Genomic DNA, 109,591 nt, shown 5'->3' with positions numbered 1-109,591 from the left:
AGATAGGCATCCAGGAAACCCTGCTCCTCCAGGAAGGTGACAAAACCTGTGTGGTTCATCTTGTGGCGGATGGACCAGGCGGATTTGTCCTTGGCGTCCAAAAGCTTGTACCGCTCCCCTGCAGGGTTGGGATTGCCGTCGGCATAGGTGCTGCGCAGATAGCCGCTGGGATCGTCGCCCAAGGAGTAGAAGCCGTTGGAAAAATCGCGCAATGCCGTTTCAACTGCCTTGCTGGCAACAAGCGTGCGGGTTTGCGAGCGCAGGCCGGCCACCCAGTTTTCCAGCGCTTCCTTCCGTTCCTCCAGCAGCGTTGCATATGCCGCTTCGCGGTTGGTCTTGAGGGCCTGGCCGGCCTCCCAGGCAAAGAAAAAGCCGGATGCAAGCGTCAGCAGGATCGTCGGAGCGGCGATGGACAATGGCAGCTTGCGGCCCAGCCGCATATTGCCCCAGAAATTGAACAGTCGAGTCATTGCAGAGTGGTTCCCATCAACATTTCAGTCTGCCCGGCAGCCCGGGTGCGGCCATTGGCGGTGCCATCTGGGCGTTAGATGGGAGAAAACACTGTCTGCGATTCATTTCCGCAGCGTTAAAATGTCTCCGGAAGGCCCCGATTTGCGGCATTTACGGTGGTGTGGCGGCGGAATTTCCGAGTCATTTTTAGCTTTCACCCCTTAAGGAACCAGCGATTCGCGGATGCTGCGCCGATTCCCCGTGGTCTGGAACCGTCCGGCGCGGCAGCACCCGCGGGCGTGCCCGGCGGTCCGCTGCGGAATGGGGGCTGCAGTGGTTGGGCCGTGGACTGAGGCTTGAATGGCGAAAAGCCTTGTTTTCCCGGCAGTCTCGCCGCCGGCAAGCAAAAAGGAGGGCGGTGCAGCAGTGCAGCCCTGCTGCAGGACTTTGAAAGTATTCATTTTTTGGAAGATGGTGCTGCTGGAGAGAATTGAACTCTCGACCTCTCCCTTACCAAGGGAGTGCTCTACCTCTGAGCTACAGCAGCGCCGGTGAGGGGGCTTTTAGGCATAAACGCGGAGGGGCGCAAGAGCATTCTGGACGGTTTTTTCACACTAAGTTACAGAAGTCTTATGGCAGAGAAGAAATCACCTAAAAACGACGGTTCCGCTGTATCGCGCGAAGACCGGCTGAAGGCAGCGCTGAAGGCTAACATGGCCCGGCGCAAGGCCCAGGCCAAGGCGCGGGCGGACAAGCAGGACCAGGATACGGGCAAAAGCGGAGAGTAAGAGCAGATGGATTCGATTCTGGTAACGGGCAACGGCCCGCTGAACGGGCAGATCCCGATTGCCGGCGCCAAGAACGCCTGCCTCACCCTGATGCCGGCCACGCTCCTCAGCGAGGAGCCGCTGACCCTGACCAACGCGCCGCGGCTCAGTGACATCAAGACCATGACGCTGCTGCTGCAGTCCTTGGGGGCCGAAGTCTCCAGCCTGCAGGACGGCCAAGTGCTGGCGCTGTCGAGCCACGATCTGACCAGCCACGTCGCTGACTATGACATCGTGCGCAAGATGCGGGCGTCGAACCTGGTGCTGGGCCCGATGCTGGCGCGGCTGGGCCAGGCGGTGGTGTCGCTGCCGGGCGGCTGCGCCATTGGCGCGCGCCCGATGGACCTGCATATCCATGGGCTGGAAGCCTTGGGCGCAGAGATTGAGCTGAAGGACGGCTATCTGCACGCCAAGGCGCCGGGCGGCCTGAAAGGCGCAGTGGTTGAGCTGAGCTTTGCCTCGGTCGGGGCGACCGAGAATATCATGATGGCGGCAACGCTTGCCAAGGGCACTACCGTCATCAAGAACGCCGCGCGCGAGCCGGAGATCGTCGACCTGGCAGACTGCCTGCGCAAGATGGGCGCGCAGATTGAGGGCGACGGCTCCCCCGACATCACCATTCAGGGTGTCGACCGGCTGCATGGTGCCACCCATCAGGTGGTGACGGACCGGATCGAGCTGGGCACCTATATGCTGGCCCCCGCGATCTGCGGCGGCGAGGTGGAGCTGCTGGGCGGCCGCCGCAGCCTGCTGGACAGTTTCTGCGCCAAACTTGAGGCCGCGGGCATTGAGATCACCGAAGGCAAGAACAGCCTGACCGTCAGCCGCAAGAACGGCCGGGTGCGGGCGGTGGACGTGGTGACGGAGCCCTTCCCCGGCTTCCCCACCGACCTGCAGGCGCAGATGATGGCGCTGATGTGCACCGCCGAAGGCACCTCGGTGCTGGAAGAGAAGATCTTTGAGAACCGTTTCATGCACGCGCCGGAACTGGTGCGCATGGGGGCGCAGATCGAGGTCCACGGCGGCCATGCCACGGTGACCGGCGTCGAAAAGCTGAAGGGCGCCCCGGTGATGGCCACCGACCTGCGCGCATCCGTCTCGCTGATCCTGGCGGGGCTCGCGGCAGAGGGCGAAACCAAAGTGAGCCGGGTCTACCATCTGGACCGCGGCTATGAGCATGTGGTGCGCAAGCTGTCCGGTGTCGGCGCAAAAATCGAGCGGATCAAGGAGCAGTCATGACAGATGCCAGCTTTGAGGACGGCCGCGAGGCGCCGCTGAACCTGGGCGCGCTGGAGGAAGAGGACCTCAAGGTCCTGTCCTCGCTGCTGCAGGACGCGGTGTTTCCGGCGACCGAAATGAGCTGGCGCGCGTCTGAACGCCGCTTTGCGCTGCTGGTGAACCGGTTCCGCTGGGAGGACCGCGACGCGGCGGAGCGCCGGGGCCGGGCTTTCGAGCGGGTGCAGTCACTGCTGGTCGTGGACAACGTGCTGAAGGTGTCCTCGCAAGGGGTCGACCGCAAGGACAAGGACCTGATCCTGTCGCTGCTCTCCGTCACCTTCGAGCCGGGAGAGGATGGTGCGGGCCATGTGCTGCTGACCCTGGCCGGCGATGGTGCTTTGCGCCTGTCAGTGGAAGCGCTTGAAGTGTCCTTGCGCGATGTCACGCGCCCTTACCGGGCGCCCTCCGGCCAGGCCCCGGACCACGGCGCCTGAGCCATGCAGAACAAGCGCGGCATCTCGCAGGCTTTCGCCGCCCCGGCGGCATCGCTGGAGATCCGCCGTGCCACGGTTTTTGACGTCTTTGCCATGAGCCGGGTCCTCATCGCCTCGATCCGCGATCTATGCCAGGCCGACCACGGCGGCGATGCGGACCGGATTGCGGAATGGACCGCCAGCAAAACTCCGGCACAGATACGCGCGTGGATCACCGGGCCGGGGCGCTACTGGCTGGCCGGGTACGGCGGAGAGGCCGCCGCCGTGGGCGGGCTGGAACCGGATGGCACTCTTTCCCTGCTGTATGTTGCACCGGCTGCAGCCAGGCGGGGCACAGGCACCGCCATGCTGGCGCATCTGGAAGCGGAACTGCTGCGGGGTGGTTTTACCGAAGCCCGCCTTAACGCCACCCGCACAGCGCTGGACTTCTACCGCAGGCACGGCTGGATAGCGGCGGAAGAGACCGGCGGATGCTGCGGCACCTCCTGCATCGCAATGCGCAAACCCTTGCGCTGAGCTGCTGCTTCTTTCTGGCCCAAAATACACCGGGGTGAATTGGCTGACAGGCCAAGAGGGGCAGCGCCCCTCTTCCGTTAATGGCTGCGGGGCAGTGCCCTTTTTCCGTACCAACCTGCGGAACAGTTCTCCGCGGCTTGCGTCCAATTGCACCGGTCCCGCGCATAAATCTTGAGGCTCTGCGCCCTTGCGGCTATGCGGAGGCCAAAGGAGATCCCGATGCCGCAGTTTCTGAACACCGCTGATGCCGGTTTTGAACAGTCCTTCACCGCCCTCTTGGGCGCCAAGCGCGAGGACAGCCCTGATGTGGACGCCATCGTGGCCGGGATCATTGCGGATGTCCGCGCCCGCGGCGATGCGGCGCTGGTGGAGCTGACGGCAAAATTCGACCGGCTGGAATTGGACGCATCGCAGCTGCGCTTCACCGAAGCTGAGGTGGATGCAGCCATCGCTGATGTTCCGGCGGAGGAACGCAAGGCCCTGGAGCTGGCGGCAGAGCGCATCCGTGCCTATCACGCGCGCCAGATGCCCGAGGATGCGCAGTGGACGGACGAAAGCGGCGCAACGCTGGGCTGGCGCTGGTCGGCGGTCTCCGCTGCCGGGCTCTATGTGCCGGGCGGGCTGGCTTCCTACCCCTCCTCGGTGCTGATGAATGCAATCCCGGCCAAGGTTGCGGGCGCCGAACGGCTGGCCATCACAGTGCCGACGCCGGACGGGCAAGTGAACCCGCTGGTGCTGCTGGCGGCACGGCTTGCGGGTGTCGATGAGATCTACCGCGTCGGCGGCGCCCAGGCGGTGGCGGCGCTGGCCTATGGCACCGAGAGCATCGCGCCGGTCGATAAGATCACCGGCCCCGGCAACGCCTTTGTCGCCGCGGCCAAGCGGCGGGTGTTCGGCAAGGTCGGGATCGACATGATTGCAGGCCCCTCGGAAATCCTGGTGATCGCAGATAAGGACAACAACCCGGACTGGATCGCACTGGACCTGATGAGCCAGGCCGAACACGACGAAAGCGCCCAGTCGATCCTGATCACCGATGACGAAGCCTTTGGCCGTGCGGTGGCGGAGGCCGTGGACAAGCGCCTGGAAACGCTGGAGCGCCGCGCCATCGCCGGCCCTTCCTGGCGCGACTTCGGCGCGGTGATCACCGTGCGGGATCTGGATGAGGCGGCAGCGCTGTCGAACCGCATTGCACCGGAGCACCTGGAGCTGTGCGTCGCCGATCCGGTGGCCCTGAGCGAAAAAACCGTCCATGCCGGCGCCATCTTTCTTGGCCAGTACACGCCCGAAGCTATCGGCGATTACGTTGGCGGGCCGAACCACGTGCTGCCCACCGCGCGTTCTGCCCGGTTCTCCTCCGGTCTGTCGGTGATGGATTTCCTCAAGCGCACCACGCTGAGCCAGATGACCCCGGACTCGCTGCGCGCCATCGGCCCGGCAGCAGAGGTGCTGGCAAAGAGTGAAAGCCTGGAAGCGCATGGTCTGTCCGTGACGGCACGTCTGGATGCGCTGAACGGCTGAACCCGTGAGGGGCGCTGCCCCTCTGCGCGTGCCGCGCATTCACCCCGGGATATTTGGGGCCAGAAGAAGCACTGCGCACTCTCAATAGTGCGCAGTATACCCGCCATCCACGGCAAGCACCTGCCCGGTGATATAGGACGCAGCAGGTGATGCGAGGAACAGGATGGCGGGTGCCAATTCCTCCGGCTCGCCCCAGCGGCCTAGCGCAGTGGCGTTTTTCAGCTTCTCTGCAATCGCAGGGTCTGCAGCAGCAGCCATATTGGGTGCGGTTTTGAAGAACCCCGGGGCAATTGCGTTCACGGTGATGCCCTGAGCGCCAAGCTCTGCCGCCAGCGCCCGGGTCATACCGTTGATGCCGGCCTTGGCCGTCGTATAGGCGGCGTCGCCCGATTGCGCGATGAGGCCGGCAATCGACGAGATGTTGATGATCCGGCCCCAGCCCTTGGGCGCCATCTGCGCTGCCGCCATTTGCGCGAGGCGGAAGGGGGAGACCAGATCCACCTCCCATAGGGCTTGCAGGTCGGTGCGGGTGAACTCCGGCAGGCTGCGCCGGTCGCGCTGGCCGACGTTGTTGACCAGAATGCTGAGCCCGCCCTCCTGCGCAATCTTTGCCATCGCCGCCGAAGCGGCGTCTTCATCCGCGATGTCCAGCACCAGCGGGCGGGCGGTGCCGGGCATCCGGGCGAGCGCGGCCTCTACCCGCTCCCGGCTGCGGCCGTTGATCCAAACCTCCGCCCCCGCCTCTGCCAGGAGCCGGGCTGCGGCAAAGCCGAGACCATCGGTGGAGCCGGTCACCAGCGCGCGGCGGCCATGGAGGGAAAACTGTTCAAGCGTTGTCATTTCTCTGCCTCCTGCCGGCAGCAGGCTGACCGCGGCGGGCGTGGCCTGTCAAGCACTGCCGCAAACCGGCAGGAGATTGACGCCCGCTGCTGCATTGCCCCGGGCAGAGCGGTGCGATACTCATGGCCGGACGCCCCTGCGCATATCAGAGACAAAGACCCATGAGCCGCATCAGCCATATCGAACTGGACGACCGCAACCTGCCGCCCCCGACGCCCGAGATCGAGCAGGAGCGCAAGGTGGCGATCTATGACCTGATCGAGGACAACAGCTTTGCCCTGCCGCAGCGGGAAGACCGCGAAATTCCGGCCGGCCCCTATCATCTGGGGCTGGCGATCAGGGACAAGCGGCTGGTCTTTGATATCAACACCGAATCCGGCGAAAAGGCCGCAGAGTTCCATCTGTCGCTGTCGCCGTTCCGGCAGGTCGTCAAGGACTATTACCAGATTTGCGAGAGCTACTTTACCGCGGTAAAGACAATGCCGCCCAGCCAGATCGAAACCATCGACATGGCGCGGCGCGGCATTCACAACGAAGGCAGCCGGGTTCTGCAGGAAAGGCTGGAAGGCAAGGCCGAGGTCGACACCGACACCGCCCGCCGCCTGTTCACCCTGATCTGCGTCCTGCATTTCGGAGGCTGACGCGTGGAGGATCTGCCGCAGTCCGTTCTGTTCTGTTGCGACCACAATTCGGTCCGCTCTCCGATGGCGGAGGGCATCATGAAGAAATTCTATGGCACCGGCACCTACGTGCAGTCCGCCGGTGTCAAGAACGACATGGAGATCGACGGCTTCTCCATCGCGGTGTGCCAGGAAATGGATGTGGAACTGTCCCGCCACCGGTCCCGCTCCTTTGACGAGATGGAACGCTGGGGCGACGACCTGTCATCCTTTGACCTGGTGGTGGCCCTGTCGCCCGCCAGCCAGCGCCGGGCGCTGGAACTGACCCGATTTTTTCACCTCGATGTCGAATATTGGCCGATTATGGACCCTACCGGGCTCGGCGAGACGCGTCAGGCCAAGCTAGATATCTACCGTCAAACACGGGATCAAATCATCCAGCACCTGAAGAACCGCTGGGGTGAACCGACGGAGAGAACATGACCGATACCATCGCGCGCTATTTCGCGGCTTTCAACGCCGGCGACACGGATGCCATGCTGGACTGCCTGGACGAGCAGATTGCCCACCACGTCAACGAGGGCAAAATCCGGGTGGGCAAGGAGAAATTCGCGGAATTCTGCACCCATATGAGCCGCTGCTACAAGGAAGAGCTGACCGATATGGTGATTTTTTCCAACGACGATGGCAGCCGCGCCGCGGCGGAGTTCATTGTCAACGGTACCTACCTGGCCACCGACGAGGGCCTTCCGGAGGCCAGGGGCCAGACCTACCGCCTGCCTGGCGGATCGTTCTTTGAACTGAAGGACGGCAAGATCTCCCGCGTCACAACCTATTACAACCTGGCGGACTGGATCGCCCAGGTCTCAGCCGGATGACCATCCGGGTCGAACCCATGACCGGCGCGGCGCTGGAGGCCGCGCTGGATGATGTGGCGCGCCTGCGGATCAAAGTTTTCCGCGCTTGGCCTTACCTGTACGACGGGGATCTGGCCTATGAGCGCGAGTACCTGCAAAGCTACCGCGACAGCACCCGCGCCGTGGTGGTTGGCGCCTTTGACGGGGATGCTTTGGTGGGGGCCTCCACCGGCGCGCCGCTGAGCGACCACGCGGATGATTTCGCCGCGGCGTTTGAGGGGAGCGGGATTGATCTGAACGGCGTCTTCTATTGCGCCGAATCCGTGCTGCTGCCGGAATACCGCGGCCATGGTGTTGGCCACGGGTTTTTTGACGCGCGCGAAGCGCACGCCCGCAGGCATGGGTTCGGCAAGGCCGCTTTTTGCGGCGTGAAGCGCCCGGCGGACCACCCCTTGCGGCCCGCGGACTACGCACCGCTGGATCCGTTCTGGCGCAAGCGAGGCTATGCTCCGCTGAAGGGCGCTATTGCGCATTTTTCCTGGAAGGACGTGGATCAAGCGGAAGAAACCAAGAAGCCGCTGCAGTTCTGGATCCGGGACCTGTAGCTCTGCCGGAACGGGGCGACGGGGGAGAGCGTTTCGCCGGGCCGCCGGGCCGCTGCACCAGGGGGTGTACGGGGGGTGTACGGGGGGTGTACGGAAGCCACCCCCCCCCGTCTTCGGAGCAGCCCGGGGATAACCGGACAACTTAAGGGCTGCATTTGCACGAGGGGAAGACAGAATGAAAATCGCCACCGCCGCTTATCCGCTCGACTGGCTCGACAGCTGGGAACAGTACGAAGACAAGCTGGCCGCCTGGGTCGCAGAGGCCGCCGGCAATGGAGCAGAACTGCTGGTGTTTCCCGAATACGGCGCGATGGAGCTGTCGACGCTGGACGGTGCGCGGATTGCCGGTGATCTGGAGCAGTCGATCCATTCGGTGTCGGAGAAGATGGAGGATGCGGCTGCGCTGCATTTGAAACTGGCAGCGGAATTCGGGGTGCATATCCTAGGCGCCTCCGCCCCGGTGAACAGCGGGCTGGCCCGGCCGGTAAACCGGGCAGAGCTCTATATGCCCACAGGCGGGCGGGACCATCAGGACAAGCAGATCATGACCCGGTTTGAGCGCGAGGATTGGGGCATCATGGGCGGCGGCCCGCTCAAGATTTTCGACACGTCCTTGGGAAGAATCGGGGTGCTGATCTGCTATGACAGCGAGTTCCCGCTCCTGGGCCGCGCACTGGCGGAGACAGACGTGATTCTCGTCCCCTCCTGCACCGAGGCGCTGGCCGGATACTGGCGGGTTCGCATTGGAGCCATGTCGCGGGCGCTGGAAAATCAGTGCGTGACCGCCATGGCCTCCATTGTCGGGGCCAATGAATGGTCGGAAGCCGTGGACATGAACACCGGCATGGGCGGCATTTTCGGCCCGCCGGACAAGGGCTTCCCCGGTACCGGAGTGCTGTCTGAGGGCGCATTGAACCAGCCGGGCTGGACCTATGGCGAAGCGGACCTGGAGGCGATCGCCCATGTGCGGGCGGATGGCGGCGTGCTGAACCGCCTGCACTGGGAGGAGCAAATGCCGCGGGTGAAATCGGTCACAAAGGCCGCTCTTTGCTGATTGAGCCCTTGAAATATTGGAAAAATGACCCCATTTAAGCGCACGTCCCGCAGTTTGCGGGTTAACGCAACGATGGAGACAACATGGCCAAGGAAGATACGCTCGAATTTCCCGGTGTCGTGAAGGAACTCCTGCCTAACGCGACGTTTCGGGTCGAGCTTGAGAACGGCCATGAGATCATCGCGCACACGGCAGGCAAGATGCGCAAAAACCGCATCCGTGTTCTGGCTGGCGACAAGGTTCAGGTGGAAATGACCCCCTATGACCTGACCAAGGGCCGGATCAACTACCGCTTCAAGTAAGCATTTGATCTGGAAGAAATATCAAGGCCCGGCAATCTGCCGGGCTTTTGTTTTGAAGCGGCCTTGCGGCCGCTGCCTCCGGCGGGAGTACTTATGGCAAGATGAAAGAGCCGGCTGCTCCTTTCACGAGGCCGCTATTCGCCGTATTACGGGCGCAAACCGTTAAGAGGGCCAGGCTATGGCATTTATCCTAGGATCGGGCAGCCCGCGGCGGCTGCAATTGCTGGCGCAGCTGGGTGTTCACCCCGATGAGGTGCGCCCGCCGGAGATTGACGAAACCCCGCTCAAGGGCGAGCTGCCGCGCGCCTATTGCGCCCGGGTCACGCGGGAAAAGACCGCTGCGGTTCCCGCAGGGACAGACGATGTTGTCCTTTGTGCGGACACCACAGTTGCGCTTGGCCGCCGTATTCTGGGCAAGCCCCGTGACGCTGGCGAGGCGGCGGCGTTCCTGCTGGCGCTGTCCGGCCGCCGCCACCGGGTTATCACCGCTGTTGCCGTGCGCCGCGGCGGCCGTGTCTGGGAAAAGGACGTGGTCAGCCAGGTCAAGATGAAGAACCTCTCCGATGAGGAGCTGAACGGCTATCTCGCCACCGGCGACTGGGAAGGCAAGGCCGGCGCCTATGCAATCCAAGGGCCCGCTGGCGCCTTTATCCCGTGGATCAGCGGTTCTTTCACCGGCATCGTCGGGCTGCCGCTCTCTGAAACCGCAAACCTGCTGCGCGCCGCCGGGCTGCCGCTCTATCAGGAGGCCGCCGCATGAAGGGCCGCACTATCATTCTCGACCATATTCAGGACCGTGAAGCCGCCGCGCTGATGGTGGACGGCAAGCTGGAGGATTTCCTGGTTGAAAGCGGCGTCCCCGCGCCGGGCACCATCTACCGCGCCCGCGCCGACCGGCCGGTGAAAGGGCAGGGCGGCATGTTCCTGACCACACCTGACGGCCCTGCTTTTTTGCGCCAGGTCAAAGGGCTGGCCCCAGGGCAGATGCTGCTGGTGCAAGTGTCGGGCTACGCCGAACCGGGCAAGGCCATTCCGGTTAGCCAGAAAATCCTGTTCAAGAGCCGCTTTGCCATTGTCACGCCGGAAGCCCCTGGCCTCAATGTCTCGCGCAGCATCCGCGACGAGGATGAGCGCGACCGGCTGCTGGAAATTGCCCATGAAGAAATGGGCGAGGCGGGTTATGGCCTGATTCTGCGCTCCGCCTGCGCCGGTGCGGACAGCGAAGAGATCGCCGAAGACGTGGCCGCGATGGCAGCCCTTGCTGAGCAGGTGATGCAGGACGAAGGAGCCGGGCCTGAGGTTCTGGCCGAAGGCGACACGCCGCATCTGCTGGCTTGGCGGGAGTGGGTTGAACCCGCCGATGTGGAGCGCGAGCCTGGCGGGTTTGAGCGCCTGGGCGTGCTTGATGCTCTGGACACCGCACGCGGCATCCGCGAGCCTCTGACGGGTGGCGCCTTCTTGTTCATAGAGCCGACCCGCGCCCTGGTTGCAGTGGATGTAAACACCGGTTCGGACACTTCACTTGCGGCAGGTATTAAGGCCAATATGGCCGCCGCCAAGGTCCTGCCCCGCGCCTTGCGTGTGCGCGGCCTGGGCGGCCAGATTGTGCTGGACCTGGCCCCGATGCCGAAGAAGGACCGGCGCGGGTTCGAAACCGCCCTGCGGGCTGCATTCCGGGCGGATTCCGAAGAGACCGTGCTGGCTGGCTGGACCAGCCTCGGCCATTACGAATTACAGCGCAAGCGCGGCCGGATTGCCCTGAGCGAGGTGCTGAAATGAGCTGTCCGATCTGCGGCGGAGAATCGCAAAAGAGCTACCGGCCTTTCTGTTCCAAGCGCTGCGCCGATATTGATCTTGGGAAGTGGCTGAACGGTGCTTATTCGGTGCCCAGCCAGGACCCGGAAGACCTTGAAAACGCTTTAGAAGAAGCCGAACGCGTCTTCATTCTGGAAGAAAAACCGCACCAAACCCGCCATTAGCGATTTTCTTTGAAAAACCCTCTGGACACCGCCGCGCCCAGAGCATAGAAGGCCCCCACCCAAGGCGAACAGCCTTCCCGTGCCCGGGTAGCTCAGGGGTAGAGCAGTGGATTGAAAATCCTCGTGTCGGTGGTTCGATTCCGCCCCCGGGCACCATTTCAAATCATTGAAATAGTTGATTTATTTGGCCTGTTGAGATCGTCAGATTTCACCCGTAAAAGTTACACACAGTTATACACTCCTCTGACGGGCTCGATTTGTCCCAAGATTCCAAAAACCGAATACTCAAGATCAAGCATCTCCGGAAAGGGCTGGCCATCCTGCTGACAGCCCGAAGCCCATATTGGCTTATTCGGTTCAGGGACCCGATTGCAGGGAAACATGTCCACCGGTCGTCCAAGGAGACATCGCGTCTCGAAGCGATTGAAGTGGCCTATGAGTTTGCCGACTCATACCGCAGCAAGGCCAACAGCGACCATGCTCAGAAGAAAGCCACCAGTTTTGAGCACTATGCCAAGAAGCTGATGGCATTCAGAAGGGCAAGTCCAAGTGGTCGGACGGCGACAACAAGCTGCTGAACCGGTCGAAAGACGGGCTGATCTGCTATTTCGGTAAGTATGACGTCACGAAGATCACCACCGGCAAGGTTCGGGACTACCTGATGCACCTGGACGAGAACCGGCCTAAGCGGCTGGCAGAATCGACCAAGGCCAAACACACCATCATCATCCGCAAGGTCCTGACCCTGGCGGTGGAAGACGGCATCCTGAACGTGCTGCCGGTGATGCCGAAGCAGAAGACCGTGGATACGCCCCGCCACACCTTCACGGACGACGAATACAAACGGTTCATGAAACCCTGGGCTTTCTTCGATCTTTGGCGCGTTGAGGACGGTTTGATTGTAGAGCATTGGGACGTTGTTTCGCCCACACCGGCAGAGATGGTACATGGGAACGGAAAGTTCTAAAAACCGGCGAGGATTGGTGGGCCGGGACTGACTGGCTCGCCAATTGGACATTCACTCGGATAGTACAATCGCGTTGCCAGTGCAGTGCTTAGGACTGAGGGTGGACTGGAGGAAATGTCCTGTCGTTCAGCTTGCAGCGTGCAGCATTCCAGAACGCGCAGAACCAACCTATGAGTGGTAGTCGCTCAAATCCTCGGGTGCATGAAGCAATGTCCCCTCGTACTTTGTCAGGTCATCGTTCATCTGAAGCCAGGGCAGTTTGCTCTGATAGTTCACATGAAAGGTCGGTTTGAAATCCTCCGGGTGTTCCAGGGACGCTGCGTATAGGTGCATCCCTCCTGCATAATGATCAGCTTCAAATCCAATCGGTGATCCGCAGTCGTTGCAAAAATGCCTGAACACGCCTTTGGAACTTTCAATGGTCTTCGGCTCGTTTCCGGTCCACTTGAAGTTCTTGACCGGTACGCCAAGCCAGGCGACGACCGGTGCGGCGCAGTTTCTGCGGCAATCGTCGCAATGACAGTAGCAGGCCCAAGTTACCTCGCCTTCAAACTCCCACCGCGTCCCTTTGCACAAGCAATAACCACGAGTTGCCATTTGTCTCTCCAATTATAGTACCAAGCAGCAGATCCATGAGCCCGAAGTATCGGACCCATATCCTCGGGATCAATTGCACGGTCAACTTGGTCCGGCGGGCAAAATTTGGACGGATTCATTTCTGGATGCGACGCGAGCACCGTCAGCCGCGTGCTGCGTCTACTACGGTGCTGCCATGCGCTCGTTCAGCTTTCCTGCGCGATGAAAGCAGCGAAAGAGTCGGCATAGTCCGGATGCCAGCGGCTGAGCGGCGGACGGTTTTCGATAATGTCGCCGACGGCCCATGCGATGCGTTTCTCGTCCAGCGCGCGCGGCACGTCGTTGTCTGGGCACAGGATGTAGAAATCGCCGCGGTTTACGCTTTCCACGAAGAAATCCACCGTTTGCTCCGCTGTCCATGCGGCGGCGGGTTTTTCGGTGGCACCGATCATCGCCGTGTGAACAAAGCCGGGCACCAACAGATGCGCTGAAATCTGGCAGCCTTCGGTGTTTCGCAGTTCGTGCGCCAGTGCCTCGGTAAAGACTTTCAGACTGGCCTTGGACACATTGTAAGCCGGGTTTCCGGGCGGTGTCGTAATCCCCTGTTTGGACCCGGTGTTGATGATTGCGCCGGGACGGCCCCGTTCGATCATGCCTGGCACGAACACTTGTGTGCCGTGGATGGCTCCCCAAAGATTGACACCCAGTATCTTCTCCCAGATGTCAGGTGCGGTCAGACATGACGTCCGGCCGCCGACACCGGCATTGTTCATCAGGATATCCGCGCCTCCGAAACGTCCCGTTACCTCTTTTTCAAGAGCTTCGAGCTGCACACGGTCGGAGACGTCAGTGGAGGCCGTCAGGACGTCTGCCGCACCCGCGACGCGCAGGATCACCTCGGCCTCGGCCAGCTTATCGGTATCGCGGTCGACTGCGACGATTTTCATTCCCATGCCAGCGAACTTGGTCGCGGCGGCAAGGCCAATACCCGACGCGCCACCGGTGATGACCGCAACGGATGAAGATTGAAACGCGGGGTGTGTCATGTTGATCATCCTTTTCAGGAATACAGGGGAAGTAGCGGTGGCTCGGCGGCTGGCCGGAGCACTCCCGGCCAGCCTATTGCTTCAGGCGGCTTTCCTGGCTGCAACGTTCAGTTTCAGCATGTCTGCCATGCCAAAATTTGTGAAGAGCGCTTCGGTGCTGGCTGCCGCGAGATCGTTCATTGGTTTGACAAGATCCCCCATGCCGACAGTGTCCACCTCGGTGCGGAACGGGCGCATGCCAGGAGCTGCGTCAACAACGGAAACGACAGCTTCCGCCACCAACGAAGGATTTTGCTGAGGGTTGGCCGCAAGGAACTCATTCATTTGCTGGCGTGCCGCCACCGGAGCGTCGGCCATTTCGCCATAGCCCTCATTTCGGTCGGTTGAGGACGGCAGGATCAGGTTGCCATGGAACTCCGTCGGGAAACCGCCGGGTTCAACGATTGCAACATCAACACCAAACTGGCTGAGTTCCGCACGATAGTTCTCGCTGACGGCCTCCAACGCCCATTTGGTCGCATTATAGGGGCCATAGAACGGCAGGGTGACACGGCCCAGAACGCTGGTGACGTTCAGGATCAGGCCTTCCCCCCGCTCGCGCATTTGCGGCAGCACGGCGCGCATCATACGCTGCGGGCCGAAGACGTTGATGTCGAAGACACGCTGAAAATCAGCCGCCGAGAAGTTTTCCTGGAGACCGTGAACACCAACGCCCGCATTGTTGATCAGCACCTCAATCCCGCCCAGACGGCTGCTTGCAGCCGTGACACCAGCTTCGACGGACGCATCATCCGTCACATCGATGTCGACAATTTCCGCGCCCAGGTCCCGCAAAAGATCTGCGGCTTCGGCGTTGCGGCCCTGAGGGTCGCGGACTGTGCCAGCGACCTTGTGGCCCGCTTTCAGAAGTTCCGCGACGATCAGTTTGCCAAAGCCGCTGCTGGCGCCGGTGATCAGGATGTTCATGTTTCTATCTCCATGTTCGCCCGCTTCGGGCCTTTGATGAGAAACAGATACGTGTTGCCATAAATTCAGAACAGTGGGATATGATTGAACCCATGGTTCAGGATATTAGAACGCTTGGGTTGCCAACGCTCATCAGCTTTCACACGGTTGCCAAGGCTGGCGGAATAAGTGCGGCAGCCGGCCAGCTGGGGATTGCCAAGTCCGGCGTCAGCCGGCATGTCGCGCAGCTCGAAGAGCAATTGGGCGTAAAGCTTCTTGAGCGCGGGGCGCGGTCGGTCAAGCTGACTCCAATTGGTGAGCGTCTCGAACACCGGATAGCGTCGGTGTTGGCTGAAATCGATCTGATAGAAGACATCGCTCGCGAAGAAAGCATCGGCATATCGGGACAGGTCAATCTTGCCGCAACGCATGAATTCGGCGGCCTCGTCGCGGCGAAGCTTTTCCCGCTCGCACGCGAGCGCCACCCGGATCTGACCCTGGTGATGCGTCCGGACTACGGCTTTGCGGACATGCAGGATCCCGGCATCGACATCGCGTTCCGGATCGGAACAGTCCATGATGACCGCCTTATCGCGCGTCAGATGGGATCCTTCAGGCGTATTCTTGTCGCCGCGCCTCAGGTGTGTGCGGAGTACAGGCTGACGCATCCGAGAGATCTGGCCAACGCCCCCTGCCTGACCTTCCGCGGAGATCGCCCGGGAGCCGTGTGGGAGTTTGAAACCGCTGCGGAAGAGACGCCGGTTTCTGTTTCCGGCCCTCTGGCGGTGATGAGCTTTCACATTCTGCTGGATCTTGCTCTGGCTGGACTGGGGTTTGCACTAATCCCTGAATTCATGCTCGGCGATCTCGTGACCTCCGGCAGGCTGGTGCGGTGCTTGCCCGGCTTTCGCGTGCGGCCCCATCCGGTATTCCTTACCTACCGGCAGGGCGCACGCCGAGTTGCCCGCATCGATGCGGCGATCAAGCTGTCCGAGGAGGTCATCCCTGGCCTCCTGTCCAGAAAAGACGTCTTGGGGTAGTTCTGCAGATTGGAACGTTTCGTTCCAATTTCGAGGTCTGTTGTCATTTTGGGCACCCTTTATCTTTGGGTCCATGACAACAACGGAGAGCCCAATGCCCCACTTCCTCAAGACTTCCAGCGCCATTGCGCTGACATTTTCGGCTGCAACCGCGGCCTTTGCAGACGCGCCAGTCCTGAAATCCGCAGGCGCGCTCACGTTCAACGACGCCAATACACTTTTTGTCGGTGACGGCCGTGCCGGTGTTGTGCATGCGTTCCAACTCAGCGATGCGCAGATCACCGACCAGAGCTCCTATGAGCTTGGCCGCGCCAAGACCTTTGAAGGCCGCACGATCTTTGAAGACATCAGCGCCGAAATCGGCGCGCTCCTTGGCGTTCCGGCTAACGAGGTCGAAATCAACGACATGGTGGTGCATAAGCCGACCAAACAGATCTTCCTGTCCGTCCACCGGGGTTTGGGCCCGGATGCCGAAGCGCTGATCGTCAAGGTCAACCAGGGCGAAATCGAGCTTGTGGACCTGGCCAAGGCAGAACATTCGGCTCAAAGCATTGGTGCGCTGCCGGAGGGCGAAACCATCGAATTCGGCCGCCAGCTTTATCAGCTCGCGATCACTGACATAGACTATTACAATGGCGAGGTCTTTGTCGCTGGCGTGTCGAACGAAGAGTTCGACTCGACCCTGCGCCGGATCAGCTATCCGTTTGACGGCACAGCCGAAGCCTCCAAGATCGAGATCTGGCATGCGGTTCACGCGCAATGGGAGACCCGGGCGCCCATCATCACCCAGACCATTGTCGAGCTTGAGGGTGAGGCGACCATGATCGCGCTTTATGGCTGCACTCCCGTTGTACGTATCCCGCTGGCCGACCTGGAAGACGGCAAGCAGGTGCGCGGCACGATGATCGCGGAGCTTGGCTACGGCAACTCGCCCATCGACACTATTGCTTACACCAACGCCTGGACCGGCCAGCAGAGTGTTCTGGTGACAAACACCCACCGCAGTGCGGCTTCTTACCCGCTTGATACTCTGGCGACCGCCAAAGCCATGCCGGCTGGCGAAGGTGTTCAGCCTCTCTTTGGCATTGGCGGAGCGGAATACACCCCGGTTCCGATCAGCGGCGTGGTCCATATCGACACCGTTGACGACGCCTGGGCGGTGACCGTGCGTGAAAACCCCGAAAATCCGCGCATCCTCGAAATGCACACGCTGGCGATGCCGATGTTCTTCGAACGCTCGGACCATGTTGTCGAAATGAACTGGGAAGGCGCACCGGATCCGTTTGGCTTCCACGTCGATCCCCCGCTGCAGTACAACTGATGTCTGTGCAGCGCTTCATGGTGCGGCAAGCGATGCTTGCCGCACTGCTCCTCCCGCCCTTCGCAGCGGCGGCAGAGGTTCGTGCGGAATTCGATGCAGCCAGCGGTTCCGTGATTGTATCAGGACTGGATGAGAAGGAACGCCAAGACCTGATAGAGACCCCGTCAGCAGTCCGCCTGCAGCATGCTGCGGCGGATCGCAGCCGAAGCATGGCATTGTCGGTCCGGACAAAGGGCGGGACGCTGGTTATCGACCCGCGTTTCAGTTTGCGGGCGGGGGCCGAATATTTGGTCCGGCTCGGTGATTTTGAAACCAAAATCGCTCTGCCTGGTGGCGAAATCAAAACGCCTGAACTTGTTTGGCATGCGCCTGCCGGAGCCCAGGTGCCCGCCAATACGCTGCGGTTCTATCTGATGTTCTCCGAACCAATGGCCCGCGGGCAGATCCGCGGCAGTATCTGGCTGGAACGTGCTGACGGCAGCCGGGTGGACAGCCCGTTTCTGAATTTGCACGCTGAGCTCTGGGACAGCAGCCAGCGCCGCCTGACACTGCTCTTTGATCCCGGCCGGATCAAACAGGGCGTTGGTCCAAATCAAACGGACGGCGCCCCGCTTAGGGTTGGAGAGAGCTACCGGCTCATCGTGGCAGGCATTATGGTCAGCGCTGAGGGCGCTGCTCTTGGTGACCGTCTGGAGCTGCCCTTTAGGGTTGGTCCCGCAACGAGAACGGCCGTGAGACCAGATGGCTGGCAGATCTCCAGCCCGGAGACCGGCACCGCAACCCCTATTGTCATTACCTTCGACCGGGTCATGGACCGCGGCGCCTCCGCCAGGCTGATAGACGTTCTGGATGATTCAGGAACAGAAATTCCAGGCACGGTCACAACGGACGGCCTGACATGGCGTTTTGTCCCCAAGAGACCCTGGTCAGCTGCAGTACGCCTCCGCATCGATACGGATCTTGAAGACATTTCCGGCAACTCGTTGCGCGCGCCTTTCGACGCAAAACCCAACACCATCGGGCAGAGGCCGCAGCCATACGAAGCCGTTGTGATTGCGGCGCAAAATTGAGGAGGCAGGACCATGAGGCCGACCTACAGACATGCATTGATCATCGGCGCCGGTCCGGGATTGTCCGCATCTCTTGCACGCCTGTTCCATGCCAATGGGCTTCGTGTGAGCCTGGCAGCACGGAAGCCATCTGATCTTTCCGGATTGGCTGAGGACATTCAGGCAACCGCCTATTCTTGCAATGCAAGCCGACATCAGGAGGTTGTTGAACTCTTTGCGGAGCTGGATAGGGCGCAAGCGCCGGATGTGCTGGTCTACAATCCCTCACGTGCCATCCGAAAGCCCTTTGTCCAGTTGGACGCCGCCCGCGTTGAAAGCGCGATGCAAGTCAACGCCATGGGCGCGTTCTATGCCGCCCAGGAAGCCGCAAAGCGCATGGTCCCCCATAACCACGGTGCAATTCTCTTCACCGGAGCCTCGGCAGGTATGAAGGGCTACCCTCAGTCGGCCACCTTCGCCATGGGCAAATTCGCCCTGCGCGGACTTGCTCAATCGCTGGCACGCGAACTCCATCCCCAAGGCGTCCACATTGGGCACATGGTTGTTGATGGCCGCATCCGCAACGCTGACCGCCCCGGCTATATGGACGAGCCCGGCAACCCGGACTCGCGTTTGTCGCCGGACGCAATTGCTGAGAGCTATTGGCACTTCCTGCAACAGGACCGGTCTGCCTGGTCATGGGAGCTGGAGATGCGGCCGTGGGTGGAAAACTTCTAACCACATTCCGATTCCAGATTCCCTGGCCGCTGCCAGTGACCGAAGCGAAGGATCCACTTCGCCCAAGTTTTATGTGCGGCGAAGGGTGGCTCCTACCGTGTCTCGATATTCTGACCTGAGCGCTGCGAATGTACGGCTTCGGGTTTAGCCAAAGCGACGCCCGTGAAGGACTGGTTCAGTAAAGCCTGCTGCGTTGCCGGATATCAGATGCCGCAACCGCGAACAGTTTCTGCGCGCGCTCGCAGAACGAAGTATTCTGCAGCAGCATGGCGCTGGACACTGCAGCGCGGCTGGTAATCCGGTCGTTAGGCCTACCTCGCTAAACTGGCCGGTCCCGTTCCAGTGATCAAAAGGACGTCAGTCGGAAAGGGCCGCTCTCAGGTCTCAGTCCAGCAAGTTTTTGTCGTATGGATAGGTATCAAGCTGTTCGAGGCAATTGGCCGTCACTAGAAACTGATGCTCGATCTTGACGCCGCTGCCGCCTCGATCAGAGCCGACATATCCCTCGACACAGATCATCATATTTTCCTCGATGATCCCGTCATAGCCGATGTCGTCCCAGTCCTGGGGATAGGGCACATAAGGGTATTCATCACACATTCCCACGCCATGCATGATGCAGGGGTAGCGGTGGGTGTGGAATTCTTCGGGGTGGCGGAAGCTCTTGTCCACCAGCTCCTTGAACGACACGCCGGGGCGCACATTGGCCTTATTGTGCTCGATCTCGTCCAGCGCGCGTTTGTAAAGGTCGCGGAATTCGTCGGGCGCCTTGCCTTCACCGCAATACCAGGTGCGGGAGATATCCGACATGTAGCCAAAGGGGCCGACCATATCGGTGTCAAAGCCCAATAGCTCACCATTCTGAATGCGCCTTTCGCTTGCCTCTTGCAGCCAGGGATTTGTCCGCTCTCCCGAGGCCAGCATGCGCGCTTCAGACCACAGGCCACCATGGGCGATGTTGACCTGGCTCAGGATGCTCCATAGCTCGTTTTCAGAGATGCCGGGCTGGAACGCCTCGTGCATCTTTGAGATGCCCAGCTGCGCCACGTCGATGGCGTAGCGGCACAGCACAATCTCTTCCGCTGATTTGATGGAACGGGCCTTTTCCAGAAAGCCCGGCGCGTCGACGACTTCGAACCCGGCCTGCATCAACCCTTGAACGGCAGAGGCGTCCAGACGGTCAAGCGCAACGCGGCAGCGGCCCTTGCCGTCCAGCCGGCCTTTGACGAAATCCACGAACTTGCGCGTATTCTCCACCTGGTCAAACCCCGCAAGGAAGGGCGCAAGACCGAACATCGGGATGTATTCCGTGACGTGGTCCAGATCCTTGATGAAGGCACCGCTGAAGACCACCGGGCCATCGGCAAAGATCATAAGCATCATCAGAGGGATGCGTGCCTGGAACTGCATGTATTCATGGTAGTTCACGGCATAGCGCATGGTCAGCGGGTTTGTGATGACGGCCAGTTCGACATCCTGTTCCGCCATGGCCTCGAGAATGCGGCCCATGCGGTAATCGTTCAGCTTGGTCCAGTCGATCTCGGGTGCCAGCAACGTCGCTTTGGCCAAGCCGGTGGTGATGTTCATGCCTTCAACCTTTCGTTTTTGGGGTCGAGCACCGCATCGGCCAGCACATTGGCCTTGCACATCCGGCCAAATACGATCACGTCCAGCGTTGTACCGGGTTGCGCCGCCTCTGGTTTGACAAAGGCAAAGGCCAGATTGCGGCCAGTCGCCGGGCCGAACCCGCCCGATGAGACGGAACCTACCTTCTCGCCGTCCATATAGACCGCCTCGCCACCCAGCACATCGGTGCCGTCCAGCTCAATATCGAGATACGCAACGACCGAACTGCAACCGGTTTCCGCCAGCTTGCTCAGCGCGTCTTTGCCGACGAACTCCTTGTCGAATTTCACAAATCGCATCTGGCCGGTGTGGACGGGGCTGGCGTCATTGGCCAGTTCATGCCCGCCGCGATAGGCCTTTTCCATGCGCATCATTTCCAGCGCCTTTGATCCAAAGGGGACCAAGCCGTGGTGATGGCCCGCGTCCCAGATCGCATCCCAGAGCGCGCCAAGCTGGTCCATGGGCGCGTGCAGTTCCCACGCCAGTTCACCCGAAAAGGACAGGCGCAGCGCAATCAGTTGAACGCCCGCAATCGTTAACTCGCGCGCATTGAGCCAGCCAAAGCTGTCATTTTCCAGCGATGCCTCGCTGAGCGGGCCCAGCACTTCGCGCGCTTTCGGGCCTGCCACGGTCAGGATGCCCCAGTCATCGGACAGGTTCTTGACCACCACATTCTCGGAACCGCGTTGATGGACTGTGATCCAGTCCCAGACCCGGCGTTCCGAGGGGCCGCCGGTGACGAACCAGAACCGATCCTCGGCCAGTCGTGCAATCGTCGCCTCGCCCTCGATCGTGCCTTGCTCATTCAACAGCAGAGTCAGACAAGTGCCGCCGACTTTCTTTGGCATCCGGTTGGCACAGAGGCGGTTCAGGTAAGCTTCGGCTTCGGGACCGGTGATTTCAAACTTGGAAAAAGCAGAGAAATCGCCGATGCCGACGCCCTCATGCACCGCGCGGGCCTCGGCCAAGGCCGCCTCCCACGACGGGCCGCGCTTCCAGGATTGCGGCTCTTTCCCGCCCCATTCGGGCTTGCCATAAACGCGCGGGCGTTCCCAGCCGCCCGCCTCTTCGAACACCGCATGCAGCGCCTTGGTGCGCTCATGCACGCCGGAGTTTCGAATCTCGCGGCAGGTTTCATATTGCAGCTGCGGAAAGGGCAGCGACAGGCGGGTCATGTAATTTTCGCGGCAGCGCTGATAGGTATAGTCCTCATCCACACGGGAATGGAACCGGCGCGGATCAAAGCCGCGCATTGAGATATTGGCCGTGCCATGCACCATCCATTGCGCCAGCGCCCGGCCCATCCCCGGCCCCCAGGAAATCCCCACGGTCGCGCCACAAGCGAGCCAGTGGTTGCGCAGCCCCGGAGCTGGTCCGACCAGCGGATACCCGTCTGGTGTATAGGTGATGGCCCCGTTGACGATGCGCTTGATCCCTCGCTCCATCAAGCTGGGGTAGCGCTCAAAACATTTCTCCAGCCACGGCGTAATCCGGTCGTAGTCCGGTTCAAACAATTCATTTTCGCTATCCCATGGACAGCCCTCGCGCCATTTGGCCAGCGCGTCATGAGTGTCATATAGCCCGATCAGCGCGCCGCCCTGTTCGCGGCGTAGATAGCCGGTGAAATAGTCGTCACGGGTGACGGGTATTTCGTGACCCATGGCCTCAAACTCGGGCACCGCATCAGTGACAACATAATGGTGCTGCATCGGCACGATGGGCAGATCGAGGCCGGAAAATGCACCAATCTGACGCGCGTGATAGCCGCCCGCGTTGACCACATGTTCGCAGATGACGTCGCCCTGTTCGGTCACCACCTTCCATTCGCCTGAAGGCAGCTGCTGTACATCCGTCACCCGGTTGCGACGCATCACCTTTGCGCCCCGCATCCGCGCGCCCTTGGCCATCGCTTGGCAGGTGCCGGATGGATCAACATGGCCATCATCGGGCGTGTAGATACCGCCGATGATGTGTGAGGTGTCGTAGATCGGGTTCAGCTTGGCAATCTCTTCGGGGCTGACCCAATGACATTCCTGCCCGCGCGCCAGCACTGCATCGCGCGTGTGCATCAACCAGGCGCGGTGGTCCTCGGTCGCAGCCACGCGCAAGGATCCGCAATTGTGCCAGCTGACGCCTTGGTCGGTTTCATCCTCGATGGTTTTGTACAGATCGACCGCATAGTCATGGCAGATGCCAAGGGCATGGCCCACCGTCATCCGGCTGACCAGCCCCGCCGCATGCCAGGTCGCCCCCGAGGTCAGTTCTGCCTTTTCCACCAGAACAACGTCTGTCCATCCTTCCTTTGCCAGATGGTACAGGACACTTGCGCCCATGTTGCCACCGCCAATTACAACAACACGCGCGTGATCACTCATCTGCTATCTTTTCATGGAAACCGGTGTGTTGGCCCAGATGATCTGGGCCTCAACCTTGCCGGGGTTGCGGTACCGGTGGGGGATATCAGCGGAGAAGCTGAAACTGTCGCCGGTTCGCAGGTGAAACACTTGATCGTCTAGGGTGAGTTCGATCTCCCCCTTCAACACCATCCCAGCCTCTTCCCCTTCGTGGGTATAAAGGTCGTCACCGGTGCTGCCGCCAGGTTCATAGGTGGAAATGCCCATTGCCAGCTGCCGGTCCAGGCTGGCGGACAGCAGGTGATCTTCGAACCCCATATAGTCTGTGCCTGACAGCCCGGAATAGGTCAGCTTGCGGCGCCTGTCCGCGCGCACAATGAAAGGGCGCTCTTCGGCGGGGGCAGGACCATCGGTTTCAAAGAACCAGCCGACCGGAACTCCAAGAGCTTCCGCGACCTCTTGCAGGGCCGTGACGGAGGGACGGGCCAGACCGCGTTCGATCTTGGACAGAAATGAGGCGGAACGCCCCGAGGCGTCAGCCAAATCGTTCAGGGTCATATTGTGTGCTTTGCGCAGGGCGCGCAGGTCCTCACCCAGCCGGTGGAGTGAGACATTGGTACCCGATTGATGATTTTTCTTGACGATCATGAAAATTTACAGTGCAAATTTTTCCCAAACTCGCAAGTATTTTCTGAAAGGCGCATCCCGTGGACGGTAACTTTCCAGACACTCCGGTCCTGACAAAGGTCAAGGAACTGCTGGGCGAGGAAGGGTTCGCTCAGACGTTTGCCCCGATTGAGGAGGCGAGCGGTCTGCCGAACGCCGCCTATTGGTCCGACGAGTGGCTGGCCCTGGAGCAGGAGCATTGCTTTCGCCGCTCATGGGTGTTTGCAGGGGCAGCCGCGGAGCTGCCTGAGCGCGGCGACATGAAACCGCTCGAAATCGGCGGGGTGCCTCTGATTATCCTGCGCGACCAGGACGGGGGCATTCGTGCGTTGCACAATGTGTGCCGGCATCGCGGAGCAAAGCTGGTGAGCGAACCGTGCAGGAGATCAACCCTGACCTGCCCGTATCATGCCTGGGTTTATGGCCTGAACGGAAAGTTGCGGGCGCGGCCGCATTTCAACGGACCGGATGTAATGGACCGTTTCGAGGACGGGGGCGGCGAAAAGCTGGATCTGATCGAGGTCCGATGCGAGGTCTGGAACGGCTGCATATTCGTCAATATCTCGGGCGATGCGGATACGTTGGTGGACTGGCTGAAACCGATGCTGGAGCGCACCCCGGGCTATGATTTCTCGGCCATCCGCTGGGCCGGAAAGATTGATTTCGAAGTCGAGGCCAATTGGAAGCTGGTCTACGAGAATTACATGGAAGGATACCATGTCTTCGCCGTCCATCCCAAACTGCTGAAATTCGCACCGATGAACGTGCGGTGGTCGGGAGAATGGGACCGGCATGTCTTCTACAACGACTATATCTTTCCCGAAGTGGGCGAGGGGCGCGGCGATCGTCTGCCGCACTATCCCGGTCTGTCCTCAGAAGATGCCAAACGCGGTCTTTGGTTCCTGTGCTTCCCGCATTTCGCGGCCGAAGTCTTCCCTGACCAATTTACAGTGCTCGTCAGCTATCCGATTGCACCGAACAAAACACGTGAAGAGCTGCATGTTTTTCTGATCGGAGATGCTGCGACTTCAGAGGATCATGCCGAAGCACGGGCCGAGCTGATGCAAATGTGGGATGACCTCAACCGGGAGGATCTTGGCATGCTCGAACTGCTGCAGCAGGGCCGGCTGTCCCCTGCCTATGACGGCGGCCGCCTTAGCCCGCATTGGGAAGGACCGACACATGATTTCGGGCGGCGCGTGGTTGAACGTTTACTGTCTTGAAATTGCGCGCTGTGTTTCGCTGAATTGCCGTGGATCTGGTCGCCAAACCGTTTCGCTCCTGATAATAGCACAGCCGGTGAACGACCCGAGCGGCAACATGCGATGTACTCCAGCGACAAACGAGCAACTGCGATCAAATGCCGTGTCGTCTAACTTGTCGGAGCAAAAACCTGCCAAGTTCCGAGTCTCACTAGGGTCAGGACCCATTGATTTTCACTTGGCAGCGTGATTCACGGTTCGAAAACCGAGCGGTGAACATGTCTGATCTTTTCTGGCTGACAGATGCGCAGATGGCGCGTCTTGCCCCCTTTTTCCCGAAATCACACGGCAAACCTCGTGTCGATGATCAGTGTGTACTGAGTGGGATTATCTTCATCAATCGCAATCTCTTGCGCCGCCGTTGACACGTCGCGCAGTCTTGCAGCGGTGCCGTGCTAGCGGCTTTGAACCACGTGGCCAGATCTAGCGGTAATGAAATCGGCCGATGAGAGTTCGCGGATGTCCTAAACCCGCGCAAGCTGCCGATCCTGCAGGCGGTACCCATCCGGGGCGACCTGCGCGCGGAATTCCGGGTCGTGACTGACCAGCAGGATCGCCTGATCCAACTCCAGCAGGATCCTGGTCAGCCGGGCGTAGTTTTCCGGGTCCAGCGCATTGGTTGGCTCATCAAGGATAAGCACTTCGGGCTCCATCGCCAGTACCGTGGCCAGCGTCACCAGCCGCTTCTCGCCTCCCGACAGCTTGTGAGTGACCCGGTCGCGCAGGTGCATCAGCCCTAGGCGGGCGAGCACATCGTCAACGATCGCCAGCACCTCTTGTTTCGACTTGCCCAGGTTCAGCGGGCCAAAGGCTACATCCTCGGCCACAGTCGGGCAGAACAGCTGGTCGTCGGCATCCTGGAACACAAACCCCACGCGCCGGCGCATATCGTGAAAATCGGCCTCAGCGCGGCAGAGCCTGCCAAAGGCGGAGACGGTGCCGCTGGCGGGCGCAATCAGCCCCATGATGATTTTCAGCAGCGTTGATTTGCCGGCGCCGTTAGGGCCGACGACCGACAGGCGCTCACCAGCTTTAAGCTGCATCGAGGCGCCTTGCAGCACGGGGTCAAGCCCGGGGTAGGCAAAGTGGATATCGTTCAGTTCAAGAAGCGGCATAGGCGGCCTCGGCCCAGATCAGGGCGGCTAATGCGCAGGATAGCGCCAGGGCAAACAGCAGGTCGGCGCGGCGCAGGCGGAAGTCTTCGAGCAAGATGATGCGGCCGGAAAAGCCCCGGCATTTCATCGCGGCCAGGATACGTTCTGAACGCTCGATGGCGCGCACCAGCATCATCCCCACAAGGTAGCCATAGCTGCGGTAGGTGTGCCAGTTGGTGCCGGGGCGGAAGCCGCGCAGCTTCATCGAGATGCGCTGCCGCTGGTATTCCTCGCGCAGCACGTCGATGTAGCGGATGGTGAACATCATCAGATGCACCAGCCGCGCAGGGGTCTTCAGGGCAAACAGCGCGTGCCCCATGGTGACTGGCTCCATGGACCCGACCAGTGTCATCACCGCCAGAATGACCGCATTGGCGGTCAGGGCGATTTCGGTTGCGCGCCGCAGGCCTTCCCAGCTCGCCTCAAGCCCCGAGATGGAGAAAATCGGGGTGCCGGGGATGGTGAAGGGCAGCATTACCAGCATGAAGATGATGAAACTGTCCATCATCGCCATCCGCTTCAGCGTCTTCCGCGGCGGCAGGCCGGAGAAGGCCAGCAGCCACAGCGACAGGCCAAGCGCCGCCGCCAGCACCAGCAGATTGCTGAGCGAGACAACCACCACTGCGTAGATGGCAGCCATCACGATGCGCGCCCTAGGGTCGAGCCTTGCGACCTTCGCGCGGAAGCCGCCAAACCCGCTGAGCGGCGCGTCGCTGCCTGTCAGCACATAGGTCATGCGCTGGCGCCGATCTTGCGGCGAGCGGCGATGTAGAACCCCAGGCCGAACAGGCCGAGGATATAGCCGATGCCGCCCAGCACGGACTGGAAGTCCGACTTGTTCTTGAACGCGGTCAGCTCCTGGCGCAGCGGCCGCAACTCGGTGCGCAGCATCCGGGCCAGTTCGGCGCGGGATTGGTCGGAGAGGCCGGCAGCCCCAACCGGAGCCGCATCCGGGCTGGCTGCGGTCTTGATCGGGCTTTCGCCCATGATCTGTGCGACGTCTGCAGCTTCCATAATGATCTCTGCCACATGGCCTGCGCCCAGATCACCGCGGAAGACATGCGTGACCGGCGATGCCGGGGTGAACAGGAAGAAACCGTCGGCATCGGTCCTGGTTTCGCCCAGCTTGGCCCCGGCCGCGTCAAAGACTTCGATCAGCAGGTCCGCGGCCATATCGCCGTTGGAAAAGCCCACTTCGCCCTCGATGTCCGAACCGGACGGGAACACCGAGGAAATCACGTTGTGCGCCAAGGCCGGTATCGGCGCCAGCAGCGCCAGGATCAGAACACAGGCGCGGATCATGCCAGGCTTCCTTTCGTGTCGATGAACAGTTCGGGCTTCACCCGGCGGGCCAGGAAGATGGCGGCACCGGACAGCAGCGCTTCGATCACCATCACCGGGATGTGGGAGAAAAACACCAGTTTGGCCGCCAGGATAAACTCGTCGCCGGACAGCATCAGCGACACTGCCACGGCAAGCGTCGTCAGAGCAATCGCCAGCCCGCCGCCGATGCCGCCCCAGACCGCCCCTTGCAGCGGCGAGCCGCGCGCCAGCAGCGGCCGGAAAATCAATCCGACCAGAACCGCTGGCAAGGCAATGTTCACAGCGTTCACGCCCAAGACGGTCAGCCCGCCAAAACCAAAGAACACCGCCTGCAGCAAGAGGCCGACAAATAGGGCCGGGAAGGCGGCCCAGCCCAGCACCAGCCCGGCCAGCCCGTTCAGGATCAGGTGAACCGAACTGGGACCGATCGGGACATGGATCAGCGAGGCCACAAAGAAACTGGCCGAAAGCACCCCCGCCGCCGGAATACGCTCCAGCGGCAGGCTGCGCAGACCCATGGCAATACCGCCGACGGCGGCAACCGCGCCGCCGATCACAACCGGGTTCGACAGTGCGCCGTCTACGATATGCATGGGGTCAGTCTCACTTCAGCTCTTCAGCGTGGATCCACAGCACAGCATCCTGGCTGAGTTCCTTACCCTCATGCTCGGTCGCCGGGCCCGAGCCCAGAGCCGCAAAGCCCCAGTAGCCCGCTTTCGGGATACCGAAGGAGAACACGCCGTTCTGGTCTGCGATGGCAACAATCGCACCGCCCGGCATCTCGCCCACGGTCGGGCTGGTGGTGGAGAATTTCTCGAGATCCGGCTCAGCCGCCATGAATTCGATCTCGATCTCGGCACCGGCAACCGGCTTGCCGTCGGCCAGAACCTGACCCGAGAAGGTGGAGCCGACGATGACGTTGTAGGGTTTGTTCAGCGGCAGGATCTCGGTGGCCAGGCCAACCGGCTGGTCCCAGTCGGTGGGCAGGGTGTTGCGGTTCAGCACGACCTTGGCGATCTGCTGGATGTAGATGTCCTCGCTTTCCTCGTAATAAGGCGCGGGCACGGTCACCACGACATAGTCGCCCGAGCGTTTCACCGGAACGGAGGCCTTGTAGGCCGAGGCTTCGTTCTCAACACCCTTGAAGGTGGCGGGCTCCAGGCGGTCCGTCAGGTCGGTCTTCTCGCCTTTGTGGATCATGAAGAATTCTTCGGGCTTGCCCATGTCCATCGCATGGCCGTTGGCCATCGGGTGCCAGAACACCAGGCCCATTGGCACATCGCCGGGCTTCTCGATCAGCGCGTTTTCGGTGTAGTTCAGCTGGAAATGCGCCGATGCGGTAACCGGCAGGGAAACGGCCAGAGCAGCGGCCAGGTAGTTCAGTTTCATTTCGTCCTCATTCGACGACGCAGGCGCACCTGCAATCAGGAATGAACAACGGGGAGTAGCGGCACGGAATTGTCGAAACAACGCCCGGGCCAGACGCGCACCCCGGCGTCCGGTTGAAAAAGAAGAGAGGGCCTCTGCAAGCAGAGTCCCATTCCTCGCGTCCGGCAGGTCTCCTGACTCGCGGGTCCTGGTTCGGCTGGCCTTCCCGGGACAGTTCCCAGTGGCATGTTCAGCGTCACTCACCGCTCACAGTTGCGGGGGCAGTCACGGATTTGGTCCCTTTTGGGTACGCCGCACCGTGTTCCCTATTTCTTCCGCTGCGCATTGAAACACTCGCGGAACCGGTCACTTTGGCTGAATGGCAAAACGGATTTTCTGAGTCAAGAGAATTGTAACACGTTCACCTGACCGCACCGGCGCTGCAGGCACTGTCTCCTTCTGTAAGTTTGCAGCCGGCAAGCAGACGTGCTTCGTCTTGCCTCATGCCTGCGGCTTGCTTTCAGCAAGGCAAGCGTTCTGCAGGTCTTGGGCGAACAGCTCCACGGCATGTCTCAGCACATGAACACGGCGCGTTGCGAGATAAAAGGTTGAGGTCCATTGCATTTGGCTGTTCCTGATTTCCCGAAACCTGCCGTCTGCAACCCGCCTGCAGGCAAAATGTGTGGGCAGCGGCCCCAGAAAATGACCGGTTTCAATGAGCATCGCCATGGCCTCCATGTTGGCCACAACCGCCGTTGGTTCCGGCGATCCAAGTTTCGGTGAAACCAGCATGTCATAAGAGCGCTGGCACAACGGATACTGCCCGATGGTTTCAAGACTGATTTCACTGTCCGGTACAGCAAACAAAGGATGCTTCTGCGCGCAGTAAAGCTTGTGCTCCTCACAGCACAGTTCTGAATACTCCAGCTCCGGCACCTGGCTGCGAAACGGCGCCACGGCAACATTCAGTTCACCGGTGATCAGCTGCTGGGTCAGGTCGGCAGGGGAGGCAACCACAATTTCAATCCTGACTTCATTCGGACGTGCGAGGAATTGCTGCAGGGCCTCTGCAAATTTCAAACTGGGAAGGCTGTCGATCGAATCCACGGTGCCGATCCGCAGGTCCCCGGCAATGGTATCCCGCAGCTCCAGCAGCTCGGCATCGAAATCGCGCGCGCTGCGCAGAATGTCGCGGGCTTTCTGATAAGCGATCTCACCGCGCTCCGTCAGACGGAAGCCGCCGCGGCCGCGTTCGCAGATCCGGTAGCCCAGCGAGGTTTCAAGGTCGCGAATGCGGATACTGATGGCCGATTGCGTGACACCAAGGGCATATTGCGCATCAGAAAATCCGCCGCAATCAACGACGGTGACAAAAGTTTCCAGCAGCGTGTTGTGCAACAGCTTCATGATATGGCCGTCTGGTTATGGGAGGCATTACATAAAAATCTTTCATGCAAATATAATCAACGTAATATTTTTCAATCCCTAAGCTCGTGCTGAGGTGCCTCCCGACCCCGTTAACCAAGCCAACTGGGAGGAGACCCGCATGGCCTTTACCTTGAAAACCCTGAAAACCACCGCCGCTGCGGCGCTGCTGAGCCTGGCGCCAGCCGCCGTGTTTGCCGAAGACTGGAAATTCGCCATCGAAGAAATTCCGGGCTCGATCATGGACGCCTATGCGCAGGAGTTCAAAAAGCGCATCGAGGCGGCGACCGATGGCGATGTGACCGTGAGCGTCTACCCGATGGGAACCCTGGGCACCCCGACCGAGACCGTTGAGCAGGCGGCGGACGGCATCATCCAGCTGACCAACGTCTCGATCGGCAACCTGGGCACCATCGTGCCGGAAAGCCAGGTGTTCCTGCTGCCCTATCTGCTGCCCTCCGACCCGGCGGCGATCTCGAAGATCCTCAGCAGCTCGGACACTATCTATGGCGATCTGAACGCGGACTTCCAGAAACGCGGCCTGGAAGTGATGACCATGTATTCCGAGGGCCCGCAGGTCTGGACCACCAACCGCGAGATCCGCACTCCGGAGGACTTCGAGAACTTCAAGATGCGGGTGATGGTGTCGCCGATCCTGCTGGAGACCTACAAGAACATGGGTGCAAGCCCCACTCCGCTGCCGTTTGGCGAGGTGTTCGGCGCGCTGCAGCTAGGAGCGGTCGACGGCCAGGTGAACCCGATCCCGACCATCGAAGAAATGAAGTTCTATGAAGTCACCAGCCACCTGATTTGGGCCGGTGAGCAGGAACTGGTGACCACTGTGGTCGCAGGCTCCGACTGGTTTGCCACCCTGACTCCGGACCGTCAGAAACTGGTGCGCGACACCATGGCGGACATGACCGGCTTCATCGACGGCGTGGTCACCGACTTCAACCAGGCCCGCCTGGACGTGATCAAGGAAGCCAAGCCGGACATCGGCCTGGTGGTTCTGACCGAAGAAGAGCGTGACGTCTTCCGTGCCCGTTCGGGCGACACTGCCGCGGCCTATGTCGAGACCGCAGGCGCCCGCGGTCAGGAGCTGCTGGACGCGCTGCAGGCAGAGCTGGCGGGCAACTGATCCCGCTTTCAGGCCCCGCGCGCATTTGTGCGGGGCCGCACCAAGGGAGGATATCATGCAAGACGGCAAACCCGCTCCCTTCGGCTTTCTGGGAAAGATTGACGGTGCCATCGGGCGTATCGAGGTCTGGATCCTGGGCTGGGGGATCATCCTGATGGCTGGCAACACAATCGCCAATGTCTTTGGCCGCTACGTGTTCAACCAGTCGATCTATTTCTCTGAAGAACTCAATGAGTTCCTGATTGTCATCGTCACTTTCATGGGGCTGGGCTATGCCACTCGCAAGGGCATCCACATCCGCATGTCGGCGATCTATGACGCGCTGCCGGTGAAGATGCGCAAGGGGCTGATGGTGGTGATTGCCGCGACCACGGCGGCGATGATGGCGCTGCTCGCGTGGTACGCGCTGGAATATGTGCAGAAGGTCGCCAGCCGCGGCCGTATCACCCCGGCGCTGCAGGTGCCGCTGTACCTGACTTACGTCTGGGTGGTGATCGGGCTGGCGCTGACCTCGTTCCAGTATCTGCTGACCGCGCTGCGCAATCTGAATTTCGCCGAGGAGGAGATCTATGTCTCTTACCTGGAGGTGGACAGCTACGAAGATCCGGAAACCGCCGCAGCCATTCAGCGCTATGAAGACGCCGGTGAAGAAATGCGGGGCGGGGAGGAAAAGCAATGACCGAACTGATGCTTGCCGTGATGATCCTGTTGTTGCTGGCAGGGTTCCCGATGAAGATGCCGCTGATCTCGGCCGCGGTGCTGGGCTTCCTTGTCTACTTCCCATCCATGAACATGCAGATCCTGATCCAGCAGATGATCGGCGGGGTGAAGCCTGCCGCGCTGATTGCAGTGCCGATGTTCATCCTGGCTGCCGATATCATCACCCGCGGCCATTCCGCCAACCGGCTGATCGACGTGGTGATGAGCTTCATGGGCCATATCAAGGGTGGGCTGGCGATCTCGGTGACCTCGGCTTGCGCGCTGTTCGGTGCAGTCTGCGGCTCGACCCAGGCGACCGTGGTGGCCATCGGCGGCGCAATGCGGCCCAGGATGCTGAAGTCCGGCTACAAGGACAGCTTTGCCATCGGCCTGATCGTCAATGCGGCTGACCTGGCCTATCTGATTCCGCCCTCTATCGGCATGATCATCTATGGCGTGGTCTCCGGCACCTCGATCTCGCAGCTGTTCATCGCGGGCATCGTGCCGGGGCTGCTGATCGTGGTGCTGTTCTCGGCCTATTGCATGGTCTACGCCTACCGCCACGACATACCCGTGCTGCCGCGCGAGGGCTGGGGCCAGCGGTTCACCGCCATGCGGCGGGCGTTGTGGCCGATGGGTTTCCCCGCGATCATCGTTGGCGGCATCTACGGCGGAGTGTTCTCACCTACCGAGGCTGCAGCGATCTGCGTGCTTTACGCCGCAGTGCTGGAGGTGCTGATCTTCCGCTCGGTCAAACTGCGCGACCTTTGGGACATTGCGCTGTCGACCGGTGCCATCACCTCGGTTGTGTTCATCCTAATCGCGGCGGGTGCGGCTTTCAGCTGGACGCTGAGCTTTGCCCAGGTGCCGCAGCAAATCATCGCCTCGCTCGGTCTGGATGAGGCCGGGCCGCTGATGGTGCTCTTGGCCGTCAACATCGCCTTCTTCGTGGGCTGCATGTTCGTGGACTCGATTGTGGTGATCCTGATCCTGGTGCCGATCTTTGCACCGATGATCAAGGCGGCGGGCCTCGACCCGGTGCTGGTCGGTGTGCTGATCACCCTGCAGGTGGCCATTGGCGCCGCAACCCCGCCATTCGGTTGCAACCTGTTCACCGCCATCGCAGTCTTCCGCAGACCGTTTGTCGAAGTGGTGCGCGGTGTGCCACCCTTCCTCATCATCCTTCTGATCGTGACCGGGCTGCTGGTCATCTTCCCGCAAATCGCCCTGTTCCTGCCGGAACTGGCTTACCGCTAAAACAAGAAACTGGAGAGAAACATGTCTGGACACGGTTACGAATCCGGCCGCCTGAACCTGCCCTTTGTCGGCATCGCCACCTTCGGCAAGAAACCCTATATCGAGGATTGGGACAACATCAATGCCGACGTGGCGATCTTGGGCGCGCCGTTTGATTTCGGCTGCCAGTTCCGCTCCGGCGCGCGGTTCGGCCCGCGGGCGGTGCGCGAGGCCTCGACGCTGTTCAGCTTCGGCCATGCCGGAGCCTATGATCACGAGGACGACGCCACCTATCTGGGCGCGGACGTCCGGATTGTTGACCTCGGCGACGCCGACATCATCCACACCAAGACTGAGGAAAGCCACGCCAATATCGAATATGGCGTCAAGAAGATCCTGGATGCAGGCGCCATTCCGGTGACCATCGGCGGCGACCATTCGGTCAATATCCCCTGCATCAATGCCTACAAGGAAGACTGCGCTAAGAACGGCCCGATCCATGTGATCCAGATCGACGCGCATCTGGACTTTGTCGATGAGCGCAAGGGCGTCACCGACGGCCACGGCAACCCGATGCGCCGCGCGATTGAAAAGGATTACGTCACCGGCATGACCCAGCTGGGTATCCGCAACGTGTCGTCGACCGCCAAGGAAGGCTACATCGACGCCCGCGAGCGCGGCTCCGACATCCTGTCGGTGCGCCAGGTGCGCAAGCTCGGCACGGAGGCGGTGCTGGACCGCATCCCCGAAGGCGCACGTTACTATGTGACCATCGACATCGATGCCTTCTGCCCCTCGATCGCGCCCGGCACCGGCACCCCCAGCCATGGCGGCTTCCAGTATTACGACGTGCTGGAAATCCTGCAGGGTCTCAGCAAACGCGGTGATGTGGTTGGCATCGATCTGGTGGAAGTGGCCCCGGCCTATGATCCGACTGAAAGCACTCAGATCCTGGCGGCGCAGCTTTTGCTGAACTTCATCGGCTTCATCTTCCACAACAAGAACATCTTCCACAACAAGAAATAGGCCTCCTCCCGCTGCACCTGCAACCACCGGTGCAGTGTTTACCTGGCGCGCCTGCGGAAAAATGGTGCGCCAGGTGCATTTGTGCCGTCGCAAATGGCGCCTTCAATGGCTCGTTCTTCCCGGCCTTGCGATTGATACCTGTGTGTTGATCGATGCTGCCCCAGCAAACGGCAGATCCGGTGTTCCGACACTTTCATCTCGCTGCGTATCATCTCGCTGCAAGCCCGGCGGCGGGCAGGGCTCAGAAGCTTCCCTTTTCAGCTTCCGTCAGGATGAGCTTGTCCAGGGTCAGATCCGAGACGGCTTTCCGCAGCCGTTCGTTCTCCTTCTGAAGCCGTTTGAGTTCCTTCAGTTGGCCGGTTCCCATCCCGCCAAACTGCTTGCGCCAGCGGTAGTAAGTCTGCTCAGTGATGCGCACTTCGCGGCTCGCATCCACGCGCTGCATTCCCTGGCTGAAAAGCACATCAACCTGCCGCAGCTTCTGAATTATTTCCTTAGGCTTGTTCGCCTTCCGTTTCCTAAACATAACGGTGGGCCAATTCAGATGAGACACTCAACCTTCACGGGCGAGATAGGCTGCGGAGATGCCGGCCATCGAGCCCCAGCCGGAACCGCTCCGGACCATGGTCGGCGCGTCGATGCAACGATCATCCGGCTGCGCGGCTCGTTGTGTTCCGCGATCCCCAGCGCCCCGCGGGTGCGGGCGGCGTCCAGGCCCAGGACGCCAGTGCCACCCAGGCGCCCGAGGTGTGGTAGTCGCATGCGCTGCGATGCAAAGCGATGCCGGCGCGGGTGCCGGTATTATGACCGATGGTGACGAGGGTCAGAAATTCCTTTGGATCGTTCAGGCCTTCGGCCTGTGCCAGCGCAACGGTGGCGGGGATAACGCCGCAGCCGGCATGGTCTTTGGTCTGCTTGCGCCCGTCATGAGCATTCAGCGAGTCGATGGTGGTGGCATTGGCCAGCGCCGCACCGGCGGCGCTGGAGGTTTTTCCTTCCGGCCAGATTTGCGCGGCCTAGCCGCCAAACATGGTTTACGCATGAGTGCCGATGATCCGGGACATATCCGTCTGCACAGCGCTTATGGCGACGCCAAGGGTGTCTGCAAGAGCACGCACCGCGTCCTGCACGGCTGCCTGCGGCAAGTCCTCGCCGCGGGTGTTGAGGATGAAGCTGGTTGCGTCGGTCATGCGGATATCCTTGGGCGCAGGCGGGGCCGGGTTAGCAAGGGGTGAAAGTACGGAAGGCGGCGATGGCGGCATCCAGGGCGCTGTCGTCCACATCCCGGTGCAACACCATCCGGATCGCAGGGGACTGGCCGCCGATCTTGATGCCAGCCTCAGCCATATGGCTGATCAAGCGGGCGTGGTCCTCTGCCTCGGGTGTCAGGAAAACCATGTTGGTCTGGGACGAGACCTCGCCAATGCCGGTTTCGCGCAGCGCTTTGGCCAGGCGGGATGCCCGGGTGTGATCATTGGCCAGCTCAGTTACGTGGTGGTCCAGCGCATAGAGACCGGCGGCGGCCAGCACGCCGGATTGGCGCATCGCGCCACCAAGGATTTTGCGGTTGCGCCGGATCTGGCCCATCAGGGCATCGGGGCCAACCAGAACCGAGCCCGCAGGAGTGCCCAGCCCCTTAGAGAGGCAGACGGAGATGGTGTCGAACGGTGCGGCAAAGGCGGCGGCGCCGCATCCCAGGGCGGTGATCGCGTTGAACAGGCGGGCACCGTCCAGATGCACGGCCAGCCCAGCTTCACGCGCGACCTTGACGCCTGCCTCGATCCGCTCCAGCGGCACGACCCGGCCGCCGACGCTGTTTTCCAGGCTCAACAGACGGCTGCGGGCGTAATGCGGATCGTCCACCTTGATCGCGGCGGCGATGCGGCCGGGATCCAGCCCGCCGTCATCAGAGGTGGCAACCGGCACCATCGAGACACCGGCCAGAACCGACACGCCTGCGGCCTCATCGCAGTAAAGGTGGTAGCGGTCGCCGCTGATCATCTCGTCGCCGCGGCCGCAATGGGCCATGACGGCGGCCAGGTTGCTTTGGGTGCCGGTTGGGAAGAACACCGCGGCGTCCTTGCCCAGGCGTGCGGCAAGCTCCTGTTCCAGGCGGGTGACCGTCGGGTCCTCGCCATAGACGTCATCACCCAGCGGCGCGGCCATCATTGCTTCGCGCATTCCGGCGCTGGGTTTGGTCAGAGTGTCGCTGCGCAGATCGCAGATGCAGTTTGTGGCTGCATCTGCGGCGGCATAACCATAAGCGCTCATTCTGTGACCTGATCGTATGCCAGCGCCGCAACGATGTGCACGCGCTGCTTCTCGCCGCCGTTCAGGGCGGTGTGGTAGGCGCGGGTGTCGGTGAAATAGACCGAACCGTCGGCGGGCAGGTGGGTCACGTGGTGGTTCACGATGAACAGCGAACCGGGGTTCGAGATCAGCGGGATGTGCAGGCGCGGTTCCGGGTCGCGGTGCCAGGAGTTGCAGTTGTACAGCCCCTTGGACAGGATCCGGGTGCGGCCGATCGGGAAGCGCTTGGTCAGTTCCTCGTGCACATGTTCGAAATAGGTTCCTTTGAATTTCGGATTGAACTCGGAGAAGTCGATTTCCGGCACCAGCTCCTCGCGCGGCTCTTCGACGTAACGCTCATCGGCGCGCAGCCAGTAGCGGCCGGACAGGTCGTTGGGGGTCCATTCGGTCTGGCCCGGGCGCTGGGTCAGCGGCAGCGCGGCAAAGCCCTGATCCTGCATCCCGCCCATGAAGGCTTCGCGCTTCAGGCATTCTTCCAGCGCTTCCTGCAGTTTCCCGATGTCGAATTTCAGCTCCAACCGGGCGATGCCGGGGCCGGGCACAAATTCCGCAACCGATTTGTAGTCGGGCATTTCAGACATGGCATTCTGGATCAGTTCGACGTCACGGTCCTGGATCTGTGGCATGAAGGTCATTGCGGCATCTCCCAAAATGGCGCGGTGTTTCCTTAAGCCATATTCAGATTTTGCGGTTTGGAAAGCTGGATTTTTTCATCAGGTGATTACCAAAACGCATCAAGTTGCGGCAAGATCCGGTATCCGGTCCGGTTTGGCTGGGGGCAGGTGGTGTGCGTCCGCTTGAGGCGGATAGCCTCTAATTTATGAAATTGATGAACCTTTTTCAAATGCCACCACGGTCCAGTTCCGGCAAGCGCAGCGCAGCTGCGCCGGTGAGTAATTTTCATTGCCTAGGAATTTTCCTGGGCCACTGGTGGGGCTTCGGGCGCGGTTTTTTAGCGGGTTCCTGGGCTGCTCAGCCCGGCTGGCCGGAGGTCTGCATCTGTTCCAGGAACCAGCTCCGCATGCGTTCCACCCGGACTACCCCGACCTTAGCTTCGGGTGTCAGCAGGTAATAGGCGCTGTCGGAGGCCTTGAACGGGTGCACCTGCACCAGGCTGCCGTTCTCCAGTTCCTTGCGGATCAGGATTTCCGGAATGATGGCAATGCCGTGGCCGTTTCTGGTTGCGTCGATCAGCATTTCGAACTGGTTGAACATCGGGCCGATGATCCTGCGCGGCAGCTTCTTGCCCTGCAGCTTGAACCAGATCTGCCAGGACAGCGGCCGGGTGGAGTGCTGCAGGATCCGGTGGCCGAGCAGGTCTTCCGGATCCTCTAGCGGCTCGGGGAATTGGTCTGGTGCTCCGGCGGCGACCAGGACGTCGCTCATCAGACGGTCGGCACGGTAGCCGGGCCAGGAGGCGTCGCCCTGGGCAAAGGCGAGGTCGACCAGGCTAGGGTCGATCTCTGTGTTTTTCAGGTAGGTGATGAGGTTGAGGGTATGGCGGATCTTTTCCGCCTTTGGCCCCATGATGAGCGGCATCAGCCAGCGGCTGCCCAAGGTGGGATAGACGCCGATGTTCAGGCTGCCTTCGGCGCTGTCATGCGATTTGGTTTTCAGGATGGTCAGCTCCAGCTCCTCCAGGAGCGGCGACAGTTCGGCCAGCAGGTTGCGGCCCGCTGCGGTCAGCTTGACCCGTTGCTTGGAACGGGTGAAAAGCGACTGGCCGACAAAGGCCTCCAGGATCTGGATCTGACGGCTGACCGCGCTTTGGGTCACGTTCATCTCTTCTGCGGCACGGGCGAACCCTTCGGTTTTGGCTGCCGCTTCAAAGCAAAGCATAGAAGTGATTGAGGGGATGCGTCGTCGCATGGGCGTGCCTTTCAGCCAGTGCTTCTGCCTCATTATTGCTGAAATCTCATCAAGTCATTCCCCTATTCAGATATTATTCCAGATTTTTCGGGTGTAGTGCTTCGAAAAACTGAGGCTGGGAGAATCCCTCGGGGTTTTCTGCTTCAGTTTGTGGTGCTGGAACCGGCGCAATCGGCAAGAGGGGACCCGCTCATGCAAATGACACGAAAAGAACAGAGCGGCGGCATTGGCAACCGGCCCGTTTCCTGCAGAGATTCAACATGGGAGTTTCACATGGCTTGCACGAGACGCGCATTGACCCTGGCCGCAGCTCTGACGGCCGCCGCCTTTACCGCGGGCGCCAGCCCGGCCGGCGAGGCGCTGGTTTGGATCACGCCGGAAAACACGCTGAAAGTAGCGGCAGATGCTAACTGGGCGCTGCAAAGCTTTCTGAACGGCAACAACGAAATAGACGGCTTCGACGTCGATGCGGCCCGCGATTTGGCCTAGCACCTGGGCGTTAAGGTCGAGTTTGTGACCCCGGATTGCGATATCATCACCGCAGGCAACTGGAACGGCTGCTGGGGTGTGTCCGCGGGCTCGATGACCCCGGCCAAGGCGGGCATCGAAGTCTTGGATTTTCTGACTGTCTACTACTACACCCCGGCCGCCGAAGCGGTGCACAAGGACAGACCTGCCGCCAATCTGGCGGACTTGAGCGGCAAGAAAATGGCTGCGACCGCCGCCAGTGTTTTCGAGCTGCACCTGCAACACGATCTGACTATCGACGCGGCGTGTGTGCCATCATTCAAATACCAGATCGAACCGGGCAAGCTGCGTTCCCACAAGGATTCGACCGCAGTGATGGACGGCCTGCGCCTGGGCGACGGCATCCGTCTGGACGGCATGGTTGGCTCGCTGCCTGCGATCCTGAACGGCATCGAAAACAACTTTCCGATTAAGAGCGTGAGCGACCCGGTGTTCTATGAGCCGTTGGCGATTGCAATCGACAAGGGCGATGCCGAGCCGAACTCCAAGCTGACCGGCATCGTTGAGGACATGCGCGCCGACGGCACGCTGAGCGGCCTCAGCGAAAAATGGTACGGCGTCGACTACACCAACACGAAGTAAGGGAAATTCCGGCTGGCCCGCTGGTCCGCAATCCCAAAGTGATTGCCGTGATGCTCGCCGCCGCGGCTGTTTTTACCGTGCTGAACCTGAATGGCACTGTGTTTGGCGAGCAGAGGCGCCTGGTCATCGGCGCGCCGGCTGAGGCCGGGTACTACGGCTAATTCGCCATCGGCGTAGTGTTGGCGCTGCGTTTCACCCTGTGCGTGGTGGTGGTCGGCTTTCTGCAGTTCCGCCTTCAGGCCGTCATTGTCTGGTTGCAGCTTCTTTGCCTGTTCCTTGTTTTCTTCTACCGCGTCAACCTGGACTTCGAGTTTATCCGTAAAGAGGCCTGGTGCATGGTCAGCCAAGGCGTGTTCACCACGCATTATGTCTCCGCCATTTCGATTGCGCTGGTCTCGGTTCTGGCTATCATCGGCGCGGTGGCCAAGCTGTCCTCCATTGGATTTGCCTGTACGATCGCCAGCTTCTGCGCCTCCTTTTTCCGCGGCTTATCGAACCTGATGCAGGTATTTCTGGTTTACCTGGACCTGCCCAGCTGGGCTATGTGTTTGATCCCGTGCCTGCCGGTATCCTGGCGCTGACCCTGTGCTATGGCGCCTATATGACCGAGATTTTCCGTGCGGGCATTCAGTCGATCCCGAAAGGCCAGTGGGAATCCCAATGTGATGCTGTTCGACGAGCCCGCCTCGGCGCAGGATCCGGAGATAGTTTCCGAGGTTCTGAATGCTGTGGTCGAACTGGCCCAGGATGGGATGACGATGGTTTGCGTGACCCATGAGATGGGTTTTACCAAGGCGGTGGCGGACCGGGTGATCTTTATGGATGCGGGCGGGATCATCGAAGAGAATGACCCTGTGCAGTTCTTCGAAAACCCGCAAAGCGAGCGGACCCGGACCTTCTTAAGCTAGATCCTGCAGCATTGACGCACGGCTCTGGATAGGGCTGAACTTGCCCCAGCCATGCACAGCAGTTTCAGCGGTTGCTGCCCGCGTGGCCTTGGACCCAGCAAACGCGCGGAGGAGGTGCAGAGCAGATGGCCTTGAAATTCGACCAGTTTGCAGCGCAGCTGTCTTTTGACGGCTTGCCGGATCAGGTGCTGTGGACGCTGCGGCGGTCCTTTCTGGACACTATGGGCGTGGCAGCCGCCGGTGCAGCGACCGACCTCTCGGGCATCGCCCGCCGGGTTGCGCCGATGCTCTTCGGCGCAGGTGGCGCTGGGGCGTCGCGGATGCTGATGGACGGGCGCGCGGTCAGCCCGGCGGGCGCAGCGATGGCGGGGGCCTTTACCATCGATTCGATTGATGCTCATGACGGGACCACGCCCTGCAAGGGCCATGCCGGTTCGGCCATCTTTCCGGCGATGATGGCTATGGTACAGGCTTCAGGCCGGGGAGTAGATGGCAAGCGCTTTGCAGAAATTTTGGCCACGGCCTATGAAATCTCCTACCGGGCCGGGCTGGTGCAGCATGCGACCTGCGCCGACTACCACACCTCCGGCGCCTGGACGGCGGTCGGGGTTGCCGCCGCGGGCGCCAAGCTTCTGGGTGGCACTGCGGAACAGATCCGCCAGGCCGCAGGCATTGGTGAATACCACGGTCCGCGCAGCCAGATGATGCGCTGCATCGACCACCCGTCGATGGTGCGCGATGGGGTCGGCTGGGGCGCACCCTCTGGTGTCACCGCGGCCTATCTGGCGATGGAGGGCTTTACGGGGGCGCCCGCGCTGACTTGCGAGGGTGAAGAGGGTAAGGAATTCTGGGCGGATCTTGGCTTGGGCTGGCGGCTGGCAGAGCACACGCACTACAAGGCCTACCCCTGCTGCCGCTGGGCGCATCCCTCGCTGGATGCGGTGCAGGAGATGATGCGGGCTCACGCCCTCAGCCATGAGCAGGTGGAAAGCGTGGAAATCCGCACCTTTCATTATGCCACGCGGCTGGCCGGGCATGAGCCGCGGAACCAGGATGAGTTCGCCTATGCTATCGCCTTCCCGGTGGCGGCGATGATCGTGCGCGGCCAGGTGGGGGCAGAGGAGTTGAGCGACGCGGCGCTGCGCGATCCGGACATTCTGCGGGTCAGCCGCGCAGTTACCTTGATTGACGATGCAGAGATGACCCGGATAAGCACGGACAAGCGTTGGGCGCAGGTCACACTGGTGCTGAAGGACGGCCGCCGGATCGAAGACGCCCCGCGTACTCCGCGCGGAGATGCGGATCTGCCGCTTAGCGATGCGGAGATCTTGCAGAAATACCATTTGCTGGCCGCTCCGGTGCTGGGTCAGGCCCGGGCTGAGGCGATTACGGAGCTGGCCTTGCGGTTCGATAGCCTGGACGGTCCCCGGTTCCGGCAGCTGCTGGATCTGTGCTGTCAGCCGGTCTAAATTGGCTCCTGTGCCAACCTACCCGTTCACGGACCTCGTGACATGCCACGCAAGATCCCGCCTTTTACCACCATCCGGGCCTTTGAGGCTGTCGCCAGGCTGGGCCGCAATGTGGATGCGGCGCAGGAACTGAATATCACCGCTTTGGCAATCAGCCATCAGGTGCGGGCTTTGGAGCCATTCGGTGGCGCTCCGCTGCTCCAGCGCGGCAGCGGCCAGCAAGCAGAGCTGACGGAGGAGCGCCGGGCGCTGCTGGCGCCGGTGGGCCAGGCGCTGGATGCCATGAATTCGGCCTTTGCCCTTTATACCGGAAACACACTGGAGCAGATGATTTAGGTGCATATGTTCCAGTCGCTGGCCAACATGCGGCTGATCCCCAAGTTGCGCGAAGCTTTGCCTGGGGTGGCCATCCGGATCGTCACCGTCCCTGAAGAGATTAATCTGAGCGACAGTGACGTGGTCCACACCATTGTCTTCTCTGACAAGTCGCCGCAGGCGATACGCTGTGTCAAATTGTTTGATGAGGTGATCCAGCCGGTGAGCTCGCCGGGCTATCTGAAATCCCGCACTGCGCCTTTGCGGCCCGAGGACATGGTGACCGAACCGTTGATCCGCAGTCAGCATTATGCAAACGAATGGTCGCGCTGGTTTAATGCTGCGGGCCTGGGCGATCAGTCCTGGAAACCGGTTGCGGAAATGGATAACGCGTTCCAACGCGCCGCAGGCCGTGGCAAGCGGTCTTGGCTGGGCAATGGACTGGTGGCCGTTCGGCGAGGAGCTAAGGCACAGCGGACAGCTGGTGGCGCCGGTCAATATGGCGGGGTAACTGGCTATGCCTATTATATACTCACGTCTTATCGTGCAGAAGGTTCACCGGCAGCAACCCGGTTCCGCAACTGGCTGATACGGACTTGTGCACAAAATTTGCGATTTGAATGCTCGGTTTGAATACGCCCGCTGCCAGGAATTGGAGGCCGCAGAGTTTGGCACGGCATTCTGCGTGCTTAGTCGTGTTTGAAATGCGCGAAGCGTATCACTCGGAAATTACAACCTCTTTTCCCGAAAAGGGATTCAGAAAAAACGCTTTAAGAGGAAAAGTGGTAGCGGAGGAGGGACTTGAACCCCCGACACGCGGATTATGATTCCGCTGCTCTAACCAACTGAGCTACTCCGCCGCTCGCTGTGTGGAGGCGATTTACGGAATGGCGCGGGCTGGGTCAAGCGGAAAAACTGCGGAAATGCGGATTCTTCGGTTTTTTTTCCGCCGCTGCAAGTTATCTGTTTTAAAACATGAGGTTGCGTAGGGTGTGGTGCGTTGGCGCGTGAGTGGCGGCCTTGGGATTCAGCAGCCTGTTTGACTGGAGCCTAGTCCGGCAGTTCATCCAGAGCGGAAGGAGCTGGCAGCGGCAGCTGGTCCAGAAGTTGAAACACTAGGGTGCGGCAAGTTTCCCCGTTCCAGTCCTCTGGGTGAAATCCGGCGGGCAGATCCGGATGACGCAGCACCACACGGCGCCAACGGTGCACGATCAGCGTACGCAGGGTGCCAGACTGCGCAGGTGTCAGGCCGGAAGGCGGCGGGGTGATCCGGCTCAAATCCCGCTGCAGTGCAGCGCAGGCATCGCGCAAGGGCTCAGGAAACAGCCGGGTTTTGAGCCAGCCTGGGACGGCAATGTGGCTGACCTCGGCGGCCATTAAGTCGTGCAGACTGCGCGGGACCGGGCCGTGGCCCAAGGCGGTAGTGCGGTTCACTGCGACGTAATTGGGCAGCAGCAGCACGTCATCTAATGTGGCCTGGCCGGTGCCATCCTCGGCGATCAGCAGATGCCAGTCGCCGGGCGCGGCGGCGCGGCGTTCATAAATCCGCGGGGTGACGGCTGCGGATTGGTTGCGGCCGTATTCCGTCAGGTAATGCACCGAGGCGCGGCCTGCGCGCTCGCTTTCGATCCAGCCGTCTTTGCGCAGCCGGTGCAGCGCCACCCGGATTGCCTCGGGCTTGATCCCCATCGGGGTGATGATGCGGGTGAGCGCCCCACCGCTGATCTGGGCGCCCTTGTCCTGGGCCAGATCGCCGAACAGCGACACGATGACCGACCAGACCCGCTGGTTCTGCGGGTCGTTCAGCTGCTGGACGGTGGCGTCAAACCAGGGGTTATGCTGTTCGTTCATAGGGATAAACATAGTTCGCCCGGACTGGTTAGACCAGTCCGGGCGTGCGGCAGCGTTACCGCTGCCTACCACTTTTGCACAAGCTCAGAAGGCGTTCATGGTCAGCAGTTCATACTCTGCCGCGATCTCGCCGTCCTGGTTGGTGAGGGTGACGTGCCAGCGCACCTCGCCGTATTCCTCGTTGCGGGGGGTCTTCTTCTTGACCGTGAGGCGGACCTTGATGCTTTCGCCTGCTGAAATCGGTTTCATGAAGCGCAGGTTGTCGAGGCCGGTGTTGGCCAGAACCGGGCCCTCATCCGGCTGCACAAACATGCCCGCGGCAAAGGACAGGAGCAGGTAGCCATGCGCCACGCGGCCCGGGAAGAACGGGTTCCGCTTGGCGGCTTCGTCGTCCATGTGGGCATAGAAGGTGTCGCCGGTGAAATGGGCGAAGGTTTCGATATCCTCCAGCGTGACGGTGCGCGGGGCGGTGTGCAGGGTCTCGCCGATGGAAAGCTCGCCGAACTTGCGGGTGAAAGGGTGGGCGGGGCCTTTGACCTCAGTGCCGCCGGGAACCCATTTCTCGCCAATCGCGGACAGGATGTCGGGCGAGCCCTGGATGGCGGTGCGCTGCATGTAGTGTTTGACGCCGCGCACGCCGCCCATCTCCTCGCCGCCGCCGGCCCGGCCCGGGCCGCCGTGCACCATGTGGGGCAGGGGGGAGCCATGGCCGGTCGATTCCTTCATCGAGTTGCGGTTGTTGAAGTAGAGGCGGCCGTGGTAGGCGCCGGCGCCGATGGCGACCTCGCGGGCGACGGCGGGGTCATGGGTGATGACCGAGGCCACCAGCGAGCCCTGGCCGCGGTTGGCCAGATCAATGGCGTGGTCCAGATCGCGGTAACCCATGATGGTGGAGACGGGGCCGAAGGCCTCTGTGTCGTGCACGCGGCTAGCGTTGTCCGGGTCGGCGCAGTGGAACAGCATCGGCGGGACGAAGGCGCCTTTTTCGGCGTCGGCGCCATCGACGGAGAAGCTGTCCGGGTCGCCAAAGACGCGCTCCGCCTCCTGACCGATGATCGCGGCCTTCTCCAGCACGTCGCGTTTCTGATTGCCCGAGACCAGCGCGCCCATGCGGGTGGTTTCCAGGCGCGGGTCGCCGATTTGGATTTTTGCCAGGCGGGCTGACAGTGCCTCGATCACCGCGTCCACCTGTGCCTGCGGCGCAATGATGCGGCGGATGGCGGTGCATTTCTGGCCCGCCTTGGTGGTCATCTCGCGGCTGACTTCTTTGATGAAGAGATCAAACTCCGGTGTGCCGGGCTGTGCGTCGGGACCGAGGATCGAGGCGTTGAGGCTGTCCTGTTCGGCGACGAAACGGACCGAGTTCTCCAGGATTACCGGGTTGGCGCGCAGTTTTAGCGCGGTATTTGCGGACCCGGTGAAGCTGACCACATCCTGCATGGTCAGATGGTCGAGCATGTCGCCGAGGCCGCCGGAGACCAGCTGCAGCGCGCCTTCGGGCAGGATGCCGCTGTCGAGCATCAGTTTCACCGCCAGCTCGGTCACGTAGCAGCTGTTAGTGGCCGGTTTCACAATGGCGGGAACGCCCGCCAGCAGGGTGGGGGCCAGTTTTTCCAGCATGCCCCAAACCGGGAAGTTGAAGGCGTTGATGTGCACTGCGACCCCGCGCAGCGGGGTGCAGATGTGCTGGCCCAAGAAAGTGCCGTTACGGGAGAGCTGCTCCACATCGCCATCCAGGTAGACATGCCCGTCCGGCATTTCGCGGCGGCCTTTGGAGGCGAAGACAAACATGGTGCCGATGCCGCCATCGATGTCGATCATGTGGTCGGACTGGGTGGCGCCGGTGTTGAACGACAGATCATAAAGCGCCTGCTTGTGCTGATTCAGGTGGCCCGCCAGCGCCTTGAGCATCCGGGCGCGGTCGTGGAAGGTCAGCTTGCGCAGGTTGGCGCCGCCCACAGTGCGAGCGTAATCAAGCATCGCCTGCACGTCGAGCGCGTCGTTGCCCGCTGACGCAATCACCTCGCCGGTGATGGCGCTGGCGATGTTGCGGGCGCCTGCGCCCGGTGCGACCCATTGACCCGCTGCAAAGCTGGAAATCTCTAGAAGGCTCATGATGCTGTCCTTTTCGTCAGGCCGGCGCGGGGCCGGCTGGCTGGAATCCGATGCTGAGATATATTGACCGTCCGGTCGGTTTATGCAAGAAGTTTGTCAAATGCGCCGCTGACAGGGTGAGGGAGCGATGAGCGATACGATTCTGGTTGAGGACCACGGCACCTGGGTGGAGATCACCCTGAACCGCCCGGACCGGCTGAACAGTTTCAACGAGGAAATGCACAACGCCTTGCGCGCCGCGCTGGAGGCCGCGCGTGACGGCGGGGCCCGCGCGGTGCTGCTGACCGGCGCCGGGCGCGGTTTCTGCGCCGGGCAGGACCTGGGCGACCGTGATCCGCGCAAGATGGACGGGCCGCCGGACCTGAGCCAGACGGTACGCAAGTTCTATGCGCCGCTGGTGCGGCTGATCCGTGAATTGAACTTCCCGGTGATCTGCGCCGTCAATGGCGTGGCCGCCGGGGCGGGCGCCAACCTGGCGCTGGCCTGCGACATGGTGCTGGCCGCAGAGAGCGCCAAGTTCATCCAGTCGTTCTCCAAGGTTGGCCTGATTCCTGATACCGGCGGCAGCTGGCATTTGCCGCGGCTGCTGGGTGAAGCGCGCGCCAAGGGGTTGGCGCTGACCGCTGAGCCGCTGCCGGCGAAGAAGGCCGAGGACTGGGGCCTGATCTGGAAGGCGCTGCCGGATGACGCGCTGATGGCAGAGGCCCGCGCCATGGCCGAGAAATTCGCCAACGGCCCGACGCTGGGCCTGGGCCTGACCAAGCAATGCATCCAGGCGGCAGCGGTCAACACGCTGCCGGATCAGCTGGAGATCGAGGCGGACGCGATGAAGACCTGCGGCGAAAGCGCGGATTACGCTGAGGGCGTGGCCAGCTTCCTTGAGAAACGCGCACCCGCGTTCAAAGGCAAGTAACTATGACCCCGAAAAAACGCGCTGAAAAATCCGCCGCCGCCATGTGGGCCGAAGATCATGCGTCCAAATGGGCGGGGATGGAGATCACCCATGTGGCTGAGGGGGAGGCCACGCTGGAGCTGACCATTGCCCAGCACCATTGCAACGGACACGGTATTTGCCACGGCGGTGTGACCTTCATGCTGGCTGACAGCGCCTTTGCCTTTGCCTGCAACAGCCGCAACCAGTCGACGGTGGCGCAGCACAACGTGATCAGCTTCACCGCGCCGGGACGGCTGGGCGACAAGCTGATTGCCACGGCCCGCGAGATTTCCCTGACCGGGCGCAGCGGCATTTATGACGTGACAGTGACCAATCAGGACGGCCAGCAGATCGCCGAGTTCCGGGGTTTTTCCCGAGCGGTCAAAGGCCAGTTGTTTGACGAATAAGGTGTGGAGGACGCCATGGAAGACCTGAGCCCCAAGACGGGTGAACTGGACCCGATCGAGATCGCCTCGATCGACGAAATCCGCGCACTTCAGCTAGAGCGGCTGAAGTGGTCGCTGCGCCACGCCTATGACAACGTGCCGATGTACAAGCAGCGGTTCGACGAGGCGGGGGTGCATCCGGACCACCTGCAGGAGCTGAAGGACCTGGCAAAGTTCCCCTTCACTTACAAGAACGACCTGCGGGACAATTACCCCTTCGGCCTGTTTGCGGTGCCGCGCAGTGAAATCATCCGCCTGCACGCGTCCTCCGGCACCACCGGCAAGCCGACGGTGGTGGGCTACACTGCCAATGACATCAGCAACTGGGCGGATCTGGTGGCACGCAGTTTGCGTGCCTCGGGCCTGCGCAAGGGCGACATGGTGCACAACGCCTATGGCTATGGTCTGTTCACCGGCGGCCTGGGTGCGCACTACGGGATTGAGCGCCTGGGCGCGACCGTGGTGCCGATGTCGGGCGGCCAGACCGAAAAGCAGGTTGGCCTGATCACCGACTTCAAACCTGACGGCATCATGGTGACGCCGTCCTACATGCTCAACATCCTGGAGCAATACCATAAGGTCGGTATGGACCCTCGGGATTGCTCGCTGAAGGTCGGCGTGTTCGGTGCCGAACCCTGGACCGACGCGATGCGCAAGGAGGTCGAAGAAGCCTTTGACATGCATGCGGTTGATATCTACGGCCTGTCTGAGATCATGGGGCCGGGTGTTGCCAATGAATGCGTCGAGACCAAGGACGGCCCGGTGATCTGGGAGGACCACTTCCTGCCGGAAATCATTGACCCGCAGACCGGCGAGGTGCTGCCGGATGGCGAGCTGGGCGAGCTGGTGTTCACCACGCTGACCAAGGAAGGCCTGCCGATGGTCCGCTACCGCACCCGCGATCTGACGCGCCTGCTGCCGGGCACCGCACGCTCGATGCGGCGGATGGAGAAGATCACCGGGCGCAGCGACGACATGATCATCCTGCGCGGCGTCAACGTCTTTCCCAGCCAGGTAGAGGAACAGTTGCTGGCGACCGGCGGCCTTGCGCCCTACTATCAGATCGAGCTCTACAAATCCGGCCGCATGGACGCGATGCGGGTGTTTGTTGAGGCGAATCCGGATGCCACCGATGAGCTCAGCAAGACCGCGGCAGCGCGGATGCTGACCAAGCGGATCAAGGATATGGTTGGCGTTTCGACCGAGATCATTGTAGGCGACCCGGGGTCCGTCGAGCGCAGCCAGGGCAAGGCCAAGCGCGTCGTCGACAACCGCAGCCAGTCCTGACCCGGGAGAGTAAGCCTTGGCCCGCACGATCGCAAAAGACCACGATGAGAAACGCGCGCAGATCCTGAAGTCGGCAGCCAAGGTGTTTGCCGAGTCCGGCTACGACCGTGCGTCGATGACCCAGCTGGCGCGCGAATGCGGGATCTCCAAGGCGAACATCTACCACTATTACGACAGCAAGGATGCCGTGCTCTACGGCCTCCTTGATACTTACCTTTGCGAGCTGCGCGACCGGGTCTGCGGGGTGGACCTGGAAGGTCTTAGCGCTGAGGACCGGCTGCGCCGCATCGTGTCGGAGATCATGCTAGCCTACCAGGGTGCGGATCATGAGCACCAAGTGCAGCTGGGCGCTATGGGGGCGCTGCCCGAGGCGCAGCAGAGGCATCTGCGCGGTTACCAGCGCGAGATGGTGCAGTTCATGAGTGATGCGCTGGCGGCGGTTGCGCCGGAGGTGTTTGAAGGCGATTCTGCTAAGTTGCGCGGTGTCACAATGTCTGTTTTCGGCATGCTGAACTGGTACTACATGTGGAACTCCGGCGCCGGATCACAGGCACGGGAAGACTATGCGCGGCTCGCCGCCGAGCTGATTTTGAAAGGTGCCAAAGGGCTTTAACGGCTTTCGACGCCTTGCACGAAAACTTGAAGCGAATACGCAGCACAGTTTGTTTTGCGTTTGCGGCGGTGCACGCTAGCCTGCTTTCCCCATAGGAGGGTGAGATGGCAAAACCTGAAAGTTTCTCAAAGTTCTACTTCAATAAGGTTGGCCTGGGCGAGGCCTGCGGTTGCGCCGAGCGGGCAATCGACATGTATGAATTCGACCGGCAGGCCGGAAAGCCTAGCGTGGCATCAGGCAAGCGCCGGTTTTCCTGGAAGGGATTTGCGCTGAAATACGGGCTGGTGTCGCGCTACAAGTTTTCGTCTGACGTCAGTTGAGCCGGAGCTGGTAAAGCCCATTTGCGCCAGCGGGTTCGAGGTGGGCCGCTGGCGCCTGTCTTCTTGCCTTACAGTGCGGCCGGCGGCACCATACCGACGATGTCATAGGTCTTGCGCAAGATCGGCGCGGTAATTTCGCGCGCGCGCTGCGACCCGCGGGCCAGGATGCGGTCGATTTCATCCTGGTTGTTCATCAGGCGGGCCATCTCGGTGGAAATCGGCGCTAGTTTCGAGACAGCCAGATCGGCCAGCATCGGCTTGAACTCCGAGAACTGCTTACCACCCACATCCGCCAACACCTGATCAACAGTCTGTTCGTTCAGGGCGGCGTAGATGTTCACCAGGTTACGCGCCTCGGGGCGCTCTTCCAGGCCTTTCACTTCCGAGGGCAGCGCCTCCGGGTCGGTCTTGGCCTTGCGGATCTTCTTGGCGATGGCGTCGGCGTCGTCGGTCAGGTTGATGCGGGAGGCGTCGGAAACGTCCGATTTCGACATTTTCTTAGACCCGTCGCGCAGACTCATCACCCGGGTGGCGGCGCCTTCGATGACCGGCTCGGTTTCCGGGAAGAAGTTGACGCCATAGTCGTGGTTGAACTTGATAGCGATGTCGCGGGTCAGTTCCAGGTGCTGTTTCTGGTCCTCGCCGACCGGCACATGGGTGGCGTGGTAGACCAGAATGTCCGCGGCCATCAGCGCCGGATAGGCAAACAGGCCCAGCGAGGCATTCTGCTGGTTCTTGCCTGCCTTGTCCTTCCACTGGGTCATCCGCTGCATCCAGCCCATGCGGGCGACGCAGTTGAAGATCCAGGCCAGCTGCGCGTGCTCGGGGACTTGCGACTGGTTGATCAGGATTGACTGTTCCGGGTCGATGCCGGCGGCGATGAAGCCCGCGCACAGCTCGCGGGTCGATTTCATCAGGTCCTTGGGGTCCTGCCAGACGGTGACGGCGTGCAGGTCGACCATGCAGTAGATGGTCTCGAAATCCTGGCCCTGCATATCGACAAAGCGCTTCATCGCGCCGAGGTAATTGCCGAGGTGCAGGTTGCCCGTGGGCTGGATGCCCGAGAACACACGCGGGGTGAAGGCGGATTCGCTCATTTGGGCGGAACTCCCGTCTGGAAATAGCAACCCCGGTGGCTTACCCATGGGGCCAGGATAGGTCAACAGGCGCGGGGGATTCCGTGCCGCAAGGAGTCCGAATGAGCAGTGAGCCCCATAGCGCCCCAGTGAACCAGGCCCCAGTGAACCCGCTGCCCGCCGCCGTGGTGGCGCTGGTTCTGATCATCATGGGGGTAGAGGCGGTGTTATCGCTTGGCGCGCGCGGTATTGTTGGCGGGCCGGAGGCGATCGGCTGGCGGCTGGAGGCGATCCAGTCCTACGCCTTTTCCAGCGAGATTTTCTGGTGGATGCAGGAAAGCGGCCGCTGGCTGCCGGAGCATCTTAAGCGCTTTGTCTCTTACGTCTTCGTGCATGGCGCCTTTACCCATGCGCTGTTTGTTTGTGTGTTTGTGCTGGCGATGGGAAAGATGGTGGGCGAGGTGATGGGTGACCTGGCGATGGTCATTATCTTCCTGCTGTCGGGCGCCGGCGGCGCGCTGGGCTATGCTCTTCTGATCAGTGGTGGCCAGCCTTTGATCGGCGGCTTCCCAGCGGTCTATGGGCTGATCGGTGCCTTCACCTTTTTGTTGTGGCGCTCATTGGCCTCGGTCGGCGCACAGCAGAGCCGAGCGTTTTCACTGATTGCTTTCCTGATGGGGGCACAACTGCTTTTCGGGTTGCTGTTTGGCGGCCAAAAGGACTGGGTGGCGGACCTGTCAGGATTTGCCACCGGCTTTGGCCTGTCGTTTTTCCTGGCGCCGGGCGGCTGGGCCAGCATCCGCAACCGTATCCGCCACGATTGAAACCGGGATGCTCCCGCCCGCTGGTGAAGCCCCTTGCGGGGGCATCGCCATCCGTTGGGCCGGGCCGGCTGACGCGCGGCAGCTTTGCCACCCTCGCCGTGCAATTTGATAGCAGGATCAACCCTGTTTCTTCAAAGGGCAGGTGCTGAAACCGACGATCTGATAGAGCGGGCAGTAGCCCATCAGGCCGGTCAGCAGCGGCACCAGGCCAATGAGGCCCCATGGGGTCTGCGGGCCAATGAAGACCAGCGACAGCAGGACAAGGCCGAAAATGATGCGCAGGGCGCGGTCGAGGGTGCCTTCGTTGCGGGGCATGGATCTGTCCTTTCGAACTTACTTGCGAAATTGCGAGTCCGTTTTAGGCAGCCGTTTCCGCAAAGTCGGTGACAGTGTCACCAAAGCTCAAGCTTCATCCTGCGCGATATTGTCCAGCCCGTCACGGTCAAGGATGCGAAGGTGCCCGCGCTGTGTTTCCACCAGGCCAAGGCGGGAGAACTCCCGCAGGCGGCGGGTCACAAACGCGCGGCCTGAGGCGGTTTCGGCGGCAAGGGCGTCGTGGGTCGTGCGGATGGGGTTGCCGGATTGCCCCAGCCGCAGCAGCACGCGGGCAAGGCGTGCGTCAAAGCCGGTAAGGGCAATATCTTCCACCAGCTGCTCATAATCGGCAAAGCGGCGGGCGACGGCGGCCATGACGTCTGCCCGGAACGCTTCATTCTCTGACATCGCTTTCTGGAAGTCCGCGTGCGGGAGGAACTCGCCTTCAAGGGCGGTTTCGGCGGTGCCTTCGGCGGAATAGCTGCGGTCCTCCGTCAGGCAGGCAAAGGTCTGCAGGCAAATATCGCCTGGGCCGACACGGTAGAGCACAACCTCGCGGCCGTTCGCCGCCGTTAGCGTGACCTTGATGGTGCCCGAGAAGAGCCGGACAAAGCCGGGGCATTCCTGTCCGGGCCGGAACAGCACGGTGCCTGCGGGGCAGGACAGGCGGCTCATGCCTGCTTCCGGCGGCTGAGGGCGCTGCGGAACTCCGACAGGCGGAAAGCCCCAAAAACCTGCCCTGAGACGAAGTAGACCACGCCGCCCAAAACCACTAGGCCCAGCAGCGACAGATAGCGCCAGTAGTCCAGCGTAAACAACCACCCTGCAGATGCGGCCACGGAATAGAGCACTGCGCCCATGACCGCCGAAGCCGCGAGGATGCGCCAGGCGCGGCGGCGGAAGCGGTCGTCGAACCGCGCCTCCTCGCCCATGCTGCGGGCGCCGAGGGCCAGCAGCGCCACCATCGCCCAGCCAGCGGCAGAGGCGGCGATGGCGGGTGCAATCCAGCCCAGCACGGGTTTCAAACCAAAGGCCAGGCCTGCGTTCACCACCATGGCGACCAGCGCGTAGCGGAACGGCGTCTTGGTGTCTTCGCGCGCGAAATAAAGCGGCTGCAGCACTTTTTGCAGCATGAAGGCCGGCAGGCCCGCGCCATAGATGGCGACGGCAACGGCGATGGCGGCGACGTCTTCCTGGCCGGTGGCGCCGCGTTCGTAAAGGACCGAGACCAGCGGCCCCGGCACGGTCAAGAAGGCCACGGCGGATGGGACCGCCAGAAGCAGCGAAAACTCACCAGCACGCGACAAGGCATCCTGGGACCCTTCCTGGTCGCCAGCCCGCAAGCGGCGCGAAAGGGCTGGCAGGAGAACGATACCTACAGCGATGCCCACAACACCCAACGGCAGCTGGTACAGCCGGTCCGCGATGAACAGCCAGCTGGCGGCCTTTTCGATGTCCGAAGCCACATATTGGCCCACCACCAGGTTGATCTGGGTGACCCCCATGGCCAGTGCGGCTGGAATCGCAACCCGCATCAGGTCACGCATCTCAGGGTTCCAGCGCGGCAGGCCAGGGCGCAATGAAATACCTGCTCTTTCGGCTGCCGCCCAGACCAGCGACAGCTGGGCCACACCGGCAACCGGAATGGTCCAGACCAGCCAGACGACAATATCACCGCCCAGGACAGCCCCTGCTGTCATCGCCGCGCAGGCAAAGATGTTGAGCAAGACCGGCGCGGCGGCGGCGGCTGCAAACCGACCGGTAGCATTCAGCACGCCGGAAAACAGCGCCGCCAGCGACATGAACAGGATGTAAGGAAAGACGATGTAGCCATATCCCACTGCCAGGTCGAAACGCGCGTCGCCAACGAAGCCGCCAGCAGTCAGCCAGACAAGTCCCGGCATGAACACCATTCCCAGGCCAACCAGTGCCAGCACCGCGGCTGCCAGCAGGTTGAAGGCTTGCTGGGCATAGGTCCGGGCATCCTCGCCCGCTTCATAGCGTTTGGCAAAAGCCGGCACAAAGGCCGCGTTAAAGGCGCCTTCAGCAAAGAAGCGGCGGAACAAATTGGGCAGGCGGAAGGCCACGATAAAGGCATCCAGCACCGGCCCCGGGCCGATGAAGGCTGCAATCAGGATCTCGCGGGCGAACCCCAGAACGCGGCTTGCCAGCGTCCAGAAGCCGACGGTCAGGAAGCCCGACAGCAATTTGATCGGTTTCATGTATCCGCCCGTTTTGCACCTTCGGAGATCGCCTCGCGCAGCTTCTTCTCCAGCGTCCGCTGCTTGGACTCCGCGTAGTATTTCAAGCCGAACATGTCCTTAACATAAAAGGCATCGACCACCTGTTCGCCGTAGGTCGCGATCACGGCATTGGCAATATAGACATTTGCCGCAGCCAGGGTGCGTGCCAGATCATAAAGCAGTCCAGGGCGGTCGCGGGTGTCGACTTCAATAATAGTGTAGATCTCCGAGCCCTCGTTATCAAAAGTGATATGGGTCGGCACCTTGAACGCCTTCTCGCGCTTCTTGATCTTGTCGCGGGATTTCAGCGCGTCGCGGGTGATAACCTCGCCCTTCAGGGTCTTTTCGATCATTTGCTTCAGCCGGTGCAGGCGGATCGGGTCGAAAGGATGCCCCTCACTGTCCTGAATCCAGAAGGCATCGGTCACATAGCCGTCCTTGGTGGTGTAAGAACGCGCATCCACCACATTGGCGCCGACCAGCGCCAGTGCGCCCACGATGCGGGCAAATATCCCGGGGTGATCTTCCATCACGAAACAGGCGCGGGTCGCATCCCGGTCCACATCCGGATAGAGGCGGATCATCACTTCACCAGGGTCGCCCTTGGCGGTGAAGTCGCGCAGCATCTCGGCAAAATCCACATGCGCGGTCACATGCAGCCCATGCCAGTAGGGCGGGTAGTGGCGGGCCGTTTCGGTCTTGAGCGCTGCCTTGGTCCAGTCCGGCAGTGCTTCGCGCAGGGCTTTCTTGGCAGAGGCACCGCGGTGTTCACGGTTTAGCGCTTCCATGCCGCCTTCCAGCGCGGCGCGGGTCTGGCCGTAAAGCGCCCGCAACAGAGCCGCCTTCCAGTTGTTCCAGGTGTTCGGGCCAACACCGCGGATGTCGCAGACGGTCAGCAAAAGAAGCAGGTCGAGCCGTTTCACGGTCTGCACGGCCTTGGCAAAATCGCGCACCGTGCGCGGGTCGGCAATATCGCGTTTCTGCGCCATGTCGGACATCAAAAGATGATAGCGGACCAGCCATTCCACGGTTTCGCATTCCGAAGGTTTCAGCCCTAGCCGCGGCGCCACCTTGCGGGCGATCTGGGCACCCAGGATCGAATGGTCCTGCTCGCGGCCCTTGCCGATGTCATGCAACAGCATCGCCACCATCAGAACTTTGCGGTTCAGCCCCTTGCGCAGGATTTCGGAGGAGAGCGGCAGTTCATCCTCCAGCTCGCCGCGTTCAATGGCGGCAAAATTGGAGATCACCTGAATGGTATGCTCGTCCACCGTGTAGGAGTGGTACATGTTGAACTGCATCATCGCCACGATGGGCTCGAACTCCGGCAGGAAAGCGGAAAGCACCCCCAATTCGTTCATCCGGCGCAAGGCGCGTTCAGAGTTGCCATGCTTCAGCAGCAGGTCCAGAAAGAGCTTCCGCGCTTCCTTGTCGTTGCGCATCTCCTCGTCGATAAGATGCAGGTTGGCTGTTACCAGCCGCATTGCGTCCGGATGGATCAGCATGCCGGTGCGCAGCGCTTCCTCGAACAGCCGCAGCAGGTTAAGCTTGTCCTGTAAAAATGCTTTGGGATCGACCACATCCAGCCGGTTATGCACCACCCGGTAGCCGGGTTTGATCCGCGGGCCGCGGCGGAAGATCCGCTGCAGCAGCGGTGCCCCTTTCTGCTGGCTTGCCTCCAGCTTGGTCAAAAAGATCCGGGTCAGGTCACCGACACGCGTGGCATGGCGGAAATAGTCCTGCATAAAGACTTCCACCCCGCGCCGCCCGGCCTTGTCCTCATAGCCCATGCGGCTGGCCACTTCGACCTGCAGGTCGAATGTCAGCTGTTCAGTGGCGCGTCCGGTGGCCAGATGCAAATGAGAGCGCACCGCCCACAGGAAATTGGCCGCATTGGTGAACCGTTCCATTTCCTCGGGCCGGAATAGGCCCAGCGGCACCAGTTCGCCGGCGTCTTTTACCTGGTAGAGGTATTTGGCGATCCAGAACAGCGACTGCAGGTCGCGCAGGCCTCCCTTGCCCTCTTTGACGTTTGGCTCAACCATGTAGCGCTGGCCCTGCTTTTCGTGGCGCGCATCCCGCTCTGCCAGCTTGGCCTCGACGAACACTTCGGCGTCTTTGCTGAATAACTCCGCCTTCAGCCGTTTGTCCAGTTCCTCCGCCAGCGGCCCATGCCCTGCCAGAACCCGGTGCTCTAGCATCGCGGTGCGGATGGTGAAATCCTCGCTGCCCAGCCTGATGCAATCCTTGATCGTCCGGCTGGCGTGGCCGACTTTCAGGCGCAAGTCCCACAGAATGTAGAGCATGGATTCAATCACGCTCTCCGCCCAGGCGGTGATTTTGTAGGGGGTTAGAAACAGCAGATCGACATCCGAAGCCGGCGCCATTTCCCCGCGGCCATAACCGCCGACGGCAATCACTGCGATCCGCTCGCCCCGGGTGGGGGTTGCCAGCGGGTGCAGCAGGCTGCCCGCTACATAGAGCGCAGTCGTGACCAGCCCGTCGGTTAAAAAAGTATAGGACCGGGTCAGGTCCCGCGCTGCAAAAGGCTTGTCCTTGAAGGCCTGAGCAATTGCCGCCCGCCCTGCCTTGTTCGCAGCCTTTAGAATCCTGACCGCCTCCCCGCGCAGGGCGCCAGGGGCAGCGTCCAGCGACAATGCTGTGATCTGGTCGCGGACTGCAGCGGCATCAAAGATGTCCGCAGGGGCGCAGATCAGCGGCCCCAGCGGTGCGGGAAAGCCATTTGCCGCAGGCTGCTGCCCGGCGGCAGGTTCAGAAGCCGGCGCCGGAGAAGCTGCTTGGGGCTGGGTCAATGATCACGACTTTCTGTTCCTGGATGGTGGCAACCGCCAGCCCGCGTTCGTTGGTGCCGTCGGGCAGCAGGCGGAAAATGCCGCCAGCGCCCTGGAAACCGGCACCCTGGGTCAGGGCGCCCGCAGTCAGCGCATCGGATTTCCCGGCTGCAACAAGGGCGCCGATCGCGGCAATCCCGTCATAGGCCAGACTGCCGATCGTGTGCGGTGACGCGCCATAGCTGGCCTGGTAGCGGGCGCTGAACTGCTGAACCTTGCCTTGGTCAGGCATCGCAAACCAGCCGCCTTGCACCCCGGGCAGGGCCAGAGTCTGCGCCGGAATATCCCAGCGGGTCAGACCGATGTACTGCTTCTCTGCCGGGTCCACGCCTGCTTCGGGCAAAAGCTGCGCCAGCAGCGGCAGCGCGCCTGCAGTGGTGGAGGTCAGAAAGACCGCATCGGCCTTACGGGATTCGTTGCGGATGGTCGGAATGGCATTGATCACGCCCTGCTGCGACAGCTCATACCCGACGCTGCCTGCGATATTGGCACCGGACTGGCCCGCTGCGCGCTGGATGGCGGAGCGCCCGGCGACCCCGGCGGCATCATTGCCGCTGACAACCAGGATGTTGCTCTTGCCGTTGCGCGCGGCAAAGCGCGACAGCCGGCGTGCGGTGTTGTCAAAGGTCGGTCCCAGAATGAAGACGTTGCCGCCGGCAATCGCCGGGTTGTTCGAAAACGCCAGAACGTTCACGCCGCGCTGGCGGGCTGCGATGCCAGCCGCATTGGCGGCTTCGGCATAGACCGGGCCCAAAATGACACGCGCGCCATCCTTGAGCGCCTGCTGGGCCGCACCAGAGGCGATTTCGGGGCTGCCTGCTGTGTCATAGACCCTGAGGTCGATCTGCACCCCCTCCAGATCGGCAATCGCCATCCGCGCTGCATTTTCCAGGCTTTGCGCCAGCACGCTGTCGCCCTGCTGGGCAGAGCCACGCGGCACCAGCAGCGCCACCGGTACCGGCTTCGAAGTGTTGATCGTCGGGCCGGTGCCGATGGCCACCGGGTCACAGGCAGTCAAAGCAATTGCGGAAACTGCCGCGGCGGCTGCCAATGCCGCCTTGCGGGCGCGTTTGAAAACAGCAAACATAATGGACTTGAAACTCCGTTCTCCCGGCGCCGCTGCGCCGCGTGGGTTTAAGGGCGGATCATAAACGACCAAAAAGGCGGGTCCAGCGTTGAATCACCAGAATGTCATATTGTCCCCCGGGCTTTACTTTGTTGCCACGCCGATCGGCACCGCCCGCGACATTACCCTGCGTGCGCTGGACGTGCTGGCCTCGGCCGATGTGCTTGCGGCCGAGGATACACGCTCGCTGCGCAAGCTGATGGAGATTCACGGGGTGCCGCTTGGCGGGCGGCGGATCATCGCTTACCATGATCACAGCGGCGCCGGCGCGCGCGCCAAACTGCTGGAGGCGATCGCCGAGGGGAAATCCGTCGCCTATGCCTCAGAGGCGGGCATGCCGCTGATTGCCGATCCCGGCTATGACCTCAGCCGCGCTGCTGCGGAAGCGGGCCACAAGGTCACCTGCGCGCCCGGAGCCTCGGCTGCAGCGACGGCACTGACCCTGGCGGGGCTGCCGTCTGATGCGTTCTTCTTTGCGGGCTTCCTGCCCAATGCTTCCGGAGCCCGGCGCAAGCGGTTGGAGGAGCTGCGGGAAATTCCCGGAACGCTGATATTCTACGAATCGCCCAAGCGGGTCGCCGCGTCGGTTGCGGATATGGCAGCGGTGCTGGGCAACCGGCCTGCGGCAATGGCACGTGAGCTCACCAAGAAATTCGAAGAAGTGCGCCGCGTGCCGCTGGCGGACCTGGCGGCGGGGCTGGAAGAGACCCCGGTAAAGGGTGAGATTGTTGTGCTGGTCGACCGTGCGCAGGAAACGGAAGTAAGCGAGGGCGACCTGGAAAGCGACCTGCAAGCGGCTTTGCAGGGGAACTCGGTCAAGGACGCGGCCGGCATCGTCGCCGAGATGCACGGACTGCCGCGGCGCAAGGTCTACCAGCTGGCGCTGCAGCTGGCCAAAGGCAGCTGAGTCGTGGCAGGCCCCCGCCAGCACCGCAGTGCCCGTGCACATCTGGCGGGTGAGGCAGCGGAAGAGATTGTCGCCCGCCACTATGAAAACCGCGGCTATACCGTGGCCGAGCGCCGCTGGCGGGGCCCGGGCGGTGAAATCGACCTGATCCTGCGCGGGCCGGAAGAACTGGTGTTCGTTGAGGTCAAGCACAGCACCACCAGCAGCGCTGCCGCCTTGCGGATCACACCGCGGCAGGTGGAGCGCATCTATGCCAGCGCCGGGCAATATCTGGAAAACGAGCCGCAGGGCCAACTGACGCCGGTGCGCTTTGATGCGGCCCTGGTGGACGGCACTGGCGCGGTAGAGATCATCGAAAACGCCTTTGGCATGAACTGATCTGCGCCTGACCCATTGAACCCGGGGCGGCGCTGGGCCATGTATTCGGGCAGTTTACAAGGGATACTGCCATGAAAATCGCCTTTCAGATGGACCCTATCATGGGCGTGGACATCAATGCGGACAGCAGCTTCCGGCTGGCCGAGGAAGCCCAGGCGCGAGGGCATGAGCTGTTCTTCTACACCCCCGACCATCTGGCCTATCAGGAAGGCCGCATCACCGCCCGCGGCCAGGATATGACCGTGCAGCGGGTCGCTGGCACCCCTGCGTTTCTGGGTGAGGAACGAGAGGTGGATCTGGCGGATTTCGACGTGGTCTGGCTGCGCCAGGACCCGCCGTTCGACATGCACTATATCACCTCGACCCATCTTCTGGACATGCTGAAGGGCCAGGCGCTGGTCGTGAACGATCCGTTCTGGGTGCGCAACTATCCGGAAAAACTGTTGGTTCTGAACTTCCCGGAGCTGACCCCGCCGACCACCATCGCGCGCGACCTGGCAACCATCAAGGCGTTTAAGGAAAAGCATGGCGATGTGATCCTCAAGCCGCTTTACGGCAACGGCGGCGCCGGTGTGTTCCGTCTGGATGCCAACGACCGCAACCTCACTTCGCTGCACGAGCTGTTCACCGGTTTCAGCCGCGAGCCGCTGATCGTGCAGAAATTCCTGCCCGACGTCAGCAACGGCGACAAGCGGGTGATCCTGGTCGACGGCGAACCGGTTGGCGCGATCAACCGGGTGCCCGCGGCAGGCGAGACCCGCTCAAACATGCATGTGGGCGGACGGCCCGAAAAGATCGGCCTAAGCGACCGCGACTTGGAGATTTGTGCCGCCATCGGGCCGCTGTTGCGCGAAAAGGGCCAGATCTTTGTCGGAATTGACGTGATCGGCGACTACCTGACCGAGATCAACGTGACCTCGCCCACCGGCATTCAGGAGCTGGAGCGCTTTGACGGCGTCAATATCGCCGAAAAGGTCTGGCAGGCGATCGAAGCCAAGATCAGCTGATGAGCTGGCAGCGCCGGGCCATGAACGCGTGGATGCGCTATGGCATGAAGCCGGTGCTGCAGCACACCAGCAGCCCGGATTTGGCGCGGCGGGTGTTCGAGCTGATGGCGCCGCGGCTCTACCCGGCGCTGCCCTTCACCCGGCTGTTGCCGCGGCCTGCGCCGGTGCCGCTGACGCTGATTTCCGCAGGCAGGCCGCGCAAAAGGCAGATCACCCTGTTCCTGCATGGCGGCGCTTACCTGGCCGGCAGCGCCCGGGCTTACCAGGGGATGCTGTCGCGCCTGTCACTGGCGGCAGGGCTGGAGATCGCGGTTCCCGATTACCGGCTGATGCAGGACGCGCCGTTTCCGGCCCCCTATGAGGACGCCATGGCTGCCTGGCATTATCTTCGCGGGACCGGCTACCGCGCGCAGGATATCCTGCTGGCCGGCGACAGTGCCGGCGGCGGCCTGGCGCTGGCCTTGCTGGCAGGCCTTTTGGCGGAACAGGAACGTCCTGCGGGCCTTGTGGCCTTTTCTCCCTGGTGCGATCTGACTTTGAGCGGGACCAGTATCCTATCAAACCGCAACCGCGATGTGATTATTCCGGCCGGCCGGATGCAGGAGGCTGTTGAGCAGTATCTGGCAGGCGCCGATCCGGCGGACGGGCGAGCCTCGCCGCTGTTTGCGGCCTTCCCTGACCCACCGCCGGTGCTGATCCAGGCAGGCAGTTCCGAGGTGCTGCTGTCAAACTCGCAGCGTATGTCAGAGCGCTTGCAGGATGCGGGCGGCACAGTTGCTTTGAAGATCTGGCGCAATGTACCGCATGTCTGGCAGTTCATGGCCGGGCACCTGCCGGAGGGGCAGGCGGCACTAGAAGAAGCTGCAGCATTTGCGCGGACGGTATTCACCCCCAGCTCAGTGGGTTGAGGGTAGCCTGAAGCTCAGCGCTTCGGCAAAATGCGGGCGCTTTACCTTCTCCTCACAGGCCAGATCCGCAATGGTACGCGCCACCCGCAGCACCCGGTGATAGCCGCGCGCGCTGAGGCCGAAGCGCTCGGCAGCGCGTACCAGCAGGTCGCGGCTTTCAGTGTCCGGGGCGGCGATCTCTTCCAGTAAAGCGCCCTCAGCATCAGCATTCTGGCGCAGGCCGGAGTGGCAATGGAACCGGGCGGTCTGCATTTCACGCGCAAACGATACCCGCTGCGCGACCTCGGCAGAACCTTCGGCGCTGGGCGGCAGCTCCAGGTCGGCCACATCGACCGGCGGGACATCCAGATGCAAATCGAACCGGTCCAACAATGGGCCGGAGATCCGTCCCAGATAGTTCGCGCCGCAAATAGGCGCCTGAGAACAGGCGCGGTTGGCATCCGCCAGATAACCGCATTTGCAGGGGTTGGCGGCAGCCACCAGCATGAAGCGGCTGGGGTATTTCACATGGGCATTGGCACGCGCCACCATCACCTCGCCGGTTTCCAGCGGCTGGCGCAGGGTTTCCAGCACCGGGCGGCCGAACTCCGGCAGTTCATCCAGAAACAGCACGCCATTATGTGCCAGGCTGATTTCTCCGGGTTGTGCCCGCCGCCCGCCGCCGGCGATTGCCGCCATGGATGCAGTGTGGTGCGGCTCACGAAACGGCCGCGCACGGCTGATGCCGCCGGCGTCGATCAGCCCGCATAACGAATGGATCATTGAGGTCTCCAGTGCCTCCGCTGCTGACAGGGACGGCAGGATCGAGGGCAGCCGCGCCGCCAGCATTGATTTGCCCGACCCCGGCGGGCCGACCATCAGCATGTGGTGGCGGCCTGCGGCCGCAATCTCCAGCGCCCGTTTGGCGGTCTCCTGCCCCTTCACATCACGCAAATCCCTGCCGCCAAGGCCTGTGACGGCCTCGCCCGGCGCTGAAGGTTCGATGCGGCGCTGACCGGTGTAATGCTGCACCACTTCGATCAACGTGGCCGCGCCGATAACCTGGGCGGCGTCGACCCAGGCAGCTTCCGGGCCGGAGGGCTTTGGGCAGAGCAGCATCCGCTCCTCTTCTGCCGCAGTCACCGCCGCGGGCAGGGCACCGGCCACCGGCATCAGCTGGCCGTCCAGGGACAACTCTCCCAAAGCAATGGTTTCTTCGGCCTTCTCCGCCGGGACGATGCCGATGGCCGCCAGCAGCGCCAGCGCAATCGGCAGGTCGAAATGGCTGCCTTCCTTGGGAAGGTCCGCGGGCGACAGGTTCACGGTGATCCGGCGCGAAGGCAGGGCGATGGACATCGCGGCAAAGGCCGCCCGCACGCGCTCGCGTGCCTCCTGTACCGCCTTGTCCGGCAGGCCGACGACGGAAAAGGCGGGCAGGCCGGGGGCGACGGCGCATTGCACCTCGACCAGGCGGGCCTCGACCCCTTGAAAGGCAACTGTGTAAGAGCGTGCGGTCATTTCTCCCAGCCTCCTGCGGTTCAGGGAGAAATGCTTGGTAATCGTGGTTTCCGAGTCGTTAACGCGGGCGGCGGCCAGCCGCGAATTCACGCAGATTTCGCGCTGGCCGTTGGATCAGCCCAATGACCATGGGCGCCGCGGCAGGTCCAGCGCGTAAGGTTCCGGGTCATAGCCGACCTCATGTGCCTGCTCCTGCCAGCGCAGCACCGCCGGGTCAGACAGCAGCAGCTTGCAAAATGCCTGGGTCTCCTGGGACACCGGCAGGCCGTATCCCATGATCCGGGCCGCAACGGGCGTGTAGAACACATCTGCCAGCGAGTAGGCTCCGAAAAGATAACCGCTGCTGCAGCCGGAAACCTTGCGGGCATGGGTAAACAGCGCCTCGATCCGGTCTAGGTCGGCCCTTACACCGCGTGAGACCTCGAACCCTTCGTACATATGCGCCAGCTGCATCGGGCATTCGCCGCGCAAGGCAGAGAAGCCGCCGACCATTTCCGCCGCCAGCCAGCGCGCCGTTGCGCGCTGGACCGGGTCCGCCGGCCAAAGCCCGGCATCGGGATGCCGTTCGGCCAGCGTCTCGGCAATGGCGAGGCTTTCACCGATCACCGTGCCCTCGGGCGTGCGCAGCGCAGGCACCAGACGCGCCGGAGCCAGATGCGCCATGTCCGCCGCCATGGTTCCGGAATACAGCCCCACCATATGAACACTATGGGGCAGAGAGAATTTTTCGAGCATGAGCCAGCCGCGCAATGACCAGCTGGAAAACATGCGGTCACCAATATAGATTTCGTATGCCATGGCCAGAGGCTAGCGCGGGTCCAGATATTTCAAAATGGAATGTTTGTGATGGCACACGTCACGGTAGGTGATTGATCTGTCTGGACTGCCAGCCATCCGGCCCAAGGGAGACTTCGCTGACCGACAGGTTGTCGATCCGATGCGCAAAAGCCTCCTCCGCCGTCAGCATTTCCGCCCGCTGGATCTGGGTCAGGATCTGGCCGAAGTGGCCGACCACGATCAGGTCGCGGCCCCGGTGCGTGCCGATCAGCGCGTCAACAGCCCGGTTCACACGGTTGCAGACCTGGTTCCAGCTTTCGCCGCCTGGAGGGGTGACGTCGCCCGGTGTTTCCCAATAGGCGCGGATGCGCTCCGGGTCTTCTGCGTCGACCTCAGCCCAGGTCCGCAACTCCCAGGTGCCAAAGTGGATTTCGCGCAACGCCTGCAGATGCGGCAAGCGCTGCCGCCGCCCCTGAATTGCATCGGCGGTTTCCACTGCGCGCAGCAAATCAGAGGACACGACCAGTGCATCTTCCGGCAGGTACCCGGCCAGACGCTGCAGAGCGGCTGTGTCGGACAGGTCAGCCGGCAAATCCGACCAGCCCACCATGGACTTGGCGTGCGTAGGGCCGTGGCGCACCAGGAACAGCCGGGTGATCATAGCTGGCCCTTCAAGACAAGCGGCAGCCCGGCCGTGACCTGAGCCACTGTGTTGGCCCGTGCCGCCAATGCGATATTGAGCCGCCCCTGCGCCTCGCGGAAACGGCGGGCCAGCTTGTTTTCGGGCACGATGCCCAGCCCGGTTTCATTGGAAACGATCACCAGATCCGCCTCGCAGGCGTCGATTGCGCTCAGCAGCTGGTCCTGTGCAGCCTGCAGATCATGCCCCGCCAGCAGATGATTGGTCAGCCACATCGTGGCGCAGTCCATCAGGCAGATCTGACCAGCCACCAGCGGCCCGAGAATCTTTGTTGCTGTTTCCGGCTCCTCAAAAGTGCGCCAGCCGTCCCCTCTTTGTTTCAAATGCTTGGACACTTTTTCGCGCATTTCACTGTCGAAAATTTGCGCAGTTGCCCAGTAAATCTTATCTTTTCCAGTGTTTATGCAGATCTGTTCGGCAAAGGCCGACTTTCCCGAGGCTGCTCCCCCCAGAATAAAAGTTACATTTGCAGGCATTTTTTGCTAACCTGTAAGAACGAAGCCGTTCCTGTGGGTAAACGCAGGGCCCGGTGAAGACAAGTGACCGCAGGATCCCGGGGTTCCGCTTATTAAGGCCGGGAAAGTCTGCGCAGGGGCCAAAATACAATTTCGCTTTTCCATTTTTGGCCCGTGGATGTGCCAAGAGTTGTATCCAGTGCGCTGTTTCTGCGATCCATAGAAGACCCGGGCTCACCCTTGTTCCATGCGCCTTCCCCAGGCGGCAGTTTGTTAATTAGTTTCCGGGGGGAAATCACAATGGCACTTGATCAAACACTCGAAAACCCATTGCCGAAACAGGCAATGCGGGCAGAACTGCTTGACGCTGAAACAGAGTTGCGCCTGGCCTATGCTTGGCGGGATGAGCGGGATGTAAAATCGCTACATCGCCTCATCAACGCGTATATGCGCCTGGCTATTTCCATGGCCGCCAAGTTCAAACGGTACGGGGCGCCGATGAACGACCTGATTCAAGAGGCCGGGCTGGGCCTGATGAAGGCGGCAGACAAGTTCGATCCGGACCGCGGCGTGCGGTTTTCGACCTATGCGGTCTGGTGGATCAAAGCCTCCATTCAGGACTATGTCATGCGCAACTGGTCGATGGTGCGGACAGGGTCCACATCGTCGCAAAAATCCTTGTTTTTCAACATGCGCCGGGTTCAGGCGCAATTGGAGCGCGAGGCGCGGGCGCATGGCCAGCGACTGGATCAGCATCAGCTGCACCAGCGGATCGCCACTGAAATCGGCGTGCCGCTGCGCGATGTGGAGATGATGGAGGGACGCCTGTCCGGCGCAGACTTCTCGCTCAACGCAGTGCAATCCGCGGACGAAGAGGGGCGCGAATGGATCGACGCGCTGGAGGACGACGCCGAGCAGGCAGAAGCCCTGGTGCAGGAACGGCATGACCGCCGGCAGCTGCGCAAGTGGCTGGTGACAGCTCTGCAGTCGCTGAATGACCGAGAACGCTTCATCATAACCGAACGCAAGCTGCGCGAAAGGCCGCGCACCCTCGAAAGCTTGGGCACTGAGCTGGGCTTGTCCAAGGAGCGTGTGCGTCAGTTGGAGGCCGGGGCCTTCCAGAAGATGCGCAAGTGCCTTGAAAGCCAGTCGCGCGAGGTGCACAGATTGCTTTCATGAGAAAGCATGTTCGGGTTTTGAAAAATTTGGCAGGCGCCGCCGTTCTGGCGGCGTTCGGCTTGTCCGGCGCTGACGCCGGCGGGCCGTCCCAGGCGGCAGATGTGCTGCGTGTGGCAGATGTCGTGATTCTCGGCGAAGTGCATGATAACGCTGCCCATCACCATCGGCAGGCGGAGCTGCTGTCAGAGTTGCGGCCTAAGGCGGTGGTTTGGGAAATGATCACGCCGGAACAAGCGGCGGGGCTCGATAGCAGCATTCTTGCCAGTGCAGAGCAAACCGCGCTGCATTTGGATTGGGTAAGCTCAAGCTGGCCGGCGTTCTCACTGTATGCACCAGTCTTTGATGCAGCCAAAGGAGCACGCCAGTACGGTGCTTTGATACCGCGGGCAGAGGTGTCCCGGGCGCTGAAAGGAGGTGTCGCTGCCTATTTCGGACCGGATTCGGCTGTGCGTTTCGGGCTGGATCAGCCTTTGCCGGAGGCAGAGCAGGCCGCGCGGGAAGCGGATCAGCAAGCCAAACATTGCAACGCGATGCCAGAGGAAATGCTCCCGGTCCTGGTTGGTTTTCAGCGCTTGCGCGACGCCAGCCTGGCCGCAGCGGCGGATCAGGCGCTGGCGGAAACCGGCGGGCCGGTTGCGGTGATCACCGGCAATGGTCATGCCCGGACCGACCGTGGCCTGGCTGTCTATCTTGCCAAGGCCCGCCCCGGCGTTGTCATCCGCAGCCTGGGACAGTCGGAGGAGGGGCAAATCAGCGGCAGTTTCGACATTGTTCTTGACGCTCCCGCGGTGGATCGCCCGGATCCCTGTCTGGCGTTCCGCAAGGACGGCTGACTGCTTCACACTTTTGCCGCGCCGCAGTAAGGTCGCGGGAAACCGGGCGAGGATGCGCAGATGCTGGCTGGCAAACATATTCTATTGATTATCGGCGGCGGCATTGCGGCCTATAAGTCGCTGGAGCTGATCCGCCGCCTGCAGGATCAGGGCGTCCGGGTGACACCGGTGCTGACCAAGGCGGGGGCTGAGTTTGTGACACCCTTGTCGGTCTCGGCACTGGCCGGGACATCCGTGCATCAGGAGCTGTTCGACCTGACGGCAGAGTCTGAGATGGGGCATATCCAGCTGTCGCGCAGCGCCGATCTGCTGGTGGTGGCACCTGCCACGGCGGACTTGATGGCAAAAATGGCGCAAGGGTTTGCAAACGACCTCGCCTCAACCCTGCTGCTGGCGACTGACACGCCAGTGCTGGCGGCGCCCGCGATGAATGTCCGCATGTGGGAGCATCCGGCAACCCGGCGCAATCTTGAAACCCTGAAAGCAGACGGAGTCTCTTTCGTGGGCCCCAACGAGGGCAGCATGGCCTGCGGTGAGTTCGGACCAGGCCGGATGGCGGAGCCGGAGGAAATCCTTGCTGCCATCAGTTCCAAGCTTTCGGATGGCCCCTTGAAGGACAAGCGCATTCTGGTGACGTCTGGTCCAACGCATGAGCCGATCGACCCGGTCCGCTACATCGCCAACCGCTCCTCCGGGGCGCAGGGGGCGGCGGTGGCCCGTGCTCTGCGCAATCTGGGAGCGGAAGTGGTGTTCATCACGGGCCCGGCAACGGTCCGCCCCCCCGAGGGCGTGCAGGTGGTGGCCGTGGAAAGCGCCTGCGAGATGGCGTCGGCGGTGCAGCAGGCACTGCCCGCCGACGCTGGTGTCTTTGCCGCTGCGGTGGCGGACTGGCGTGTGAGCAGTGCTTCTGACCGCAAACTGAAGAAATCCAAGGACGGTTTGCCGGTGCTGGAATTCGCGGAAAACCCCGACATCCTGAAGACTGTCTCGCAGATGAAGGAGGGCCGCCCCAGGCTGGTGGTCGGCTTCGCGGCGGAGACCAATGACGTGGTGGAAAACGCCACCGCCAAACGCAAGCGCAAGGGGTGCGATTGGATCGTGGCAAATGACGTCTCCCCCGCGACCGGCATCATGGGCGGCAGCGAAAACGCGGTGATTCTTATCTCGGATGACAGGGCTGAGGAATGGCCGCGCATGGGCAAGGATGAGGTCGCCCGCAAGCTGGCAGAGCGGATCGCGGCTGCGCTGGCCGGGTGAACTTGAGTATTTTTGGAAAGATGAAGGGGAGCGGGGATGGTGACTATCCGTGTGATCCACGATGAGGGGGCAGACCGGGACGTGCCGCTGCCGTCTTATGAAACTGCTGGTGCCGCCGGTGCCGATGTGCGCGCCAATCTGCCGGACCGCGGCTGCCTGGTGCTGCAGCCGGGCGAGCGGGCGCTGGTGCCCACCGGCCTGCGGATCGAGATCCCGGCAGGCTATGAGGTGCAAGTCCGGCCGCGCTCCGGCCTGGCGCTGAAACATGGGATCACCCTGCCTAACACGCCTGGAACCATCGACAGCGACTACCGAGGCCCGCTGGGGGTGATCCTGCTGAATGCGGGGCAGGAGCCTTTTGAGGTCCACCACGGCGAACGCATCGCCCAGATGGTGGTGGCGCCGGTTCTGCAGGCCCGGTTCGAGCTGTCCGATGCCCTGTCGGAGACCAGCCGCGGTAGCGGCGGCTTCGGCTCCACCGGGCGCGGCTGATGCTGCGCATTCTCATCCTGGCCGCACTGATTTGGTGGGGCGGGCGCTTCCTCGGGCTGCCGCGGAATCTGCGTATCACACTGCTGGCGGTGCTGTTCATCGCCGTGCTGGCAGTACAGCTGACCTTGCCTGACGGGCACCCGCTGCGCGAAGGCACGGGCGGCTCTGCGGCGCCCTGGCTGATGCTGGGCGGCTTTGCCCTTGTGGCAGGGTTTTATGCGCGTATCGTGGCCGCCCTGAAAACCCGCGCCCAGCCTCAGGAAGCAGAGATGAACCAGCCTGCCAGCACCTTCACCGAAAGCGAGCTTGACCGTTATGCCCGCCATATCGTCCTGCGGGAACTGGGCGGACCCGGGCAAAAGAAGCTGAAAAAGGCCAAGGTGCTGGTGATCGGTGCCGGCGGGCTGGGCGCGCCTGCGCTGCAATACCTGGCCGCGGCCGGCGTGGGCACCATCGGGGTGATCGACGATGATGTGGTCGACAACGCCAACCTGCAGCGCCAGGTGATCCATCGGGACGAAGACATCGGCAAGCCCAAGGTATTCTCGGCCCAGGCCGCGATGCAGGCGCAGAACCCCCATGTTGACGTGCGCCCCTACAACCGCCGCCTGACTGCGAAGACTGCGGCAGAACTGTTTGCAGAGTATGACCTGATCCTTGACGGCACTGACAATTTCGAAACCCGCTATATGGCCAACCGCACCGCGGTGGCGCTGGGCAAGCCGCTGATCTCTGGCGCGCTGTCGCAATGGGAAGGCCAGCTGAGTGTGTTTCATCCTGCCGAAGACGGCCCCTGCTACCAGTGTATCTTCCCGGAGGCGCCCGCGGCCGGCCTCGCGCCCAGCTGTTCCGAGGCCGGGGTGATCGGCCCGCTGCCCGGTGTGGTCGGGTCGATGATGGCGGTAGAGGCGGTCAAGCAGATCACCGGCGCCGGGACTGTCCTGCGCGGTGAAATGCTGATCTATGACGGGCTTTTCGGGGAAACCCGCAAGATCCGCCTGTCCCGGCGCAAAGGTTGTCCGGCCTGCGGAAGCACCGGGCACATCTGACAAGATCCCGTGAACGAAGCCTATTACATCGCACTGCTTTGCGGTGCCCTGTTCGGCGGCCAGCCGGAACAGATGCATGACTTTGCCTACCCCGGCGGCGCGGCGTCCATCCGCACCGATTGCGAGAATAAGAACCGCGTGATCGAATTCGGCCTCGACAAGCGCAGCAGCCTGGACAGCATCCAGCAGGCACTGTTCGCAGCAGAGGTCACGGGCAAGGAGCCGGTGGTGGTGCTGATCGACACCGATGGCAAAATGGGCCGCTATGAATGGCGCATTGCCCGGGCAGCAAACATTTCTGATATCCCGATCCGCATCATTCCAGCCGGGCTGACGGCGGGGGATGGGGCAGGCGGCTGACCTGCCCCTTCGCGCTAAAGCACCCGGTCCAGATCGGCTATCAGATCTTCGGCATCTTCCAGCCCGGCGGACAGGCGGAAGATCCCGTCACCGGCAAAGGCACGGTAGTCCGCCTCCTGCACCGGGGTGAGGCGGAAGGAGGTCTCCATCAGCCCCGTAGTCTCCATCCAGAACACCAGCGAGCGGTGGTGGCCCAGCGACACCGCATAGTGAATGACTTGCAGCTGATCGATCATCTTTTGCGCTACCGCCCGCCCGGCTGCCGCATCACCCACCTGAAACGCAATCATGCCGGAGGTGCTGGACATTTGCGCTTGCACCAGATCCCGTTGCGGATGCGAGGCAAGGCCGGGATAGATTACCCGGGTAACCCGCGGATGCGTCTCCAGCCATTCTGCCACTGCCTGGGCGCCGGCCTCATGCGCCTTCATCCGCAGGGGCAGAGTGCCCATGCCGCGGGAGATCAGCCAGGCATTGAATGGCGATAGGATGCCGCCATGATGGATCGCCGCCTCCAGCCGCATCCGGCCGATCAGTTCAGCAGAGCCGGCGACCGCACCGCCCACTGCATCACCATGGCCGCCAATGTATTTGGTGATCGAATGCATCACCAGATCGACCCCCAGCGCATTTGTATTCATCCCCAAGGGTGAGGCAAAAGTTGCATCACAGCTCAGCAGCGCGCCGCCTGCATGGGCAATCTCTGCCACAGCCTTTAGATCGGTCAGCCGCAGGATCGGGTTCACCGGGCTTTCCGAATGGATCAGCCGGGTATTGGGGCGCATGGCATTTGCTACCGCCTCAAGGTCGGACAGGTTCACTGCGGAGACTTCGATGCCCATCCGCGGCAGCGTGTCCCGCGCCAGCTCTGCCACCCCAGCGTACGACACGTCTGAGACGATCAGATGATCGCCCGCTGACAGAAAGGTCAGAAAGATGGCTGTTGCCGCAGCCATGCCGGATGCGGTGCACAGGCAATCCTCGGTGCCTTGCAGCGCGGCGATCTTGGCTTCCAGCGCCGAGACATTCGGATTGGCCCAGCGGGCATAGAGATAAGAGGTATCCTCGCCCATGTCATGCGCAGAGAACCCGGCGACATTCTGCGTCACAAAGGTTGACGACATATGCAGCGGCGGGGCGGAGGCACCGGTCGCCGGATCCGGTGCTTCGCCGGCGTGTACTGCTGTGGTTTGAATGCCCTTGTAGATATTGCTTCTGGCCATCGAATCCTCCTGACGTTCCGCAAATTCTGGACAGGTATGTCCATGGCTTTCAACCCCAATTGCGGCCTCCCTCCTTTCCCGTTAGCGTCGCCGTCAAAGGAGACCCGCACATGTCCAACCCCCTTTTGTCCCACTGGGGCACGCCGTTTGAAATTGCCCCCTTTAACAATATCTCTGATGAGGATTTTGCTCCTGCGCTGGATCAGGCCTTGCAGGCGCATTCCGCACAAATTGATGCCATTGCAAAAAACGCAGAACCGCCAGGTTTCACCAATGTAATCGAAGCGCTGGAAACCCCTTGCCGCGAATTGGAGCAGGTGCTGGGTGTGTTCTTTGCGGTTGCAGGCGCTGACAGCAACCCCAGGCGGGAAGAGCTGCAGCGCGAATTTTCGCCCAAGCTGGCCGCGCATTTCTCTGCCATTACAGCCAACAAGGCGCTCTATGCACGCATCAAGGCAGTGTGGGATCAGCGCGAAGAGCTGGAGCTGACGGACGAGCAGCAGCGGGTTTTGATGCTGACCCACCGCGGCTTTGTCCGCGGCGGTGCGGCTCTGGGTGGTAAAGACGACAAACGGATGCAAGCGATCAAGGGGCGGCTGGCCACCCTGGGCACCCAATTCACCCAGAACCTGCTGGCGGATGAGCGCAGCTGGTTCATGGAACTGTCCGAAGGAGATCTCGAAGGATTGCCGGATTTTGTGGTCAAGGCGGCCCGCGCAGCTGGTGAGGAGAAGGGGGCCGCCGGCCCGGTGGTCACCCTGTCGCGTTCGCTGATCACACCGTTCCTGCAATTCTCTCCGCGCCGCGATCTGCGCGAGAAGGCCTTCAACGCTTGGGCCGCCCGCGGTGCCAACGGCGGGGAGACCGACAATCGCGCTATTGCCGCTGAAATCCTGAAACTGCGGGAGGAGCACGCGCAGCTTCTGGGTTACGGAAATTTCGCCGCCTACAAGCTGGAAACCGAAATGGCCAAGACGCCGGAAGCGGTGCGCAGTCTGCTGGTGGAGGTTTGGGGCGCGGCCAAGTCCCGTGCCGATCAGGACGCGCAGGTGCTGACTGCAATGATGCAGGACGATGGAATCAACGGCGACCTGGAACCTTGGGACTGGCGCTATTACGCCGAGAAACGCCGTAAGGCAGAGCATGACCTGGATGAGGCGGCGCTGAAGCCCTACCTGCAGCTCGACCGTATGATCGAAGCCTCCTTTGCCTGCGCAAACCGTTTGTTCGGGCTGGAGTTCGCACCGCTGGACGTGCCTCTGTACCACCCCGACTGCCGCGCTTGGGAAGTGACCCGCAATGGCGAACATGTCGCTGTTTTCATCGGCGACTATTTCGCCCGCGGCTCCAAACGCTCCGGCGCTTGGTGCTCAGCAATGCGGCAGCAAGCGAAGTACCCGGCGGTTCAGGCGCCGGTTGTGATCAATGTCTGCAACTTTGCCAAGGGTGACCCGGCGCTGTTGTCCTGGGACGACGCCCGCACACTGTTTCATGAGTTCGGCCACGCGTTGCACCAGATGCTGTCGAATGTGACCTATGAAAGCATCTCGGGCACTTCGGTTGCGCGTGATTTCGTGGAGCTGCCCAGCCAATTGTATGAGCACTGGCTGGAAGTGCCGGAGGTGCTCCAGGAGTTTGCCACCCACGCCGAAACCGGTGAACCGATGCCGCGGGAGATGCTGGAGAAGGTGCTGGGAGCGGCCAATTTCGACATGGGGTTCCAGACGGTGGAATATGTCGCCTCCGCCTTGGTCGACCTAGCCTTCCATGATGCTCCTGCACCCGCCGACCCAATGGCCAAGCAAAATGAGGTGCTCGCAGCACTCGGCATGCCGCGGGCGATCATCATGCGCCACGCCACCCCGCATTTCGCACATGTTTTCTCCGGTGACGGCTATTCCTCCGGCTACTACAGCTACATGTGGTCAGAGGTGATGGACGCCGATGCTTTTGCCGCATTTGAGGAGGCAGGCGGCGCCTTTGATGCAGAGCGCGCCCAGGCGCTGGAACAACATATTCTTTCCACCGGCGGCTCCGCTGATCCTGCTGATCTTTACACCGCGTTCCGAGGACGGCTGCCGGGCGTGGACGCGCTGCTGAAGGGCCGCGGGCTGGCCGCGGAATAGCGGGTGTTCCGTTGGGCGCAGCCGTGGAATTGAGTATTTAAGACCAGAAAGAAGCAGCAAGATTTGCGCTTCTTTCTGGTTGCAAATACTCTGGGGTGAGCACCGCAGGTGCGAGGGGCGAAGCCCCTAATATCCCAGGCTGCGGTCGACCAGATGCAGCAGCGGCTCGCCTGACTCAAAGCGGCGGATGTTTTCGGCAACCGCCTCAGCCGCGGTGCTTTCCCGGGTTTCCGAGGCGATATGCGGGGTCACCGTGACATTGGGATGCGCCCAATAGCGGTGTTCCGGCGGCAGCGGCTCAATGCGGAACACGTCCAGTGTCGCATGGCCCACCTGGCCGCTGTCCAGCGCTGCCAGCAGTGCATCGTCATCAATCAGCGGCCCGCGGCCCGGGTTGATAACCCTGGCTCCCTTAGGCAGCAGCGCCAGGGTCTCGGCATTCAAGGTGTTTTCGGTGGCAGGCGTATCGGGCAGCAGCAGGATAACGATTTCCGCCTGCGCCAGTGCGGTCCTCAGCCCATCCGTACCAGAATGGCAGGCAACACCTTCGATCTCCTTCTGCGTCCGGCTCCAGCCCGAAACCTGGAAGCCAAGCGCGGCCAGTGCCAGGGCCGAGGCCTTGCCAAGCGCGCCAAGGCCCAGCACTGTCACGCAGCGGTCCTTCGCCAGCGGTGGAGCCTTGGGCTCCCAGCGCCCGTTCTGCCCCTGAATATGCGCATCCATTCCCAGGTGATAGCGCAGCGTGTGGCCGGCCACCCATTCGGTCATGCCCTGCTCCAGACCGCTGTCAACCATCCGGGTGAGCGGCACATCAGCCGGGGCCACGGGAACGATTTTCTCTACCCCGGCCCACATGCTCAGGATCGCCTTAAGCCGGGTGAAAGGGGTGAAATCGCTAACCGGCCCGCTGGGAGCGTAGACGATGTAATCCACCACATCCGGGGCAAATTCATTGCGCAGATCAGCATCCACGCCCAACCGGTCAAACTCTGCTTTTAAAAGCGGCTCGTAGACGGGCCAGCTATCGGCGCGGCCTGCAAACAGGACATTGGCGGTCATGGAAACTCCCTTGTGTCTTAATTCTTAGCGTGAAGCTTGCCTTGGGCGGTGGATATGGGCGCTTTGGACAATGCCGAAAGCCCCCAGCAGCACCAGCATCGCCGAGCCGCCGTAAGACACCATCGGCAGCGGTACCCCGACCACCGGCGCCAGCCCCATCACCATCGACATGTTCACGGCAAAGAACAGGAAGAAGGTGATGGCGATGCCGAGGATCACCAGCGAGGAGAAGCGGTCCTTGGTGGCGATGGCCGAGGCGATGCAGAACAGGATGATCAGCATGTAGATGAACAAAAGGGTAATCCCGCCGATAAAGCCGAACTCCTCCGCCAGCGTGGTGAAGATGAAGTCGGTATGTTTCTCCGGCAGGAAGTTCAGCCGCGACTGGGTGCCTTGCATAAAGCCCCGGCCCGACCAGCCGCCTGACCCCAGTGCGATCTTGGATTGGGTGATGTGATAGCCGGCCCCCAACGGGTCCTGCGAAGGGTCCAGGAAGGTGTCGATGCGGCGGAACTGGTAGTCCTTCAGCAGCTGCCATTCAGTGCCGCGGCTTTGGAACACAGCGCTGACCAGCCCCACGCCGGCGGCGATTACCGCCGCGAAATAGGCCCAGTGAACGCCTGCCAGGAACATTACCCCGCCGCCGGCCGCCATCAAGAGGATTGAGGTGCCAAGGTCCGGCTGTTTCAGCACCAGCGCTGTCGGGATCAGAATCAGCGCCACTGGCAGCAGCACCCATAAGGGGCGCGAGGTTTTCTCTGCCGGCAGCCAGTCGTAATAGGCGGCCAGCAGCATCACCAGGGCGATCTTGGTGACCTCCGAGGGCTGCAGACGCATGAAACCGATGTCGATCCAGCGCTGTGCGCCCATGCCGACGGTGCCAAAGAGCTCCACCGCGACCAGCAGGCCCAAGGAGCCCAGATAGGCCAGCACCGAAACGTTGCGCCAGAACCAGATCGGGATCATCGCCACCACGAACATGACGCCAAGGCCGAGGGCAAAACGTTTCACTTGCGGTTCTACCCAAGGGGAGAATGATCCGCCCGCAACCGAATAGAGCATCAGGAAGCCGACACTGGAGACCGTGATCAGCAGCAGCGTCAGGCCCCAGTTCAGGTGCAGGATCTTGCGCAGGCCGGAGGGCGTCGACTTGGCGTGATACTCAAGATAGCTCATGCGCGGCTGCTCCGGCTGCCGAGGGGGCGCTTGACCCGTTCACGCTCCAGCCGCTCCTGCTGCGCCTTGATGCGGCTGCGGTCGGCCTTGGGATAGGCCTCCAGCGGCGGAGTGCCGTCATACAGCGCCTGCAGCATCACATCGCGGGCAATCGGCGCCGCCGCTTTGGAGCCGCCGCCGCCGTGCTCGACCACCACAGCCACAGCGTATTTCGGGTTGTCGTAGGGGGCAAAGCTGACAAACAGCGCGTGGTCGCGGCGCTCCCAAGGCAGGTCTTCATTGCGGATCACCCCGGCGGCGCGCTCAGCGGCGGTAATGTTGCGGACCTGGCTGGTGCCGGTCTTGCCCGCCATCCGCATACCGTCGCCGATGATGCGCGAGCGATAAGCAGTGCCGCGGCGGTCGTTGCTGACGGAATACATGCCTTTGCGCACCATTCGCAGGCTGTTTTCACTAATATCCAGCCGCTCACCCGCGCCGCTGGGCAGTTCCACACCGTCGATGGATTTCAGCAGCCGGGGTGTCACGCTGCGCCCGGTGGCCAGCCGCGCCGACATCACCGCCAGCTGAAGCGGAGAGGCCAGCATGTAGCCTTGCCCGATCGAGGCATTGGCAGTGTCGCCAATCAGCCAGTCCTTGCCATAAGAGCGCGCCTTCCAATCCTTGGTCGGGGTGATGCCCTGAGCCACAGCCGACATGGGCAGGTCATGTTTGATTCCGAGGCCGAACTTGTTGGCCATGGCCGAGATTTTGTCGATCCCGGTTTTGATGGCCACGTCGTAGTAATAGACATCGCAGGACCGCTTCAGGGAGGTGTTCAGGTCCACATGCCCATGGCCCGCGCGCTTCCAGCAATGGAAGCGGCGGCCAGCAACTTTCAGATGGCCAGGGCACCAGACGGTTTCCTCTGGTCCGACGACACCCTCTTCCAGAGCAGCGAGCGCGGTGATCATCTTGAAAGTGGAGCCGGGTGGATAAGTGCCTTGAACGGTTTTGTTGGACAGCGGGCGGTAGTTGTCCTCGGTTAGCATCCGGTAGTCGGCCACCGAGATGCCGCGCACAAACAGGTTCGGGTCGAAACTGGGCGAGGAGCAGATGGCACGGATATCGCCATCCTCGCAATCGATCACCACTGCGGCTGCGCTTTCCCGGCCCAGCCGGGCCTGCACATAGTTCTGCAATTCTGCATCAACAGTCAGCTGCATGTCTGCGCCCGAGATCCCCTCGCGCCGGTCCAACTCGCGCATCACCCGTCCGGTGGCGTTGACCTCGACCCGCTTGGCGCCGGCCTTGCCGCGCAGCACATCCTCGCGCTTGGCCTCGAACCCCACCTTGCCGATTTGAAAGCGCGGGATCAGCAGCACCGGCTCCGGGTCTTCCATCTTACTTAGATCGTAGTCGGAGACTGGACCGACATAGCCCACAACATGGGCAAAATCACCCAGTTGCGGATAGACCCGTGTGAGGCCCACCTCCGGAGTGACGCCGGGCAGGGCGGGGGCATTCACCGCCACTTTGGAGATATCCTCCCAGCCGATCCGGTCCGCCAGGGTGATCGGCAGAAACGGCGGTGAGCGGCGCATTTCGGTGCGCGCACGCTCCAGATCCTCCGGGTCCAGCGGCACCAGGCTGGAGAGTTTCTCGATCACTGCCTCAACGTCGCCTGCATCCTCCGGCACCACGGTGATCCGGTAGGAGGGCGAGTTTTGCGCGATGATCAGCCCGTTGCGGTCAAAGATCTGGCCGCGCGCGGGTGGCAGCAGGCGGATGTTGATCCGGTTTTCCTCTGCCAGCAGACGGAATTCATCTGCTTGGTCCACCTGCAAATAGCGCATCCGCGCCGCCAGCCCGCCGGCAAAGGCCAGCTGCAGCCCGCCCAGGAACAGCGCCCGCCGGGACATTTTGCCATGGGAGGCATCCAGATCCTTGGAATTGCGTTTCATCGGCGGCTCACCAGGGTTTCGGCCTCGGCAGGGGACAGTTTGCGCACGCCCAGAATAGTTTGGCTGACCCAAACCGCCAGCGGATAGGCAAGGATCGTCATCACAATTTGGATCACCGTCAGGCTTAGCGGTGCCTGCTCGACACCGAACAGCACCAGCACCAGCCGGTTCAGCGTGGCGATCCCGGTCAGCATCAGCGCCACGGCCAGCCATTCACTGGCAAAGGTGCTTTCGCGGTGCGGCGCGGCGCGTGACTTCAGGAACCCGCAGGCCAGCACAGTCAGCAAGGCCAGCAGGCCCGGCGGGCGGTGGAACAAAAGGTCGGCCAGCAGCATGACCAGGGCAATCGACAGCGCAGGCACAAAATCGGGGCGGCGCATCGACCACACCATCGCCATCAGCAGCAGGAAATCCGGCGGCGCCCAGAAGCGCGGCTTTGTGTCCAGCGGCAGCAGGTGGAAGAAAATGATCAGCAGTGCCAGCGCGGGGAAGGCCGCGCGCATAGTCCAGATCCGAGCAGGCGAGGTATTAGCCATTGCCCGCCTCTGCCGTACCTTCGGTGCCGTGCGCGCCCAGCCCTTCGGGCCGCGGCTGCGGCACCGGGGCGCCCGGTGCAGCGCCCACCAGCCCGCCAGGATCCTGGATCACCTCGGTGCCGTGATGGCGTAGCACCCGCAGGAATTCCAGCCGGCTGTAATCGGCGGACAGCCGCACCCGCATCCGGCCTGAACGGTCCTTGGCCACCTGACCGATCAGCAGGCCTGCCGGGAACACCGAACCGTCACCAGAGGAAATCACCCGGTCGCCGGGGCGCACCAGATCCGGGTTTTCCAGAAAGCTCAGCACCGGCGCAGCAGAGTTATCGCCAGTCACCAGCGCCGTCTGGCCGGAGGGCTGGATGGTGGCGGGCACCGCGCTGGCAGCATCGGTCAGCAGGATCACCCGGGCGGTGTCATGCCCGGTGCCGGAAATCCGGCCCACCAGGCCAATGCCGTCCATTGCCGCCCAGCCGTCGTGAACGCCGTCGCGGGTGCCGACGTTCAGCAGCACCGATTGCCGGAACGGCGAGCCGCTGTCCGCCATCACCACCCCGGTGATATAGGTGAGCTGCGGGTCCAGCCGCACGTTGTTGAGATCCAGCAGCCGGGCGTTTTCTTGCTCCAACTGCAGCGCCGCCTCTTTCCATGCCCGCATCTGCCGCAACTCGCTGCGCAGCTCGCGGTTCTGCTCAGCCAGGCGCTGGTAGCTTTGGAAATCACGGATCAGGTTGATGGTTGCGGTGACCGGCACCATCGCCCAGTCCATGCTGGGCACCACCGTGTCCACCACCTGGGCACGGAAGCGCTCCACCCTCGGGCTATCGATCCGCCAGACGATAAAGACGGCGGCCAGGCACAAGCACAGCACTGCTGTCAGCAGACGCCGCAGCGGGGTTGCGTAATCGTCGCGCTGTGACTTGTCCTTTGCCACGTCTCTCCTTCCAGCCGCCACTCCAGTCTGACATCAGCTGGCGCCGTTTCGGCGGGCAGGGGCTGTTAGCTGTCGTAGTCGATGGCGTGGGCCAGCTGCTTTTCGTATTCCAGCGCCTTGCCGGTGCCCAGGGCCACGCAGTTGAGGCTTTCGTCGGCGATCGATACGGCCAGGCCGGTCTGCTCGCGCAGGGCAAGGTCCAGATCGCCCAAGAGCGCGCCGCCTCCGGTCAGCATCACACCGCGGTCGACAATGTCGGCGGCCAGATCCGGCGGGGTGGTTTCCAGCGCGGTCATCACCGCCTCGCAGATCTGCTGCACCGGTTCGGCCAGTGCCTCGGCCACCTGGGCCTGGGAAATCTCGATCTCTTTCGGGACACCGTTCAGCAGGTCGCGGCCGCGGATTTGCATCGACTGGCCGCGGCCGTCATCAGGCATCCGGGCGGTGCCGATGGAGGTCTTGATGCGCTCTGCGGTGGATTCCCCAACCAGGAGGTTTTGCTGGCGGCGCAAGTAGCTGATGATTGCCTCGTCCATGCGGTCGCCGCCGACGCGGACCGAGCGCGCGTACACAATGTCGCCCAGTGACAGCACCGCCACCTCGGTGGTGCCGCCGCCGATGTCGACAACCATATTGCCGGTCGGATCGGTGATTGGCATACCCGCTCCGATTGCAGCGGCAATCGGCTCGGCAATCAGACCTGCGCGGCGGGCGCCGGCAGACAGCACCGACTGGCGGATCGCGCGTTTTTCAACCGGGGTGGCGCCGTGCGGCACGCAGACAATGATCTTGGGCTTGGAGAAGGTCGAGCGCTTGTGAACCTTGCGGATGAAGTGCTTGATCATCTCCTCGGCGGTGTCGAAGTCGGCAATCACACCTTCGCGCATTGGCCGGATCGCCTCGATCGAGCCAGGCGTGCGGCCCAGCATCAGCTTGGCGTCCTCACCCACGGCCAGCACTTTTTTGACGCCGTCCTTAACGTGGTAGGCCACCACAGACGGCTCGGACAGGATCACGCCGCGGCCCTTGACGTAGACCAGCGTGTTGGCAGTGCCGAGGTCGATAGCCATGTCCGAGGAGAACAGACCGCCCAAGTTTCCGAAAAGCGCCATATAGAAGGGATCCTGTAAGTGCTGCCAATATTCCTTGGGCGACTCCCGCAGGAGCCGCCTTCCCAAACCTTATAAGCGGCACGGAAGGGCCGCGAAAGGGCGTATTATGGTGAAACAGCGCCTTTCCGCCCAGTCCGCAGGGGCGTTGGGAGGCCAGGTTCACGGGCTGTTCCAGCCTGTTTCCGCAGGCAGGCGCCGCCCGGGGCCGCCGCCTGCGGGCAACCCCGCCGTCAGCTTGGGAAAATGCGCTGCATCTCCGCCTTGAAATGCGCCCAGGTCAGGCTGGCGCTATTGCCGGCATAGCCCTCGTAATAGGATTTGCCGGTAGAGATGGGCAGGCCGGCCCAGATCTTGGCCAGGTTCAGCATGAAGGTCTTGCGCGGCATCTCTGACGCCAGGAAGGCGCTGTAGCCGGCTTCTTCGACCAGCTGATGCGCCAGCTGGTCCTGCAGCTCCGGCGTGAAGCGGGCCTGCGGTTTGACGCCCTGGTGCTTGACTAGCCGCCGCAGCGTTGCCGGGATCATCTGATAGCGCCCGATGGCATGGGGCTGGCCCGGCGTGGCATCAATCCAGGCATTGATTTCGGCAATGGTCATCTGCGTCGGCTTCTTCGGTGGTTTGCGGGTGGCGCCGTATTGCACCGCATCATACTGCGCTTTGCCGGCCTCGGCGCTGGCGATCAGGTCCAGCAGCCGTTTTACGCTGGGCGGGGCGCTCAGAACGGGGGCGAATAATCCGCCGCCGCTGCGGCCGCGGAACAGGCTGGCCGCGCCGGGATTGAGAGAAACGGCGCCGCGCCCGGTATCTGCCCCTGGCAGAATGTCAGGCAGCAGGCTGGCAACTGCTTGCGGCGCCGGGGCCGCAGAGGGCGCCGCCCCCGGCTGCGGCGCAGAGGCACGGTGCAGAAAGAACTGATTGCCAACCAGGGAATAGCCCTGCGCGCTGACTGAGGCCGCGGCGACCAGCAGCAATGCCAGAAACGCCAGGAAGAGGGCTATGGTGCTCATTCTGAGGGGCATGGGACCTGCATTCTGCGGTATCTCGTTGGGTGCAGTCTGCCTTAGCCGGGTTGAGATTCCGTTTATCCGGCGTACGCTGCCCCTTCCGCCTTCAGGAATTAGCCGCTAGAGGAGGCGCATGCTCTCCTATCAGCACATCTACCACGCCGGGAATCTGGCCGACGTCCAAAAGCACGCGCTGCTGGCCTGGATGCTGGCCTATCTCACCCGCAAGGACAAACCGCTGAGTTATATCGAGACCCACGCGGGCCGCGGCCTTTATCATCTGGACGCGCCCGAAGCGGTGAAGACCGGCGAAGCGGCACAGGGCATCACCAAGGTGCTGGCAGAGCACGGCCTGGCGGCAGACCATCCGCTGCACCGCGCCCTGTCGGAGACCCGCACAGCATATGGCGATGCTGCCTATCCCGGCTCGCCGCTGATCGCGGCCTCGCTGCTGCGGCCGGGCGACACGCTGCATTTCGCCGAGCTGCATCCGCAGGAAAACGCTGCCCTGCGCGCTGCGCTGAAGCCCTGGAAGGCCAAGGTGCACCAGCAGGACGGGTTCGAACTTGCGATGTCCCTGGCTCCGCCCGCCCCGCGCCGCGGGCTGCTGCTGATTGACCCCAGCTACGAAATCAAATCCGACTATGCCCGCATCCCCGGCATCATCGGCCAGTTGCACAAGAAATGGAACGTTGGCGTCATCGCCCTGTGGTACCCGATCCTTAAGGACGGCAGCCACAAGCAGATGCTCAAGGCGCTGGAAGCGCAGGGCCTGCCCGGTGTCCTGCGGCACGAGGTCTCCTTTCCACCGGTGCGTGAAGGCCACCGGATGATTGGCAGCGGCATGTTCGTGGTAAACGCGCCATACGGGGCAGCGGAAGAGGGCACGCGCCTGACGGCCCTGTTCAAAGGCGCTATCTGAAGCCGGATCAGGCGGAAGCTCCCGCGCCTGGTGGGATTATCAAAGCGGGATCATCAAAGATGACCCATCCTGCCTTGGGCCCGGCGCGCCTCCGGCTGGGATGATTCTGGTAGAAGACGCTGGGGCAAAACCCAGAGCTAGGCGGCAGCACGCCGCGCAGAGCGCGGCACCCGGCCCAACGCTGCAATGCGCCGTCCGGCGCCTTCAGGGGCGGGAGTGATTCCGGGGCGGCTGAGAATTTAATCTCCGGTCCAACAGAAATGGGCTGCCTCTTGGTGGAGACAGCCCATTCAAAGTTGCGCCCTGCGCCGGTCTCAGGCGAGGTCTTTATAGGAAATTTCCCGGGTGTCGGCGCCTTCGCCTACCCGTCCGCGGCGCACGATCAGGCGGTTCAGCGCGTTCACATAGGCCTTGGCCGAGGCCACCACCGTATCCGTGTTGGCGCTTTCGCCGGTGGCGATATTGCCATCTTCCTCCAGCCGCACCGAAACCGTGGCCTGCGCGTCGGTGCCTTCGGTGACCGCGTGCACCTGATACAGTTGCAGCCGGGCTGTGTTCGGATAGATCTTGCGGATCGCCTTGAAGGTCGCATCCACCGGTCCGTCGCCTTCAGCCGTCTCAGTAACGTCCTTGCCGTCGATCTCCATCTCGACGGTGGATTCCGCCGGGCCGCCGGTGCCGCAGACCACTTTCATCGACACCACTTTCAGGTGGTCATTGTCTGCGTCCGTGCCGGTCCGCATCAGTGCGATGAGGTCGTCGTCGAACACTTCTTTCTTACGATCGGCCAGCTCTTTGAAGCGGACAAAGACGTCCTTCAGCTGGTTGTCGCCCACGTCATAGCCAAGATGCTCCAGCTTGTCGCGCAGCGCCGCACGGCCGGAGTGCTTGCCCAGGGGCAGCGAAGTGCCGGAAAGGCCGATGTCCTCGGGCCGCATAATCTCGAAGTTCTCGCGGTTTTTCAGCATGCCGTCCTGGTGGATGCCGCTTTCGTGGGCAAAGGCGTTCTTGCCGACAATGGCCTTGTTCGGCTGCACCACAAAGCCAGAGACGGTCGAGACCCGGCGCGAGACATGCATGATCTTGGTGGTGTCGATGCCGGTGTGCCACGGCATGATGTCATTGCGCGTCTTCAGCGCCATCACCACCTCTTCCAGCGCGGTGTTGCCCGCCCGCTCGCCAAGGCCGTTGATGGTGCATTCGATCTGGCGCGCACCGCCCGCGACGGCTGCCAGCGCGTTGGCGGTCGCCATCCCAAGGTCGTTGTGGCAATGGGTGGCAAAGACCACCTCATCTGCGCCCGGCACGGTTTCAATGAGGCGCTTGATCAGGTCGGCCAATTCCATCGGCGCGGTATAGCCGACGGTGTCGGGGATGTTGATGGTGGTGGCGCCGGCCTTGATCGCGATTTCAATCACCCGGCACAGGTAATCCCACTCGGTCCGGGTCGCATCCATCGGCGACCACTGCACGTTGTCGACCAGGTTGCGGGCATGGGTGACGGTCTCGTGGATCTTGTCTGCCATCTCGTCCATAGTAAGATTCGGGATGGCGCGGTGCAGCGGCGAGGTGCCGATGAAGGTGTGGATGCGCGGCTGCGCGGCCTTGCGCACCGCTTCGGCGCAGCGGTCGATGTCCTTGAAGTTGGCGCGCGCCAGGCCGCAGATCATCGAATTTTTCGAGCGTTCGGCAATCTCTGACACGGCAGCAAAGTCGCCTTCGGAAGCAATCGGGAAGCCCGCCTCGATGATGTCCACGCCCATCTCGTCCAGAAGCTCAGCAATTTCCAGCTTCTCGTCATGGGTCATGGTGGCGCCGGGGCTTTGCTCGCCGTCGCGCAGGGTGGTATCGAAAATCAATACACGGGATTTGTCGCCGGAAATCGGGGATGCGTTTGTCATATTGGTATCTCTTGTCTCTGTCCTAGGCCCGGGTGCGGGCATCATAAGCCTGTCGTGGCGCGCGTGCGGCAATCCTCTGAGCGGGCGCGCCGGAAGGGCACGCTCAGAGGCGGGCTAGGATCAGTAGGGCGCGCAGAGCTGCACCGCGGGACGCGGTGTCTGCAAAAGGGATATCTGCGCGAATGGTCATGCCAGGGATTTATACAGAGGCAATTGTAAATGAAAAGCCCATAGGAGGAGAATTTCAGCCATCCTCCACGATCTGCCGCAGCCGGGCAATCTGCGCCGGCAGGTCAGAGGGCTGCGATTGGCAAAAACCGATCAGCAGCCCTTGTGCCTTTTGCTCCGGATCATGCGGTGACAAGGCACGGACGCCAAATCCTGCGGCGGCAGCGCTGCGGCAGATTTCCGTGTCGGGTCGTGCGCCTGCCAGGTGAAAGGCGATTTGCATCCCGGCATTGTGGCGCCGGAACCAGCCCAGCCGCTCCGGCCATTCCGCCAGCGCCTCCGCTGCGGCGGCATACCGCTCGGCATAGAACCTGCGGGCGCGGCGGATGTGGCGGTCGTATTGGCCGGAGACCATGAATTCCGCCAGCGGCCGCTGCGCGGTGATCGCGGCCCCGGCACTGGGATGGATGAATTGCGCCCTGAAGGCGGGCACCAGGGCAGGCGGCAGGATCGCATATCCCAGCCGCAGCGCATGGGAAAAGGTCTTGGAAAAGGTGCCCGCATAGATGCAGCGCCCCTCGCTATCCAGCGCGGCCATGGCGGGCACCGGCTGGCCGCCATAGCGGAACTCGCTGTCGAAATCATCCTCAATGATCCAGCCGTCCCGTGCCTTGGCTGCCTGCAGGAAGGCCTGCCGCTGCGGCACAGGCAGCGTGCCGCCCAGCGGAAACTGATGCGAGGGCGTCAGCAGCGTGACCTTGGCCATTTGCTGCGGCATCTGGACCCCGCGCGGCCCCGCTCTCAGCCAGCGTACCTGCCAGCCACGCGATAGGGCAAAGCGCTGCGTGGGGGTAAAGCCGGGCGCTTCAAGCGCGATGTCTTCGCCGCCGGTCAGAAAGTCCATTGCCAGTTCCAGGGCTTCCCGTGCGCCGCTGGTCACCAGAACCTGCTCTGCACTGCAGCTGATTCCCCGCCAGCGCGCGGCATAGGCGGCAATCTCCTTGCGCAATTCAGGGTCGCCAAAGGCGTCTTCCTGGTGGCTCAGGCTTAGCGGGTCGAGCCGTGCCACACGTGAAACACAGCGCGCCCAGGGCCGCGCCGGGAACAGCGCCGGGTCCGGAGCGCCTGGCAGCAGCAGTCCCGGCACAGGGGGGACAGCAGGCGGCAGCGCCTGCACCTGCGCGTGCGGCGGCCGGATCGGCGCAACATCGCAGACAAAGATCCCCGCGCCGGGCCGCGCCGCGGCATAACCTTCTGCCACCAGCTGATCGTAGGCGGTTACTACGGTGGAGCGGGAGATGCCCAGATCCTGTGCCAGCCCGCGTGACGAAGGCAGCAGGGTGCCGATCCCCAGGCTGCCGTCACTGATCCTGCTACGCAGCGCTGCCACGATCTGCTGATACAGCGGCTCCCCCTTTCTGCCGGAGATCGCTGCGGAGAGGTCAATCATTCTGGACTGCCTATTTTGTCAGAAACTGGATGTTAATTACAAACCAGTTTGCGCATAGCACACATATGGAGGCAACAAGAAACAAGAGGTCCGCCATGCGCAAGCCTGAACAAGACACCGCCCTGAAATCAGAACGCAGCCGGTTGCGCCGAGCCCATGAGCGCGGGCTTTACGACCGGGCTGCGGTTTATCAGGTGCTTGATGCCATGCCGCTGGGCCATGTCGGCTATCAGATCAACGGCAGCCCCTCGGTCCTGCCGACACTGCAATGGCGGGAAGGGGATCATGTCTATTGGCACGGCTCCGCAGCCAGCCGCGCAATCCGGGCGATGGCGGGGGCAGAGGTCTGCCTGACGGTCACTTGCATGGACGGGTATGTGCTGGCGCGTTCGGCCTTCCACCATTCGGTCAACTTCCGCTCTGCCATGCTGTTTGGCGTGGCAGAGCAGGTTGTGGACGAGGACGCCAAGGCGGCCAGCCTCAGGGCGATGGTGGACCGCATCTTTCCCGGCCGATGGGAAGCCCTGCGCCCGATGACTGATCAGGAGCTGAAAGCGACGGCAGTGCTTAGGATGCCGATCGAGGAAGGCGCGGCCAAGATCCGCTCCGGCCCGCCCAAGGATGACGAGGAAGACTACGCCCTGCCGATCTGGGCTGGGGTGGTGCCGATGGCGATGGAGCTGAAGCCGCCGCAGCCGGACCCGGCCAATCTGGACGGCGTGGCAATGCCGGACCATCTGAGCCGCATCCGCATCGGCTGAAACGAAAAGGCGCGCCATACCGGCGCGCCTTTGGGTCCATATTGAAGTCCCGCGGGGCTTATTCGGTCTGCTCTGCGGCCTCAGCCTCGCTGCTGACCAGCGCGCCGTTTTCCCAGGTGCCGTCGGCCTGCTGGCCGCTGGCATATTTCATCGTGCCCGGCCCCTGCCGTTTGCCATTTACGAAACTGCCCTCATAGACATCGCCATTGGCATAAGTCGCCACACCCTGGCCGAAAATCTTGCCTTCCAGCCATTCGCCTTCATAGGTGAAGCCGTCGGGCATCACGATTTTGCCCTGCCCGTGGCGCTGGCTGTTCGCAAACTGGCCGGTGTAGACCGATCCGTCCGCATAGGTTACCACCGCATCGCCGTGGCGCTGGCTGTCCTGCCAACCGCCCTCGTAGCGATAGCCGTCGGCATAGGTCATCACCCCCTGGCCGTGGTTCTTGGCGTTCTGAAAGCCGCCGGTATAGGTGATGCCGTTGGGGTAGGCGGCCGTGCCTTCGCCCTCGATCACCCCGGCAACCCAATCCCCTTCATAGGTGGAGCCGTCGGGATAGGTGATCTTGCCCTTGCCCTCGGCCAGGTCGTCCCGGAAATCGCCCTCATAAACTGAGCCATCGGGATAGATCGCCTTGCCCTTGCCTTCGATCTGGCCCTTTGCCCATGCGCCGGTGTAGCTGTAGCCGTCCTTTTCAGTGAAGGTTCCAGTGCCGTGGCGCTGATCGTTCAGGAAATCGCCCGCGTAGACATCACCGTTGGCATAGCGCTGTTTGCCGGTGCCATGGCGGCGGCCGTTTTGCAGTTCACCTTCGTACACATCGCCATTGGGCTGGATCAGCTTGCCGGTGCCATGCATCTGGCTGGCGGTCCATTCACCCTCGTAGATAAGTCCGTCCGAGGTTTCCAGCCGGCCCTGGCCCTGCAGCTGGCCATCGGCCACGCTGCCATCATAAACGGTGCCCTCGGCATAGGTGATCTTGGCCAGGCCCTGCTGGCGGCCCTCAACCCAGTCACCGTCATAGGTGTATCCATCGGGTGAGGCCATCACACCCTTGCCGTGCCGCTTGCCATTGGCAAAGCTGCCCTGGTAGCGCACACCGCTGGCATAGACTGATGTGCCGTCGCCGTGGATCTGCCCGTCCTGCCAGCCGCCCTCATAAGTGCTGCCGTCGGCGCGGGTCAGCTTGCCCAGCCCATGCGGTTTGCCCTGCGCAAACTCGCCCTCATAAACCGACCCGTCCGGGAACCGCGCCACACCCTGGCCGCGCACCTCTCCGTCGACCCATTCGCCGGTGTACTCATATCCATTCGGCAGCTTGTAGGTGCCGGTGCCATGCTGCAGGCCGTTGCGGAACGTGCCCTCATAGACGCCGCCAATTTCGTCCTGCGTGGTGATGACCTCGCCTTCCTGGGCAATGGCCGGGGCGGCCAGTGCAAGGATTGTGGTTAGCGCAAATGCGGTGCCGAAACGGGTCATTCAAAACCTCTGCCTGCCCAGAAAAACGGTGCTGCTGCCATATTGGGTTGCTCGCCCGGAAACTAAGCTACCGCAGACGGGGCCGCAATGTCTTTTCCCCCGCGCTCTTTTCCTTGGCCGGTAATCTGGTAAATGGCTGAGAGAGGAAATTCACAAAAGGCCCAAGCAGCATGGCAGACCGTTTCCGCGTGACACTGGCGCAGCTGAACCCCACCGTGGGCGATCTGGCAGGTAATGCCGCCAAAGCCAAAGCCGCCTGGGAAGAGGGCCGCAAGGCGGGCGCCGACCTGGTGGCGCTGCCGGAAATGTTTATCACCGGCTACAACACACAGGACCTGGTAATGAAGCCGGCCTTTCACAAGGCGGCGATTGCCGAGGTTGAGAAACTGGCCGCCGAATGCACCGAAGGCCCCGCACTGGCCATCGGCGGCCCCTGGATCGAAGGCGGGCGGCTCTACAATGCGTATCTGATCCTGAAGAACGGCAGGATCGCCTCGCGCAGCCTCAAGCACCACCTGCCGAATGAGACCGTCTTTGACGAGGTCCGTATTTTTGACGCAGGCCCCCTGGGCGGCCCTTATGCGGTCGGCAACACCCGCATCGGATCGCCGATTTGCGAGGACGGCTGGCACGAGGATGTCGCCGAGACCCTGGCCGAAACCGGGGCCGAGTTCCTGCTGATCCCCAACGGCTCACCCTATTTCCGCAACAAGATGGAAGTGCGCTTCAATCACATGGTGGCGCGCTCGGTCGAGACCCACCTGCCGGTAATCTACCTGAATATGGTCGGCGGTCAGGATGATCAGGTCTTCGACGGCGGCTCCTTTGTGCTGAACCCGGGCGGCGCGCTGGCGCTGCAGATGCCAGTGTTTGACGAGGCTTATGCGCATCTCGATCTGGAACGTGCCGACGAGGGCTGGCACGCGGTCGAGGGCGAAAAGGCGCATTTGCCGGACGAGTGGGAGCAGGATTACCGGGTGATGGTCGAATCCCTGCGCGACTACCTGGGCAAGAGCGGCTTCAAGAAGGTGCTGCTGGGCCTCTCTGGCGGAGTGGATTCGGCCATCGTTGCCGCCATTGCCGTTGATGCCATCGGCGCAGAAAACGTCCGCTGTGTGATGCTGCCTTCTGAATACACTTCCGACGAGTTGCTGGAGGATGCCGAGGCCGTCGCCAAGGCACTGGGCGTGCATTACGACTATGTGCCGATCACCCAGGGCCGCGATGCAATCACCAGCACCCTGGCACCGCTGTTTGCCGGCCGCGATGCTGATGTGACAGAGGAAAACATCCAGTCCCGCCTGCGAGGCCTGCTCCTCATGGCAATGTCCAACAAGTTTGGCGAGATGCTGCTGACCACGGGCAACAAATCCGAGGTCGCAGTGGGTTATGCCACCATCTATGGCGACATGAACGGCGGCTACAATCCGATCAAGGATCTGTACAAGACCCGCGTCTTCGAGACCTGCCGCTGGCGTAACGCCAACCACCGCCCCTGGATGAGGGGGCCGGAGGGCGAAGTGATCCGCCCCAACGTGATCGACAAACCGCCCAGTGCTGAGCTGCGCGAGGACCAAAAGGACAGCGACAGCCTGCCCGACTATCCCGAGCTGGACGCGATTCTGAATATCCTTGTGGATCAGGATGGCTCAATTGCAGATTGCGTTGCGGCTGGTTTCGACCGGGATGTGGCGAAACGGGTCGAGCATTTGGTTTATATCAGCGAATACAAGCGCTTCCAGTCCGCTCCCGGCGCCCGCCTGAACCCGCGTGCGTTCTGGCTGGACCGCCGCTATCCGATCGTGAACCGCTGGCGCGATCCGTCCTGAATTATGCGGTAACTGCTTGAAGGCGCAGGGCTTTCTGCGTCTTCTTGGCCATCTGCTTATGCGCCGTCGGCGGCGGTAACGCTCTGATATGCGGCGCAAAAAACACAACAGCAGAAAGCGGCACGGTTCGCGTCGTCTGTATGCTGGACCCGCGATTGGGCACCGGGCATAGATGCCCGCATGCCTGGACCGAAGCTGCCCCATTTCCAATCCGACCTGGCCTTGCCCAAGGCCGTCGACGCCGTGGTGATCGGCGGCGGCATCATTGGTGCAACCACCGCGCTGGAACTGGCCGAACGCGGCTATTCCGTGTTGCTCTGTGAAAAGGGCCAAATCGCCGGGGAACAAAGCTCGCGCAACTGGGGGTGGGTGCGGATCTCCTGCCGCGACCCGCGGGAAATTCCGCTGATGGCTGAGGCGTTGAGGCTCTGGGAAGGGCTGGCGGAACGCACCGGAAGGGAAACCGGCTTCACCCGCTCGGGTATTCTCTACACGGCCGAAAACACCAAGCGCGAGGCGCAGCTGGAACGCTGGCTGCGCAATCTCGACAATTGGGGGCAGGCCGCTCGCATGGTCCGCGGCGAGCAGATCGAACAGCTGATGCCGGGCCACCAGACCAAAACCCGCTCGGGCCTTTTGACCCCGATGGACGGCCGCGCCGAGCCGCAGATGGCAACCCATGCCATTGCAAGTGCTGCCCAGGCCGCCGGTGCCAAGATCATGATCGAATGCGCCGTGCGCAGTGTCGAGACCGCAGCAGGCCGCATCAGCGGCGTGATGACTGAGCGCGGCCGCGTGGCCTGCTCCGCTGTGGTCGTGGCCAGCGGCGCCTGGTCGCGGCTGTTTCTGGGCAATGCCAAGGTGAAGCTGCCGCAGTTGAAGGTGCTGAACTCGGTCCTGCGCACTTCCCCGGTGCAGGGCGGCCCGGAAACTGCAATCCGCGCCGCCAATCTCGGCCTGCGCAAACGGGCCGATGGCGGTTATACCGTCGCGGACGCCCACGAAAACATTGTCGACATCGTGCCGGACAGCTTCCGCCTGGGCTGGAAATTCCTGCCCAGCTACCGCCAGGAATGGCGCGCGCTGCAGTTCCGCGTCTCGGGCCGCTGGGCTGAGGAAGCCACCCAGGCCCGCCGCTGGAAATCCGATCAGACCACCCCGTTTGAGCTTTGCCGGGTGCTCGATCCCGCGCCGTCGCAAAAGGCACTGAAAAGCGGCTGGGCCGCGGCTCAAAAGGCCTTTCCTGTGTTGCAGGGCGCCGATGTGGTGCAAAGCTGGGGCGGGCTGATCGACGTGACGCCGGACGCAATTCCGGTGATCTCCCAGGCAGACGGGCTGCCGGGGCTGTTTGTCGCCACCGGCTTCTCCGGCCATGGTTTCGGCATCGGCCCGGCGGCAGGCAGGCTCGCTGCTGATCTGGTTACCGGCGACAAGCCGGTAGTGGACCCGCATGAATTCCGCCTGTCCCGTTTCACGGATGGCAGCAAATACGGGCCGCAGACCGGCTACTGACGCCTATCCCATCAACTGATAGCTCACCGGCACATAGCGGAACCCTTCGCCGCGGGTTTCCACAAACCCGGCTGCCGGGAACGGCATGTGATAGCCGATCATCGGCACCTTGTCCGCGGCCAGCATCCCCAGAACCTTGCGGCGCGACGCACTGGCGGCCTCGGCATCCGCATCAAAGCTGAAGGCCCAGTCCGGCCGCGCAAAGCTGTAGACATAGTGGTTGGCCAGATCTGCCGTCAGCAACAACTGCCGCCCGCCGCTCTCCAGCATGTAGCACATATGACCCGGCGTATGGCCAAAGCTCGCAACTGCCGTGATGCCCGAAGCCACGCTGCCGCCGTCCTCGATGAATGTGGTTTTTTCGGCTAGCGGCGTCACGTTGCTGGCGACCAGATCGCCAACCCGGTTGCCGGGCTCCATCTTGGACCAGAAATTATACTCTGCCGAAGCGGTAATATAGCGGGCGTTGGGGAATGTGGGCGCACCATCCGTCATCAGCCCGCCGATATGGTCGGGATGCATATGGGTGATCACCACCACATCAACCTGGTCCGGCGTGACCCCGGCGGCGGCCAGCGCCTTGGCAATGCCGCCCATGCCCAGCCCGGTATCAAACAGCACCAGTTCGGCGCCTGTATCAACCAGGGTGGGGGTGAAATAGAACTGCAGCGTATCGGAGGAAATGAAGTTCTCAGCCGAGATCCGGGCAAATTCCTCGTCGCTCGCTGCCGCTCCGAACATGGCCTTCTGCCCTTCGCGCGCGACCGACGTATCAAGCAGCGTGGTAACCGGCATCTCTCCCAGCTTGAAGGAGTGGGCGATGGGCGCCTCGGCACGGCCGCCATGGGCGCCGGCCAGAACGGGTGCAGCAGCACCGGCAAAGGGCAGGGCAGCAGCACCAGCCAGCGCCGCGCGTCGGGACAGGGAAACAGTCATCGGGGGATCCTCCAAGTTGCATTGGACTTGCCGCATCCTAGCGCCGCTTGCGCCGGGGGCTGTAAACAATCCCGTGATGAGGCAGTATTACCTCAAGGAGGGTTGCCCATGAACCAGAATAAGACCGTCCCCACCGGCGCCAGCGTCGAGGCATTCCTTGCGACTGCCGAACCCGCGCGCAAAGCGCAGGAGGCACAGCAGCTGGACAGCCTGTTCCGCCAGGCCACTGGGTTTGAACCGCAAATGTGGGGGCCGTCCATTGTCGGCTACGGGTGTTACCACTACCGCTATGCCACAGGCCGCGAGGGCGACTTCCTCGCCACCGGATTCTCGCCGCGCAAGGCGCGCCATTCGATCTACATCATGCCGGGATATCAGGACTATGGTGCCATCCTCGCTCGCCTTGGCAAGCATAAGCTCGGCAAAAGCTGTCTCTACGTGAACAAGCTTGCCGATATTGATCTGGACGTCCTGTCCGAGCTGATCAAAACCGGCCTCAAAGACCTGAATGCGCTCTGGCCGGTGCAACCAAACTGACCCGCTCTTTCCTCTTGCCCTAAATATCCCCGCCGGAGGCACGCGCCAAAGGCGCGATCATCCCGCTGAAACTGGACAATCCGCCGCCCATGTGACAAGGCAACGGCAACAGGAGATCTTAGATGACCACCACCCGTTTTGCCCCGTCGCCGACCGGCTATATCCACGTCGGCAACCTGCGCACCGCGCTGATGAACTACCTGATCGCCCGCAAGGCCGGCGGCACCTTCATCCTGCGCATCGACGACACAGACCCGGAGCGGTCCAAGGAAGAATATGTCGATGCCATCAAACAGGACCTGGAATGGCTGGGCCTGACTTGGGACAAGGTGGAACGCCAGTCCGAGCGCCTCGACCGCTATGTCGCCGCGGCAGACCGCCTGCGCGAAATCGAGCGGTTCTACGAGGCTTTCGAGACTCCGACCGAACTGGACCTGAAGCGCAAGAAACAGCTGAACATGGGCAAGCCGCCGGTTTATGACCGCGCCGCGCTGGCTCTGTCCGATGACGAGAAGACCGCCCTGCGGGCTGAGCGCGGCGATGGCGTCTGGCGGTTCAAGCTGGACCATCAGCGCATTGAATGGACCGACGGCATCCTGGGCGGCATCTCCATCGACGCGGCCTCGGTTTCCGACCCGGTGCTGATCCGCGGCGACGGCCAGTTCCTCTATACCCTGGCCTCGGTGGTGGATGACACCGAAATGGGCGTGACCCATGTGGTGCGCGGCTCCGACCACGTGACCAACACCGCCACCCAGATTCAGATCATCGAGGCGCTGGGCGGCACTGTGCCCTCTTTCGCCCACCACTCGCTCTTGACCGGCCCGCAGGGCGAGGCGCTGTCCAAGCGCCTTGGCACCCTGGCGTTGCGCGACCTGCGCGAGGCGGGCGTGCAGCCGATGGCGCTGCTCAGCCTGATGGCGCGCCTGGGCTCCTCCGACCCGGTGGAACTGCGCACGGAGATGGCCGAGCTGATCGACGGTTTCGACATCAATCGCTTCGGCGCCGCGCCAACCAAATTCGATGTCGAGGACCTCTATCCGCTGACTGCCCGCCACCTGCAGTCGCTGCCGCTGGAAGCCGTGCAGGTTCATGTGGACGCGCTGGGCGTCCCGGCAGAGAAACAGGCGGCCTTCTGGGACATGGCCAAGGAAAACATCACCACGCTTAAGGATCTGGCGGGATGGTGGGATCTTTGCCGCGACGGCGCTGCGCCGCTGATCGCGGAGGAGGACAAGGAATTTATCGCCGAAGCAATGGCACTGCTGCCCGAAGGCCCCTACGACGCTGAAAGCTGGGGCAAATGGACCGCTGCGGTGAAAGAGGCGACGGGCCGCAAGGGCAAGGGTCTGTTCATGCCGCTGCGCAAGGCCGTCACTGGCATGGAGCGCGGCCCCGACATGTCGGCGCTTCTGGCGCTAATGGAAACCGTGCGCGCCCGCGGCTGAGGCCCGGCAAATCCGACTCGGAAAGACGGTGCTTCGGGGCGCCGTCTTTTTCTTTTAATTTGCGGCGGGAGCGCGCCCGCCCGCTGGCGGCGCCTGCCTCAGCCCCAGCGGCCGTCTTCCAGGTCTTTCAGCATGGCGTCTGCCGCTTTGGCCATGTCCGGATTGGGGTGGCCTTGCAGTTCATGCAAGGATGTCTTCATCCAGCCCATGACAGAGGGCGCGCCGTTGCCGCAGCGGGCAATCGGCGGGAAGGCGCAGCCCAGCAGATGCTGCGCTGTGACCGGGGGCACGCTGACCCGCGGGAAGCTTGCCTCCTCATCCTTGCAGCCTTCATCCTCCGGCAGGGTTTCCCACAAAAGCCGGGTCAGCCGCCCCATCACCTCCACGGCGGTGCCGGGGTCGTTGACACCGGGCGACAGTGCCCGCTGGGCGGTTTCCGCCAGCAGGGTGATGCCAAAGGAGGGATCCTGGTCAAAGCTGCGCACATCGCCGATCTCGATGGTCTTGGCAGCGGCCTTGCGGAAACCGCTTTCGCCGCCTTCTGCCCAGGCCACAGGCCGGCCGCGCAGCACAAATTCCCCGGGTGCCTTGGCCAGGGTGATCCGCGTGCCCGCTTTTTCTGCCAGCTCCTCCAGCCGGGCGAGCCCGGCAAATCGGACAAAGCCGCTTTTGGCGGCGGGGATATCCACGGCATCCGGGGGCTTGCGGTCCGCCTTTGCGCAGCGGCCGCCTAGACAGGGGGTATTCCGCCGTTCGCGCAGGCTGGCGCGGGTGCGGGCCTCGATCAGCCGCAGGGTGTGGTCCATGCTGCCAAGGTCCGACAGGTGGTCGATCCAGCGCAAGATGGCACCGACGATCAGCACCACCACCAGAATCGTCAGGCCAAAGACTACCAGGGCGCCTTCCGGCGTATAAAAACCGCCGCGGAACAGGATCACCGCGCTCAGCGCATAGATAAAGCCGCCGGTAAAGGTGGCCAGCACCCGGTGGGTAACCGTGTCTTCCAGCAGCAGCCGGTATACCCGGGGCGTCGCCATCGAGGCGGCGGTGCGGTAGGCGCTGACCATGACATTCAGCGAAAAAGTGGTGACGGCCAGCATGCCGGAGGCGAGGATGGTCAGCACCGGCAGCACCGCCTCACGCCCGAAATCCTCGCTCAGATCATCCGGCAGCAGCGGTTTGACCAGCGGCGCCAGCAGCAGTGCCAGCAGGGAGAGAACAGAAATCAGAACAACCCGGATCCAAAGCTTGCGGGACATCCGCCGCAGATACAGGAGGCACTGTTCAATCATATGTTGAGTTTATCCTGCGCGCGCCTGTCTTGTCGATCAGATCGTCAAACAGACGGATCTCTTGCCGGTTCAACTGCTGATGGCGCGGATAGCGCGGCGCCGCGCGGTCGTCCAGAATGGGGGCCTCCCAGCCGTCGGTGGTCTCAACAAACCCTTTGAGTCCTTCGGTGCCGAACACCCGCAGGTAACCCTGCAGCACCACATCCAGATAACTCAGCAGGATTGGGTGCCGCGTGGTGGCACTCTCCTGCCTGTCCGCCGCCACCGCATAGACGGAAATTTCCGGCGCGCCCGGCAGCCTGTGCTGCACCTTGTCTGACGCAGGCAGCCGTTCATAAGCGAACTCCCGTTCGTCCAGCGCCGCCCAATCAGCCCCCGGCACCTCGGCAATCACCCCGTCGATTTCGCTGTTTTCGCAAGGAACAGCGGACAGGAACGCCACCTCGCGCAGGAAGGTATGCACCCAGGCCCGCCGCCAGCCGCTGAGCCTTGCGGGCGCCGCACCGACATAGCCATGGGTCGACGTGTTCACCAGGCTGCCGTAACCAAAAAAGTAAGGAGCGTTCATCCGTGCGCCTTTCTGCCGCATTTCCGCTTATTGATGTATGTCAAACCGCTTTTTGGCGGTTCATGCAATAAGCGATGCACCATAGCTGCGGGAGCTGACCCATGCGTATTACCAAAAGGACCAACATTGCCGTGCGGCTGCTGATGTACTGCGCCGCCCACGAAGACCGCCTGGTGACCAAGGCCGAGATTGCCGAATGCTGCAACATCTCGGAAAATCACCTGGCGCAGGTCATCAACCAGCTGAGCCAGCTGGGCTATCTGGCCACCCAGCGCGGCCGCAACGGCGGCATGAGCCTGGGCAAAAACGCAGCGGAAATCCGGATTGGCGACGTTTTCCGCGATGTCGAAGGCAACCTGCCGATGGTCGAGTGCTTTGCCGACGCGGACAACACCTGCCCGCTGTCCAATGCCTGCCGCCTGAAGGTGGCATTGGCGGATGCGGCGCAGGCTTTCTATGCCTCGCTGGACGACATTTCCCTGGAATCGCTGGTCTGCGACAACCACGATCTGATGCGGATCCTGCAGCCGGTTTCCTGCGGCGCGCGCTAAGGCAGGCCGCCGCAGTTCAGTTTCTTATTCCCTGGCGCGCAGGATGCGGGCGGGCTTGGCCGCCAGCGGCCGCAGCGCAAAGGCGAGCCCTGCCAGCAGCGTTGTCAGCACCCCGCCTGAGATCACCAGCAGCGCGTTCGGCCAGATGACTGTGTACCCGGTCTCAAACACATAGGCGTTGATCGCCCAGGCCCCGGCAATGCCCGCCGCCAGCGCCACCAGCCCCGCCGCAGCGCCCAGCAGGGCAGAGCGCAGAGCAAAGCTTGCCAGGATCTGCTTGCGCGGCGCGCCCAGCGTTTTCAGCAGCGCTGCCTCATAGCGCCGCGCAGGCTCCCCCGCCGCCGCAGTGCCCAGCAGTACCAGGAAGCCGGTCAGCAGCGTTGCCGCCGCACCATAGGCTGTGGCCGCCGCCAGCTGCCGCAGGATGTCAGACACCCGGTCGATGGCATCGCGCATCCGGATCGCGGTGATATTTGGCATCTCCCGCGCCAGGTCGCGCAGGATCGCGGCCTCTGCCTGCTCTTCGGCATAGACGGTGGCAATGAAACTATGCGGCGCACCCGCCAGCGCGGCCTCGTTCAGCACCATCACAAATCCCATGCCCGCGGTGGAGAAATCCACGTTGCGGAAACTGGTGATGGTGCCGGTGATGTCGCGGCCCAGGATGTTCAGCGTCAGCGTATCGCCCAGCTTGAGGCCCAGTTCCTCCGCTTCCTCGGCGGCAAAACTGATCTGCGGGTGGCCGGAATAATCCTCCGGCCACCACTCGCCCGCTGTGACCTCTGTCGCCTCTGGCTGCGCGGCGGCATAGGTGATACCGCGGTCGCCGCGCACCACCCAGTGATCGCCCGCAACCTCGGTGGCAGGCTGGCCGTTGATCCGGGTCAGCACGCCACGCAGCATCGGGGCGTTTTCAACCCGGGTCACGGCGGGGTCATTCTCCACCCGCTCCAGGAAGCTGGGCATCTGGCTGCGCTGAATATCGACAAAGAAATAGCTCGGCGCCACGTCCGGCAGGTTGCCCGCAATGGCCCGGCGCATGTTGCCGTCGATCTGGCCGATGGCAGCCAGCACCGTCAGCCCCAGCCCCAGCGCCAGCACCGCAGGCACCGCGCCGTCGCGTGCGGTGCCGATGGAGGATAGAGCCCACCGCAGGGCAGGGCGGCCGCGCGACGCGCCGGTGCCGCGCCGTGCCAGAAACCCTATGCCAAGCGCTGCAACGAGCAGCACCATCAGTGCCCCCATCAGCCCGCCCGCGGTCCACAGCGTCAGTTGGGCGGAGCCGCTGAACCATGCCGCCAGACCCACCAGCGCTGCCAGCGCCAGTCCGGTCGCCAGCAGATAGCGCGGCGCAGGCAGGCGGGTGCGGCTGGCGAAGGCATCCCGGAACAGCGAGGCCGCGCGGATGCGTTCCGCCCGCGCTAGCGGCCACAGGGCAAAGATGAAGGCAGTCAGCACGCCATAGACAGCAGCCTCTGCCAATGCGGACGGGTAGAGCGAGAACACCGCCGGGAACGGCAGCTGCGCCGCAATCAACGGTCCCAGCAGCACCGGCCCCAGCCCGCCCAGAACCAGCCCGATGCCCACGCCGATCAACGTCAGCGCGCCGATTTGAAGGAAGTAGGTAAGGAAAATCGTCTGCCGCTCTGCTCCCAGCGTGCGCAGGGTGGCGATGGTCGCAGTCTTTGTCGCCAGATAGGCGCGCACGGCAGCCGAAACGCCGACGCCGCCAACCGCCAGCCCCGACAGGCCAACCAGCACCAGAAAACCGCCCAGCCGCTCGACAAAGGAGGTTATCCCCGGTGCACCATTCCTGGCATCGCGCCAGCGCAGGCCGGTGGTCTCAAACAAGCCCTCGGCCTCCGCCTGCAGGGCGGTCAGATTGCTGCCCGCGGGCAGCTCCATCCGGTACTTGGTGTCAAACAAGGTGCCGGGCTCCAGCAATCCGGAGCCCGCCAAATCCGCCGTCCGCACCATCGTGCGCGGTCCCAGCTCAAAGCCGGAGGCCGCGGCATCCGGTTCCAGCGCGATCATCGCCATCAGGCGGAAATCCTGGGTGCCCAGCCGGAAGGCATCCCCGGGCTGCAGCCCCAGCCGGTCTGCCAGCACCCGGTCCATCACCCCGCCGGGCAACCCGTCAGCACCCGCGAGTGCACTTTCCAGCGGCATCTCCGGCGTGAGTTTCATTTCGCCCTTCAGGGGGTAGAGGCCGTCCACGGCCTTCACCTGTGTCAGCCCGCGTTCCTCGCCTACAGTGGCCATGGAGCGGAACTCGGCTATTTCAGAATGGCGCAGTGCGGTCCGGTCCAGCCATGCGCGTTCCTCTTCAGTGGCGAACCGGTAGGTGAAGTTAAGCTCCGCATCACCGCCCAGAATTGTAGCGCCTTCACGCTCCAGCCCGGTTTCAATCGACGCGCGGATAGAGCCGATGGCGGCAATCACTCCGACTCCCAGCGCCAGGCAGGCCAGGAAGATACGGAACCCCTTCAGGCCGCCGCGCAATTCCCGCAGGGCAAAGCGCCAGGCAAGGCGGAAAGCCGCAGCATTCATTCCGCCGCCTCGCGCGCGGCCTCATCATCCACCCGTCCGTCGCGCAGCCGCACCACCCGGTCGCAGCGTGCGGCCAGCTCCGGCGCGTGGGTGACCATCACCAGCGTCGCGCCATAGCGGTCGCGCAATCCAAACAGCAGATCCATCACCGCTTCGCCATTGGCCTCATCCAGGTTGCCGGTCGGCTCATCCGCCAGCAGGATCGCGGGCCGCGGCGCCAATGCCCGCGCCAGTGCCACCCGCTGCTGCTCACCACCCGACATCTGCGCCGGGAAATGGCCGGACCGGTGGCCCAGTCCCACCGCCTCCAACTCAGCCTGGGCGCGGTCAAACGCATCCTTGACGCCCGCCAGTTCCAGCGGTGTCGCCACATTTTCCAGCGCGGTCATGGTCGGGATCAGGTGAAAGCTCTGGAATACCACGCCCATGTTATTGCGGCGGAACCGCGCCAGCGCGTCCTCATCCATCGCGGTCAGATCCTGGCCCAAGGCGGTCACACTGCCGCCGGTCGCCTGCTCCAGCCCGCCCATCAGCATCAGCAGCGACGACTTGCCCGACCCGGACGGCCCCACCAGCCCCAAGGTCTCCCCCTGCCGCACATCCAGCGAGATGCCGTGCAAAATCTCTACCGGGCCGGTATTGCTATTCAGGGTCAAACTCGCATCTAAGAGATGCAGAACGGGGCTGTTTTGATCGGTCATCGGGCCTGCCTGTTGGATGCATCTAACCGATATGGAGTGTTTGCCGCGATGCGCAAGATATTGGCACTGCTGAGTTTGCTGCTTTTTACCGGTGCCGCCTGGGCAGAGCCGCTGCGGATCACTGTCCTGGGCGACAGCCTGGTGCAGGGCTACGGTCTGCCGCAGGGCCAGGGGCTGGTGCCGCAGCTGGAACGCTGGATGAATGGCAATGGTGCCGATGTGGCGCTGCAAAATGCCGGTGTGTCCGGCGACACCACTGCCGGCGGCGCAGAGCGCGCGGAGTGGACCCTGTCAGACAATCCGGACGGGCTGATCGTCCTGCTGGGCGGCAACGATATGCTGCGCGGGCTGGCCCCGCAGGAGGCGCGCGCCAATCTGACCCGCATTTTGCAAGCAGCTGAGGCTCAAGGCATAGAAGTCCTGCTGATCGGCATGAAGGCGCCGCGCAACTACGGCCCGGAGTACAAGCAGGAATTCGATGCGGTCTATCCGGAGCTCGCGGCTGAATACGGCGCGGTACTGCACCCGGACGCCTTTGCCGGTGTCGCGGAGGCGGCAGGGAGCAATCCTGCGGCAGCGCAGGAGTTCATGCAGGACGACGGCATCCATCCCAACGCCCGCGGCGTTGCGCTGAATGTGGCCGCAATCGGGCCGGCTGCCCTGCAGCTGGTGGCGGCCATAGACCGCTGAAAACAGCCCCGGCCGTCAGGGCTGTTCAGAGATTCTTGGTTCAGATCAGAGGATCAGGAGACCAGCGCGATATCCACTGCGGATTTACGGCCGTCGCGGCCTGCGCGCAGCTCATAGGTCACTTTTTGGTTGTCCGCCAAACCAGTCAGTCCGGAACGCTCAACCGCGGAAATATGGACAAAAACGTCCTTGCCGCCTTCGTCGGGTGCAATAAAGCCGTAGCCTTTGGTGGTGTTGAACCATTTGACGGTGCCAGTGGCCATCGTCGTGTACTCCTAAGTCGTCTCAGTGCTCTGCCCGCTTTGTGCGGCAGTCCGGCAAAGTCCGCAGATGGTCATGACCGCGCCAGGTACGGTACAGTGATGGCATTCGCGTAACATCGCCGTGACAGAATTGGGTATGATTCCCTGATCACGCAAGAAAAATGCAGAGTGACGCAGGGTTCCGGGGCAGATTCCGGCGGTACTGTGCCTAAAGTACCGTCACAACGGTGCCCAAAGGCACCCGTTCATAAAGATCCATCACATGCTCGTTCATCATCCGGATGCAGCCGTTTGACACCGAATGGCCGATGGTCTGCGGCTGGTTGGTGCCATGGATCCGGAAATACGTATCGACCCCGTTCTGGTACAGATACAGCGCCCGTGCCCCCAGCGGATTGCTTGGCCCGCCAGGCTGGATGTATTCATTATCGACAAACTTGGCATAGGCCCGCGGGTCGCGTTCGATCATTTCCGGGGTCGGGCGCCAGCTGGGCCATTCGCGCTTGCGCTCGATCACCGCGGTGCCGGTGAACTCCAGCCCGGCCTTGCCGACGCCGACGCCATAGCGGATCGCCTTGCGCGGCTCGGTCACGTAATACAGGTAGAAGGACCGCGGCAGCACCAGAATTTGTCCCGGCGCGAATTCCTTCTTGATCCGGACTTCCTGCGGCACGGGGTCAAAGATCGCAGGATCCTTTTTCCGCGCCAAGGCAGGCAGCGGCAGCAGCGCCGCAGCCGCGGTTGCAGTGCCTGTGCTCAGCAATGTCCGGCGTGTGATCATGACCATTTCCCCGATATCTGTTGCCTCTCACCTCCATCTTCAGGCGGCCCGCGCAGCCGGTCAACGGGTTTTCGCAGCCGGGCGGGCAAGTGTTGCAAGCACCGCCGCAGCCAATGCGCAAACGGCGATCCAGCCAAAGTACCAGTACTGGCCAGCTAGCATATCTTCTGCATATGAGGCGGCAAACTGCGCCTTGCCGACGGAGGCCACCGTATAAGCACCGGCGCCAAAGACGGCAAAGCCTGCGGCTGCCAGCCAGCGCGGCAGATGCAGCAGCCAGGCCGCCAGCGCCAGCGCCAGCCCGGGCAGGGCGCCCAGCCAGATCACCTTGCCGGCCCACCAGGGATGTGCGCCCAGTTCCGTTGTGAGGTTCAGCACATGCGCCAGTTCTGCAGCCGCCAGAACGGTCGCCAGCGGCGGAAGAAAGCGGAGTATCTGTTTCATGCCCTTGATATTGAAGCGCTGGCAGCTGGCTGCCAGTCCGGGTGACAGAGTTGTGAAGCGGTGCCAGAGGCTCTTGCGGTGCAGCAAGGGCGGGCGGTATCAGGACCGGGCCGCAACCGGAGGAGCCGCCATGGGCGCCAAGACCCTGACCTGCCTGACCTGTGCCCAGCTGAACCGGGTGCCGGAGGAGAAACTGGGCAAGGGCCCCAAATGCGGCAGCTGCGGCGCGGCGCTGATGCCGGTCAAACCCGTGGACGTGGACCCGGCGACGCTGCAAAAGGCGGTGCAGAATGACGATCTGCCGCTGGTGGCGGATTTCTGGGCGCCCTGGTGCGGCCCCTGCCGGGCCATGGCGCCGGAGTTCGCCAAGGCCGCCAAGGCGCTGGCCGGGCGCGCGCGGCTGGTCAAGCTCAACACCCAGGACCACCAGTCCACCGGCGCCCGCTACCGCATCCGCGGCATCCCGACCCTGGTGGCCTTTGAACGCGGCAAGGAAAAAAGGCGCCAGTCAGGCGCGCTGCGGCAGGGTCAGATTGTCAGCTGGGTGCGGGGTTAGGCCCGGTTGCCATAGGCCTGGCCGAGAGCGGGCAGGGACTGCATCCAGCCGCGCAGGCACAACATCCCGATCACCAGCAGCGCCGCAGCCAGCCCGGCGGCGGGGTAAAGCAGCAGCGCCAGCCACAGCGGCAGCCCGGCTGCGAAATATCCCAGCGCGGTGGCGCACATCCCGGTGATCATGCCTGCGAACAAACCAGCCCAAACCATGGCAACTCCCTCTCCGGCAGCAGTCTAGCCCGGCTGCCCCCGTGTCTCTCAAGACCATCATGCGGACAACTTTGCTTAAAAAAGGGTTAAAATGTGTCAATAGGCTGCGGGTTCCTGCGAAAAAGATTGGGGCGCAGGCCGCCAAACGGTCATTTGGAGGTCAGCGCCACCCCCTCCTTGGCCTTGGGCATCTTGCCCTTGCCCTGCTGCAGCACATGGGTCAGCTCATGCGCCAGCAGTTTGGAATCCTTGGCATAGGCCGGTTTCGCCACATAGATGTCGTTGCCCATGGTAAAGGCGCGCGCCTTCAGCTCCTTGCAGACCTCCTTGGCATTGCCGCCCATATGCACCCGCACCTTGCCCAGGTTGCCGCCGAAATGCGCCTCCAGCCCCTTGCGCAGATCGCCGGGCAGTTTCTTGCCCGTCGTGCCTTCCGGCGCGGTCTTCAGCTTCTTGCGCTTGGCCTTTTTGCCCTTTGTCGCCTCGACCTCAGCCTTCACCTCTTCCGGTTTCAAGCCCATGGGGGATCCTTTCCAACGCTTTAACCAACACATGGGCGCGCGGGCGCCTGTGGCGATGGTAGCGCAGAGTGGAGGAAAGGGGGAATCTAAAGAGCAAACAACCCGGGCCGACACAGGCCTGGAAAGCAGTTTTGAAAGCTAGCTAGTCATAGTCTGCCTAAGCGCCGCTAGGCCCGCGAAAGGCCCGTCGTTTGCTTTTATGGCTTCCCTCCTCGGACGTTTTTCCAAGAAGCTGTTCTTCTTTAAGTCGTTTACTCGATCCGAAAATATTGTCTTCATGTACTCGTAGTCAGGGTACTCATCAGGACAAACTTCAAAGGCTGTTAGGCGACCAACTAGCGTAGCGATCCAGTCTGCCGCTTGAATGTTCTGATTAAGGTAGCTTTCGACTTCGAAGGGAGGGCTTGCGAGGTGAATGCAGGGCTTCTTACCGAACATAGTCTTTGCTGCGCATTCAAGTAGTTCCTTTCTGGCTGAATGTTGATCAACCACAACTACAAAACTGCTGTTCCTCGCATGACAGAACTTATCGAGTTGGCGAAGAGTGTGCGCGAAGCATGTTGTGTATAGACCAATGGGGTTCAGATCTTCGTGCAAGCCACGCTTCTTTTCTCTGCCGTAGTAAAAGAGGTGTCCTCCAGAGTCGCCTACCTTCTTCATCACTCGATGTACAAGGCGTCGCGCTTGCACATATTTGCGCATGGGTTTGGGACGTATGAAAGATGTCCCTTTCTTCTCCCATTTCGCGGGCATTTTACCTGTCGCCTCGATCTCCTTCCTGAAGTTCATATCCTTTTGCTTCAGAAAGTAACTAGCAAAAGGTCGAACAGCCTCTTCCGGAAGGATTAGGCCCGCAAGCCCAAAAACAGGGCTCTCGTTGTGTTTTTTGGAAGTCCGTTCTACATACGGGCCGATGTGCCCGAATTCATCAAGGTATACGAAGTACATAAACTCAGAAGCCCGCACCAAAAGTGCGGGCCCTGGAACGAGCGCGGAAAGGATTCCGCATCTCCTGAATCGCACTTAGCATTATCAGTTAGACCTTTCAAGAGTGTTACAGCAGCGCACGGAGGGTTTGTAGGTATTAACCTCCGTGCACTACAATATCTAGTAGCTTACCGCACAAACTTCTTGTGCTTCAACCGCTTGGGCTCCAGTGCGTCGGGGCCCAGGCGGCGTTTCTTGTCCTCTTCGTAGTCCTCGAAGTTGCCTTCGAACCACTCCACATGGGCGTCGCCTTCAAAGGCCAGGATGTGGGTGCAGATCCGGTCGAGGAAGAAACGGTCGTGCGAGATCACCACCGCGCAGCCGGCGAAAGCAACCAGCGCGTCTTCCAGCGCCCGCAGGGTCTCCACGTCCAGATCGTTGGTCGGTTCGTCAAGCAGCAGCACGTTGCCGCCCTCTTTCAGAAGCCGCGCCATGTGGACCCGGTTGCGCTCACCGCCCGACAGCAGCGACAGTTTCTTCTGCTGGTCGCCGCCCTTGAAGTTGAATGAGGAGCAATAGGCGCGGGAGTTGACCTGCGCGTCGCCCAGCTCGATCAGCTCAGCACCGCCGGAGATCGCCTCCCACACAGTGTCGTTGTCGTTCAGGTCATCGCGCGACTGGTCGACATAGGAGAGCTTGACGGTATCGCCGTACTCCACCGAACCCTCGTCGGGTTGCTCCTGGCCGGTCAGCATCTTGAACAGGGTCGATTTACCGGCGCCGTTGGGGCCGATGACGCCGACAATGCCGCCGGGCGGCAGCGAGAATTCCAGGCCCTCGATCAGCTGCTTGTCGCCATAGTGTTTGGCGAGGCCGTTGACCTCGATCACCTTGGAACCCAGGCGCGGGCCGTTCGGAATGACGATCTGGGCGCGGCCGACCTTTTCACGCTCGGACTGGCTGGCCATCTCGTTATAGGCGGCAATACGGGCCTTGGACTTTGCCTGGCGGGCTTTCTGGCCCTGGCGCATCCATTCCAGTTCGCGCTCCAGCGTCTTCTGCTTGGCCTTGTCCTCGCGGGCTTCCTGCTCCAGGCGCTTGGCTTTCTGCTCCAGCCAGGAGGAGTAGTTGCCCTCGTAGGGAATGCCGCGGCCGCGGTCGAGTTCCAGGATCCACCCCGTAATATCGTCCAGGAAGTAACGGTCGTGGGTCACACAGAGGATAGTGCCTTTGTAATCAATGAGGTGCTGCTGCAGCCAGGCGATGGTCTCGGCGTCCAGGTGGTTGGTCGGTTCGTCAAGCAGCAGCATGTCGGGCGCTTCCAAGAGCAGCTTGCACAGCGCGACGCGACGGCGTTCACCGCCCGACAGATCCTTGATCGGCGCGTCATCCGGCGGGCAGCGCAGCGCCTCCATCGACACATCCACCTGGCTGTCCAGATCCCACAGGTTTTCCGCGTCGATGGCATCCTGCAGCTCGGTCATTTCGGCCATCAGCTCATCGGTGTAGTTCTCGGCCATCTCCACCGCGATCTGGTTGAAGCGGTCGACCTTGTCCTTCTTCTCCTTGACGCCCAGCATGACGTTTTCACGGACCGAAAGGCTCTCGTCCAGCTGCGGCTCCTGCGGCAGGTAGCCGACTTTGGCGCCCTCAGCCGCCCAGGCCTCGCCGGTGAAATCCTTGTCGAGGCCGGCCATGATTTTCATCAGCGTGGACTTACCAGCGCCGTTGACGCCGACCACACCGATCTTCACGCCGGGCAGGAAGGAGAGGTGGATATTTTCAAAACATTTCTTGCCACCCGGGTAGGTCTTGGAGACACCCTGCATGTGGTAGACGTACTGGTAGGAGGCCATGTGCTCGCTCCGTTATGGGGGGAATTTGCTGGCGGGAGTGATAGCGGATGGGCGGCGCCGGGGCAATGCGGGATGCGGGCCCGGGGGAGGGGGTGCCATGCGTGCACCTCCTGTACACCCCCTGTGCACCGGGTGGTGCCGTTTGCGTGATTTCAGAACGGATGCCGCAGCCCTCTTGGGGCGTGGAGCGCAGCGGCACGGCCCGCGCCTGACCTTCCCCCCGGGAAGGCGCATCCGCGCCCTCCCAAGGTCAGGCCCGGGCCTTGTGTTGCGATGGGGTCTAAATGGAGCGAATGAAGAGACGTTTAAACTTTGAACGTTGTGAGCTGAAATGCTTCTAAATGGTGGTCAGTGAATTCTCTTACGAAGTGTTCGTTGTAACGTAATCCGAACATTCCGAATGCTCCGTGCAATTCTTTGGGGTCGGGGTCATGCTCTTTTCTGGTGGCAATTACGTAACGCCAAACTGTTTCAGCTTGTTGCTTTAGGTGTCCGTCCTCACCGAGAGCGAAATTGAAAGCGGTTTCAAGTTTGTTAATATTTAGCTCTTCGAACCGAAAATCGCGGTAAAGGTCGGGAGTGAGGGCCTTTAGCACAGCCATTCCAGATAATATAACTGTGTAGCCGTAATCTCTGCTTGCGTGCGGATCGTGAGAGGTTGCGAGTACCGTTAGAACTTTTTGAACATCACGCAGTGAAACTTCCCTCTCTATGTTCAGAGAGTCGAGGCTCATTACCGAAGCTTGGAAAAGCGCGCCGCATCCATCCGGGAATTCCATGGAGTGCGCAGCTTTAAAAAAGTACTCCTTCCATATCGGCTTTGGAGATGGGGTCCCATCGAGATCAGACAACATGAAGTTCATAGTGATGAATTTTTGAAGGTACTGTTTCGCATCCACCCCACTCCCATACCTCGCCAACACACTATTTTGGAGAGCTTTCAAATTCACCCCCAACACAAAATGCACGCCGTCCACGTTGAAGAAGTGCTTGATGATCTCCAGGAGCGACAACGCATAGTCCGGGCGGCAGCGGTCCAGTTCGTCGATGACGATAACCAGCTTGCGCTGGGGGTCTCCTTGTTCGTTAGGCTCAGTCAGTTCCGTAAGCGCTAGGCGGAATGCCTCCATCGCGGCAATCCGGGTGTCATGGGCGTTCCAGAACTTTTCGGCCTCGGCCTCTCCCGCTGAACTGTTGATCACTGTCTTTGCTTCATCACCGACAGCTTTGGCTACAGCGTCTCCCATATCGCTTAGCGCCTCGGTGGCGCCGAAAGTTGCGACTGAAGCGCCAATGCGAAGAACGCCGCGCCCGACTGCCCAAGCAGCCTTTTTCATCTTTTTGCTGCGTTCCGTCTTCAGATCCTGATCTTCGTCTTTAGGATCCTCAAACCGCTCTGCAATCGCGCCGGTCAGCGCAATCAGCGGATCGTCCAGAAAGTCATGCTGGAACGCATCGAAATAGACGGTCTGGGTGGTGTTCCCTTCGCGCTTCAGATGCTCACCCACCCAGCATTTCAGAAAGAACGACTTGCCCGAGCCCCAGGCGCCGTCCAGCGCGATCACCAGCGGGTCGTCGATGCGCTCGACCAGATCCGACAGCTTGTCTCCAGTCTGCTTGCGGCCTAGCTTGTCCAGCTTCTGGCCGTCTTCGCCAATGTCCTCGAACCCTTGTTCATACAGCCGTATCTTCGGCTCCGGCACGGTCAGGCGCATTGTGGTCTCCGCTCTTTGCACTCAATGCGTGCATCGAACGCCGAACCCTAGGGGATGGCAAGGTCCGATCTCTTCCCGTCCCTCGCGTCCCTAAGAGGGTTCCCCCTCACATCTTCCATTTCTTCTTGATGTTATCGGGCACCGGGTAGATCAGTTTGCGGTTGTCGAAGTGATGGCACTTGATGCCTTCGCTGTTCCTTTCCGCCAGGTAGCGCAGGCAGGTGGCGAGCGCGTTGATGATCTTGGGGTCGGTGCGGGTGGTCACATCCACCGCCTGGCCCGACAAATGGCGCGAGATGTATTTCCAGTTGGCCTTCTTGAACATGCAGGCGATGAAGCCCTTCTTGTCCCCCGCCTGCACAAAACCGTCCAGTTCCAGCCGCAGGTCCTCGTTGCTTTTGAGGTAGGAATAGATCTTGCCGCGTTTCAGGTGGCTGTTCCAGCCGCCGTACATGGCGCTGGCCTGGCCTTTCTTGTCGCGCAGGCCGGAGACCACATGGATGGTCTCTCCGTAGTGGGAGGAAACCTCATAGAGCACGTCGAGGATCTTCTTCTTCACCCCTTGGGTCTTGCCGGTCAGCCGCCCGGGTCTCTGCACGCCGCCGGTGTCCACGGTCTTGATGACATTCTCTGCGGCTTTCTTCCGGGCTTCCTTGGCGGCCTTTTCCGCCGCCTGCTTGGCCGCCTTTTGCGGGTCCTCGCCCTTCTTTCCGCCCTTGGCGAAATAGCTGTCGTAAAGCGAGGCGGCATAGTCCTCGATCTCCTCCAGCAGCGCGGCCCAGCCGCCTTTGTCCAGGGACTTGGCCTTGGCCTCCTTCACCACCGCGTCCTTGGCGGCCTTCACCGCCTTGGCTTTGGCTTCCTCCTTGGCCTTTTCGTCCTGCTTTTCCTTGGCCTTCTGTTCGGCCTTGGCCTTGGCGGGGCCTGCGTTCAGTTTCTTGATGGTGGTCTTGCCGGGGTCGATGCGGCAGTCGGGCTTGAAGCCGCAGACCTCCTGCTGGAACCGGCCGATGGTCTTTTCCAGCACCGGGGTCGGGGCGCCGTCGACCTTCAATTTCTTGAACCCCGCGCTGGAGGCAAAGGAATTCAATAGCTGCTGAACTGTTTTGACATCTTCGGGCAGGTTCTTGCCCTTGCGCCCGACTGAGGCGGAAAGTTTGGTAACCATGGTAAACTCGCAATTTGGAAGCAGCGGGGCAGAAACAATGCCCGCGCCATAAAATTCTATACCCAAAGCGGCGATTCAGGCAATCTGCGCAGGGTTGTGCGCCGATGCCGCGGGTGGCGATTGATCTCAGCCAAAAACTATGCGCATCAAGGCCTTCATGGTTTGCAAGCTGCCGCATATCCGCCCGGGCCACAGTGTCGGGCTGCTGGGAGGGTCCTTTGATCCGCCGCACCGCGGCCATGCGGCGATTTCCCATGCGGCGCTGAAACGCTTCGGCCTGGATCACCTGTTCTGGCTGGTGTCGCCCGGCAACCCGCTGAAGACCCGCCAGCCCGCGCCCCTGCAGCGGCGGACCGCAGCGGCGGAGGCGCTGGTGCAGCATCCCCGCATCCACATCAGCGGCATCGAGGCGGATCTCGTCACCCGCTATACCGCCCAGACCCTGCGCCACCTGCGCCGCCGCCATCCCGGCGTGCGCTTTGTCTGGCTGATGGGGGCCGACAACCTCACCCATTTCCACCGCTGGAAGGATTGGCAGCAGATCCTGGACACGGTGCCGGTGGGGGTGCTGGCGCGGCCCGGCGACCGGATCTCAGCCCGGTTTTCCCCGGCAGCGAGGATCTACCGCCACGCCATGCTGAAAGGCAGCGAAAGCCATCTGCTGGCGCGGGCGGAAAGCCCGGCCTGGTGCTTTGTGAACCTGCCGATGGTGGAGGCC

115 protein-coding genes, 3 tRNA genes, 3 pseudogenes and 1 riboswitch (2 of these 122 running past the window's edge) are annotated in these 109,591 nt (G+C 62.2%); of the genes and pseudogenes, 61 read left to right on the top strand and 60 right to left on the bottom strand.

Going from position 1 to position 109,591, the window contains the following annotated elements; genetic code table 11:
- Positions 1-470 carry the beginning of a methyl-accepting chemotaxis protein gene (locus tag ACXAEK_RS02365; protein ID WP_475039670.1) on the bottom strand. The gene continues 1,879 nt to the left of window position 1, outside the view, so 470 of the gene's 2,349 nt are visible here — the first part of the coding sequence; the start codon lies at positions 468-470; its stop codon lies off the left edge, out of view.
- Between the two features lie 336 nt (positions 471-806).
- Here ACXAEK_RS02365 and ACXAEK_RS02360 point away from each other — a divergent pair, with 336 nt between their 5' ends.
- The gene (locus ACXAEK_RS02360) at positions 807-944 is read left to right on the top strand and encodes a hypothetical protein (RefSeq protein ID WP_475039668.1); all 138 of its coding nucleotides are present in this window, start codon (positions 807-809) and stop codon (positions 942-944) included.
- Here the strand turns inward: ACXAEK_RS02360 and ACXAEK_RS02355 are convergent.
- Positions 923-997, bottom strand: a tRNA-Thr gene (locus ACXAEK_RS02355). The two genes, ACXAEK_RS02360 and ACXAEK_RS02355, sit on opposite strands and share 22 nt — an antisense overlap.
- 85 nt (positions 998-1,082) lie before the next feature.
- On the opposite strand from ACXAEK_RS02355, the gene ACXAEK_RS02350 reads away from it, so the two are divergent.
- The 5 genes from ACXAEK_RS02350 to hisD all read left to right on the top strand — a co-directional run bounded on the left by ACXAEK_RS02350 (position 1,083) and on the right by hisD (position 5,026).
- Positions 1,083-1,238: a hypothetical protein gene (locus tag ACXAEK_RS02350; protein ID WP_260016960.1), complete on the top strand. Its 156-nt coding sequence runs from the start codon at positions 1,083-1,085 to the stop codon at positions 1,236-1,238.
- Positions 1,239-1,244: 6 nt separating this feature from the next.
- Entirely contained in the window at positions 1,245-2,516 is a 1,272-nt protein-coding gene (gene murA / locus ACXAEK_RS02345; protein ID WP_475039665.1) for a UDP-N-acetylglucosamine 1-carboxyvinyltransferase, read from the top strand.
- On the top strand, positions 2,513-2,989 hold the full coding sequence (locus ACXAEK_RS02340; RefSeq protein WP_475039663.1) for a DUF2948 family protein: 477 nt from the start codon (positions 2,513-2,515) through the stop codon (positions 2,987-2,989). The genes murA and ACXAEK_RS02340 overlap by 4 nt, the downstream gene beginning before the upstream one ends.
- A 3-nt stretch (positions 2,990-2,992) precedes the next feature.
- Positions 2,993-3,505, top strand: coding sequence for a GNAT family N-acetyltransferase (locus ACXAEK_RS02335; protein WP_475039661.1), 513 nt, complete (start codon positions 2,993-2,995; stop codon positions 3,503-3,505).
- A gap of 219 nt (positions 3,506-3,724) precedes the next feature.
- Entirely contained in the window at positions 3,725-5,026 is a 1,302-nt protein-coding gene (hisD, locus tag ACXAEK_RS02330; RefSeq protein ID WP_475039660.1) for a histidinol dehydrogenase, read from the top strand.
- An 81-nt stretch (positions 5,027-5,107) separates the two neighbouring features.
- Here hisD and ACXAEK_RS02325 read toward each other — a convergent pair whose 3' ends face one another.
- A complete protein-coding gene (locus tag ACXAEK_RS02325; protein WP_475039659.1) occupies positions 5,108-5,866 on the bottom strand; it encodes an SDR family oxidoreductase in 759 nt (252 codons plus the stop codon).
- Positions 5,867-6,027: 161 nt separating this feature from the next.
- On the opposite strand from ACXAEK_RS02325, the gene ACXAEK_RS02320 reads away from it, so the two are divergent.
- The 11 genes from ACXAEK_RS02320 (at position 6,028) to ACXAEK_RS02270 (ending at position 12,250) form a co-directional block, all read left to right on the top strand.
- Positions 6,028-6,507, top strand: coding sequence for a UPF0262 family protein (locus tag ACXAEK_RS02320; protein WP_475039657.1), 480 nt, complete (start codon positions 6,028-6,030; stop codon positions 6,505-6,507).
- Positions 6,508-6,510: 3 nt separating this feature from the next.
- Entirely contained in the window at positions 6,511-6,969 is a 459-nt protein-coding gene (locus ACXAEK_RS02315) for an arsenate-mycothiol transferase ArsC (protein WP_475039655.1), read from the top strand.
- Positions 6,966-7,364 carry a ketosteroid isomerase-related protein gene (locus ACXAEK_RS02310; RefSeq protein ID WP_475039653.1) on the top strand — a complete coding sequence of 133 codons (399 nt, stop codon included), beginning with the start codon at positions 6,966-6,968 and terminating at the stop codon, positions 7,362-7,364. Before ACXAEK_RS02315 ends, ACXAEK_RS02310 begins: the two co-directional genes overlap by 4 nt.
- Entirely contained in the window at positions 7,361-7,948 is a 588-nt protein-coding gene (locus ACXAEK_RS02305) for a GNAT family N-acetyltransferase (RefSeq protein WP_475039651.1), read from the top strand. Before ACXAEK_RS02310 ends, ACXAEK_RS02305 begins: the two co-directional genes overlap by 4 nt.
- A 175-nt stretch (positions 7,949-8,123) precedes the next feature.
- Positions 8,124-9,002 carry a carbon-nitrogen hydrolase family protein gene (locus ACXAEK_RS02300; protein WP_475039649.1) on the top strand — a complete coding sequence of 293 codons (879 nt, stop codon included), beginning with the start codon at positions 8,124-8,126 and terminating at the stop codon, positions 9,000-9,002.
- An 83-nt stretch (positions 9,003-9,085) separates the two neighbouring features.
- Positions 9,086-9,304: a translation initiation factor IF-1 gene (gene infA / locus ACXAEK_RS02295; protein ID WP_005978431.1), complete on the top strand. Its 219-nt coding sequence runs from the start codon at positions 9,086-9,088 to the stop codon at positions 9,302-9,304.
- 178 nt (positions 9,305-9,482) lie between these two features.
- Positions 9,483-10,064, top strand: a complete 582-nt coding sequence (locus tag ACXAEK_RS02290; protein ID WP_475039648.1) for a Maf family protein — start codon at positions 9,483-9,485, stop codon at positions 10,062-10,064.
- Positions 10,061-11,083: a ribonuclease E/G gene (locus ACXAEK_RS02285; RefSeq protein WP_475039646.1), complete on the top strand. Its 1,023-nt coding sequence runs from the start codon at positions 10,061-10,063 to the stop codon at positions 11,081-11,083. Before ACXAEK_RS02290 ends, ACXAEK_RS02285 begins: the two co-directional genes overlap by 4 nt.
- Entirely contained in the window at positions 11,080-11,283 is a 204-nt protein-coding gene (locus ACXAEK_RS02280; protein WP_475039644.1) for a DNA gyrase inhibitor YacG, read from the top strand. The genes ACXAEK_RS02285 and ACXAEK_RS02280 overlap by 4 nt, the downstream gene beginning before the upstream one ends.
- An 81-nt stretch (positions 11,284-11,364) precedes the next feature.
- Positions 11,365-11,439, top strand: a tRNA-Phe gene (locus ACXAEK_RS02275).
- Between the two features lie 505 nt (positions 11,440-11,944).
- On the top strand, positions 11,945-12,250 hold the full coding sequence (locus tag ACXAEK_RS02270) for a nuclear transport factor 2 family protein (RefSeq protein ID WP_475039642.1): 306 nt from the start codon (positions 11,945-11,947) through the stop codon (positions 12,248-12,250).
- Positions 12,251-12,418: 168 nt separating this feature from the next.
- On the opposite strand, the gene ACXAEK_RS02265 is transcribed toward ACXAEK_RS02270, so the two are convergent.
- From ACXAEK_RS02265 to ACXAEK_RS02255, 3 genes are all read right to left on the bottom strand, one after another.
- A complete protein-coding gene (locus tag ACXAEK_RS02265; protein ID WP_475039640.1) occupies positions 12,419-12,847 on the bottom strand; it encodes a GFA family protein in 429 nt (142 codons plus the stop codon).
- A gap of 185 nt (positions 12,848-13,032) precedes the next feature.
- The gene (locus tag ACXAEK_RS02260) at positions 13,033-13,872 is read right to left on the bottom strand and encodes an SDR family NAD(P)-dependent oxidoreductase (RefSeq protein WP_475039638.1); all 840 of its coding nucleotides are present in this window, start codon (positions 13,870-13,872) and stop codon (positions 13,033-13,035) included.
- Between the two features lie 81 nt (positions 13,873-13,953).
- Positions 13,954-14,838, bottom strand: coding sequence for an SDR family oxidoreductase (locus tag ACXAEK_RS02255; RefSeq protein ID WP_475039636.1), 885 nt, complete (start codon positions 14,836-14,838; stop codon positions 13,954-13,956).
- 80 nt (positions 14,839-14,918) lie between these two features.
- Here ACXAEK_RS02255 and ACXAEK_RS02250 point away from each other — a divergent pair, with 80 nt between their 5' ends.
- The 4 genes from ACXAEK_RS02250 to ACXAEK_RS02235 all read left to right on the top strand — a co-directional run bounded on the left by ACXAEK_RS02250 (position 14,919) and on the right by ACXAEK_RS02235 (position 18,965).
- Complete coding sequence (locus ACXAEK_RS02250) at positions 14,919-15,857, top strand: LysR family transcriptional regulator (RefSeq protein WP_475039635.1); 939 nt, start codon at positions 14,919-14,921, stop codon at positions 15,855-15,857.
- Positions 15,858-15,951: 94 nt separating this feature from the next.
- Positions 15,952-17,178: a hypothetical protein gene (locus ACXAEK_RS02245; RefSeq protein WP_475039633.1), complete on the top strand. Its 1,227-nt coding sequence runs from the start codon at positions 15,952-15,954 to the stop codon at positions 17,176-17,178.
- The gene (locus tag ACXAEK_RS02240) at positions 17,178-18,248 is read left to right on the top strand and encodes an Ig-like domain-containing domain (RefSeq protein ID WP_475039631.1); all 1,071 of its coding nucleotides are present in this window, start codon (positions 17,178-17,180) and stop codon (positions 18,246-18,248) included. Before ACXAEK_RS02245 ends, ACXAEK_RS02240 begins: the two co-directional genes overlap by 1 nt.
- 12 nt (positions 18,249-18,260) lie before the next feature.
- On the top strand, positions 18,261-18,965 hold the full coding sequence (locus ACXAEK_RS02235) for an SDR family NAD(P)-dependent oxidoreductase (RefSeq protein WP_475039629.1): 705 nt from the start codon (positions 18,261-18,263) through the stop codon (positions 18,963-18,965).
- A 384-nt stretch (positions 18,966-19,349) separates the two neighbouring features.
- On the opposite strand, the gene ACXAEK_RS02230 is transcribed toward ACXAEK_RS02235, so the two are convergent.
- The 3 genes from ACXAEK_RS02230 to ACXAEK_RS02220 are packed head-to-tail and all read right to left on the bottom strand — an operon-like array spanning position 19,350 to position 23,593.
- Positions 19,350-20,552, bottom strand: a complete 1,203-nt coding sequence (locus tag ACXAEK_RS02230; protein WP_475039627.1) for a M24 family metallopeptidase — start codon at positions 20,550-20,552, stop codon at positions 19,350-19,352.
- Positions 20,549-22,966, bottom strand: a complete 2,418-nt coding sequence (locus tag ACXAEK_RS02225; protein WP_475039625.1) for an FAD-dependent oxidoreductase — start codon at positions 22,964-22,966, stop codon at positions 20,549-20,551. Before ACXAEK_RS02225 ends, ACXAEK_RS02230 begins: the two co-directional genes overlap by 4 nt.
- A 3-nt stretch (positions 22,967-22,969) precedes the next feature.
- Positions 22,970-23,593: a cupin domain-containing protein gene (locus ACXAEK_RS02220; protein WP_475039623.1), complete on the bottom strand. Its 624-nt coding sequence runs from the start codon at positions 23,591-23,593 to the stop codon at positions 22,970-22,972.
- A gap of 59 nt (positions 23,594-23,652) precedes the next feature.
- On the opposite strand from ACXAEK_RS02220, the gene ACXAEK_RS02215 reads away from it, so the two are divergent.
- Positions 23,653-24,834, top strand: coding sequence for an aromatic ring-hydroxylating oxygenase subunit alpha (locus tag ACXAEK_RS02215; RefSeq protein ID WP_475039621.1), 1,182 nt, complete (start codon positions 23,653-23,655; stop codon positions 24,832-24,834).
- Positions 24,835-25,091: 257 nt separating this feature from the next.
- Positions 25,092-25,229 (top strand): annotated as a pseudogene (locus ACXAEK_RS02210) (IS5/IS1182 family transposase); the annotation flags it as partial.
- 108 nt (positions 25,230-25,337) lie between these two features.
- On the opposite strand, the gene ACXAEK_RS02205 reads toward ACXAEK_RS02210, so the two are convergent.
- From ACXAEK_RS02205 to ACXAEK_RS02180, 6 genes are all read right to left on the bottom strand, one after another.
- Positions 25,338-25,988 (bottom strand): energy-coupling factor ABC transporter ATP-binding protein, encoded by a 651-nt coding sequence (locus ACXAEK_RS02205; RefSeq protein WP_475039619.1) that lies wholly within the window; start codon positions 25,986-25,988, stop codon positions 25,338-25,340.
- Positions 25,975-26,763, bottom strand: a complete 789-nt coding sequence (gene cbiQ, locus ACXAEK_RS02200; protein ID WP_475039617.1) for a cobalt ECF transporter T component CbiQ — start codon at positions 26,761-26,763, stop codon at positions 25,975-25,977. Before cbiQ ends, ACXAEK_RS02205 begins: the two co-directional genes overlap by 14 nt.
- Positions 26,760-27,329, bottom strand: a complete 570-nt coding sequence (locus tag ACXAEK_RS02195; RefSeq protein WP_475039615.1) for a cobalt ABC transporter permease — start codon at positions 27,327-27,329, stop codon at positions 26,760-26,762. Before ACXAEK_RS02195 ends, cbiQ begins: the two co-directional genes overlap by 4 nt.
- Complete coding sequence (gene cbiM / locus ACXAEK_RS02190) at positions 27,326-27,943, bottom strand: cobalt transporter CbiM (protein ID WP_475039614.1); 618 nt, start codon at positions 27,941-27,943, stop codon at positions 27,326-27,328. The genes ACXAEK_RS02195 and cbiM overlap by 4 nt, the downstream gene beginning before the upstream one ends.
- Positions 27,944-27,953: 10 nt before the next feature.
- Complete coding sequence (locus ACXAEK_RS02185; protein ID WP_475039612.1) at positions 27,954-28,739, bottom strand: DUF4198 domain-containing protein; 786 nt, start codon at positions 28,737-28,739, stop codon at positions 27,954-27,956.
- A gap of 146 nt (positions 28,740-28,885) precedes the next feature.
- A riboswitch (cobalamin riboswitch) is annotated at positions 28,886-29,100 on the bottom strand.
- Positions 29,101-29,219: 119 nt separating this feature from the next.
- Positions 29,220-30,125, bottom strand: coding sequence for a LysR family transcriptional regulator (locus ACXAEK_RS02180; protein ID WP_475039610.1), 906 nt, complete (start codon positions 30,123-30,125; stop codon positions 29,220-29,222).
- A 139-nt stretch (positions 30,126-30,264) separates the two neighbouring features.
- On the opposite strand from ACXAEK_RS02180, the gene ACXAEK_RS02175 reads away from it, so the two are divergent.
- From ACXAEK_RS02175 to speB, 4 genes are read left to right on the top strand one after another with little or no spacing between them, the layout of a single operon-like run.
- Positions 30,265-31,281, top strand: coding sequence for a TRAP transporter substrate-binding protein (locus tag ACXAEK_RS02175; RefSeq protein WP_475039608.1), 1,017 nt, complete (start codon positions 30,265-30,267; stop codon positions 31,279-31,281).
- A gap of 55 nt (positions 31,282-31,336) precedes the next feature.
- The gene (locus ACXAEK_RS02170; protein WP_475039606.1) at positions 31,337-31,960 is read left to right on the top strand and encodes a TRAP transporter small permease; all 624 of its coding nucleotides are present in this window, start codon (positions 31,337-31,339) and stop codon (positions 31,958-31,960) included.
- Positions 31,957-33,237 carry a TRAP transporter large permease gene (locus tag ACXAEK_RS02165; protein ID WP_475039604.1) on the top strand — a complete coding sequence of 427 codons (1,281 nt, stop codon included), beginning with the start codon at positions 31,957-31,959 and terminating at the stop codon, positions 33,235-33,237. Before ACXAEK_RS02170 ends, ACXAEK_RS02165 begins: the two co-directional genes overlap by 4 nt.
- 21 nt (positions 33,238-33,258) lie before the next feature.
- Positions 33,259-34,242 (top strand): agmatinase, encoded by a 984-nt coding sequence (speB, locus tag ACXAEK_RS02160; protein ID WP_475039602.1) that lies wholly within the window; start codon positions 33,259-33,261, stop codon positions 34,240-34,242.
- Between the two features lie 92 nt (positions 34,243-34,334).
- On the opposite strand, the pseudogene ACXAEK_RS02155 reads toward speB, so the two are convergent.
- The 6 genes and pseudogenes from ACXAEK_RS02155 to ACXAEK_RS02130 form a co-directional block, all read right to left on the bottom strand.
- Positions 34,335-34,768 (bottom strand): annotated as a pseudogene (locus tag ACXAEK_RS02155) (transposase); the annotation flags it as partial.
- 121 nt (positions 34,769-34,889) lie between these two features.
- Positions 34,890-35,207, bottom strand: coding sequence for an MmgE/PrpD family protein (locus tag ACXAEK_RS02150; protein WP_475045161.1), 318 nt, complete (start codon positions 35,205-35,207; stop codon positions 34,890-34,892).
- 69 nt (positions 35,208-35,276) lie between these two features.
- Positions 35,277-35,432: a hypothetical protein gene (locus ACXAEK_RS02145; protein ID WP_475039601.1), complete on the bottom strand. Its 156-nt coding sequence runs from the start codon at positions 35,430-35,432 to the stop codon at positions 35,277-35,279.
- A gap of 31 nt (positions 35,433-35,463) precedes the next feature.
- Positions 35,464-36,513 (bottom strand): low-specificity L-threonine aldolase, encoded by a 1,050-nt coding sequence (ltaE, locus tag ACXAEK_RS02140; RefSeq protein ID WP_475039600.1) that lies wholly within the window; start codon positions 36,511-36,513, stop codon positions 35,464-35,466.
- Entirely contained in the window at positions 36,510-37,187 is a 678-nt protein-coding gene (locus ACXAEK_RS02135) for a hypothetical protein (RefSeq protein WP_475039599.1), read from the bottom strand. Before ACXAEK_RS02135 ends, ltaE begins: the two co-directional genes overlap by 4 nt.
- A gap of 337 nt (positions 37,188-37,524) precedes the next feature.
- Positions 37,525-38,421: a LysR substrate-binding domain-containing protein gene (locus tag ACXAEK_RS02130; protein ID WP_475039597.1), complete on the bottom strand. Its 897-nt coding sequence runs from the start codon at positions 38,419-38,421 to the stop codon at positions 37,525-37,527.
- Positions 38,422-38,694: 273 nt separating this feature from the next.
- On the opposite strand from ACXAEK_RS02130, the gene ACXAEK_RS02125 reads away from it, so the two are divergent.
- Both ACXAEK_RS02125 and ACXAEK_RS02120 read left to right on the top strand, forming a co-directional pair.
- The gene (locus ACXAEK_RS02125) at positions 38,695-38,910 is read left to right on the top strand and encodes a hypothetical protein (protein ID WP_475039595.1); all 216 of its coding nucleotides are present in this window, start codon (positions 38,695-38,697) and stop codon (positions 38,908-38,910) included.
- Between the two features lie 3 nt (positions 38,911-38,913).
- Positions 38,914-39,531 (top strand): transporter substrate-binding domain-containing protein, encoded by a 618-nt coding sequence (locus ACXAEK_RS02120; RefSeq protein WP_475045160.1) that lies wholly within the window; start codon positions 38,914-38,916, stop codon positions 39,529-39,531.
- On the opposite strand, the gene ACXAEK_RS02115 is transcribed toward ACXAEK_RS02120, so the two are convergent.
- On the bottom strand, positions 39,513-39,878 hold the full coding sequence (locus ACXAEK_RS02115; RefSeq protein WP_475039594.1) for a hypothetical protein: 366 nt from the start codon (positions 39,876-39,878) through the stop codon (positions 39,513-39,515). The genes ACXAEK_RS02120 and ACXAEK_RS02115 overlap by 19 nt on opposite strands.
- Between ACXAEK_RS02115 and ACXAEK_RS02110 the strand changes: the two genes are divergently transcribed.
- The 5 genes and pseudogenes from ACXAEK_RS02110 (at position 39,867) to ACXAEK_RS02090 (ending at position 42,856) form a co-directional block, all read left to right on the top strand.
- Complete coding sequence (locus tag ACXAEK_RS02110; RefSeq protein ID WP_475039592.1) at positions 39,867-40,112, top strand: hypothetical protein; 246 nt, start codon at positions 39,867-39,869, stop codon at positions 40,110-40,112. The genes ACXAEK_RS02115 and ACXAEK_RS02110 overlap by 12 nt on opposite strands.
- Before the next feature lie 75 nt (positions 40,113-40,187).
- Positions 40,188-40,439: pseudogene (locus ACXAEK_RS02105) on the top strand (amino acid ABC transporter ATP-binding protein); the annotation flags it as partial.
- A gap of 125 nt (positions 40,440-40,564) precedes the next feature.
- Complete coding sequence (locus ACXAEK_RS02100; protein WP_475039590.1) at positions 40,565-41,908, top strand: MmgE/PrpD family protein; 1,344 nt, start codon at positions 40,565-40,567, stop codon at positions 41,906-41,908.
- 42 nt (positions 41,909-41,950) lie between these two features.
- A complete protein-coding gene (locus ACXAEK_RS02095; protein WP_475039588.1) occupies positions 41,951-42,244 on the top strand; it encodes a LysR family transcriptional regulator in 294 nt (97 codons plus the stop codon).
- 6 nt (positions 42,245-42,250) lie between these two features.
- On the top strand, positions 42,251-42,856 hold the full coding sequence (locus ACXAEK_RS02090; RefSeq protein ID WP_475039587.1) for a LysR substrate-binding domain-containing protein: 606 nt from the start codon (positions 42,251-42,253) through the stop codon (positions 42,854-42,856).
- A gap of 150 nt (positions 42,857-43,006) precedes the next feature.
- On the opposite strand, the gene ACXAEK_RS02085 is transcribed toward ACXAEK_RS02090, so the two are convergent.
- From ACXAEK_RS02085 to paaZ, 3 genes are all read right to left on the bottom strand, one after another.
- Positions 43,007-43,083, bottom strand: a tRNA-Met gene (locus ACXAEK_RS02085).
- A gap of 190 nt (positions 43,084-43,273) precedes the next feature.
- Positions 43,274-44,074, bottom strand: coding sequence for a PaaX family transcriptional regulator C-terminal domain-containing protein (locus ACXAEK_RS02080; protein WP_475039585.1), 801 nt, complete (start codon positions 44,072-44,074; stop codon positions 43,274-43,276).
- 84 nt (positions 44,075-44,158) lie between these two features.
- Positions 44,159-46,189 carry a phenylacetic acid degradation bifunctional protein PaaZ gene (gene paaZ, locus ACXAEK_RS02075; RefSeq protein ID WP_475039583.1) on the bottom strand — a complete coding sequence of 677 codons (2,031 nt, stop codon included), beginning with the start codon at positions 46,187-46,189 and terminating at the stop codon, positions 44,159-44,161.
- 127 nt (positions 46,190-46,316) lie between these two features.
- On the opposite strand from paaZ, the gene paaG reads away from it, so the two are divergent.
- From paaG to ACXAEK_RS02050, 5 genes are all read left to right on the top strand, one after another.
- A complete protein-coding gene (gene paaG / locus ACXAEK_RS02070) occupies positions 46,317-47,102 on the top strand; it encodes a 2-(1,2-epoxy-1,2-dihydrophenyl)acetyl-CoA isomerase PaaG (protein WP_475039581.1) in 786 nt (261 codons plus the stop codon).
- 2 nt (positions 47,103-47,104) lie between these two features.
- On the top strand, positions 47,105-47,530 hold the full coding sequence (gene paaI, locus ACXAEK_RS02065; RefSeq protein WP_475039580.1) for a hydroxyphenylacetyl-CoA thioesterase PaaI: 426 nt from the start codon (positions 47,105-47,107) through the stop codon (positions 47,528-47,530).
- Between the two features lie 15 nt (positions 47,531-47,545).
- Positions 47,546-48,856, top strand: a complete 1,311-nt coding sequence (gene paaK, locus ACXAEK_RS02060) for a phenylacetate--CoA ligase PaaK (RefSeq protein WP_475039579.1) — start codon at positions 47,546-47,548, stop codon at positions 48,854-48,856.
- Between the two features lie 16 nt (positions 48,857-48,872).
- Positions 48,873-49,469 (top strand): TetR/AcrR family transcriptional regulator, encoded by a 597-nt coding sequence (locus ACXAEK_RS02055; RefSeq protein WP_475039578.1) that lies wholly within the window; start codon positions 48,873-48,875, stop codon positions 49,467-49,469.
- A gap of 104 nt (positions 49,470-49,573) precedes the next feature.
- On the top strand, positions 49,574-49,789 hold the full coding sequence (locus tag ACXAEK_RS02050) for a hypothetical protein (protein ID WP_475039576.1): 216 nt from the start codon (positions 49,574-49,576) through the stop codon (positions 49,787-49,789).
- Between the two features lie 68 nt (positions 49,790-49,857).
- On the opposite strand, the gene trpS is transcribed toward ACXAEK_RS02050, so the two are convergent.
- Entirely contained in the window at positions 49,858-50,886 is a 1,029-nt protein-coding gene (gene trpS / locus ACXAEK_RS02045) for a tryptophan--tRNA ligase (RefSeq protein WP_475039575.1), read from the bottom strand.
- A 101-nt stretch (positions 50,887-50,987) separates the two neighbouring features.
- On the opposite strand from trpS, the gene ACXAEK_RS02040 reads away from it, so the two are divergent.
- Complete coding sequence (locus ACXAEK_RS02040; RefSeq protein WP_475039573.1) at positions 50,988-51,689, top strand: rhomboid family intramembrane serine protease; 702 nt, start codon at positions 50,988-50,990, stop codon at positions 51,687-51,689.
- A 117-nt stretch (positions 51,690-51,806) separates the two neighbouring features.
- On the opposite strand, the gene ACXAEK_RS02035 is transcribed toward ACXAEK_RS02040, so the two are convergent.
- From ACXAEK_RS02035 to ACXAEK_RS02015, 5 genes are all read right to left on the bottom strand, one after another.
- The gene (locus ACXAEK_RS02035; protein WP_475039572.1) at positions 51,807-52,004 is read right to left on the bottom strand and encodes a YgaP family membrane protein; all 198 of its coding nucleotides are present in this window, start codon (positions 52,002-52,004) and stop codon (positions 51,807-51,809) included.
- An 87-nt stretch (positions 52,005-52,091) separates the two neighbouring features.
- Positions 52,092-52,679: a Crp/Fnr family transcriptional regulator gene (locus ACXAEK_RS02030; protein ID WP_475039570.1), complete on the bottom strand. Its 588-nt coding sequence runs from the start codon at positions 52,677-52,679 to the stop codon at positions 52,092-52,094.
- Positions 52,676-54,226, bottom strand: coding sequence for a murein biosynthesis integral membrane protein MurJ (murJ, locus tag ACXAEK_RS02025; RefSeq protein ID WP_475039569.1), 1,551 nt, complete (start codon positions 54,224-54,226; stop codon positions 52,676-52,678). Before murJ ends, ACXAEK_RS02030 begins: the two co-directional genes overlap by 4 nt.
- On the bottom strand, positions 54,223-57,060 hold the full coding sequence (locus ACXAEK_RS02020) for a [protein-PII] uridylyltransferase (RefSeq protein ID WP_475039568.1): 2,838 nt from the start codon (positions 57,058-57,060) through the stop codon (positions 54,223-54,225). The genes murJ and ACXAEK_RS02020 overlap by 4 nt, the downstream gene beginning before the upstream one ends.
- Positions 57,020-58,186, bottom strand: coding sequence for a penicillin-binding protein activator (locus ACXAEK_RS02015; RefSeq protein WP_475039567.1), 1,167 nt, complete (start codon positions 58,184-58,186; stop codon positions 57,020-57,022). Before ACXAEK_RS02015 ends, ACXAEK_RS02020 begins: the two co-directional genes overlap by 41 nt.
- Before the next feature lie 88 nt (positions 58,187-58,274).
- On the opposite strand from ACXAEK_RS02015, the gene rsmI reads away from it, so the two are divergent.
- The 4 genes from rsmI to ACXAEK_RS01995 all read left to right on the top strand — a co-directional run bounded on the left by rsmI (position 58,275) and on the right by ACXAEK_RS01995 (position 61,425).
- Positions 58,275-59,132, top strand: a complete 858-nt coding sequence (gene rsmI, locus ACXAEK_RS02010) for a 16S rRNA (cytidine(1402)-2'-O)-methyltransferase (RefSeq protein WP_475039565.1) — start codon at positions 58,275-58,277, stop codon at positions 59,130-59,132.
- Between the two features lie 3 nt (positions 59,133-59,135).
- Positions 59,136-59,510: a YraN family protein gene (locus ACXAEK_RS02005; RefSeq protein WP_475039564.1), complete on the top strand. Its 375-nt coding sequence runs from the start codon at positions 59,136-59,138 to the stop codon at positions 59,508-59,510.
- A 71-nt stretch (positions 59,511-59,581) separates the two neighbouring features.
- Positions 59,582-60,517: a glutathione synthase gene (gene gshB / locus ACXAEK_RS02000; RefSeq protein ID WP_475039563.1), complete on the top strand. Its 936-nt coding sequence runs from the start codon at positions 59,582-59,584 to the stop codon at positions 60,515-60,517.
- Positions 60,517-61,425, top strand: a complete 909-nt coding sequence (locus tag ACXAEK_RS01995; protein ID WP_475039561.1) for an alpha/beta hydrolase fold domain-containing protein — start codon at positions 60,517-60,519, stop codon at positions 61,423-61,425. Before gshB ends, ACXAEK_RS01995 begins: the two co-directional genes overlap by 1 nt.
- On the opposite strand, the gene ACXAEK_RS01990 is transcribed toward ACXAEK_RS01995, so the two are convergent.
- From ACXAEK_RS01990 to cobU, 4 genes are all read right to left on the bottom strand, one after another.
- The gene (locus ACXAEK_RS01990) at positions 61,414-62,922 is read right to left on the bottom strand and encodes a YifB family Mg chelatase-like AAA ATPase (protein WP_475039560.1); all 1,509 of its coding nucleotides are present in this window, start codon (positions 62,920-62,922) and stop codon (positions 61,414-61,416) included. The genes ACXAEK_RS01995 and ACXAEK_RS01990 overlap by 12 nt on opposite strands.
- A 114-nt stretch (positions 62,923-63,036) precedes the next feature.
- The gene (locus tag ACXAEK_RS01985; protein WP_475039559.1) at positions 63,037-63,720 is read right to left on the bottom strand and encodes a glutathione S-transferase; all 684 of its coding nucleotides are present in this window, start codon (positions 63,718-63,720) and stop codon (positions 63,037-63,039) included.
- A gap of 58 nt (positions 63,721-63,778) precedes the next feature.
- Positions 63,779-64,360: a histidine phosphatase family protein gene (locus tag ACXAEK_RS01980; RefSeq protein WP_475039557.1), complete on the bottom strand. Its 582-nt coding sequence runs from the start codon at positions 64,358-64,360 to the stop codon at positions 63,779-63,781.
- A complete protein-coding gene (gene cobU, locus ACXAEK_RS01975) occupies positions 64,357-64,875 on the bottom strand; it encodes a bifunctional adenosylcobinamide kinase/adenosylcobinamide-phosphate guanylyltransferase (RefSeq protein WP_475039556.1) in 519 nt (172 codons plus the stop codon). The genes ACXAEK_RS01980 and cobU overlap by 4 nt, the downstream gene beginning before the upstream one ends.
- A 279-nt stretch (positions 64,876-65,154) precedes the next feature.
- Between cobU and ACXAEK_RS01970 the strand changes: the two genes are divergently transcribed.
- From ACXAEK_RS01970 to ACXAEK_RS01945, 6 genes are read left to right on the top strand one after another with little or no spacing between them, the layout of a single operon-like run.
- On the top strand, positions 65,155-66,033 hold the full coding sequence (locus ACXAEK_RS01970) for an RNA polymerase factor sigma-32 (RefSeq protein ID WP_475039555.1): 879 nt from the start codon (positions 65,155-65,157) through the stop codon (positions 66,031-66,033).
- Positions 66,030-66,866 (top strand): ChaN family lipoprotein, encoded by an 837-nt coding sequence (locus ACXAEK_RS01965; protein ID WP_475039554.1) that lies wholly within the window; start codon positions 66,030-66,032, stop codon positions 66,864-66,866. Before ACXAEK_RS01970 ends, ACXAEK_RS01965 begins: the two co-directional genes overlap by 4 nt.
- Before the next feature lie 60 nt (positions 66,867-66,926).
- Entirely contained in the window at positions 66,927-68,123 is a 1,197-nt protein-coding gene (gene coaBC, locus ACXAEK_RS01960) for a bifunctional phosphopantothenoylcysteine decarboxylase/phosphopantothenate--cysteine ligase CoaBC (protein ID WP_475039552.1), read from the top strand.
- Positions 68,124-68,159: 36 nt separating this feature from the next.
- Positions 68,160-68,615, top strand: a complete 456-nt coding sequence (gene dut / locus ACXAEK_RS01955) for a dUTP diphosphatase (RefSeq protein ID WP_475039551.1) — start codon at positions 68,160-68,162, stop codon at positions 68,613-68,615.
- Positions 68,615-69,664: a HesA/MoeB/ThiF family protein gene (locus ACXAEK_RS01950; protein ID WP_475039550.1), complete on the top strand. Its 1,050-nt coding sequence runs from the start codon at positions 68,615-68,617 to the stop codon at positions 69,662-69,664. Before dut ends, ACXAEK_RS01950 begins: the two co-directional genes overlap by 1 nt.
- A gap of 9 nt (positions 69,665-69,673) precedes the next feature.
- Positions 69,674-70,024 carry a hypothetical protein gene (locus ACXAEK_RS01945; protein ID WP_475039549.1) on the top strand — a complete coding sequence of 117 codons (351 nt, stop codon included), beginning with the start codon at positions 69,674-69,676 and terminating at the stop codon, positions 70,022-70,024.
- Positions 70,025-70,038: 14 nt separating this feature from the next.
- On the opposite strand, the gene ACXAEK_RS01940 is transcribed toward ACXAEK_RS01945, so the two are convergent.
- The gene (locus tag ACXAEK_RS01940) at positions 70,039-71,247 is read right to left on the bottom strand and encodes a trans-sulfuration enzyme family protein (protein ID WP_475039547.1); all 1,209 of its coding nucleotides are present in this window, start codon (positions 71,245-71,247) and stop codon (positions 70,039-70,041) included.
- A 110-nt stretch (positions 71,248-71,357) separates the two neighbouring features.
- On the opposite strand from ACXAEK_RS01940, the gene ACXAEK_RS01935 reads away from it, so the two are divergent.
- The gene (locus tag ACXAEK_RS01935; protein ID WP_475039546.1) at positions 71,358-73,373 is read left to right on the top strand and encodes a M3 family metallopeptidase; all 2,016 of its coding nucleotides are present in this window, start codon (positions 71,358-71,360) and stop codon (positions 73,371-73,373) included.
- 126 nt (positions 73,374-73,499) lie between these two features.
- On the opposite strand, the gene ACXAEK_RS01930 is transcribed toward ACXAEK_RS01935, so the two are convergent.
- From ACXAEK_RS01930 to ACXAEK_RS01900, 7 genes are all read right to left on the bottom strand, one after another.
- Positions 73,500-74,432 carry a 2-hydroxyacid dehydrogenase gene (locus ACXAEK_RS01930; protein WP_475039545.1) on the bottom strand — a complete coding sequence of 311 codons (933 nt, stop codon included), beginning with the start codon at positions 74,430-74,432 and terminating at the stop codon, positions 73,500-73,502.
- 24 nt (positions 74,433-74,456) lie between these two features.
- Positions 74,457-75,608, bottom strand: coding sequence for a rod shape-determining protein RodA (gene rodA / locus ACXAEK_RS01925; protein WP_475039543.1), 1,152 nt, complete (start codon positions 75,606-75,608; stop codon positions 74,457-74,459).
- Positions 75,605-77,551: a penicillin-binding protein 2 gene (gene mrdA / locus ACXAEK_RS01920; protein WP_475039541.1), complete on the bottom strand. Its 1,947-nt coding sequence runs from the start codon at positions 77,549-77,551 to the stop codon at positions 75,605-75,607. The genes rodA and mrdA overlap by 4 nt, the downstream gene beginning before the upstream one ends.
- On the bottom strand, positions 77,548-78,087 hold the full coding sequence (locus ACXAEK_RS01915) for a rod shape-determining protein MreD (protein ID WP_475039540.1): 540 nt from the start codon (positions 78,085-78,087) through the stop codon (positions 77,548-77,550). Before ACXAEK_RS01915 ends, mrdA begins: the two co-directional genes overlap by 4 nt.
- Positions 78,080-79,021: a rod shape-determining protein MreC gene (gene mreC, locus ACXAEK_RS01910; RefSeq protein ID WP_475039538.1), complete on the bottom strand. Its 942-nt coding sequence runs from the start codon at positions 79,019-79,021 to the stop codon at positions 78,080-78,082. Before mreC ends, ACXAEK_RS01915 begins: the two co-directional genes overlap by 8 nt.
- Positions 79,022-79,086: 65 nt before the next feature.
- Positions 79,087-80,133 carry a rod shape-determining protein gene (locus tag ACXAEK_RS01905; RefSeq protein ID WP_008554722.1) on the bottom strand — a complete coding sequence of 349 codons (1,047 nt, stop codon included), beginning with the start codon at positions 80,131-80,133 and terminating at the stop codon, positions 79,087-79,089.
- A gap of 230 nt (positions 80,134-80,363) precedes the next feature.
- Positions 80,364-81,140, bottom strand: a complete 777-nt coding sequence (locus ACXAEK_RS01900; protein ID WP_475039536.1) for a lysozyme family protein — start codon at positions 81,138-81,140, stop codon at positions 80,364-80,366.
- 130 nt (positions 81,141-81,270) lie between these two features.
- Here ACXAEK_RS01900 and ACXAEK_RS01895 point away from each other — a divergent pair, with 130 nt between their 5' ends.
- Entirely contained in the window at positions 81,271-82,059 is a 789-nt protein-coding gene (locus tag ACXAEK_RS01895) for a 23S rRNA (adenine(2030)-N(6))-methyltransferase RlmJ (RefSeq protein WP_475039534.1), read from the top strand.
- Between the two features lie 314 nt (positions 82,060-82,373).
- On the opposite strand, the gene ACXAEK_RS01890 is transcribed toward ACXAEK_RS01895, so the two are convergent.
- Complete coding sequence (locus ACXAEK_RS01890; RefSeq protein ID WP_475039533.1) at positions 82,374-83,960, bottom strand: 2-isopropylmalate synthase; 1,587 nt, start codon at positions 83,958-83,960, stop codon at positions 82,374-82,376.
- A 244-nt stretch (positions 83,961-84,204) separates the two neighbouring features.
- A complete protein-coding gene (gene pdxR, locus ACXAEK_RS01885) occupies positions 84,205-85,578 on the bottom strand; it encodes a MocR-like pyridoxine biosynthesis transcription factor PdxR (protein ID WP_475039531.1) in 1,374 nt (457 codons plus the stop codon).
- 95 nt (positions 85,579-85,673) lie between these two features.
- On the opposite strand from pdxR, the gene ACXAEK_RS01880 reads away from it, so the two are divergent.
- Complete coding sequence (locus ACXAEK_RS01880; protein WP_475039529.1) at positions 85,674-86,339, top strand: pyridoxamine 5'-phosphate oxidase family protein; 666 nt, start codon at positions 85,674-85,676, stop codon at positions 86,337-86,339.
- A 58-nt stretch (positions 86,340-86,397) separates the two neighbouring features.
- Here ACXAEK_RS01880 and ACXAEK_RS01875 read toward each other — a convergent pair whose 3' ends face one another.
- Positions 86,398-87,819, bottom strand: coding sequence for an MORN repeat-containing protein (locus ACXAEK_RS01875; protein ID WP_475039527.1), 1,422 nt, complete (start codon positions 87,817-87,819; stop codon positions 86,398-86,400).
- Between the two features lie 170 nt (positions 87,820-87,989).
- Between ACXAEK_RS01875 and ACXAEK_RS01870 the strand changes: the two genes are divergently transcribed.
- Entirely contained in the window at positions 87,990-89,648 is a 1,659-nt protein-coding gene (locus tag ACXAEK_RS01870) for an NAD+ synthase (protein WP_475039525.1), read from the top strand.
- A gap of 180 nt (positions 89,649-89,828) precedes the next feature.
- Positions 89,829-91,160 carry an NAD(P)/FAD-dependent oxidoreductase gene (locus ACXAEK_RS01865; RefSeq protein WP_475039523.1) on the top strand — a complete coding sequence of 444 codons (1,332 nt, stop codon included), beginning with the start codon at positions 89,829-89,831 and terminating at the stop codon, positions 91,158-91,160.
- Positions 91,161-91,163: 3 nt separating this feature from the next.
- On the opposite strand, the gene ACXAEK_RS01860 is transcribed toward ACXAEK_RS01865, so the two are convergent.
- Entirely contained in the window at positions 91,164-92,096 is a 933-nt protein-coding gene (locus ACXAEK_RS01860) for an MBL fold metallo-hydrolase (protein ID WP_475039521.1), read from the bottom strand.
- A gap of 108 nt (positions 92,097-92,204) precedes the next feature.
- On the opposite strand from ACXAEK_RS01860, the gene ACXAEK_RS01855 reads away from it, so the two are divergent.
- Positions 92,205-92,633, top strand: a complete 429-nt coding sequence (locus tag ACXAEK_RS01855) for a DUF1801 domain-containing protein (protein WP_475039519.1) — start codon at positions 92,205-92,207, stop codon at positions 92,631-92,633.
- 122 nt (positions 92,634-92,755) lie between these two features.
- A complete protein-coding gene (gltX, locus tag ACXAEK_RS01850; protein ID WP_475039517.1) occupies positions 92,756-94,081 on the top strand; it encodes a glutamate--tRNA ligase in 1,326 nt (441 codons plus the stop codon).
- Between the two features lie 98 nt (positions 94,082-94,179).
- Here the strand turns inward: gltX and ACXAEK_RS01845 are convergent, their stop codons facing one another.
- Positions 94,180-95,373: a DUF2254 domain-containing protein gene (locus ACXAEK_RS01845; protein WP_475039516.1), complete on the bottom strand. Its 1,194-nt coding sequence runs from the start codon at positions 95,371-95,373 to the stop codon at positions 94,180-94,182.
- Positions 95,366-95,941, bottom strand: coding sequence for a gamma-glutamylcyclotransferase family protein (locus ACXAEK_RS01840; protein ID WP_475039514.1), 576 nt, complete (start codon positions 95,939-95,941; stop codon positions 95,366-95,368). The genes ACXAEK_RS01845 and ACXAEK_RS01840 overlap by 8 nt, the downstream gene beginning before the upstream one ends.
- Before the next feature lie 101 nt (positions 95,942-96,042).
- Between ACXAEK_RS01840 and ACXAEK_RS01835 the strand changes: the two genes are divergently transcribed.
- Positions 96,043-96,492, top strand: coding sequence for an RrF2 family transcriptional regulator (locus ACXAEK_RS01835; protein WP_475039512.1), 450 nt, complete (start codon positions 96,043-96,045; stop codon positions 96,490-96,492).
- Positions 96,493-96,516: 24 nt separating this feature from the next.
- Here ACXAEK_RS01835 and ACXAEK_RS01830 read toward each other — a convergent pair whose 3' ends face one another.
- A complete protein-coding gene (locus ACXAEK_RS01830) occupies positions 96,517-99,042 on the bottom strand; it encodes an ABC transporter permease (protein WP_475039510.1) in 2,526 nt (841 codons plus the stop codon).
- A complete protein-coding gene (locus tag ACXAEK_RS01825; protein WP_475039508.1) occupies positions 99,039-99,743 on the bottom strand; it encodes an ABC transporter ATP-binding protein in 705 nt (234 codons plus the stop codon). Before ACXAEK_RS01825 ends, ACXAEK_RS01830 begins: the two co-directional genes overlap by 4 nt.
- A gap of 48 nt (positions 99,744-99,791) precedes the next feature.
- Here ACXAEK_RS01825 and ACXAEK_RS01820 point away from each other — a divergent pair, with 48 nt between their 5' ends.
- Entirely contained in the window at positions 99,792-100,433 is a 642-nt protein-coding gene (locus ACXAEK_RS01820; protein WP_475039506.1) for an arylesterase, read from the top strand.
- Positions 100,434-100,486: 53 nt separating this feature from the next.
- Here the strand turns inward: ACXAEK_RS01820 and ACXAEK_RS01815 are convergent, their stop codons facing one another.
- From ACXAEK_RS01815 to ACXAEK_RS01805, 3 genes are all read right to left on the bottom strand, one after another.
- Positions 100,487-100,696, bottom strand: a complete 210-nt coding sequence (locus ACXAEK_RS01815) for a cold-shock protein (RefSeq protein WP_475039504.1) — start codon at positions 100,694-100,696, stop codon at positions 100,487-100,489.
- Positions 100,697-100,904: 208 nt separating this feature from the next.
- On the bottom strand, positions 100,905-101,477 hold the full coding sequence (locus ACXAEK_RS01810) for a L,D-transpeptidase (RefSeq protein WP_475039502.1): 573 nt from the start codon (positions 101,475-101,477) through the stop codon (positions 100,905-100,907).
- Positions 101,478-101,537: 60 nt separating this feature from the next.
- A complete protein-coding gene (locus tag ACXAEK_RS01805) occupies positions 101,538-101,921 on the bottom strand; it encodes a hypothetical protein (RefSeq protein ID WP_475039500.1) in 384 nt (127 codons plus the stop codon).
- 130 nt (positions 101,922-102,051) lie between these two features.
- Between ACXAEK_RS01805 and trxC the strand changes: the two genes are divergently transcribed.
- The gene (gene trxC / locus ACXAEK_RS01800) at positions 102,052-102,477 is read left to right on the top strand and encodes a thioredoxin TrxC (protein WP_475039498.1); all 426 of its coding nucleotides are present in this window, start codon (positions 102,052-102,054) and stop codon (positions 102,475-102,477) included.
- Here the strand turns inward: trxC and ACXAEK_RS01795 are convergent.
- The 6 genes from ACXAEK_RS01795 to ACXAEK_RS01770 all read right to left on the bottom strand — a co-directional run bounded on the left by ACXAEK_RS01795 (position 102,474) and on the right by ACXAEK_RS01770 (position 108,873).
- Positions 102,474-102,686 carry a hypothetical protein gene (locus tag ACXAEK_RS01795; protein ID WP_475039496.1) on the bottom strand — a complete coding sequence of 71 codons (213 nt, stop codon included), beginning with the start codon at positions 102,684-102,686 and terminating at the stop codon, positions 102,474-102,476. The two genes, trxC and ACXAEK_RS01795, sit on opposite strands and share 4 nt — an antisense overlap.
- Positions 102,687-102,835: 149 nt before the next feature.
- Positions 102,836-103,207, bottom strand: coding sequence for an eCIS core domain-containing protein (locus ACXAEK_RS01790; RefSeq protein ID WP_475039494.1), 372 nt, complete (start codon positions 103,205-103,207; stop codon positions 102,836-102,838).
- A 138-nt stretch (positions 103,208-103,345) separates the two neighbouring features.
- The gene (locus ACXAEK_RS01785) at positions 103,346-104,155 is read right to left on the bottom strand and encodes a DUF3800 domain-containing protein (protein WP_475039492.1); all 810 of its coding nucleotides are present in this window, start codon (positions 104,153-104,155) and stop codon (positions 103,346-103,348) included.
- Positions 104,156-104,322: 167 nt separating this feature from the next.
- A complete protein-coding gene (gene ettA, locus ACXAEK_RS01780) occupies positions 104,323-105,990 on the bottom strand; it encodes an energy-dependent translational throttle protein EttA (RefSeq protein WP_475039490.1) in 1,668 nt (555 codons plus the stop codon).
- A gap of 305 nt (positions 105,991-106,295) precedes the next feature.
- Positions 106,296-107,705, bottom strand: a complete 1,410-nt coding sequence (locus ACXAEK_RS01775; RefSeq protein WP_475039488.1) for a KAP family P-loop NTPase fold protein — start codon at positions 107,703-107,705, stop codon at positions 106,296-106,298.
- 106 nt (positions 107,706-107,811) lie between these two features.
- Complete coding sequence (locus tag ACXAEK_RS01770) at positions 107,812-108,873, bottom strand: peptidoglycan-binding domain-containing protein (protein WP_475039486.1); 1,062 nt, start codon at positions 108,871-108,873, stop codon at positions 107,812-107,814.
- A gap of 139 nt (positions 108,874-109,012) precedes the next feature.
- Between ACXAEK_RS01770 and ACXAEK_RS01765 the strand changes: the two genes are divergently transcribed.
- Positions 109,013-109,591, top strand: the 5' portion of a protein-coding gene (locus ACXAEK_RS01765) for a nicotinate-nucleotide adenylyltransferase (protein ID WP_475039484.1). It continues 54 nt past the right edge of the window; 579 of the gene's 633 nt are visible here — the first part of the coding sequence; it begins with the start codon at positions 109,013-109,015; its stop codon lies beyond the right edge, outside the window.

Source organism: Leisingera sp. ABM4_101, from assembly GCF_056158725.1.
Note: the sequence above shows the minus strand (reverse complement) of the source record. Positions and strands in the feature narration are given on the sequence as shown.

Coding starts and splice junctions, on each gene's coding strand:
- pdxR (WP_475039531.1), bottom strand. CDS start 85,578: ATGATTGACCTCTCCGCAGCGATCTCCGGCAGAAAGGGGGAGCCGCTG.
- ACXAEK_RS01905 (WP_008554722.1), bottom strand. CDS start 80,133: ATGGCGCTTTTCGGAAACTTGGGCGGTCTGTTCTCCTCGGACATGGCT.
- mrdA (WP_475039541.1), bottom strand. CDS start 77,551: ATGAAACGCAATTCCAAGGATCTGGATGCCTCCCATGGCAAAATGTCC.
- ACXAEK_RS02135 (WP_475039599.1), bottom strand. CDS start 37,187: ATGACCTTCATGCCACAGATCCAGGACCGTGACGTCGAACTGATCCAG.
- ACXAEK_RS02080 (WP_475039585.1), bottom strand. CDS start 44,074: ATGAACGAACAGCATAACCCCTGGTTTGACGCCACCGTCCAGCAGCTG.
- ACXAEK_RS01770 (WP_475039486.1), bottom strand. CDS start 108,873: ATGGTTACCAAACTTTCCGCCTCAGTCGGGCGCAAGGGCAAGAACCTG.
- cbiQ (WP_475039617.1), bottom strand. CDS start 26,763: ATGACCTATGTGCTGACAGGCAGCGACGCGCCGCTCAGCGGGTTTGGC.
- ACXAEK_RS02260 (WP_475039638.1), bottom strand. CDS start 13,872: ATGACACACCCCGCGTTTCAATCTTCATCCGTTGCGGTCATCACCGGT.
- paaI (WP_475039580.1), top strand. CDS start 47,105: ATGACCCCGAAAAAACGCGCTGAAAAATCCGCCGCCGCCATGTGGGCC.
- ACXAEK_RS01985 (WP_475039559.1), bottom strand. CDS start 63,720: ATGGCATACGAAATCTATATTGGTGACCGCATGTTTTCCAGCTGGTCA.
- ACXAEK_RS01775 (WP_475039488.1), bottom strand. CDS start 107,705: ATGCGCCTGACCGTGCCGGAGCCGAAGATACGGCTGTATGAACAAGGG.
- ACXAEK_RS02340 (WP_475039663.1), top strand. CDS start 2,513: ATGACAGATGCCAGCTTTGAGGACGGCCGCGAGGCGCCGCTGAACCTG.
- ACXAEK_RS01830 (WP_475039510.1), bottom strand. CDS start 99,042: ATGAATGCTGCGGCTTTCCGCCTTGCCTGGCGCTTTGCCCTGCGGGAA.
- ACXAEK_RS02095 (WP_475039588.1), top strand. CDS start 41,951: ATGCCACGCAAGATCCCGCCTTTTACCACCATCCGGGCCTTTGAGGCT.
- ACXAEK_RS01940 (WP_475039547.1), bottom strand. CDS start 71,247: ATGGCCAGAAGCAATATCTACAAGGGCATTCAAACCACAGCAGTACAC.
- paaZ (WP_475039583.1), bottom strand. CDS start 46,189: ATGAGCCTTCTAGAGATTTCCAGCTTTGCAGCGGGTCAATGGGTCGCA.
- ACXAEK_RS01915 (WP_475039540.1), bottom strand. CDS start 78,087: ATGGCTAATACCTCGCCTGCTCGGATCTGGACTATGCGCGCGGCCTTC.
- cbiM (WP_475039614.1), bottom strand. CDS start 27,943: ATGCATATCGTAGACGGCGCACTGTCGAACCCGGTTGTGATCGGCGGC.
- ACXAEK_RS01860 (WP_475039521.1), bottom strand. CDS start 92,096: ATGACTGTTTCCCTGTCCCGACGCGCGGCGCTGGCTGGTGCTGCTGCC.
- ACXAEK_RS02145 (WP_475039601.1), bottom strand. CDS start 35,432: ATGACCGACGCAACCAGCTTCATCCTCAACACCCGCGGCGAGGACTTG.
- ACXAEK_RS01990 (WP_475039560.1), bottom strand. CDS start 62,922: ATGACCGCACGCTCTTACACAGTTGCCTTTCAAGGGGTCGAGGCCCGC.
- ACXAEK_RS02240 (WP_475039631.1), top strand. CDS start 17,178: ATGTCTGTGCAGCGCTTCATGGTGCGGCAAGCGATGCTTGCCGCACTG.
- ACXAEK_RS02170 (WP_475039606.1), top strand. CDS start 31,337: ATGCAAGACGGCAAACCCGCTCCCTTCGGCTTTCTGGGAAAGATTGAC.
- ACXAEK_RS02100 (WP_475039590.1), top strand. CDS start 40,565: ATGGCCTTGAAATTCGACCAGTTTGCAGCGCAGCTGTCTTTTGACGGC.
- ACXAEK_RS02285 (WP_475039646.1), top strand. CDS start 10,061: ATGAAGGGCCGCACTATCATTCTCGACCATATTCAGGACCGTGAAGCC.
- ACXAEK_RS02130 (WP_475039597.1), bottom strand. CDS start 38,421: ATGCGACGACGCATCCCCTCAATCACTTCTATGCTTTGCTTTGAAGCG.
- ACXAEK_RS02265 (WP_475039640.1), bottom strand. CDS start 12,847: ATGGCAACTCGTGGTTATTGCTTGTGCAAAGGGACGCGGTGGGAGTTT.
- ACXAEK_RS01855 (WP_475039519.1), top strand. CDS start 92,205: ATGAACCAGAATAAGACCGTCCCCACCGGCGCCAGCGTCGAGGCATTC.
- ACXAEK_RS01870 (WP_475039525.1), top strand. CDS start 87,990: ATGGCAGACCGTTTCCGCGTGACACTGGCGCAGCTGAACCCCACCGTG.
- ACXAEK_RS01825 (WP_475039508.1), bottom strand. CDS start 99,743: ATGACCGATCAAAACAGCCCCGTTCTGCATCTCTTAGATGCGAGTTTG.
- ACXAEK_RS02050 (WP_475039576.1), top strand. CDS start 49,574: ATGGCAAAACCTGAAAGTTTCTCAAAGTTCTACTTCAATAAGGTTGGC.
- ACXAEK_RS02180 (WP_475039610.1), bottom strand. CDS start 30,125: ATGAAGCTGTTGCACAACACGCTGCTGGAAACTTTTGTCACCGTCGTT.
- paaG (WP_475039581.1), top strand. CDS start 46,317: ATGAGCGATACGATTCTGGTTGAGGACCACGGCACCTGGGTGGAGATC.
- trpS (WP_475039575.1), bottom strand. CDS start 50,886: ATGAGCGAATCCGCCTTCACCCCGCGTGTGTTCTCGGGCATCCAGCCC.
- ACXAEK_RS01965 (WP_475039554.1), top strand. CDS start 66,030: ATGAGAAAGCATGTTCGGGTTTTGAAAAATTTGGCAGGCGCCGCCGTT.
- ACXAEK_RS02195 (WP_475039615.1), bottom strand. CDS start 27,329: ATGATCCGCGCCTGTGTTCTGATCCTGGCGCTGCTGGCGCCGATACCG.
- ACXAEK_RS02125 (WP_475039595.1), top strand. CDS start 38,695: ATGGCTTGCACGAGACGCGCATTGACCCTGGCCGCAGCTCTGACGGCC.
- ACXAEK_RS02250 (WP_475039635.1), top strand. CDS start 14,919: ATGATTGAACCCATGGTTCAGGATATTAGAACGCTTGGGTTGCCAACG.
- ACXAEK_RS01930 (WP_475039545.1), bottom strand. CDS start 74,432: ATGACCGCCAATGTCCTGTTTGCAGGCCGCGCCGATAGCTGGCCCGTC.
- ACXAEK_RS02090 (WP_475039587.1), top strand. CDS start 42,251: ATGTTCCAGTCGCTGGCCAACATGCGGCTGATCCCCAAGTTGCGCGAA.
- murJ (WP_475039569.1), bottom strand. CDS start 54,226: ATGAAACCGATCAAATTGCTGTCGGGCTTCCTGACCGTCGGCTTCTGG.
- ACXAEK_RS02110 (WP_475039592.1), top strand. CDS start 39,867: ATGGTCAGCCAAGGCGTGTTCACCACGCATTATGTCTCCGCCATTTCG.
- ettA (WP_475039490.1), bottom strand. CDS start 105,990: ATGGCCTCCTACCAGTACGTCTACCACATGCAGGGTGTCTCCAAGACC.
- ACXAEK_RS01880 (WP_475039529.1), top strand. CDS start 85,674: ATGCGCAAGCCTGAACAAGACACCGCCCTGAAATCAGAACGCAGCCGG.
- coaBC (WP_475039552.1), top strand. CDS start 66,927: ATGCTGGCTGGCAAACATATTCTATTGATTATCGGCGGCGGCATTGCG.
- ACXAEK_RS02350 (WP_260016960.1), top strand. CDS start 1,083: ATGGCAGAGAAGAAATCACCTAAAAACGACGGTTCCGCTGTATCGCGC.
- rodA (WP_475039543.1), bottom strand. CDS start 75,608: ATGAGCTATCTTGAGTATCACGCCAAGTCGACGCCCTCCGGCCTGCGC.
- ACXAEK_RS01785 (WP_475039492.1), bottom strand. CDS start 104,155: ATGTACTTCGTATACCTTGATGAATTCGGGCACATCGGCCCGTATGTA.
- paaK (WP_475039579.1), top strand. CDS start 47,546: ATGGAAGACCTGAGCCCCAAGACGGGTGAACTGGACCCGATCGAGATC.
- ACXAEK_RS01810 (WP_475039502.1), bottom strand. CDS start 101,477: ATGATCACACGCCGGACATTGCTGAGCACAGGCACTGCAACCGCGGCT.
- trxC (WP_475039498.1), top strand. CDS start 102,052: ATGGGCGCCAAGACCCTGACCTGCCTGACCTGTGCCCAGCTGAACCGG.
- ACXAEK_RS02205 (WP_475039619.1), bottom strand. CDS start 25,988: ATGCCGCTTCTTGAACTGAACGATATCCACTTTGCCTACCCCGGGCTT.
- ACXAEK_RS01890 (WP_475039533.1), bottom strand. CDS start 83,960: ATGACAAACGCATCCCCGATTTCCGGCGACAAATCCCGTGTATTGATT.
- ACXAEK_RS01815 (WP_475039504.1), bottom strand. CDS start 100,696: ATGGCCACTGGCACCGTCAAATGGTTCAACACCACCAAAGGCTACGGC.
- ACXAEK_RS01900 (WP_475039536.1), bottom strand. CDS start 81,140: ATGAGCACCATAGCCCTCTTCCTGGCGTTTCTGGCATTGCTGCTGGTC.
- ACXAEK_RS02165 (WP_475039604.1), top strand. CDS start 31,957: ATGACCGAACTGATGCTTGCCGTGATGATCCTGTTGTTGCTGGCAGGG.
- ACXAEK_RS01845 (WP_475039516.1), bottom strand. CDS start 95,373: ATGATTGAACAGTGCCTCCTGTATCTGCGGCGGATGTCCCGCAAGCTT.
- ACXAEK_RS02225 (WP_475039625.1), bottom strand. CDS start 22,966: ATGAGTGATCACGCGCGTGTTGTTGTAATTGGCGGTGGCAACATGGGC.
- ACXAEK_RS01980 (WP_475039557.1), bottom strand. CDS start 64,360: ATGATCACCCGGCTGTTCCTGGTGCGCCACGGCCCTACGCACGCCAAG.
- infA (WP_005978431.1), top strand. CDS start 9,086: ATGGCCAAGGAAGATACGCTCGAATTTCCCGGTGTCGTGAAGGAACTC.
- ACXAEK_RS02230 (WP_475039627.1), bottom strand. CDS start 20,552: ATGAACATCACCACCGGCTTGGCCAAAGCGACGTTGCTGGCACCCGAG.
- ACXAEK_RS01820 (WP_475039506.1), top strand. CDS start 99,792: ATGCGCAAGATATTGGCACTGCTGAGTTTGCTGCTTTTTACCGGTGCC.
- ACXAEK_RS02335 (WP_475039661.1), top strand. CDS start 2,993: ATGCAGAACAAGCGCGGCATCTCGCAGGCTTTCGCCGCCCCGGCGGCA.
- gshB (WP_475039563.1), top strand. CDS start 59,582: ATGAAAATCGCCTTTCAGATGGACCCTATCATGGGCGTGGACATCAAT.
- ACXAEK_RS01835 (WP_475039512.1), top strand. CDS start 96,043: ATGCGTATTACCAAAAGGACCAACATTGCCGTGCGGCTGCTGATGTAC.
- ACXAEK_RS01895 (WP_475039534.1), top strand. CDS start 81,271: ATGCTCTCCTATCAGCACATCTACCACGCCGGGAATCTGGCCGACGTC.
- hisD (WP_475039660.1), top strand. CDS start 3,725: ATGCCGCAGTTTCTGAACACCGCTGATGCCGGTTTTGAACAGTCCTTC.
- ltaE (WP_475039600.1), bottom strand. CDS start 36,513: ATGAGCGCTTATGGTTATGCCGCCGCAGATGCAGCCACAAACTGCATC.
- ACXAEK_RS01935 (WP_475039546.1), top strand. CDS start 71,358: ATGTCCAACCCCCTTTTGTCCCACTGGGGCACGCCGTTTGAAATTGCC.
- ACXAEK_RS02235 (WP_475039629.1), top strand. CDS start 18,261: ATGAGGCCGACCTACAGACATGCATTGATCATCGGCGCCGGTCCGGGA.
- ACXAEK_RS02030 (WP_475039570.1), bottom strand. CDS start 52,679: ATGAGCCGCCTGTCCTGCCCCGCAGGCACCGTGCTGTTCCGGCCCGGA.
- ACXAEK_RS02305 (WP_475039651.1), top strand. CDS start 7,361: ATGACCATCCGGGTCGAACCCATGACCGGCGCGGCGCTGGAGGCCGCG.
- ACXAEK_RS01875 (WP_475039527.1), bottom strand. CDS start 87,819: ATGACCCGTTTCGGCACCGCATTTGCGCTAACCACAATCCTTGCACTG.
- ACXAEK_RS01840 (WP_475039514.1), bottom strand. CDS start 95,941: ATGAACGCTCCTTACTTTTTTGGTTACGGCAGCCTGGTGAACACGTCG.
- ACXAEK_RS02040 (WP_475039573.1), top strand. CDS start 50,988: ATGAGCAGTGAGCCCCATAGCGCCCCAGTGAACCAGGCCCCAGTGAAC.
- ACXAEK_RS02310 (WP_475039653.1), top strand. CDS start 6,966: ATGACCGATACCATCGCGCGCTATTTCGCGGCTTTCAACGCCGGCGAC.
- ACXAEK_RS02220 (WP_475039623.1), bottom strand. CDS start 23,593: ATGATCGTCAAGAAAAATCATCAATCGGGTACCAATGTCTCACTCCAC.
- ACXAEK_RS01995 (WP_475039561.1), top strand. CDS start 60,517: ATGAGCTGGCAGCGCCGGGCCATGAACGCGTGGATGCGCTATGGCATG.
- ACXAEK_RS02270 (WP_475039642.1), top strand. CDS start 11,945: ATGCACCTGGACGAGAACCGGCCTAAGCGGCTGGCAGAATCGACCAAG.
- ACXAEK_RS01970 (WP_475039555.1), top strand. CDS start 65,155: ATGGCACTTGATCAAACACTCGAAAACCCATTGCCGAAACAGGCAATG.
- ACXAEK_RS02015 (WP_475039567.1), bottom strand. CDS start 58,186: ATGTTTGCTGTTTTCAAACGCGCCCGCAAGGCGGCATTGGCAGCCGCC.
- ACXAEK_RS02325 (WP_475039659.1), bottom strand. CDS start 5,866: ATGACAACGCTTGAACAGTTTTCCCTCCATGGCCGCCGCGCGCTGGTG.
- ACXAEK_RS02245 (WP_475039633.1), top strand. CDS start 15,952: ATGCCCCACTTCCTCAAGACTTCCAGCGCCATTGCGCTGACATTTTCG.
- ACXAEK_RS02320 (WP_475039657.1), top strand. CDS start 6,028: ATGAGCCGCATCAGCCATATCGAACTGGACGACCGCAACCTGCCGCCC.
- speB (WP_475039602.1), top strand. CDS start 33,259: ATGTCTGGACACGGTTACGAATCCGGCCGCCTGAACCTGCCCTTTGTC.
- murA (WP_475039665.1), top strand. CDS start 1,245: ATGGATTCGATTCTGGTAACGGGCAACGGCCCGCTGAACGGGCAGATC.
- dut (WP_475039551.1), top strand. CDS start 68,160: ATGGTGACTATCCGTGTGATCCACGATGAGGGGGCAGACCGGGACGTG.
- gltX (WP_475039517.1), top strand. CDS start 92,756: ATGACCACCACCCGTTTTGCCCCGTCGCCGACCGGCTATATCCACGTC.
- ACXAEK_RS02175 (WP_475039608.1), top strand. CDS start 30,265: ATGGCCTTTACCTTGAAAACCCTGAAAACCACCGCCGCTGCGGCGCTG.
- ACXAEK_RS01805 (WP_475039500.1), bottom strand. CDS start 101,921: ATGAAACAGATACTCCGCTTTCTTCCGCCGCTGGCGACCGTTCTGGCG.
- ACXAEK_RS02280 (WP_475039644.1), top strand. CDS start 11,080: ATGAGCTGTCCGATCTGCGGCGGAGAATCGCAAAAGAGCTACCGGCCT.
- ACXAEK_RS02255 (WP_475039636.1), bottom strand. CDS start 14,838: ATGAACATCCTGATCACCGGCGCCAGCAGCGGCTTTGGCAAACTGATC.
- ACXAEK_RS02035 (WP_475039572.1), bottom strand. CDS start 52,004: ATGCCCCGCAACGAAGGCACCCTCGACCGCGCCCTGCGCATCATTTTC.
- ACXAEK_RS02185 (WP_475039612.1), bottom strand. CDS start 28,739: ATGAAACTGAACTACCTGGCCGCTGCTCTGGCCGTTTCCCTGCCGGTT.
- ACXAEK_RS01790 (WP_475039494.1), bottom strand. CDS start 103,207: ATGGGCTTGAAACCGGAAGAGGTGAAGGCTGAGGTCGAGGCGACAAAG.
- ACXAEK_RS01795 (WP_475039496.1), bottom strand. CDS start 102,686: ATGGTTTGGGCTGGTTTGTTCGCAGGCATGATCACCGGGATGTGCGCC.
- ACXAEK_RS02290 (WP_475039648.1), top strand. CDS start 9,483: ATGGCATTTATCCTAGGATCGGGCAGCCCGCGGCGGCTGCAATTGCTG.
- cobU (WP_475039556.1), bottom strand. CDS start 64,875: ATGCCTGCAAATGTAACTTTTATTCTGGGGGGAGCAGCCTCGGGAAAG.
- ACXAEK_RS01865 (WP_475039523.1), top strand. CDS start 89,829: ATGCCTGGACCGAAGCTGCCCCATTTCCAATCCGACCTGGCCTTGCCC.
- ACXAEK_RS01950 (WP_475039550.1), top strand. CDS start 68,615: ATGCTGCGCATTCTCATCCTGGCCGCACTGATTTGGTGGGGCGGGCGC.
- ACXAEK_RS02300 (WP_475039649.1), top strand. CDS start 8,124: ATGAAAATCGCCACCGCCGCTTATCCGCTCGACTGGCTCGACAGCTGG.